Annotated in this window: 84 protein-coding genes, 4 tRNA genes, 3 rRNA genes and 1 riboswitch (2 of these 92 running past the window's edge); of the genes, 30 read left to right on the top strand and 61 right to left on the bottom strand. The window is 44.0% G+C overall.

What is annotated here, in order from left to right; all coding sequences use genetic code 11:
- The 3 genes from HXT36_RS05715 to HXT36_RS05705 all read right to left on the bottom strand — a co-directional run.
- Positions 1-1,015 carry the start of a TIM-barrel domain-containing protein gene (locus tag HXT36_RS05715; RefSeq protein WP_421778738.1) on the bottom strand. It extends 1,769 nt beyond the left edge of the window, so the window shows 1,015 of its 2,784 coding nt (coding positions 1-1,015); its start codon is at positions 1,013-1,015; its stop codon lies off the left edge, out of view.
- A 269-nt stretch (positions 1,016-1,284) separates the two neighbouring features.
- A complete protein-coding gene (locus HXT36_RS05710) occupies positions 1,285-2,058 on the bottom strand; it encodes a TraX family protein (RefSeq protein ID WP_421778737.1) in 774 nt (257 codons plus the stop codon).
- 319 nt (positions 2,059-2,377) lie between these two features.
- Positions 2,378-4,084, bottom strand: coding sequence for an alpha-amylase family glycosyl hydrolase (locus HXT36_RS05705; protein WP_421778736.1), 1,707 nt, complete (start codon positions 4,082-4,084; stop codon positions 2,378-2,380).
- A 573-nt stretch (positions 4,085-4,657) separates the two neighbouring features.
- Here HXT36_RS05705 and HXT36_RS05700 point away from each other — a divergent pair.
- The 6 genes from HXT36_RS05700 (at position 4,658) to malQ (ending at position 15,521) form a co-directional block, all read left to right on the top strand.
- Positions 4,658-5,887 (top strand): extracellular solute-binding protein, encoded by a 1,230-nt coding sequence (locus HXT36_RS05700; protein ID WP_016636333.1) that lies wholly within the window; start codon positions 4,658-4,660, stop codon positions 5,885-5,887.
- A gap of 158 nt (positions 5,888-6,045) precedes the next feature.
- Positions 6,046-7,449: a carbohydrate ABC transporter permease gene (locus HXT36_RS05695; RefSeq protein ID WP_016636334.1), complete on the top strand. Its 1,404-nt coding sequence runs from the start codon at positions 6,046-6,048 to the stop codon at positions 7,447-7,449.
- On the top strand, positions 7,446-8,366 hold the full coding sequence (locus HXT36_RS05690; RefSeq protein WP_004131368.1) for a sugar ABC transporter permease: 921 nt from the start codon (positions 7,446-7,448) through the stop codon (positions 8,364-8,366). The genes HXT36_RS05695 and HXT36_RS05690 overlap by 4 nt, the downstream gene beginning before the upstream one ends.
- Positions 8,367-8,479: 113 nt before the next feature.
- A complete protein-coding gene (gene pulA / locus HXT36_RS05685; RefSeq protein ID WP_421778735.1) occupies positions 8,480-10,477 on the top strand; it encodes a type I pullulanase in 1,998 nt (665 codons plus the stop codon).
- Positions 10,478-10,888: 411 nt separating this feature from the next.
- On the top strand, positions 10,889-13,015 hold the full coding sequence (locus tag HXT36_RS05680; RefSeq protein ID WP_421778734.1) for a hypothetical protein: 2,127 nt from the start codon (positions 10,889-10,891) through the stop codon (positions 13,013-13,015).
- A 244-nt stretch (positions 13,016-13,259) separates the two neighbouring features.
- Positions 13,260-15,521, top strand: coding sequence for a 4-alpha-glucanotransferase (gene malQ, locus HXT36_RS05675; protein WP_421778733.1), 2,262 nt, complete (start codon positions 13,260-13,262; stop codon positions 15,519-15,521).
- A gap of 220 nt (positions 15,522-15,741) precedes the next feature.
- Here malQ and HXT36_RS05670 read toward each other — a convergent pair whose 3' ends face one another.
- From HXT36_RS05670 to HXT36_RS05660, 3 genes are all read right to left on the bottom strand, one after another.
- Complete coding sequence (locus tag HXT36_RS05670) at positions 15,742-16,356, bottom strand: DUF624 domain-containing protein (RefSeq protein ID WP_410294419.1); 615 nt, start codon at positions 16,354-16,356, stop codon at positions 15,742-15,744.
- A gap of 161 nt (positions 16,357-16,517) precedes the next feature.
- A complete protein-coding gene (locus HXT36_RS05665) occupies positions 16,518-17,351 on the bottom strand; it encodes a carbohydrate ABC transporter permease (protein ID WP_004124145.1) in 834 nt (277 codons plus the stop codon).
- Positions 17,348-18,202, bottom strand: a complete 855-nt coding sequence (locus tag HXT36_RS05660) for a carbohydrate ABC transporter permease (RefSeq protein WP_016797399.1) — start codon at positions 18,200-18,202, stop codon at positions 17,348-17,350. The genes HXT36_RS05665 and HXT36_RS05660 overlap by 4 nt, the downstream gene beginning before the upstream one ends.
- A 344-nt stretch (positions 18,203-18,546) precedes the next feature.
- Here HXT36_RS05660 and HXT36_RS05655 point away from each other — a divergent pair, with 344 nt between their 5' ends.
- Complete coding sequence (locus HXT36_RS05655; protein ID WP_421778732.1) at positions 18,547-19,566, top strand: LacI family DNA-binding transcriptional regulator; 1,020 nt, start codon at positions 18,547-18,549, stop codon at positions 19,564-19,566.
- 228 nt (positions 19,567-19,794) lie between these two features.
- Here HXT36_RS05655 and HXT36_RS05650 read toward each other — a convergent pair whose 3' ends face one another.
- Both HXT36_RS05650 and HXT36_RS05645 read right to left on the bottom strand, forming a co-directional pair.
- The gene (locus HXT36_RS05650) at positions 19,795-21,138 is read right to left on the bottom strand and encodes an ABC transporter substrate-binding protein (RefSeq protein WP_016636342.1); all 1,344 of its coding nucleotides are present in this window, start codon (positions 21,136-21,138) and stop codon (positions 19,795-19,797) included.
- A 153-nt stretch (positions 21,139-21,291) separates the two neighbouring features.
- Positions 21,292-22,125 carry a histidine phosphatase family protein gene (locus HXT36_RS05645; protein ID WP_421778731.1) on the bottom strand — a complete coding sequence of 278 codons (834 nt, stop codon included), beginning with the start codon at positions 22,123-22,125 and terminating at the stop codon, positions 21,292-21,294.
- 122 nt (positions 22,126-22,247) lie between these two features.
- Between HXT36_RS05645 and HXT36_RS05640 the strand changes: the two genes are divergently transcribed.
- Positions 22,248-23,084, top strand: a complete 837-nt coding sequence (locus HXT36_RS05640) for a nitroreductase family protein (RefSeq protein ID WP_421778730.1) — start codon at positions 22,248-22,250, stop codon at positions 23,082-23,084.
- A gap of 47 nt (positions 23,085-23,131) precedes the next feature.
- Here HXT36_RS05640 and HXT36_RS05635 read toward each other — a convergent pair whose 3' ends face one another.
- A complete protein-coding gene (locus HXT36_RS05635; protein ID WP_016797389.1) occupies positions 23,132-23,398 on the bottom strand; it encodes a hypothetical protein in 267 nt (88 codons plus the stop codon).
- 297 nt (positions 23,399-23,695) lie between these two features.
- Here HXT36_RS05635 and HXT36_RS05630 point away from each other — a divergent pair, with 297 nt between their 5' ends.
- Together HXT36_RS05630 and HXT36_RS05625 are read left to right on the top strand one after the other, a co-directional pair.
- The gene (locus HXT36_RS05630; protein ID WP_421778729.1) at positions 23,696-25,225 is read left to right on the top strand and encodes an aminotransferase class I/II-fold pyridoxal phosphate-dependent enzyme; all 1,530 of its coding nucleotides are present in this window, start codon (positions 23,696-23,698) and stop codon (positions 25,223-25,225) included.
- Positions 25,226-25,363: 138 nt separating this feature from the next.
- Positions 25,364-26,623 (top strand): MFS transporter, encoded by a 1,260-nt coding sequence (locus HXT36_RS05625; RefSeq protein ID WP_421778728.1) that lies wholly within the window; start codon positions 25,364-25,366, stop codon positions 26,621-26,623.
- 44 nt (positions 26,624-26,667) lie between these two features.
- Here HXT36_RS05625 and HXT36_RS05620 read toward each other — a convergent pair whose 3' ends face one another.
- Genes HXT36_RS05620 through HXT36_RS05605 form a run of 4 tightly spaced genes read right to left on the bottom strand, consistent with a single transcriptional unit; the run spans position 26,668 to position 30,024 of the window.
- Positions 26,668-27,192, bottom strand: coding sequence for a hypothetical protein (locus tag HXT36_RS05620; protein ID WP_016636350.1), 525 nt, complete (start codon positions 27,190-27,192; stop codon positions 26,668-26,670).
- Between the two features lie 27 nt (positions 27,193-27,219).
- Positions 27,220-28,431, bottom strand: a complete 1,212-nt coding sequence (locus HXT36_RS05615; RefSeq protein WP_016636351.1) for an ABC transporter permease — start codon at positions 28,429-28,431, stop codon at positions 27,220-27,222.
- Positions 28,415-29,125: an ABC transporter ATP-binding protein gene (locus HXT36_RS05610; RefSeq protein WP_016636352.1), complete on the bottom strand. Its 711-nt coding sequence runs from the start codon at positions 29,123-29,125 to the stop codon at positions 28,415-28,417. The genes HXT36_RS05615 and HXT36_RS05610 overlap by 17 nt, the downstream gene beginning before the upstream one ends.
- A complete protein-coding gene (locus tag HXT36_RS05605; RefSeq protein ID WP_421778727.1) occupies positions 29,122-30,024 on the bottom strand; it encodes an efflux RND transporter periplasmic adaptor subunit in 903 nt (300 codons plus the stop codon). Before HXT36_RS05605 ends, HXT36_RS05610 begins: the two co-directional genes overlap by 4 nt.
- Before the next feature lie 474 nt (positions 30,025-30,498).
- Here HXT36_RS05605 and HXT36_RS05600 point away from each other — a divergent pair, with 474 nt between their 5' ends.
- From HXT36_RS05600 to HXT36_RS05590, 3 genes are all read left to right on the top strand, one after another.
- A complete protein-coding gene (locus tag HXT36_RS05600; protein WP_016635818.1) occupies positions 30,499-31,170 on the top strand; it encodes a response regulator transcription factor in 672 nt (223 codons plus the stop codon).
- Positions 31,167-32,327, top strand: coding sequence for a histidine kinase (locus HXT36_RS05595; protein WP_421778726.1), 1,161 nt, complete (start codon positions 31,167-31,169; stop codon positions 32,325-32,327). The genes HXT36_RS05600 and HXT36_RS05595 overlap by 4 nt, the downstream gene beginning before the upstream one ends.
- A 161-nt stretch (positions 32,328-32,488) precedes the next feature.
- Entirely contained in the window at positions 32,489-32,860 is a 372-nt protein-coding gene (locus HXT36_RS05590) for a hypothetical protein (protein WP_004112863.1), read from the top strand.
- 179 nt (positions 32,861-33,039) lie between these two features.
- Here the strand turns inward: HXT36_RS05590 and HXT36_RS05585 are convergent, their stop codons facing one another.
- The 8 genes from HXT36_RS05585 to HXT36_RS05550 all read right to left on the bottom strand — a co-directional run bounded on the left by HXT36_RS05585 (position 33,040) and on the right by HXT36_RS05550 (position 44,364).
- Positions 33,040-33,441 (bottom strand): XRE family transcriptional regulator, encoded by a 402-nt coding sequence (locus HXT36_RS05585; protein ID WP_421779246.1) that lies wholly within the window; start codon positions 33,439-33,441, stop codon positions 33,040-33,042.
- Positions 33,442-33,608: 167 nt separating this feature from the next.
- Positions 33,609-34,940 (bottom strand): ATP-binding protein, encoded by a 1,332-nt coding sequence (locus HXT36_RS05580; protein WP_032813134.1) that lies wholly within the window; start codon positions 34,938-34,940, stop codon positions 33,609-33,611.
- Between the two features lie 298 nt (positions 34,941-35,238).
- Positions 35,239-36,936 carry a bifunctional hydroxymethylpyrimidine kinase/phosphomethylpyrimidine kinase gene (locus tag HXT36_RS05575; protein WP_016839832.1) on the bottom strand — a complete coding sequence of 566 codons (1,698 nt, stop codon included), beginning with the start codon at positions 36,934-36,936 and terminating at the stop codon, positions 35,239-35,241.
- Positions 36,937-36,941: 5 nt separating this feature from the next.
- A complete protein-coding gene (gene thiM, locus HXT36_RS05570; protein WP_421778725.1) occupies positions 36,942-38,459 on the bottom strand; it encodes a hydroxyethylthiazole kinase in 1,518 nt (505 codons plus the stop codon).
- A riboswitch (TPP riboswitch) is annotated at positions 38,447-38,539 on the bottom strand. (Overlaps the previous gene by 13 nt.)
- 96 nt (positions 38,540-38,635) lie before the next feature.
- Positions 38,636-38,752, bottom strand: a 5S ribosomal RNA gene (rrf, locus tag HXT36_RS05565).
- Positions 38,753-38,919: 167 nt separating this feature from the next.
- A 23S ribosomal RNA gene (locus tag HXT36_RS05560) occupies positions 38,920-41,977 on the bottom strand.
- Positions 41,978-42,347: 370 nt separating this feature from the next.
- A 16S ribosomal RNA gene (locus HXT36_RS05555) occupies positions 42,348-43,874 on the bottom strand.
- The 16S, 23S and 5S rRNA genes sit together here, the layout of an rRNA operon.
- A 190-nt stretch (positions 43,875-44,064) precedes the next feature.
- Positions 44,065-44,364, bottom strand: coding sequence for a hypothetical protein (locus tag HXT36_RS05550; RefSeq protein ID WP_421778724.1), 300 nt, complete (start codon positions 44,362-44,364; stop codon positions 44,065-44,067).
- 67 nt (positions 44,365-44,431) lie between these two features.
- Here HXT36_RS05550 and HXT36_RS05545 point away from each other — a divergent pair, with 67 nt between their 5' ends.
- Positions 44,432-45,214, top strand: coding sequence for an SIR2 family NAD-dependent protein deacylase (locus HXT36_RS05545; RefSeq protein ID WP_421778723.1), 783 nt, complete (start codon positions 44,432-44,434; stop codon positions 45,212-45,214).
- 14 nt (positions 45,215-45,228) lie between these two features.
- Here the strand turns inward: HXT36_RS05545 and HXT36_RS05540 are convergent, their stop codons facing one another.
- The 9 genes from HXT36_RS05540 to HXT36_RS05500 all read right to left on the bottom strand — a co-directional run bounded on the left by HXT36_RS05540 (position 45,229) and on the right by HXT36_RS05500 (position 56,811).
- Entirely contained in the window at positions 45,229-47,181 is a 1,953-nt protein-coding gene (locus HXT36_RS05540; RefSeq protein WP_421778722.1) for an alpha-glucosidase, read from the bottom strand.
- Positions 47,182-47,395: 214 nt separating this feature from the next.
- Entirely contained in the window at positions 47,396-48,364 is a 969-nt protein-coding gene (locus HXT36_RS05535) for a ketopantoate reductase family protein (RefSeq protein WP_421778721.1), read from the bottom strand.
- Between the two features lie 241 nt (positions 48,365-48,605).
- On the bottom strand, positions 48,606-49,070 hold the full coding sequence (locus HXT36_RS05530) for a nucleoside deaminase (RefSeq protein ID WP_032813198.1): 465 nt from the start codon (positions 49,068-49,070) through the stop codon (positions 48,606-48,608).
- The gene (locus tag HXT36_RS05525) at positions 49,067-49,921 is read right to left on the bottom strand and encodes an alpha/beta hydrolase (RefSeq protein WP_248898837.1); all 855 of its coding nucleotides are present in this window, start codon (positions 49,919-49,921) and stop codon (positions 49,067-49,069) included. Before HXT36_RS05525 ends, HXT36_RS05530 begins: the two co-directional genes overlap by 4 nt.
- A 270-nt stretch (positions 49,922-50,191) precedes the next feature.
- A complete protein-coding gene (gene dcd / locus HXT36_RS05520; protein WP_016635257.1) occupies positions 50,192-50,773 on the bottom strand; it encodes a dCTP deaminase in 582 nt (193 codons plus the stop codon).
- A 97-nt stretch (positions 50,774-50,870) separates the two neighbouring features.
- Positions 50,871-51,620 (bottom strand): TRM11 family SAM-dependent methyltransferase, encoded by a 750-nt coding sequence (locus HXT36_RS05515; RefSeq protein WP_004131286.1) that lies wholly within the window; start codon positions 51,618-51,620, stop codon positions 50,871-50,873.
- Positions 51,617-52,495, bottom strand: a complete 879-nt coding sequence (locus tag HXT36_RS05510) for a type II restriction endonuclease (protein WP_004131285.1) — start codon at positions 52,493-52,495, stop codon at positions 51,617-51,619. Before HXT36_RS05510 ends, HXT36_RS05515 begins: the two co-directional genes overlap by 4 nt.
- 40 nt (positions 52,496-52,535) lie before the next feature.
- On the bottom strand, positions 52,536-53,540 hold the full coding sequence (locus tag HXT36_RS05505) for a DNA adenine methylase (RefSeq protein ID WP_016635258.1): 1,005 nt from the start codon (positions 53,538-53,540) through the stop codon (positions 52,536-52,538).
- 310 nt (positions 53,541-53,850) lie between these two features.
- Positions 53,851-56,811 carry a cation-translocating P-type ATPase gene (locus HXT36_RS05500; protein WP_421778720.1) on the bottom strand — a complete coding sequence of 987 codons (2,961 nt, stop codon included), beginning with the start codon at positions 56,809-56,811 and terminating at the stop codon, positions 53,851-53,853.
- Positions 56,812-56,989: 178 nt separating this feature from the next.
- Here HXT36_RS05500 and rlmB point away from each other — a divergent pair, with 178 nt between their 5' ends.
- Positions 56,990-57,985, top strand: a complete 996-nt coding sequence (gene rlmB, locus HXT36_RS05495; protein WP_004132439.1) for a 23S rRNA (guanosine(2251)-2'-O)-methyltransferase RlmB — start codon at positions 56,990-56,992, stop codon at positions 57,983-57,985.
- 46 nt (positions 57,986-58,031) lie between these two features.
- Positions 58,032-59,789 carry an ABC transporter ATP-binding protein gene (locus HXT36_RS05490; protein ID WP_421778719.1) on the top strand — a complete coding sequence of 586 codons (1,758 nt, stop codon included), beginning with the start codon at positions 58,032-58,034 and terminating at the stop codon, positions 59,787-59,789.
- 46 nt (positions 59,790-59,835) lie between these two features.
- Here HXT36_RS05490 and HXT36_RS05485 read toward each other — a convergent pair whose 3' ends face one another.
- On the bottom strand, positions 59,836-60,546 hold the full coding sequence (locus HXT36_RS05485; protein WP_410294455.1) for a nitroreductase family protein: 711 nt from the start codon (positions 60,544-60,546) through the stop codon (positions 59,836-59,838).
- A gap of 9 nt (positions 60,547-60,555) precedes the next feature.
- A complete protein-coding gene (locus HXT36_RS05480; RefSeq protein WP_421778718.1) occupies positions 60,556-62,445 on the bottom strand; it encodes a S1C family serine protease in 1,890 nt (629 codons plus the stop codon).
- Between the two features lie 293 nt (positions 62,446-62,738).
- On the opposite strand from HXT36_RS05480, the gene tgt reads away from it, so the two are divergent.
- The 4 genes from tgt to HXT36_RS05460 all read left to right on the top strand — a co-directional run bounded on the left by tgt (position 62,739) and on the right by HXT36_RS05460 (position 67,952).
- Positions 62,739-64,076, top strand: coding sequence for a tRNA guanosine(34) transglycosylase Tgt (gene tgt / locus HXT36_RS05475; RefSeq protein WP_421778717.1), 1,338 nt, complete (start codon positions 62,739-62,741; stop codon positions 64,074-64,076).
- Between the two features lie 115 nt (positions 64,077-64,191).
- A tRNA-Leu gene (locus HXT36_RS05470) sits at positions 64,192-64,274 on the top strand.
- 179 nt (positions 64,275-64,453) lie between these two features.
- A complete protein-coding gene (locus tag HXT36_RS05465; protein WP_421778716.1) occupies positions 64,454-67,177 on the top strand; it encodes a sialidase family protein in 2,724 nt (907 codons plus the stop codon).
- Positions 67,161-67,952, top strand: coding sequence for a FadR/GntR family transcriptional regulator (locus HXT36_RS05460; protein WP_016636256.1), 792 nt, complete (start codon positions 67,161-67,163; stop codon positions 67,950-67,952). Before HXT36_RS05465 ends, HXT36_RS05460 begins: the two co-directional genes overlap by 17 nt.
- A gap of 103 nt (positions 67,953-68,055) precedes the next feature.
- On the opposite strand, the gene nagA is transcribed toward HXT36_RS05460, so the two are convergent.
- The 10 genes from nagA to HXT36_RS05410 all read right to left on the bottom strand — a co-directional run bounded on the left by nagA (position 68,056) and on the right by HXT36_RS05410 (position 80,171).
- The gene (gene nagA, locus HXT36_RS05455; RefSeq protein ID WP_421778715.1) at positions 68,056-69,315 is read right to left on the bottom strand and encodes an N-acetylglucosamine-6-phosphate deacetylase; all 1,260 of its coding nucleotides are present in this window, start codon (positions 69,313-69,315) and stop codon (positions 68,056-68,058) included.
- 70 nt (positions 69,316-69,385) lie between these two features.
- Entirely contained in the window at positions 69,386-70,198 is an 813-nt protein-coding gene (gene nagB, locus HXT36_RS05450; protein WP_060785751.1) for a glucosamine-6-phosphate deaminase, read from the bottom strand.
- Positions 70,199-70,401: 203 nt separating this feature from the next.
- On the bottom strand, positions 70,402-71,361 hold the full coding sequence (locus tag HXT36_RS05445; protein ID WP_421778714.1) for a dihydrodipicolinate synthase family protein: 960 nt from the start codon (positions 71,359-71,361) through the stop codon (positions 70,402-70,404).
- Positions 71,362-71,515: 154 nt separating this feature from the next.
- Entirely contained in the window at positions 71,516-72,376 is an 861-nt protein-coding gene (locus HXT36_RS05440; protein ID WP_004116524.1) for an ABC transporter ATP-binding protein, read from the bottom strand.
- Positions 72,373-74,397 carry a dipeptide/oligopeptide/nickel ABC transporter permease/ATP-binding protein gene (locus HXT36_RS05435; RefSeq protein ID WP_004131264.1) on the bottom strand — a complete coding sequence of 675 codons (2,025 nt, stop codon included), beginning with the start codon at positions 74,395-74,397 and terminating at the stop codon, positions 72,373-72,375. Before HXT36_RS05435 ends, HXT36_RS05440 begins: the two co-directional genes overlap by 4 nt.
- A gap of 1 nt (position 74,398) precedes the next feature.
- Positions 74,399-75,304, bottom strand: coding sequence for an ABC transporter permease (locus tag HXT36_RS05430; protein WP_004131261.1), 906 nt, complete (start codon positions 75,302-75,304; stop codon positions 74,399-74,401).
- A 196-nt stretch (positions 75,305-75,500) separates the two neighbouring features.
- Entirely contained in the window at positions 75,501-77,066 is a 1,566-nt protein-coding gene (locus HXT36_RS05425) for an ABC transporter substrate-binding protein (RefSeq protein ID WP_119529057.1), read from the bottom strand.
- Positions 77,067-77,388: 322 nt separating this feature from the next.
- Positions 77,389-78,057: an N-acetylmannosamine-6-phosphate 2-epimerase gene (locus tag HXT36_RS05420; protein ID WP_004131256.1), complete on the bottom strand. Its 669-nt coding sequence runs from the start codon at positions 78,055-78,057 to the stop codon at positions 77,389-77,391.
- A 98-nt stretch (positions 78,058-78,155) separates the two neighbouring features.
- A complete protein-coding gene (locus HXT36_RS05415) occupies positions 78,156-79,172 on the bottom strand; it encodes an ROK family protein (RefSeq protein WP_421778713.1) in 1,017 nt (338 codons plus the stop codon).
- A gap of 66 nt (positions 79,173-79,238) precedes the next feature.
- Entirely contained in the window at positions 79,239-80,171 is a 933-nt protein-coding gene (locus HXT36_RS05410; protein WP_421778712.1) for a DUF4862 family protein, read from the bottom strand.
- 280 nt (positions 80,172-80,451) lie between these two features.
- Here HXT36_RS05410 and HXT36_RS05405 point away from each other — a divergent pair, with 280 nt between their 5' ends.
- Positions 80,452-83,580, top strand: a complete 3,129-nt coding sequence (locus HXT36_RS05405) for a Rib/alpha-like domain-containing protein (RefSeq protein WP_421778711.1) — start codon at positions 80,452-80,454, stop codon at positions 83,578-83,580.
- Between the two features lie 473 nt (positions 83,581-84,053).
- On the opposite strand, the gene HXT36_RS05400 is transcribed toward HXT36_RS05405, so the two are convergent.
- A complete protein-coding gene (locus HXT36_RS05400) occupies positions 84,054-85,241 on the bottom strand; it encodes a hypothetical protein (protein WP_421778710.1) in 1,188 nt (395 codons plus the stop codon).
- A 920-nt stretch (positions 85,242-86,161) separates the two neighbouring features.
- On the opposite strand from HXT36_RS05400, the gene HXT36_RS05395 reads away from it, so the two are divergent.
- Positions 86,162-87,052, top strand: coding sequence for a Fic family protein (locus HXT36_RS05395; RefSeq protein ID WP_421778709.1), 891 nt, complete (start codon positions 86,162-86,164; stop codon positions 87,050-87,052).
- A gap of 385 nt (positions 87,053-87,437) precedes the next feature.
- On the opposite strand, the gene HXT36_RS05390 is transcribed toward HXT36_RS05395, so the two are convergent.
- The 13 genes from HXT36_RS05390 to HXT36_RS05330 form a co-directional block, all read right to left on the bottom strand.
- Positions 87,438-87,755, bottom strand: coding sequence for a peptidase A8 (locus HXT36_RS05390; RefSeq protein ID WP_421778708.1), 318 nt, complete (start codon positions 87,753-87,755; stop codon positions 87,438-87,440).
- A 182-nt stretch (positions 87,756-87,937) separates the two neighbouring features.
- Positions 87,938-88,011, bottom strand: a tRNA-Gly gene (locus tag HXT36_RS05385).
- Positions 88,012-88,111: 100 nt separating this feature from the next.
- On the bottom strand, positions 88,112-89,155 hold the full coding sequence (locus HXT36_RS05380; RefSeq protein ID WP_421778707.1) for a M48 family metalloprotease: 1,044 nt from the start codon (positions 89,153-89,155) through the stop codon (positions 88,112-88,114).
- A gap of 184 nt (positions 89,156-89,339) precedes the next feature.
- Complete coding sequence (locus HXT36_RS05375; RefSeq protein WP_421778706.1) at positions 89,340-90,839, bottom strand: FAD-dependent oxidoreductase; 1,500 nt, start codon at positions 90,837-90,839, stop codon at positions 89,340-89,342.
- A 192-nt stretch (positions 90,840-91,031) separates the two neighbouring features.
- Positions 91,032-93,419 carry a heavy metal translocating P-type ATPase gene (locus tag HXT36_RS05370; RefSeq protein ID WP_421778705.1) on the bottom strand — a complete coding sequence of 796 codons (2,388 nt, stop codon included), beginning with the start codon at positions 93,417-93,419 and terminating at the stop codon, positions 91,032-91,034.
- A gap of 278 nt (positions 93,420-93,697) precedes the next feature.
- Positions 93,698-93,770: transfer RNA gene (locus HXT36_RS05365), tRNA-Ala, on the bottom strand.
- 28 nt (positions 93,771-93,798) lie between these two features.
- Positions 93,799-93,872 (bottom strand) — tRNA-Ile (locus HXT36_RS05360).
- A gap of 97 nt (positions 93,873-93,969) precedes the next feature.
- On the bottom strand, positions 93,970-94,449 hold the full coding sequence (locus HXT36_RS05355) for a Dps family protein (RefSeq protein ID WP_032815613.1): 480 nt from the start codon (positions 94,447-94,449) through the stop codon (positions 93,970-93,972).
- 27 nt (positions 94,450-94,476) lie between these two features.
- Positions 94,477-95,808, bottom strand: a complete 1,332-nt coding sequence (locus HXT36_RS05350; protein WP_421778704.1) for a hemolysin family protein — start codon at positions 95,806-95,808, stop codon at positions 94,477-94,479.
- A 98-nt stretch (positions 95,809-95,906) separates the two neighbouring features.
- Positions 95,907-96,725, bottom strand: a complete 819-nt coding sequence (locus tag HXT36_RS05345; RefSeq protein WP_421779245.1) for a TIGR03943 family putative permease subunit — start codon at positions 96,723-96,725, stop codon at positions 95,907-95,909.
- An 8-nt stretch (positions 96,726-96,733) separates the two neighbouring features.
- Positions 96,734-97,867, bottom strand: a complete 1,134-nt coding sequence (locus HXT36_RS05340) for a permease (protein ID WP_421778703.1) — start codon at positions 97,865-97,867, stop codon at positions 96,734-96,736.
- Entirely contained in the window at positions 97,861-98,520 is a 660-nt protein-coding gene (locus HXT36_RS05335) for a carbonic anhydrase (protein ID WP_421778702.1), read from the bottom strand. Before HXT36_RS05335 ends, HXT36_RS05340 begins: the two co-directional genes overlap by 7 nt.
- A gap of 188 nt (positions 98,521-98,708) precedes the next feature.
- Positions 98,709-101,465 carry a phosphoenolpyruvate carboxylase gene (locus HXT36_RS05330; protein ID WP_421778701.1) on the bottom strand — a complete coding sequence of 919 codons (2,757 nt, stop codon included), beginning with the start codon at positions 101,463-101,465 and terminating at the stop codon, positions 98,709-98,711.
- Positions 101,466-101,671: 206 nt separating this feature from the next.
- Here HXT36_RS05330 and HXT36_RS05325 point away from each other — a divergent pair, with 206 nt between their 5' ends.
- The gene (locus HXT36_RS05325) at positions 101,672-103,477 is read left to right on the top strand and encodes a threonine/serine ThrE exporter family protein (RefSeq protein ID WP_421778700.1); all 1,806 of its coding nucleotides are present in this window, start codon (positions 101,672-101,674) and stop codon (positions 103,475-103,477) included.
- Positions 103,478-103,593: 116 nt separating this feature from the next.
- Here HXT36_RS05325 and trpS read toward each other — a convergent pair whose 3' ends face one another.
- A complete protein-coding gene (gene trpS / locus HXT36_RS05320) occupies positions 103,594-104,685 on the bottom strand; it encodes a tryptophan--tRNA ligase (RefSeq protein ID WP_016799802.1) in 1,092 nt (363 codons plus the stop codon).
- A gap of 155 nt (positions 104,686-104,840) precedes the next feature.
- Between trpS and HXT36_RS05315 the strand changes: the two genes are divergently transcribed.
- Entirely contained in the window at positions 104,841-105,269 is a 429-nt protein-coding gene (locus tag HXT36_RS05315; RefSeq protein WP_016801871.1) for a DUF3073 domain-containing protein, read from the top strand.
- 89 nt (positions 105,270-105,358) lie between these two features.
- Here HXT36_RS05315 and HXT36_RS05310 read toward each other — a convergent pair whose 3' ends face one another.
- Positions 105,359-105,823, bottom strand: coding sequence for a sterol carrier family protein (locus tag HXT36_RS05310; RefSeq protein ID WP_016801870.1), 465 nt, complete (start codon positions 105,821-105,823; stop codon positions 105,359-105,361).
- A 243-nt stretch (positions 105,824-106,066) separates the two neighbouring features.
- Here HXT36_RS05310 and HXT36_RS05305 point away from each other — a divergent pair, with 243 nt between their 5' ends.
- Positions 106,067-108,550 (top strand): glycogen/starch/alpha-glucan phosphorylase, encoded by a 2,484-nt coding sequence (locus HXT36_RS05305; RefSeq protein WP_116285314.1) that lies wholly within the window; start codon positions 106,067-106,069, stop codon positions 108,548-108,550.
- 195 nt (positions 108,551-108,745) lie between these two features.
- Complete coding sequence (locus tag HXT36_RS05300) at positions 108,746-109,837, top strand: hypothetical protein (protein ID WP_116285316.1); 1,092 nt, start codon at positions 108,746-108,748, stop codon at positions 109,835-109,837.
- A gap of 104 nt (positions 109,838-109,941) precedes the next feature.
- On the opposite strand, the gene HXT36_RS05295 is transcribed toward HXT36_RS05300, so the two are convergent.
- A complete protein-coding gene (locus HXT36_RS05295) occupies positions 109,942-110,154 on the bottom strand; it encodes a hypothetical protein (RefSeq protein WP_415680682.1) in 213 nt (70 codons plus the stop codon).
- A 218-nt stretch (positions 110,155-110,372) separates the two neighbouring features.
- Here HXT36_RS05295 and HXT36_RS05290 point away from each other — a divergent pair, with 218 nt between their 5' ends.
- Positions 110,373-111,074, top strand: a complete 702-nt coding sequence (locus tag HXT36_RS05290; protein WP_004132391.1) for a rhomboid family intramembrane serine protease — start codon at positions 110,373-110,375, stop codon at positions 111,072-111,074.
- 214 nt (positions 111,075-111,288) lie between these two features.
- Positions 111,289-112,611, top strand: a complete 1,323-nt coding sequence (locus HXT36_RS05285; RefSeq protein ID WP_421778698.1) for a THUMP-like domain-containing protein — start codon at positions 111,289-111,291, stop codon at positions 112,609-112,611.
- A gap of 105 nt (positions 112,612-112,716) precedes the next feature.
- Here the strand turns inward: HXT36_RS05285 and crgA are convergent, their stop codons facing one another.
- A complete protein-coding gene (gene crgA / locus HXT36_RS05280; RefSeq protein ID WP_020757063.1) occupies positions 112,717-113,118 on the bottom strand; it encodes a cell division protein CrgA in 402 nt (133 codons plus the stop codon).
- Between the two features lie 76 nt (positions 113,119-113,194).
- Here crgA and HXT36_RS05275 point away from each other — a divergent pair, with 76 nt between their 5' ends.
- Complete coding sequence (locus HXT36_RS05275) at positions 113,195-113,986, top strand: DUF881 domain-containing protein (protein ID WP_421778697.1); 792 nt, start codon at positions 113,195-113,197, stop codon at positions 113,984-113,986.
- 9 nt (positions 113,987-113,995) lie between these two features.
- Positions 113,996-115,111, top strand: coding sequence for a class E sortase (locus HXT36_RS05270; protein ID WP_016793990.1), 1,116 nt, complete (start codon positions 113,996-113,998; stop codon positions 115,109-115,111).
- Positions 115,112-115,342: 231 nt separating this feature from the next.
- Here the strand turns inward: HXT36_RS05270 and pknB are convergent, their stop codons facing one another.
- Position 115,343, bottom strand: a 1-nt sliver of a protein-coding gene (pknB, locus tag HXT36_RS05265; protein ID WP_016801864.1) for a Stk1 family PASTA domain-containing Ser/Thr kinase. 2,060 nt of this gene lie beyond the right edge of the window; just 1 of its 2,061 coding nucleotides falls inside the window; its start codon lies off the right edge, out of view — the gene reads right to left on this strand; the stop codon is cut by the window's right edge — 1 of its three bases falls inside, at position 115,343.

The following is a 115,343-nucleotide window of genomic DNA, read 5'->3' as shown; positions in this document are numbered from 1 at the left end:
CGCTGGCAAGTCGGCGCAAAAACGCGCGATGATCTGGGAACAAATCGCGATTCCACGTGTAGCCAGTCCATCCCGAACCATACTTTGGGTCCACATCCGTTACGTGCCAATCCATGTCGATTACGGCAGTAGAAAACGGTATGCCTTCGCGCTTAAATCGGCTCATCAGCTGCAAATATTCGTCTTGACTGTACCTGTAGTACCTGCTCCACCAGTTGCTTAGCGCGAATCGCGGAAGAAGCGGCTGCGCGCCCGTAAGCTTGTAAAAGTCGCGAATTGCGCCTATATAGTTGTGACCGTAGCCAAAGAAGTATAAGTCTTTAGAGCTGTCGCCCAACACGCCGCCATCTGCCTTTGCGCGCGGCTCCACCCATGCCCCGTATGGGTTTTCTTTTCCATCAACAGCAGCCGCGTACGCGATTTGTGCCGAGCGCGAATCGTCTAACACGGCCCACCCATCGCGAGATATTACGCCCATTCCAAGCTTTACAGCACCATCCGCCTCGTCCACTGTTCGCGCCGTGCCGAGCAAATTGCCGTGGCATTCGTCGCCGTAATGCCATGTGTTGAATTGCGAGCCTGGCACTCCGCGCACAACAATGCTCAAGCCCTCTTTGCTAAACGGCTGCTGGTTGTACGAAATCAACAGTTTTTCGGTTTCGACTTCTATCCAGCCATTTTCTAAGTTTTTTACACTATATTCTGGATTAGAAGATTTTGGATTAGAAGCGCGCGATGCCTCATCTTCGGTTGCTTGCGACTTTTCCGCGGCAAACTGCGTGCCAGCCTCGAAGTTTCGTCTTACAACTGTTTGCGTAGGCGCGTCTACAAAGTCGCCGTTTTCGCTCCATTCAAGGCGCACAAGCGAATCCGTGATTAACGTGATGCGCCAATTTTTGCCGCTTATAACCTGCGACTCTTTTGCTTTAGACAGCGGATTTTTAGCGTAATCGTAAAAAATGTGCTCGTCTTGAACGCCGTGCGATTCTTGCGCGTCTTGTGGATTCAAAGTCATCTTGTGCCTCTTTGCTTTGCTTTGTTACTGCTTTGCTGCATTGCTATTTTACGTTGCGTTGCTTTGCTGCATTAATTACGTTGCTGCGTTGCATCTTCCAAAATCATACAGCAAACGTTTGCATTTACAAAACGATACGCGCCGCGCAAAAGTCGGAAGCTTCCGCGCCGTAAAAATTACGCCACTCTTCTAAAGACTAAATAAAAAATTAAAACATATATATAGGGACTAAAAACTAAAGACTTAAAGCCAAAGGCTTAAGATAGCTCCTAAAGCAGAATCGTGAACACGCTTGCGATTACAAGCATAAGCGGATACCACGCATACATAAGCCAGCGGAATTGCTTAGTTTGCTTAGGACCGTCGCCATACGGACTGCGATAGTGCAGCACAGCCACGCCAACGCCTGGCGCCAAAAGCGACATAGCGCCAAACGCGCCTGCAATCAGCTCCATGCGAATCTCGTGGTTTTCTAGGAACCTAAAAATCAGAACAAATCCTAAAAGTAAAGCTCCGCCCCAAAAAATATTCTGCCTAAAGCCGACTTTGCCGAAAAGATTCCACAATATTCCTGCAACCAAAATCACTGCGATTGACGCCACTTTTTGAGCGCCCTTAAAACGCGCGCGAACCATGTCGATTCCCGAAAGCACAAAAAGCGCAATAACAAGCCCAAACACTGGGTTTTGCGAGCGCATATCGAAAGCGCAACCAAAGGTTGTAAAGTCGTACGGAACCTCGCAAACAAGAGCCAACACAAGCAGACGAAGCGTGTAAAGGTTGAGGTTATGCGTGTTTTGATATCCGCGAACAAGCAGCCACGCGTACCACGGCAGAGCCGACCAGCTTACAACTTCGCACACTACGGCAGCCGTGAGGCTCCACATGTTGGAGTTGGAAAGACCGCCAAAAAGGTGCGGAATCACGGTTGTGCCGAACGCGCTGAGCATCATCATTACAGCGCCGAGCAGCTTGAACTTTTTGAGCGTAATCCCCATTTTTATGTTCTTGTCTGCGCGGATCTTTGGTTTTAGCGCGTCCATAATTCACCTCTTGCTCGCACGTGTGGCGTTTAGTGCGTATAACGTTGAGCGCGTATAAGCTTTTGCCGTCATTGCAACGTCATTTATAACAGCATTGACAACAGCGTTGACAACGTCATTGACATCATTGCAATTGTATCAAACCCTAACTTAAATCTATGTGGCACGTTTGCGCGACATATTTTCCGCACTTTGTACGTGATTTAGGCCAAATTTGGTACAAAGTGCGTCAATTGGTTCCGCTTTTTGTACGTGATTTGGGTCAAATTTGGTACAAAACCCGTCACATCGCTCGCGCGACAACAAACGATGAAACGGATTATAAAACAAACAGGGCAAAGGACTGCGCGCCGAGTTTAAGCGCGGAAGAATCGCAAGCAACCGCCCCAATCGAAAGTCGCGGCTGCAAAATCGCCTCTGGCGTAAGCCCTGCAAGCGCACTAAGCGCAATCGTCTCCTCGTTTAATCCAGGATTCATAACAACAATGATTCGTTCTGTAGAGGATTCGCCATCCGACTCATCCGACACAACCGCACATCGCTCGTACGCAAAACTGCGACCATCCACAGGCGCGTGCAACACTCGCCAAGCGGCATCCGCGCGCAACGCCGCGCACTCGTAACGCAAAGAAATCAGCGCGCGCACCCAGTTAAGCAGCGAATCGCCATTCTGCTCCTGCCCCAAAACCGTTGGAATCTCGCCACTTTCTACCGCTTGTTTGCGAGAATTTGCGCAAGTCCTTCCATCCGCGCGCGCCTCAACAGGCAGGTACAACTTCGACTTTGCGGCCGTGGAGAATCCAAAATTCTTAGAATCATCCCACTGCATTGGCGTACGCGTGCCTGTGCGCGCATAACCGCCCTCTTTTGTAGGAATGTCGCGGTATTTCATGCCAATTTCGTCGCCGTAATACACAAACGGCACGCCTGGCATTGTAAGAATCATGCCAAACGCAATCCGCCTTTCGCGCTCGCTTAATCGCGGAGCCAGGCGCGGAGTATCGTGATTGCACGTTATAAAGCTAAAATAACCCTCGTTGCAAGTGGCCTCATACTGTGGGCAATAATCGTCTAAAAATGGGCAAATACTGCCACCGCCGCGCGCATTAAAGTAGCTGTGGTCGTGCTCGGGATTGCTGTCTAGCGCATTATCCACATCGCGAGCCAAGCGCGCGTAACCGTTAGGATTCCCATCCCAGCGCCAATTCAAATAGAAGTCCATGTCGAATCCAGCAGCCAGCGCCTGACGCGGCCTGCCCCACTCCGAAACGAAAGCAGCCTGCGGATACTCGGCCTTTACAGCACCCAGCATCTCTTGCCATGCGCGAATCGTGTTGTCTTTGCCAAGGCTTCCCTCGCCATTGTTGTCGTCGTTTTTTACAAGCGAATCCGCCATGTCTACGCGGAATCCGTCCGCACCGAGCGCAAGCCAGAATCGCATAACATCAACCATCGCGGCACGCGTTTGCGCAGCCTCATTAGAATCTGGCGCGGATTGCCACGCGCGATCCCTATGCGCAAAGCCGTAATTTAGCGCTGGCTGGCATTTGAAGAAGTTAAGAATATACGTGGCATCTCGCTCGCTTTCTCCGCCAATAAACGGCATGGAATAGCCGCTAAACGCGCTGTCTGTCCAAATATATCGCTTGCTAAACTCGTTTTCTTGCGCGCGCGAGCTTTGCTTAAACCACTCGTGCTCTTCGCTTGTGTGCCCTGGAACAAGGTCTAGCAGAATGTGCATTCCGCGATTGTGCGCTTCGCTAAAAAGACGTTGCAAATCCTCGTTTGTGCCGTAGCGCGCTGCCACTTTTTTGTAGTCGCGCACGTCGTAGCCTGCATCCTTAAATGGCGAATCGTAGCAAGGATTTAACCAGATTGCGTTGCAGCCAAGTGATTTTACGTAGTCGAGTTTTTCGATTATGCCTGGAATATCGCCGATTCCGTCGCCGTTTGAATCGTAGAAGCTTTGTGGGTAGATTTCGTAGAATACGGCGTCGCGCAGCCATTGCGCATGTTCGTTTTGCATGTTTCCCCCGTTTTGTTGGTTTTGTTGGCGTTACTTATCTTTTATTTTACTATTAACATTCTTGCTTTTGTTTCCGCATTTTGTACCACATTTGACCTAAATCACGTACATTCTCGGGCGCGACGACCTGCCTGAGCGCTTAAAGCGTAGCGCGCGAAGGCAGGTTGTCGTTCGCGCAGATTAGCTGCGCTCACGTCTTCGCCGCCGTAGAAGCACACCGTGCTTCTACGCTAAGCGGCTCAGCGCTCCGAATTACCTTTTCGCGCTACGCTCTAAGCGAAAAGGTAGGTCGGAGCGCATTCAAAATAAAATTCCGATAAATTTACTGATTTACAGAATAAAATACAACTTCTTATCAAGAATAACCGACTTTAACGGAAATTTTTCTAATAGCGCGCAACATGATTTGCCAACTACAATATATACGTGTATACTACACATTGCTTATAAACAGATTTCAACAACAAATGTGACGCTGCAAAAACGCAGCAAAACGTCAAAGTTGCGCCACATGAAATTTGTTACTATGCCACCAAAGAACATGCCAAGCTGGCATGATATAGGAGGTCAAGGATGACGAATATGAAGAAAGTGCTGGGCGCAGGCCTCGCAATCGCCACTATGTTTGGATTTGCTGCATGCGGTTCTAGCACCAATGCTGGCTCCAGCAGCAAGTCGAACCCAGTAAAGCTCACCGTATGGTCTTCTTCCGAAGATCAGAAGGCTGGCGGCTGGATTCAGGCTATGGAGAAAGCCTTCCAGAAGGATCACCCAGAAGTTACTTTTAAGAACGCTGTTGTTGCACCACCAGATGCTGCTAAGACAGTTAAGCAAGATGCTAAGGCTGCTGCCGATGTTTATCTGTTCCCTAACGATCAGCTCGGCGACTTGGTAAAGGCAAACGCAATTGGCGAGTTGAGCGATGACGCTGCAAAGCAGGTTAAGGAAGACAACGATGAGACCATCATCCAGTCTGTAACCGCTCAAGATGGCAAGCTTTATGGCGTTCCATACATGGGCAACACTTGGTTCATGTACTACGATAAGTCCAAGTTCTCCGACGAAGACGTTAAGTCCCTCGATAAGATGCTCGAAAAGGGCAAGGTTGCTTTCGACATTAGCAACGCTTGGTACCTTCCAGGCTTCTACCTTGATGGCAACATGACCCTCTTCGGTGAGAAGAGCAACGATGGCAAGGCTGGCATCAAGATTGGTGACAAGGCTGCCGAAATCACTAAGTATGTTGCAAAGCTCATTCAGAACAAGAACTTTGTAATGGATGGCGATGGCGCTGGCTTGTCTGGCATTAAGAACCACACTGTTGACGCTTACTTCTCTGGCTCTTGGGATGCTGGCGACGTAAAGAAGGCTTTGGGCGACAACTACGCTGCTGCTCAGCTTCCAAAGTTTAAGTCCGAAGACGGCGAGCACCAGATGAAGTCCTTCGCTGGCTCTAAGGCTGTTGCTTACAACCCTAACTCCAAGGCTCCAGAGATGGCCGCTAAGTTCGCTGCATTCCTCGGTTCTAAGGAATCCCAGGAGCAGATGTACAAGCTTCACGGCGACATCCCAGTTGCTAAGGCTTTGAGCGATCTCGTTAAGGATAACCCAGCCGCTGTTGCTCAGATGAACACCATTGCTAAGACTTCTGTCTTGCAGCCAACCGTTCCAGAAATGGGTGCCTTCTGGGATCCAATGAAGACCTTCGGTACTGCATTGGCCAACAAGGAAGTCAACGACGGCAACGCCGCTGCAAAGATTGCAGACTTCCAGAAGGGCTTTGAGGAAGCTCTTAAGAAGTAAGTATTAACTTACAAACTATTTTCTAAATATTATTTTCTTTTACAAGAATTTAAATTTAGAAAAACACGGCAAGGACGCCCCGCTCCCCTAAGAATAGTAAATCGGGGCGGGGCGTTCTTTGCTTGTATAAGCCCCACAATTTTACGGAAAGGCATGTCATGACTGGCACGACATCCACCAAGCGAGGGAAGCGAAAGAAGGCACCTTCTGCCGATGAATTTGTGGCTCCTTCGCAATACTCACTACAGGAGGCTGCAAAGCACGCAGACGCACTGTCTTGGGTTTCGATAATTATCTTCGGTTTTGGTAACTTCGTTCGCAAACAGTACGTGAAAGGTCTCGTATTTCTTCTATGCGAGGCTGGAGTTCTTGCCTTCTTGGCCACAACTGGCGCGGAATATTTACCAAAATTCGGTACTCTCGGCACTAGAAAGCAAGGCAGAGTAAAGATTAACGGCTTCTGGCACTACGTTGCTGGAGATAATTCTGTTGAGATTTTGCTGTACGGCGTTATGAGCATTGCAGCAATTATTGTTTTAGTTTATTTGGCTACTTTATCTTTGCGCAGCGCATACAAGGCTCAATCCTTTGTAAAGCGCGGAGAAAAGCCTATCACCTTTGTTAAAGATGTTGAATCTTTGCTCGACCGCCACGCGCACGTTGGTTTTATGACTCTTCCAACCGCTGGAATTGTTCTGTTTACGGTATTGCCATTAGCGTTCATGATTTCAATGGCGTTTACAAACTACGACCGTGACCACACACTTCTTTTCCACTGGGTTGGCTTAAACAACTTTGTTAAGATTCTTGGAAACACAACTGGAACCATTAATGCTGGAATCTTCTTCGATGTTTTGATTTGGACCCTTGTTTGGGCCTTCTTCGCTACATTCTTGAACTTCTTCTTCGGCATGTTTATGGCAATGATTATTAACAGGCGCACCACTCGTCTTAAGAGCTTGTGGCGCATCTGCTTCTCGCTTACAATCGCAGTTCCACAGTTTGTGTCTTTGCTCGTTATGCACAGCATGCTGCAAAGAGATGGCGCTATCAACCGTCTTCTCATCTCTTCTGGCTGGATTCATTCTCCACTACCATTCTTCCAGGATGCAACTTGGGCAAGGGTTACCGTTATTCTCATCAACCTTTGGGTCGGTATTCCTTACACAATCATGCAAATCACTGGTATTTTGCAAAATGTTCCAGCAGAACTTTATGAGGCTGCAGAACTTGACGGTGCAAGCTGGTGGCAGCGCTTTATGAACGTTACTATGCCATACATCTTCTTTGTTATGACTCCATACTTAATTACAACGTTCACTGGCAATGTTAACAACTTCAACGTTATTTACCTCTTGTCTGGCGGCGAGCCAACACCAATCGGCTCTTCGGCAGGTAAGACTGATTTGCTCATCACATGGCTGTACAAGCTTACGGTTGATAAAGATAACTACAGCATGGGCGCGGTAATCGGCATTATGACATTCATTGTGCTTGCGATTGTTGCTTTGATAACATACCGCAACTCTGGCTCCTACAAGAATGAGGAGGGATTCCGGTGAGTAATAAGAAGGATCTTATGCAAAGCGAACAAACTGTGCATAGCACACGCAGCGTTCCATTCTGGCGCGATCAGCGCGTGCGCCGCATAATCGGAGATATCATCACTCATATCTTCCTGATTATTATGTCTATTATTTGGCTCGCGCCAATCGTATGGGTGTTCTTGGAAAGCTTTAACCAAAACACCGCTCCATACCAGACAACATTCTTCCCAACCAAGTACACGTTTAACAACTACATTCAGCTGTTTACTGAGCGAGAAGTTCTTGACTTCCCACGCATGTTCTTAAACACCTTGATTGTGTCTATTTTCGTGTGCATTATCTCTCTGTTCTTCGTGCTTGTAGTAGCGTTCTGCATGTCTCGCTTGCGTTTCCGCGGTCGTAAGACATTTATGAACATTGCTTTGATTCTTGGCATGTTCCCAGGCATCATGGCAGTTATTGCTATCTACTTCATTTTGAAGGCTTTTGGATTAACGAATGGCTCTGTTGTTCTTATTTCCCTGATTATCGTTTACTCTGCTGGTAGCGGCATGGGCTTCTACGTTATGAAGGGTTATATGGATACGATTCCAAAGTCTTTGGACGAGGCCGCCTACTTGGATGGCTGCACAACTTGGCAAGTATTCTATAAGATTATTCTTCCAATATGCAAGCCTATGATTGTGTTCCAGGCTATTGTTAGCTTCTTGGGTCCATGGCTTGACTTCGTTCTTGTTAAGACGATTGCTCGTACTCAAGATAATTACACTGTGGCTTTGGGCTTGTACCAAATGTTGCAGAGAGAATACATTAATCACTGGTTCGCACGATTCTCCGCTGGAGCTGTGTGCGTTTCCATTCCAATCGCAATCCTGTTCATTGTTATGCAACGATTCTACGAAGAATCGATGTCTGGCTCTGTTAAGGGATAGTAAGCTCTGCATTAATTGTAAAGTTTGGTGAAATATGAGGGCCGAGCGTTAAAAGCGTTTCGGCCTTCGTATTTTATGCTAAATAATTTAATAAAATACAAAAGGATATATTCATGACGTTCCCACCTTCAACACAATGGCCAGTTTATTCGGGGCAGCTCGGATTCTCGCTTAACGAAAAATCGACCACTTTTACGCTTTGGGCGCCAACAGCATCGTGCGTAACACTGCGACTTTTTGAAACAGGAAACAACAGTGAACCTTTCAAAACACGCGATTTGAAGCCATTGCGCGACGGAGCATGGAGAACGTCAATATTGCAAAGGCTAGATGGCGTTTACTACGACTTTCTTGTTACTTTTGCAGACGGAAAAGTGAATCGCACAAGCGACCCATGGGGCATTGCTAGCGGCGTAAATGGCGAGCGCAGCCTTGTTATTGACGAGGATCGCGTGGCTCCTGCAGGCTGGCACAAAGACAAATCGCCAGAATTTGTGCGCCATGCAACTGTTGTGTGGGAGATGCACGTTGAAGACTTTAGCAGCAATAAAAATGGCGGATTTAAGCCAGAACACCGCGGTCAGTATCTTGCTTTTACAGATTCGCATACAACTTTAGATGGCGACGAGCACTTCCCTACTGGAATCGACTATCTTAAAAAACTTGGCGTAACTCACGTTCAACTAATGCCAATCTACGATTTTGCAACTGTTGATGAGGTTGCGATTAAAGCCGCGCGCGAAGACGGCGAGAACGTGGATTCGCTTTACAATTGGGGCTACGACCCTCACGCGTACAACGTGCCAGAAGGCGCATACTCCAGCAACCCGTACGACGGCACGGCAAGAATCCGCGAATGCAAGGCAATGATTGGCGCTTTGCACAAGAATGGCATGCGCGTAGTGATGGATGTCGTTTATAATCACATGTTTGAAGCAGCATCGAATGCGTTTGAAAGCGTTGCTCCTGGCTATTTCTGCAGGCGCAAAGAAGACGGCGGATTTGCAAACGGATCGGGCTGCGGCAACGAAATGGCTTCCGATCATCCAATGTTTAGGCGTTTTATGATTGAGTCCATTTTGCATTGGGCGCGCTGCTACCACGTGGATGGTTTTAGGTTTGACCTTATGGGCTTAGCGGATGCGCAAACTTTGAACATGATTCGTGCCGAACTAGATAAGCTCGATGGCGGCAAAGATATTCTTATGTATGGCGAGCCGTGGGGTGCGGCTGCTGCAGCTGTAGCCGATGATTGCCCTATGGGAGATAAAGCTGGGCGCGGCTTCCTTGATTCTAGAATCGGCTGGTTTAGCGACGAGTCTAGAGACACGCTTAAGGGCAACGTTATGGATCATAGCGACCGCGGCTATGTAAACGGCAACGAGTTCTGGACGGCGGATCCTGTGCGAAACGCGTTTAATGGCTGGCGTGGTATGCCTTGTGCTGGCAAGAGTGTTGGCCAGATTGTGCAGTACGTTTCTGCTCACGACGATTTGACTTTGTGGGATAAGCTGTGTATTTCTATGCGCGATAATGCGTCTAACTGCGATTTTGACGCAAGCGATCCAAACAGCGTTGCAGACATCTTCAGCGCTAATATTCTTAGCGCTGGCATAATTTTGTGCTCTGCTGGAATGCCATTTATGCTTGGTGGCGAAGAGTTTGGCCGTACTAAGCACGGTTGCGATAACTCCTATAATCGCGGAGTTGCTATGAACCAGCTTGATTGGTCTAGAGCTAAGCGATTCCAGCCGCTTGTAGACTGGTATAGCGCACTTATAAAACTTCGCGCTAAGAATGCGGAGTTTTACGATGCTCAGCACACTCGCCTTACTGCATCCGATAATTCTGTTCTTGCGGAGCAAATCGGGAACGACTTGATTGTGTGCGCTAATCCTATGAAGGATGCTCGCGCAACAGTTGACTTGCCTGCGTCTAGTGCAAACGGCAACGAATGGAGATTCGTGCTGGATTCCAGCGAGTACTTTGATAGGTGGATCGGCAGTGCTTCTGGCAGCCGCGCGGCAATGCTTTGCGACGATAATGGCGATACGCGTGCCGTTCATATTCCACCGCGTACATTCGTTGTGTTGAGCCGCAAGCGCGCTTGATTGCTCGGGTTTTTGAGCGTAAATCGCAATTTATCCCGATTTTGTTCCCTTATTCTTGTGATTTGGAAACAAAGTCGGGATTATTTTTGGGTTTATAGTTGAATATTATATTTTCAAATACTTATCCGAATATTTGGTCGAATACTAATATTTCAAGGCAAAACCTTGTAATTTCCTTAATTGTTCCTTATAAATTGCCAAAGTGAGCGAATTATTCCTGCTGTTCTGCTAGAATCATTTTTAGACTTTATACCCCCCTTGCGTATATTCGCGATGGTGGAGAGGAGAAAGTTCAGTAACAAGACAGAGACGCAAAACGTAATAAACGGCTAGCGCTTTGATCTTACAACTTGATAATTAAACAAATATCCCCACCCCCCAAACCTAAATGATTTGAAGAATGAGGTAAATATGAACGCTAAGATTGCAGCCGCCATCTCTTTGGGAGCAAGCTCTTTGGCTCTTATTGGAAGCATAAGCATTGCAAACGCAGCAAACGCTGCCACGACTACAACCTTGACGCAAGATGTGCAAACCGCAGCAGCTCCAGTTTCTGCTGCTGCACAAGCTGGCGAAGGCTTTGACCGCGTGAGCGAACCTGTTGTTATAGACCCGCAAAACAATCAGACTCAAGGAGCTGCTGGCGCTAGCAATGATTCTGGCAATACGCAGCAAAATCAGACTCAAGGCGATTCTGGCGCTGCTGGTGGTCAAGCAGATGGTGCAGAAGGCAAAAACGCCGTACCTAATCAAGATTCTAAGGCTAATCAGCCTCAGGCCAGCCAAGACGGCACTGTCCAAGTAAACTCCGACCCTAGCGCAAGCGCACAAGGCGACTCTTCTGAGAAGAAAGAAGATCAGCAAAAAGAAAATAAGGGCTCCAAAGGCAACACTGGTGCGCAAGCTGGTGGCAAGGCTTCTACAACACCGCCTAAAGAGGCAGTAGATAAGCTTGCTGAAGCAAACAAATCTATGATTGAAGCACAAAATATATATGATTCAATAAATGAAGAAGTAACGAAAGCCAACGCAGAAGCCGATGAAGCTATCAAAAACTTAAATGCTGAATTAGAAAAGAAACCTCAATCAGTAAAGGACATAGAAAAGGCTAAGCAAGCTGTATTAGATAAAACGAAAGATCTTGAGAATGCAGAAGATAAGAATGCAGCTCAAAAAGAGCTAGATGCATCAAGACAAGATTTAGAAAGAGCAACTAAAGACGCTTCAAACGTTATGGATGGAATAATGAATGCATCTAAAAAAGTTGCTGAAGCTCAGAAAAAAATCCAAAATGCAAAATCTAAGGTTGATGAAGCAACAGGTAAAATCTCAGAAATGAGTAATACTGTTAGGGATATTCTTACAGATCTTAGAAATAAGTATCCAAATAATTTTGGCCAATACGGAACTTCAGAAGCTCCATTTACAATAGTACAAGGAAGACTCACTGCAAATCTGCAAGACTTAGGGACTGCCACTATCAACCTTAACAAGCGCAAAGAATTGCTTGCTGCAGCTGCTAAGAATGCAGAGGAAGCGCTTAGCTCTGGTCTCCCATCTGCCGACGAGCCTGATGCAAAGCAGCCACAAGAGCAGGTTCCGCCAGTGAAGAACCAGCAGAACGCTCCTGATTCTGCTCCTGCTCCAGCAGAGCCAAAACAGCAGGATCAGAATAACGTTGCTCCACAGGCTCAGAATCCAGCCCCACAAGGGAATCAACAGGCTCCGCAGGCTAAGCCACAAAATCCTGCAGAGCCAGAGAAACAAACTCCTCCAGCGCCTCCAGCGCCTCCAGCGGATACAAATCCACAGGGTCAGAAGCCAGAAAACGGCGTGAAGCCAGAAAACAACGCGCAAGATAGCAATAGCTCTTCTCAAGGAGACTTTGCAGGAAGCAACGCGCAGCAAGATGGTGGCAATTTGAGTGTTGTTCCAAGTGCGCCACAGGATGCGGCTCCTTCTGCGCCAGCTCCTGCTCCAGTTCCAAGCACTCCACAGAATGCACCACAGAACAATGATGCACCAAGTGCGCCACAGGATTCGGCTCCTTCTGCACCACAGGCTGCACCACAGGCTGCCCCTAAGCACAGTGCTGCTCCAGCAAATCAAACGGAGCCTGCGCATACCGCAAAAGCTGCAGAAAAACTCGTAAAAAACGCTACCGATAAGTCGCAAGCAACCGCAGAAATTCCTGCACGCACGCCTCGTGCTGCAGCCCCTGCAGCACCTGCATCTGCTGCTACTGCCGCTGCTCCTACAGCAAGCTCCGCAAGCGCAACAAAGAGCGAAGAGTCCAAGAACACATCTAACGATTCCGCAAAAGATGAAAATCAGAAGGAATCCGAAGACTCAAAGAGTGAAGACTCTAAGAGCGAAGACAATAACAGCGATAAGAGCGCTCAGGCAGCTGCCGCAAACAACGGTGAGCACGCTGCCGGCAATAACACAACGCTAATCGCAGCTGTTGCTGGCAGCATCACTGCTGGAATCGCAGCAATCGGCGCTGGCTGGCACTTTATGCGAATCCGCCGCAAGTAAGTAGCAACTAGCAGCAAACATGCACAAATAATCGCAAATAACAAAACCGCAGTTGGCATTTAGCTTTCTGCGGTTTTTGTTAAATACCACAAAAATCGCCAATATTGCAAACGATATCAATACTTAATATAATGGTTAGCTAGAGCGTGCCTCAATCCAGCGATGTGTTGAGAACCGCACCCTTTAGCATCGTTTGCAATCAATTCGATGCTCGTACATGTGCCACGATTAACAAAGGAGCATCATGAGCACAACAAACAATGGCACAACTAATGGCAAAACAAAGGCTGCCACAACTGTGCCCGTAGAAGAAAGCGCAGAAAGGCTTGCTCGTCCACTAGTTAAACTTGCAAAAGCATGCGGAGTCGCAACTTTCTACATAGACCAACTAGGTGACTATACGGAAATTACGGACGAAGCGCTTGTAGGCGTTCTAGACGCGCTGGGCTACCCTGCAACCACAAGCGAAAACATTGAAAACTCACTAAAACGCGTTCAAGAAAAGCGCAATAGCGAGCTGCTGCCACCAACCGTGGTGTGCTTTATTGGAGCAAAAACGATTGTTCCTATTCACTCTGAAGAAGCTACAAGTAGCCCAGAAAAAATCCATATAACGCTTACGCTAGAAGATGGGTCGGAATACGAAGAGCCTCTTAACAACTTTGAAACAAGCAAAGAAGACGGCTTAACTCTTGAGCTTCCACAAGACTTGCCAATGGGCTACCACACTCTTCTTGCAAAAGTCGAAGATAAAAATGGCAAAACTGTTGCGCACGCGCAGTCAACTTTGATTTGCGCACCAGCAAAAATACCACTTCCGCAAAGCGTTCAAGAGCGCCATCGTTGGGGATACATGACTCAGCTTTATTCCGTGCGCTCAAAGGAATCTTGGGGCGTTGGCGATTATGGCGATTTGCGCAGACTGCTTAAAGACGCAGGAAACATTGGAAAAGCAGACTTTATGCTTATAAACCCGATTCACGCATGCGCGCCAGTGGCACCTTTGGAGCCTTCGCCGTACTTGCCAGAATCGCGCAGGTTCTTAAACGTTACATACATTCGTCCGCAAGATATTCCAGAGTACGCGCAGCTTAGCGATAGCCAGCGCAAAGAGGTGGAGATTTTGCACGAGGGCGTGGAAGCGCTTAATAACAATCCAAATCCAATGGACATTAATGCCGCGTGGAACGCAAAACTTCCAGCCTTAAAGATTATTTTTAAGCAGCCTAGAAGCGCCGAGCGCGAGCAGGATTTCGCAGACTTTAAGGCGCGCTCTGGAGAAGACTTAGACGCTTTTGCTACTTGGTGCGTAGCCTTTGAAGTTTGGGGCGCTCCTTGGGGAGATAATCTTTGGTTTGATACAACCGGCAAAGGCACTCCTCAAATAGACATGCTTAGACGAGATCATGCTGATTTGCTTGAGTTCCACCGCTGGCTGCAATGGATTGCAGATGAACAAGTTGCTGCTGCTCACGCCGAAGCTAAGGCTGCGGGAATGGCGATTGGACTTATGCAAGACATGGCTGTTGGCGTGCACGGATACGGCGCAGACGTGTGGTGGAGCCCAGAGCGCTTTGCTAACGGCGTTAGTGTCGGCGCACCTCCAGACTTCTACAACCAGCAGGGTCAGGATTGGGGTCAGCCGCCATTTGATCCTAATTACTTAGACGAGACTGGCTACATTGCCTACCGAGACATGGTTCACAACGTGTTCTTGCACGCTGGCGCGGTTCGCATTGACCACGTTCTTGGGCTTTTCCGCTTGTGGTGGATTCCGCAAGGCCAGGGCGCAAAGAACGGCGCTTACGTTTACTACAATGTGGACGCAATGCTTGCAGTTCTTAGTATTGAAGCCACTCGCGCAGGCGGATTGGTGATTGGCGAAGACCTTGGCACTGTTCCAGCGTACGTTTCCAAGGTGCTTGCTTCGCACGGCATTCTTGGAACTGTTGTTGAATGGTTTACACACAATGACGAAGCCGAAAAAGCGGCTAAAAAGGCTGGAAAGAAGGAAATCATATTTGCAAATCCTTCTACATACCGCGAATACGCTTTGGCATCTGTTACTACTCACGACATGCCTCCTACAGCAGGCTATCTTGCGTTTGAGCATGTTAAGATTCGCGAAGAGCTTCACTTGCTTACCGATTCTGTAGAAAGCTTCCAAAAGGCTGCTAGTGCGGAGCGAGACGCCATGATGAAGATGCTTTTTGATGGCGGATGGATTAGCAAGGATGCTGCCGAAAACGTAGAAGACCACGTGCAAGAGATTGTAGAAGCTATGCATGCGATTATGCGCACTTCCCCATCTTTGCTTTTGCAAGTGGCACTTGTTGACGCAGTTGGCGAAAAGCGTTCGCAAAATCAGCCTGGAACCAGTACCGAGTATCCAAATTGGCGTATTCCTCTTGCAGATAAAGATGGAAACGTTGTTCACACAGGCGACGTTTTTAAGTCTCAACGAGTACTCAATATGGCCGCGATTATGCGAGGCGAAAAAAATTAACCAATAAGCGCAAATAACTGTAAAATTACCGCCAAAAAATGTAAAAAGAAAGGTTGAAAATACTTGCAAACACTTGAATTAAGAGTATAATAAATATTGATTGTTACTCATGTAGTAACTTCTTTCTCTCTCGCATAGCGCGTAGGTCGCCTGTAGACACGGCTTACGCGCTATGTTTTTGATGTCCTAAGTGAGGCGAGCATCTATGGCGATGTTCGCCTCACTGCGTATTAGCCGCAACGTACTTAGCAAACACACGCTCCAAAAGCGGCGTGTGGAGCATAATCAAAGACCCCCACCCAAGCAAAATCAACAGCGGTAATCCTTGCAAAAAATACCTTAGCGAAAGGTATACGAGCGCAAAGAACACGCAATCAAGCAAAAACATTATAAGCGTTGTGCTAGCGTAGCTAACGCCAAAAATCAGCGAATTAATAAGAGTTCTGCCAATCGAGTTTTCAAAGCGCGCTTGCAATGCAAACACCCACTGCGCAACAAGAATCCACAATATGCTAATCGCAAATTTTATTATTAAAAGCGGAGTAAGTTGCAAAAAAATCCAAGACCATATAATTACAACTAAAAGTGGCCCTAAAATAGCCCAAATAATAGTTGCCTTAACAAAATTATTCTTAAACGACTTAAAGTAGATTGCTGTTGCGTGCGCCTCGCCGCGTTCAATCCGTCTAGCTGTCTCGTGAGCGGCCGTAATAGACGCTCCAACCGTTACAAGCGGAATGCTGGTAATAATCATTAGAACAGTAAGCCAGACCGCGTCTGCAAACGATTCCATTCCTTGAGCGAACTTAGAATCGGGACTTCCAAAAGAGATCATTACAACTACTCCCACCTAACTAAGCAAACTTAAACAAATCTAAAATAACAATACACTATAAGATACGCTTAAACACAAAGATACGCTTAAACACAAATGATGGTGGCTGCAAACACTTGCAACCACCATCATGCATGCCGAGATTCGAAGGAGAAAAAACCTCAGCCCTTTACCGCACCTGCCATAACACCTTTAATTATGTACTTCTGGCAGATTAGGTAGAAGACTATTATTGGAACAATTGCCATAACCAGGCAGCCCATCATTGCACCCATTTCAACAGAGCCATAGCCGCCCTTCAAATATTGAACTGCAATAGAAACCGTCTTGTACTTGTTCAAATCCAAAGTGAGGTATGGAAGAAGGAAGTCGTTCCAAATCCACATTGTTTGCAAGATAGAAACGGATATAATTGCAGGCCTCATAATCGGCACAATAATCTGGAAGAATATGCGCGGCACAGAAGCGCCATCAATCATTGCAGACTCTTCCAACTCTTGAGGAATGCCCTTTACAACGCCCGTAAAGATGAACACAGCCAAACCTGCACCAAATCCAAGGTAGATAATCCACAAGCCCCAAGGCGTGTTCAATCCAAGCTTTGTAGTGATGTTGGAAAGCGTGAACATAACCATTTGGAATGGCACAATCATGTTGAACAAGAACAACACGTAAAGCGACTTTGCAGCCCAATTGTTTACGCGCACAATCCACCAAGCACACATAGAAGTGCAAAGCAGAATCAGAACTACAGCACCAATCGTTACAACAATTGTCCACCAGAAGCTCATCAACAAATTAGTGCGATTAACGCCAAGAACGTAGTTGTCAAAACCAATAAACGACTTTGGAGTCAACGAAAATGGCTCGCTAGCAATATACACCTTTGACTTAAAGGAGTTTATAAACACTATCGCGATTGGGAAAATCCACAGCAAACTCACTACAGCAAAAAGCGTGGTCCAAAGCGCAGGATGCTTAGTCTTCTCGTTCATGCTGCCACCTCCTTAGAAGTTGCCAACTTGTTCTGAATCAAGGCAATAACGGCAACAATAATGAAGAATATAACTGCCTTAGCCTGGCCAACACCTTCGCCATTAATTCTTCCATAGAATGTGTTGAAGATGTTCAATGCCAACATCTCCGACTTTCTAGAAGGAGCGCCATTGGTCAACGCCAAGTTCTGATCGAATAGCTTGAATCCGTTTGTAACCGTTAAGAACGTGCAAACCGTAATGGATGGCATCATAAGCGGAATCGTAATCTTAAACAGCGTTTGCATTGGGGTTGCGCCATCAACGGCAGCAGCCTCAATAACGTCTCCTGGAAGCGCTTGCAAGCCAGCAATGTAAATAATCATCATGTAGCCGATTTGCTGCCAGCATATCAAAAGAACCATGCCCCAGAAGCCGTATGTTGCAGAATACGTAATAGCGCGGCCAAAGTAGCCCAAAATACCATTAAGCACTACCTGCCAAACGTAGCCCAAAACAATGCCGCCAATCAAATTCGGCATAAAGAATACCGTACGGAATAGGTTGGAGCCTTTGAACTTTTTTGTAAGCATGTAAGCGATTGCAAATGCAATAACATTAATAACAATTGTTGTTACAACCGTAAAAGCCGTTGTAAATATTAACGAATGAAGGAAGTGTGGGTCGCGCAACGCCTTGCGATAATTGCGTATTCCAACAAACTTTCCGTCAGTAACAGTGTGGAACTTAGTAAAGCTAAGATACACGCCCATTACAAATGGCACTAAGAAACCAATTACAAATGCAGCAAACGTTGGTAGAGCGAACAACGCCCACCATTTGCGTATTGCCTTTCCACTCATATTAATCATGATTCGTCACTTTCTCCTCCTTGAGTACGCGCCTGTGCAATTCGCTGCGCTCGAACCAATACTTTTATCTTACTACATGCAACCACAATGTCAAACGTTGTCATTTTTTTGCATGTCGCCACTAAAGAAGACAAAAATCAAATGTGAAAAAAATCCCGATTTTTGGCGATTTTACGGCAAAATCTGCTATTATTGTTCGTATTGCAAACGTTTGTGTAATGAGCGCAAATAAGCATATGAAAATTCACATATGCCACGTTGCTCATATACTAGCGTTGCGCATATTTTAACAATATTAATGAAGATATTGAGTAAACATTTGCTGCGCGAATAAAGGAGTTCAAATGCCAGCTAATATTCAAGACGTGGCCGATCAGGCGCATGTATCTGTATCTACTGTTTCTAGATCTTTTACGCGCCCAGACTTGGTTTCCGCAGCAACGCGCAACAAAGTATTAGCTATTGCCGAAAAACTAAACTTTTCAATATCTAGATCCGCAGCAGCACTAAAATCTGGCAGAACACTAAGAGTTGCACTTCTTCTTAGCGACAGCATTCGGCTATGGTTTAGTGCGTCGATTATACAAGGCCTAAATCAAGTTCTTCACCCCGCAGGCTACGACCTTTCAATCTTCCAAATATCCAGCAGCCAAGAGCGCGCAGAGTTCTTTAGCATGCTGCCTACTCGCCGAAACGCGGACGCTGTAATCGTTTGCTCCTTCGACGTAAACAAGTCGGAAGTTGCTTCCCTAAAGGCCACTGGCGTGCCAGTCTTAGGTATAAACTGCTTGAATCCTATGGATTGTGATTTTGACGCAACAATTAACATAGACGACGATCAAGGCGCTAGGCTTATGGCACGTCATCTTATTGGACTGGGCCACAAAAACATTGCCTACATTCGCACAAACCGCGATATCTCACTGCATTTTAGCGTTTTGCAGCGCTACCACTCTTTTATTGACGAATGCAAAATCAACGGCATTACGCCCACGGAAATCGTTGCTCCCGAAGGATTAGACAGAATAAGCTTAATCGTCTCTTCGCTTTTAAGCAACGTAAACGTTCCCACGGCAATCGCCTGCCAAGAAGACGGAATAGCAATTCCGCTTATGTTCCAGCTTTCTAGAAGCGGATACAGCGCGCCTGGAGACGTTTCGATTATTGGTTTTGACGATAGTTTTTACGCTAGAGAAACAGGGCTTACGACTATTCGTCAAGACCCTGCAGAAATGGCAGCAGACGCAGCAAAAATAACTTTGTCTCTGATTAATGGCGATTATTTAAGCGAAGAATGCAAATATATTACCATTCCAGCACAGCTTATAGTTAGATCAAGCACAAGTCAGCTTGAAAACAATTAAGACCATTATTAGACTAAGGTCATTCTTCTAATAAAGCTATATCTAACTAAAGTCATACCTAGCTCAAGCCACAACTTACTCAAGATAATTCTCAAAATAAAAAGAGCCTCAAACCATTAGGCTTGAAGCTCTTTTACTTGTCACTAATGCACTGTGCTAATGCAATTACAAAAATGACATATATTAAATTATGAATTTAATAATCCAGTTTTAACCCAATTCTTAGGATTAATCCTGATCTTCGTGAGTCTGAGCAACTTCCTTAGCCCAATTGTCAACGAAGGCGCTCTTAACCTTATCCCACTTGCCAGTGCCTTGAGCGTACTCAAGCAAAGCGGAGCCAAGATCGTTCTTCCAGTTGTCAGATGGCATCATAGTGAAGTTCCAGCTTACAGGAGTCTTACCAGACTTAGCATCTTCAACAGCAGCAGCAGTCAAAGGATTCTCAGACTTAATATCTGCAAAGCTCTTGAACGGAGTGGTGAAGCCCATCTTCTTAGACATAGCTTCCTTGCCGTAATCAGAGGTAAGAACCCACTTCAAGAAGTCCTTGGTTGCCTTCTTGTTAGCATCCGAAGTCTTCTCGTTAATGCACCAGTAATTCTCGGAACCAGTGGCCAAGCCTTGCTTCTCTTCGCCCTTAGCACCAATGTAGATTGGGAGCATGCCAAGATCTTCGGCCTTCATGCCAGCCTTCTGCAAGTCGGTCCAAGCCCAAGTACCATTCTGATAGAACACAGCCTTGCCAAGCGAGAACTCAGAGTTTGCATCCTCGCCAGTCTTAGAGCTGAGCTGAGTTGCAGGAGTGGTGGAATCAGTAATGTAAAGATCAAAGATCTTCTTGTATCCATCAAGGAACGTGCCCTTAATCTTTGCTGGCTGCTTGGTAACCTTGTCTGCCTTGAACTCGTAGTACAGAGGAATGTTTGCAAGGTGAGTCTTAAAGCGCCAATCAGAGCTGGAATCGAAGCCAGCAGAAGTGAATGCGCCATCAACACCAAGTTCACCCTTACGAGCCTGAATGTCGTCTGCAACAGCCTTAAGCTTATCGAAGGAGTTAATCTCTTCAGCAGACTTTACCTTAGCATCCTTAAGCTCCGTGTACTTCTTTAACAAAGCCTTGTTGTAAATCAAGCCGTAAGTTTCCATTGCGTATGGAACGCCAACAACCTTGTCTCCATCCTTAAGAGCAATATCCTTGTTTTGAAGCTGCTTGTAAAGCTCGGTATCCTTAAGATCTGCAGTGTAATCCTTCCAGCTTGCGTAGCCAACAGGACCATTCACCTGGAACAGTGTAGGCGCTTCGTCGCCCTTGCTGATTTCGCTCTTAAGCGACTGCTCGTAAGTGCCAGAAGCAGCGTTCTGAACCTTTACAGGAATGCCAGTCTTCTTGGTGTATTCCTTAGCAACTTCCTTCCACTGATCAGCAGATTCTGGCTTGAAGTTAAGGAAGTATACCTTGCCCTTATCGGAAGAATCCGAAGAGCTAGAACCACATGCAGCGAGCGCACCGAATGCCATTGCTGAGCAAGCTACAAGCGCAATTGTTGACTTAATTGTACGATTCATCATCGAACCTTTCTCCTATGCCGTCGGCCTACCTTTTGGCCGCCGCACCCCTAGGTGCCCTTTCGACAATTTTTATTATGCCTCAAATGCAAAGATATTGCAAACGATAGCAGTGTTGATATTATGGCGTGTCGAATAATCTGCAACAATCACAAATCAGCAATTCCAGCGAACGATTACACGATCTCCCTTATAAGTTCCAAGAGCGCTGTAGTGAGCGGTGTCTAGTCGAAGCAAGCGCGCCTGCTGTGCATCTACACCAAGCCATCTTGTTGCTAAAATCCTAAGAATGTGCGCGTGAGCTACAATAATCACATCCTTGCCGCTTTTAAGCTTTGGTAAAACAGAGTCGATTATTTTTTGAGTACGATTAGAAACTTCTTGCAAAGATTCGCCATTAGAACGCACGACTTTTACTGTTTCGCCACTTGGAAGAACCTCTTGGCAAGAATCTTGCATAAAATCTGGAAGAGCTTTAGGGCCATCCCTCCAAACATCCCACGACTCAACGCCGCTTAGAGCGGACACATCTTTTCGAGTGCGCCCCTCTGCACAGCCGTAATCCCACTCGGCAGCATATTCTAGCGGCGTGCAATGCGTAAATCCTGCCAACTGAGCTGTTTGACGAGCACGAACAAGAGGGCTTACAAACTGGCAATCCTCGCTAAAACCGTTTGGAAAAGCCTGTCGAATCCTGGCGCCTGCGCTTATAGCTTGATTGCGGCCAACTTGCGTTAGTGGAATATCGGTGCGGCCTGTGTGCTGGCCAGATTCGCTCCAAGCAGTTTGACCATGGCGCAAAAGAACAAGTCTGCCCTCGGGAGCTCCGCCACAAGTTGCTGGAACGTCTTGAATCTCGTACGAATCCGTTGTATCTGTTGCATCCGTTGTGCACAAATCGCCATTAACTTTAATGTCAATATTGTTCAAACCGTTCAGCATACCCAACGCCGCCTTAGCACCACCATTCTTAGCTTGCGCTTGGTGCATTAACGCAAGCATTCATCAAGCGGCTTCGCTGCCAACTTGTTCACTCGTACATTTATAACACTTTTATAACACTTTTACATGTCAATTTCTAATTGGTATTTCGTTGCCATTAATATAAAAACATGACGTCAACTCAAAGCAACGCACAGAACAGCGAGCAAAATAATACGCAAAACAACGCGCAAAATGCATATGCGAATCAAACTATTCAAACGCTTCTTAATCGCAGATCTATACGCGCTTTCAAAAATGAGCCGATTGGCGAAGATATTGCAAAAACGTTGGAAGAAGCAGCACAGCGCGCAGCTTGCAGCCAGTTTTTGAACGATTGGTCTGCAATCAAAATCACTAGCAAAGATCTTAAACAAAAACTTTCCCAGCTTGGAAATCAAACTTACATAGCAACAGCGCCACTTTTGTATGTTTTTATTATTGACCAGCACAGAAATGCTGCTATAGCACGTAAAAACGGCATTGATGCAGACGGAAACGATTTTACTCTTAAAACAGGCTACAGATTCTCGCAGTCGCAAAACGACGCTGTTCTTGCACTACACGCAATGGAAACAGCCGCAGAATCGCTTGGACTCGGTTGCGTAATCCTTGGTTCAATTTTGAATAATATTCCAGATTTAATTGAACTTTTGAAGTTGCCAAAATACACGTATCCAGTTCTTGGGCTTGCAATTGGCAAGCCAGATCAAAGGCCAGAATTAAAGCCGCGCATGGACTCGAGTATACAATTCTTTGAAAATGAATACCCTAGCAGCGATAAAGTTTTGATTGAAAAACTTGCAGACTTCGACGAAAGAGTGCATAAATACTACGATTTGCGTAATGCAGATAGGCCAGTGGACGCATTCAGTGCGCAAATCGCAAAACTTGCTGTAGATTCTGGAGCTAAAAACCATAGTTGCGAATCGCAGCTTAATGCGCAAGGATTTACTTTTAAGTACTGATTTATTGATTTGCTGATTTTTAGTGTTAATTATTTAACATCAATTATTTAGCGTATACGCGGCTTATATCCGCGTTTTCTAGACTTAGGTTTGGTTGTTTCAAACCGCGAGCGCATATCGCAATACTTACGAATCGCAGGATTTGAATGCGTTAAATGCCAACTTCCACAATAATCGCATTTATAAACCCACAGCTTTGCTCCGCGTTCCGTAAAACTTTTATCCGCTGCAATAAGAGCCTGCCCTTTGTTGGCATACATTATTTTTTGAGTAGATTCACATCTGCGCGGAGTAAAGAAATACATGTAACCCATAGTATCACCGCAACAAACTGCGACGATTAGCAAACAATCATATTCCAGCAAATCAAAATAAGTTCAATTTAATGTCTTTTTAGTTCAATTCTTAATGATTACTCAGCCAGAATTTTGTCAAAATTCAAAATAAATTCAATTTTATGCTTGCAAAATGAGTTTTGACGCGTAAAATTGTCTTTTAATCGCCTCAAAGTTCAATTTATAGCTTCTATTTTGAACTTTGTTGTAAATTTGTTCAATTTAAGAATGCTGATTTTATGAGCTTCTATAAAATGGCATAAAGAAAGACGGATTATGGCACAAAATTTTGCAAACGACCTTAAAAAGGCCATGAAAATCAAAGGATACAAGCAGATTGACGTAATCGAGCTTGCAGCAAAAAGCGGCCATAAGCTTGGCAAAAGCCAATTAAGTCAATATTTAAGCGGCAAAACTGAACCTCGCAAAGACGTGCGAGATATGCTTGCACAAATTCTTGAAATTAGCGACGACGGAATCAAAGGTGGCCATTATTGCGCAAAAACCGCGCAAAAGTCGCAAGCAGATTGCAGCGATCAGCACGAGGAAAATCGCCCATTAACAGAAGATGAGCTTTCTGAAGCACTCAAAAATAGAAACTTCAACAAATCCACCAAACTTGAGCACGTGCTCTACGACGTTCGCGGCCCTGTTGTAGAAGAAGCAAACCGCATGGAAGCAAACGGAACGCATATTTTAAAGCTCAACATTGGAAATCCTGCGCCTTTTGGCTTCCGCGCTCCAGACGAAGTGATTTACGATATGCAACAGCAGCTTATTGACTGCGAAGGCTACTCGGATAGCCGCGGACTTTTCTCTGCGCGCAAGGCGATTATGCAATACGACCAGCTTAAGGGTATTCCAGGCGTACAAATGGAAGATATTTACACTGGAAACGGCGTTTCCGAGCTGATTAATCTTTCTATGCAAGCGTTGCTTGATTGCGGCGACGAGATTCTTATACCAAGCCCAGACTATCCTCTGTGGACCGCGTGCGCGAGCCTGGCTGGCGGCACTCCTGTGCACTACATGTGTGACGAAAAGTCGCATTGGTACCCAGATATTGCCGACATTCGCTCTAAAATCACGCCTCGCACTAAAGCAATCGTGATTATTAACCCGAATAATCCCACGGGCGTGCTGTATAGTCGCGAAATTTTGGAAGAGATTGTTAAGGTTGCGCGCGAGTTTAATTTGATTATTTTTGCGGACGAGATTTACGACCGTCTTGTTATGGACGGCAAGAAGCATATTTCGATTGCTTCTCTCGCTCCAGACGTATTCTGCGTAACTTTTAGCGGACTTTCTAAGTCGCATATGATTGCTGGCTTCCGTATTGGTTGGATGAGTCTTTCGGGAGATAAATCCAAGGCTCGCGACTACATTATGGGGCTTAACATGCTGTCTAATATGCGCTTGTGCTCGAACGTTCCTGCGCAGTCGATTATTCAGACTGCTTTGGGCGGATACCAGAGCGTTGAAAAGTATTTGGAGCCGGGCGGTCGCGTGTATGAGCAGCGCGAGTATTGCTATAACGCACTTCAGGAGATGGATGGCGTAAGCGTTGAGCGACCAGATGCTGCTTTCTACATGTTTGTAAAACTCGATCCTGCTCGCTACAACATTCACGACGACGAACAGTTTGCGCTTGATTTGCTGCGCGATCAGAAGTTGCTGATTGTGCACGGAAAAGGCTTTAATTGGCAGACTCCAGGTTACTTCCGCGTAGTCTATTTGCCACGCTTGCAAACGCTTCGCGATGCAATGGGCAAACTCTCCAGCTTCCTCTCCTACTATCGCCAGTAATTTATGCATCTTGCTTGCAAACTGCAATAAAACACTCATTTCGCTCACAGTCCATAAAAAGGTGTAAATAAAGGTGTACATATCGAAAGACACATATCATTCATAATATGAAAGAAAGAAAAGTAAGAAGAGTAAGCAATGAACACTGCAGCACGAGTACGATCGGGGTTGGTTATATCCGTTTTATCGCTTAATGCTTTTCTTTTAACAAGCTGTAGATTTGGCGTGAGTCTATATCTTTTAATGCATGTCGACTTATCTCACGCAGCACTTAACGCGGTATCGGTAGCACTTATGACCTGCATAGCAGCACCGCTTGGCGGCATTATCGCAGATAAATATCCACCAACTAGATTGTTTATAGCGCTAACGTTTTGTTTTGCCTTGTTGTGTACTGGATACGGTTTCGCTCTAGTAGCACAGCATAATCTTATTGCTATTATGGTTACGCTACTCGGCATAATATTCGGATTCTTTACTGCATTTTCTTCGCCTAATCAAAAAGTATTAATGGCATATAGCGTACCAACTGGAGAAAAAACCAAATTTTTAGCAAGCGTGCGTATGTGGATTAATCTCAGCAGGCTTGCTACACCAGCGATTACTGGCATATTTGTTGATATATGCAATCCTCTCATTTTCTTTACGAGCATTGCTATTGTGATGATATTAGCGGCGCTACCTCTACTGTTAGTTAATCTAAACCAGCAAGCACAAAATAGCGCAAACAATAAAACAGGAAGCAATAAAACTGCTGGTTTTGCAGCTTCTCTATACTATATGAAATCTACACCATGGTTAATAGTCTTAGGAGTAGTATCCGCATTACAATCAGGCTCATGGCTTGCTGCATTCAGACTAATGGGAGCACACCATTGTCTTACACTTTTTCATTCGGCATCCACTTGGGGATCAATAGTCAGCATATTTAACATTGGCATGATTGTAGGTTCGCTATTATGCAAATACATTGTGCTGCATTATGAGATTTTATACTCTATTTTATTACCTGGATTCCTTTCTATTCCTTTACTTATTTTTGCACTCAATAATTGGATTACTCTTTTTCTTTGCTCTGCTTTCATTGCAGGTATTATTTTTGACGCCACTATTGTCTATGGGCAAACAGCTCTTCTCGACGGCATACCAACACACATTCTCGGCGCAACTACTACTTTTACTTCTATTATGGAGCAATGCGGCATTATCGTAGGGTATGCAAGCGTACTAGCATGGGGAAATCTAAATTCATCATTATTCATAATGATTGCTTCTGGCGTAATACTTGTTTCAACAGGTATAGCCTTATGGATTATTCAAGCTCGTAAACAAACATACCCATCAATGCTTACCAAAGATTATTGGACACCATCAACATGGGTAAAAAGAAGCATATAACAAGCTATTTAGCGCGAAAGCACAATAAAGCTATACAAATGCAATTACATCACAGGACAATTAGTTTGCACATCCTGTTGGAATCCTGACGGATCTCCTAGTTTTGCTTTACGCATGTGCTCTTTGAAAAAGTTTCTCGTTGCATCATCACAACGATCTGGACCCATAAACGGCATGCTAGGCACTTTTTCGAGCTCACGCAAAGCTTTACTTGCCGCTTGTTCATCACTAGCATACGTATCTAGCCATTGCCGCTCCCAAGCACACTGATAATAATTAGATGCTTGCGTATCACCATATCCACTCTGGAACTGGCTGTCTTTTTCTTCTCCAACCAAGTTTGCAGGAGCTTTATATTTTTCAGGCCAACTAAGCTTTGCAACGGACTCCTGGTATTCCTTCTCTATATGAGCAAAATCAACAGTCTCTCTAGGTGAACTATTTTGCGAGCGCGCGCCACCCATACCACTCGCATTATTGTTGCCTATTCCTCCACACGCATTAAACATAAGAAGCGCACTAAGCACACCAACAATAAGAGTTGCTTTACCAATATTATGATTATTCATTATTCCTTCTTTCTTATTTTTTGAAAATTAACGCAATGCTAATGCTGGTTGTAAACGCGATGCTTTTATTGCTGGCACCGCACTTCCAGCAAGCGCTGTAATAAAAGCCGCAATAACAGCTCCAATAGCGGCTTCATATGGGTAAACTGGCGGACTAACTGGGCTTGCTGCATCCCAAAAACTTGATGCTATAGACACAAGGCCAAAAGAAACAGCAACAGCAGCAATCGAAACTATCAGCGCTAAAATAATCGCGCTGCCTAACACGAGTGAAGCAATCGACCATCTAGTAGCACCCAAAGCTCTGCGTATAAGCAGTTCATGTGTGCGCTGCTCCAACGATGCTAAACCAATATTGATTAAACCTAGCGCGGAAACAAAAAGCAATAATGCTGCTACGATAGCAAAACTTAATTGCAATACTGTTATAACATTCTCGTAATCATCACTATTATCATGTCTTCTAATTTCGTTTACTTGTCCACCACAACAGTCGTAAAGAGCATCTGAAACATAAGATTTAATTGATTTTTGAGAACGATTTTCTTTATTCAACCAGTAGATTGAGCCTTGAGACGATTTTCCAGAATATTCCCAAAGAGTTGGAGCATAACGTAATAATCCTAGAATATTCACGTATACTTTTGCTGAGTCTACACCATCGTTCACAACTCCAACAATCCTTATAGGACTCATTTGTGTTGTTTTGCGAGAAGTAATAAATGCTACTTCACCAATCTTGTATCTTTTGCTGGCAGATTGGTTTACTACCATTTCTAATGCGTTGCTTTTATCGCTATTACTAAACCATCTTCCACTTACAATAGGTAAGTTATAAACTTTGTTGTATCCTGCCGTAGTGTAAACAGCGTCAGTATATTGAAGATTGCCAGTCTTATATTCTTTGCTTATTTTTACACTCTTCGAGGCTGGCATAGAAGCGCTAAACAGTAGTCCAGTGTTTGGTTGTAGCATAACGTTAGCGTTACGGTTTGCGGATTCAATGCGATTTAAGAATTTGTTAAATACTGAATATTCGTCAAAATTTTGTGCTGAAAAAGTAATCTCATATGTTGGTCTACGACCGTTTAGCTGTTCGTTAGTTGCAATAAGATAGTCCTTACCAACCGTGCCGATAAGCACTGACGCAATAACGGCAATGATGCCGATAAACATTGAAAAACCTGTGAGGAAGGATCTCATAGGAGACAGGCGTAAATCTTTAAGCAGCATGATCATAAAGAACACCGCCTTCCATAGTAAAAATGTGAGAGCAAGAACGAGCCACTTTCATATCATGAGTGACTAATAGTAATGTTGTTCCAGATTCTTGAACACGATCATGCAACACTTGAAGCACTTTTTCTCCCGTACTACTATCGAGCGCACCAGTTGGCTCATCGCAAATAAGTAATTCGGGATTAGTGACGAGAGCACGCGCTATCGCGACTCTCTGCTGTTCACCGCCTGATAGCCTTCCAGGGTATTCGTTTAGTTTATCTTGCAATCCAACATCACATAATGCTTCTTCTATCGTTTTTCTTCTTGTCTGCTTGCTTTGTTGTAGTCCTGCGTATAAAAGCGGCAACTCAACATTTTCTCTAATACTTAAATGCTTAATAAGCGAATAGTTTTGAAAAACAAAACCAATATTTCGAGCGCGCATATGCGATACTGTATTATCACTACACTTTTGGATTGACTTGCCAGAATAATAGTATTTTCCAGTAAAATTTTTATTCAAAAATCCAATAATAGAAATAAGACTCGTTTTGCCAGATCCAGACCTGCCAACTACCGCGTATGTTTCACCTTGATTAAGTAACATAGAAGCAGAGCTAACAGTGGTAAGCCATTCGCCATTGCCTAGTTTTACACGCGCTGACACGTCTTGTAGTTCAACCAGTGGAACAGGATTGTTCTCCATAATCATTGCACTCCTGGAATGAGATCAGGAGAAACACCTGCTACAACATCACCCTCATTCAAGCCAGACGTAATTTCAATATTAGCGCCGTCACTGATTCCAAGACCAACTTCTTTGCGCTCCCAATTATCGCCTTTCTTGTATGAGACTAAGCCTTTTTGGACTCTTCCAGCAACCGCACTAACGGGCAGTGTTAGAACTGATTGTTTATGCTTGCCATTAAAAACAAGCGTCGCATTTTGACCTGATTCTACTTCTGCGCTTTTATCTATTAAACACGTTAAAACTTTTGACGATACACTAGGTGCACTTTGCAAACTCGACTCATCTGTTTGAGTCGAATCAGCACTATCATTCTTGCTACTACCCGAGGCTGCAATATCGGTAGAAGTTCCACCGCTTTGTACTATTTGCAAACAATTGGTTGGCCCAACACCATCTTCAACTTGGAAGCGACCTTTAACATCTGTAATATCCGCAGAACGAAGTAAAGATTTTGCATTAAGGCTTATTGAAAAACCTTCATATTTAAGAGTGAATAGTGGGAAAGATTTAGGCACGTCCGCAGATGATTCAGCTACTGACACAACTTTAGCGTCTACGGGAGCAATAATTTTGTTACCAGCATTGTAGCCTAGAACACTTCCAGCTTTTACAGTACTGCCTGCTTTTACCGATGGAGAAAAATTCCCTCTACTTACAGCAGTAATAACAAAGGTAGACGATTGCTCTATTGCTGCTTTACCCGACACAACTTGTGTTAAAGGCTGTTTTTTGACTGAAACAAGTGGAACTGAATCGTGTTGTGCCTGCTGCTGACTATTATCAACTGCTCTACCAGAGCATGCAGTAAGCAAACACACTGGCAGAGCAGCAAGCAAGAGTACTGTCGTAAACTTACGCATAACACAAATCTCCTTACTCGCCAAACTCGTAGACACATAGTATGCGTCGAAACGAGTCTCTCAAACTGATCAAAAATAAATAAAGTGCTTGATAATGCTACGATTAACGCTTTTATGATTGACACTTTATTGAGGATTTCAGCTTTTGCTTAATAGCCTATAATCGCCGTAAAGAGTTTGCATCACACTAAATGATGATTTTATTTATGATTCTTGGAACTTGCGTAGTACCAGAGAATGATTTGTTCTGCATAGAGTTTATACACTACTAAGCGACTTACTTGCGCATAGCCTCAACCACATTGCTTTGAATCACTAAGCTTTAAGCGAACTTATTCGCTGCGGAGTAACCCCGTAAGCTCCAAGCAACTACCTTTATACAATCTGCTTTGTAAAGGTTTTCCTAGACAAGATATTCATCATACAAATTCAAGTACTATTATTACTTAAATAATGCTTTTCTAAAGGAGCAATATGATAGCAAAGCATATTACTGTTGGCATTGTTGATGATGATTGTTTTTGTCTACACGGCCTAAAAACATATATTGAACAGGTTGTTCCGTCCTGCAGTATTTGCTGGTTATCCGCGTACGCCAATCAAGCAATTCAGTTTTGTCAAAATCAATGCCCAGACGTATTGCTAATTGACATGTATATGTCTGGTGTTTCGGGAATTAAAATATTATACGAATTGCGAAGAAGATACTCACTCCCAATAATAATTGCTATAACTTCATTCCCTATCAACGATTATGCTTTAAAAGCATCAACAGCAGGCGCACAAGGCATTATTGGAAAGAACCACCCAGAAACTATTTGCGCCATGCTTAGCAGTATTGCCCATGGCACATTCAAGCCACAAATAATAGGCGATCTTCATTTTGACGACACGACGACAGCATTTCAACGTCTGCAAAATAAACCAAAAAATGGACGCCTTGCTTTAACGGATCATGAGACTGAAATTGTAAAGTTGTGCAGTAAAGGAATGACTAATGCGCAAATCGCCAAACGTTTATTTGTTGAAACTTGTACTGTGGAAACTATCCTTCGTCGCGTATTCAAAAAATTGAATGTGACAAATCGTTCACAACTTATTACTACATGGCTGCATGATGAATATTTAGGAAATGATACACAATGATTATTTTCTTAATGCGTCGTTTACGAGAAAAGCTTATTGACAATAAAACATTTTTACTATTGGGATGTTTGTCGAGCGCAATGGATGCGTATATTTACTCAAATAGCGACAATAGCACAATACAACTTGTTATAGTTTACATGATTCTTGCTGCTATAAATCTGTTTCTTTGCTTGCTCCCGCATTTTATGAGCATGTGCTATATTTTTGTACACCTCAGCATTCTTGTTATTCCTAGTCTGAATCTTCCACCAGTAACTTTCGGGCTCATCATATCATTTGTTTTTATTTCGTATTTATATCCGATTCAATTTACACTACCTTTATTCTTAGTAATAGATGCATTACACTACATTGCATACCGATACCTATCAACTTTATCTTTCAAGTATCTTATTGCTTACCTTTTAATAAATATATTTTGCGTTTGCACTGGTATTATTTTGCGCATTTCTCACCAAAAAATGGTTCTTTATGAAAAAGATAAGCAAACAATTAATAATCTTCATCTGGCTGTGCGAATGCACGATAGATTAACTAATAAGATTGCAGATATTGCACTACAAAGTAAAATAGCATTACTTGACAAGTCTATTTCTAAAAAGCAGCGAGAAGCTATTGAGGCAATAAATGATTTGGCAGATCAGGCTTTTGAAGAAGGACATAATATTATCGACATTCTACGCGAAAATACTGCTAAGCAAGATGCTCGAAGCGAGTTCATTCAGCACATTGAAGATACGCTACAAATGAACGACTCAATCAATACATCTTGTGGATTAAAAGGAAGATCAATATGCAATATATCTAGTAACGATATTCCTGAAGACATTAGCAATGAAATCATCTGTGAAGTTATTGAATTAATCGAAGAACTATATTTGAACATGCGAAAATATGCTTCTTTAGTTTATTACATCAGAATTTCGATACGTAAAAAACAAATTGTTATAAAACAGTTCAATGTTAGATTTTTGGGCGGGAAAAGTAAAGATGCAATTCGCTCAGTATCTCAAAAAGGACTTCTACTTCATCGCGATATCATAAAGCATTTAGGCGGTTCACTCTATCTTCGAGCCTTTGGTAAGTATTGGGAATGTAATGCAGTTATTCCTTTCAAAAATGAACATAACTGTATAGATAGCATGGCTTACTGATTCAGTTTAAAAGATTAATGAATCTTAAGCAGTTTTAGATAGTAATTATTTGTAAAGGTTTTCCTAGACAAGATATTGTTTACCTTTTAGCACGCCATTAATTTATAAGTTGTAAAGGTTTGATATACACAATTATTTTCTTTTATTAGAAAGAGAAGAATATGAGTAATTTAGAAGATACAAAAGCACAAATTCCATCCGTATTTTGGACAATAGCCAATGGTGTATTTCTTGCTAGCGGAATTGCGCTGATTGTAATGCGTAATGATTATCTATGGGGAGTACCTCAAATTATCGCTGGATTATTTGGTCTTGCAACCATGTTTCTCATTAAAAAACCGTGGTGCGCGCAACTATATTTTATAGTATCTTCACTGGCCGTAATAGCAAATGGACTTATGGAAATATTCGGCATAATCCACGGATCTGGATACGGTTATGTTCCGCTGATTATTGGCATAATTGTGCTTCTATTTATAGGCCTTGATAAGGATGAAAGTTCAAAAGCTCTTGGAATTGCCAAGAATAAATAAAAGCATTAGACTGCGATTTTAACTTAAAAAATATCGCAATTTTCAAAGGTCAAGTTGTAGCCACACATCCTACGGCTTGACCTTTACTTATTTATTCGCTATTGATTTGTTTTGCATAGAGTTTATACACTACTGAGCAACTTACTTGCGCATAGCCGCAACCGCATTACATTAAGTTACTAAGATTTAAGCGAGCTTATTCGCTGCGGAGTAACCCCCGTAAGCTCTGCAACATCACGAACCGTCAATCCCTGATTCCTTAGTATACGAACTGTTTCACGCATAAGTATAGACGCTTCTTCTTGAGTTTTTATAGCTGCAGATTTTGCATCTAGCATATGTTGAAGCATAAGCTCATCTTGCTCACTAAGTTTCGGAATTACTTTCACGCCATTGACTTTAACATTTAAAGTTGCAGCAGCATCTTTTACCATTGCTGCAACCTGATCCAGCCTACGCACTTGAGTAAACAATCCTGGTATTTCCGGCACTTCTATAGCCCACCAGTCATCGCATCTGCGAGCTATAGCGGTCACCATTTGCAAACAAGTCGTTGCATTATCATGCTCAGTGGCACTCATTGATTGAGTCTTTTCTCCAACTCTTTTCGCTTCACACATATAAGTATATGCCTATTTATCAATTAAGTAAATAGGCATTGCATACAAAATCAGCACAATGAAGCTATAAAGCACACATGACGCTTCTTCACTCAGCCATTGCCAAGACTAAAGCATATTGCATTAAGTCACCGCTTAAGACTGTCTTCGTTAAGCAAAAAATCGAATAGATCCATGGTGACTACCCCACGATTATCTCTTGTAGCATGCAATCCATTTTTCGTAACTACTATCTTTTTGAAAGAATTATCAATATAGTAAAGCGAGCGCTTTTCTTGCAATGATTTTTCTTCCGTCGTCATAGCGAGCGCAGATTGTATATAATATTTTTCACTTCCCAAAGTAGCAATAAAATCTATTTCCAAAGATTTTTGCGCATAAATATCATGGTTATTTTTATCTTTTCGACCAGTATTTTCAGCAATATTCATTTCGCCAATATCCACGTTATATCCGCGATATCTTAACTCGTTGTATATAACATTTTCCATAATATGCGACTCTTCGATTTGCCTAAAATTAAGCAAAGCGTTGCGTACTCCAATGTCTTCAAAGTAAATCTTGAACAAGGAATCAATGTATTTTTTGCCCTTAATATTGTACTTTTGAGCTTTGCTTACAAGAAAAGCATCACTGTAGTAGTCTATAAAACGACTAACAGTTGCTGAAGTAATTTCTCCATATCCGTGGCTAATAAACGTGTTAGAAAGTTTCCTTGGGTTAACAGGAGCGCCTATTGACGAAGCTATTACTTGCAAAGTTTCAAAAAGCGCCTGCTCTTTTCGCACGCCGTTTCGCTGAACTACATCTTTCAAATAAGTTTCTTTAACAAGATTTTCAAGGTATTTTATTTGTTCCTCAACATTTTGCATTCTAGCTACAAGCGGTATCCCGCCAGCAACAATGTAATCTGCCCAAGATTCCGAAACCGTTTTGCTAGAACTTTCCATGTATTCAGCAAAAGTAAGAGGTTGAACGTGAACTTCTGTGCTCCTCCCCTTAAATTCAGTAACAATGTCCGATGAAAGAAAACGGGAGTTAGATCCAGTAACATATATGTCTAAATTTGCATGCCTTAAGTAACTGTTAAGTGTGCCAACAAAATTATCAAGCAATTGCACTTCGTCGAGGAAAATGTAAAACTTGTCGCTATCATTTATTTGCGATGCAATGTAGCGACGGAACACTTTAGCATTGATAACGTAGCCAAGTTTTTTATCTGCGATTTTTACCGGTTCGCCATTTGCAAATGGCTCAAGACGATCAATATCTTCATCTGCATCAAAGGCAAACCGAATAATATTATTCTGCAAAACGCCTTGAGAAATAAGAGAATTATAGAACAGCTCATTAAGAATGAACGATTTTCCTGCTCTGCGCACACCAGTAATGATTTTAACCAGGCCATTCCAACTAAGCTGGTTCAGTTTCTTTATGTACCTTTGACGATTGAAAATCATTCGCATTCCTTTTCTTTCCACTTCTATCTTCAATTTAGCAAAGTACTTTGGGTTTTGCAAGATAGAATTAGCGAAAATGGTGCATATTTGGCAATTCTATCTGATATTTTCCAAAGTACTTTGGGTTTTGCAAGATAGACGATAGAAAAATAGAAAAATAGAAAAATCAACAATAAGAGACATGCGTATTAAAAAAAAATGCGCTGACGCTTTGACTCATCTTCAAATCCTCTAGATGTTGTTAATAAAGACGAAGTCAATGCATCAGCGCTATCAAGTTATCAAGCTATCAAACCATCTACCTCAATGCTCTATGAGCTTGATTAAAGAACTCATACTCGTAAATGCATGAAGTCATATATACTTGAGCAGCAAGAATTCGAGCCTTTGGTCCAGCTTCCTCAAAAGCTCTCTCAACAAATTTAACTGCCATTCTTACTCCTGACTCAAAATCATGAGAAGAATACATTGAAATCCAATCATAATATGGGTTTTCAGGAGTATTATTTTTGACTAAAATTTGCCCCACTTCTTCATAAAGCCAATAGCATGGCAATATGGACGCAGCTCCAATCACGTAGTCTTCGGCCATTGTAGAAGCAAGCAAGTGATTTACGTAAGCTAATGTTACTGGAGAGCAAGGCGCATCAATGCTTATATTTCTACTTCCAAGCCAATCTCTGTGCAACTGCGATTCTGCTTCTATACACATAGCTGCACCCGTAGCCCAATGCACTCCAGCTTCATTATCTGGCGTTTTAGCTCCAACAGCAGCTAGCGCACGCGAATAACGCTTCAAGTATTCGGAATCTTGACTTATGTAGAAAGCAAACAAGTCGGAGTCAAGCGTTCCATTGCCTAAAGCCTTAATAAATGGCATTTTCATAATGTTGTTATCAACATCTGCGCTAGCATCCCATAAAGCTTGAGTCCAAGGGCCACAAGGCTCCACATTTGGCTTTCTAGCCTTGCTATGAGCTTTTACGACTACGCTTTGTGGAGTTAATCCATCTAAGCCATTCGCTTGCATATGCTCCCAAGGAGTTGACGAAGAATCTAATTCCAAACGATAATTACGAGCCGCATGGTTCACAGGCCCATGACCTTTGCCAACATGCAAATCTTTACCGCAAGCAATAGCTTCGTTAAGCCATCTTGACGACCATGCTAAAGCATCCGCTACAGTACTGTAATCACTAAGATTCTTCCCTTCTCGCAACGCTAATCCTATGCGCGTAGCGAGCGCAGAGGATAGCGAGCAGCCAGTGCCATGCGTTGTTGTTGTATCAACTCGAGGGCAAGGAACGTGCACTCTGTGGCCATCTGGGAACACAACAGTATTCCCAGCATCTTCGCTTGTTAAGTGACCGCCTTTAACAATAACAATAGTATTGTTTTTTGCGCTCCACTCGCTTGCTTGAGCATAAGCTTCTTCAAAATTAGATGCAGGCTGTTTATCGCATAATACTGCGAGCTCAGGTATGTTTGGCGTAATAACATCCGCAAGAGGCGCAAATTCACGCATTGCGTCTTCTGCAGACTTTTCAAGCAGCCTATCTCCCGAAGTTGCTACCATCACTGGGTCTAACACAACAACAGGAACAGGATGATTCTTAAGCCAATCTTGAACTAGACTAATATATGATTTATCTCCAAGCATGCCGATTTTTACAGCATCAATAGTTACGTCATCAAATACTGCTTCTAATTGCGCTTGCAAAAAGTCGGTTGGAGGAGTGTACACTTCGCGCACACCGCAAGTGTTTTGAGCAACCAAATTAGTTGTTACACACATTGCGAATCCATGAGATGCTGTGATTGATTTTAGATCAGCTTGAATTCCAGCTCCGCCTGTTGGATCAGTTCCAGCAATGCTTAGTACGCGTGGAATAATCGGGTCTTCTAAAGATGGCAAAGAAGATGGCCTTAGGCTTGAATCATATAATTTAGAAATTGATTGCAAAGGTGCTTGAGCTTGCGAAAATTGATTATTCATTATTTTTATTCCTTCGTAATAGCATCGCGTAATTTGTGTGCTTCTTCGCAAGGATTTTGCGCAAGCATTAGAGCAGATACTACGCATAAACCATCTATTGAAGTGCTTTTAATAGGGAACACGGTATTTTCATTAACGCCGCCGATTCCTAACGTGCTAATGCCGAGTTCTTTAGCGCGTTTAGCAATCTTTTCTACTCCTTCAACACCTAAAGCAGGAGCGGCGTCTGGCTTAGTGGCAGTAGGCCAAATCGGACCTATTCCAATAACATCTGGTAATGCCACATTTTCTTTAGCACATTCGTTATAAACGTAATCTAACTGTTCTAACTTTTCTATAGAAAGTCCAACCATCCACTCTGCAGGAATAGACTTACGCGCTTCAATATAAGGCGTATCTGTTTGACCAACATGCAAGTTGAGTCCTAAACTTTTAGCACAATCTATACGATCATCAACAAAAATCGGCACGTCTCCGCAACCATTAGCAAGCATTTTGTCTCGCAAGCTTTGAGCTTTATTGTTAAAAGTTTCGCTATCTGCGTACTTATCGCGCAATTGGACTACGCTTGCTCCACCTTTAACGCAATCAACTGCAATATCTTCTTCGGCTCGGTCGCTCATCTTTGGGTCTGTTATAAAGTATAAAGACCAATCAACAGGGTCGAGTTCAAATTCAATATTCGCTAGTTTCAGCATATCGTCTGCGCTCAAATCCATAAGCGCGTCCATCCATAATGTTCTAAATGACCCTGGCGATGTTGAACGTTGTGCTGCCCAAGTTCCTGCTGCAGCAGCGTGTACGTGAGCGGCAACTGTTGCTGCAAAAGGTCGATTTCGATTCGCTCCAACGTATGCTGCAACCAATGCGCCGAGAGAGCAGCCTGTGCCGACTACTTTCGTCATTATTTCGTGACCGCCAGAAACTCGTGCAGAGCATCCGTGACCATAAATAGCGTCTTTTTCGCCAGAAATAGCCACTACAGAGCCGTATAGTTTAACTAGCTTCTTAGCTGCTGCAACTGCTGAATCAACGGAGTCTCCAGCGTCTACTCCCTTACCGCCACTTTCTTCTCCAGCTAAACCTAAGATTTCTGAAGCGTTTGCGCGGATTACAGCAGGACGACTTTTAACGATTTCGCGCGCGTATTGCGTGCGTGGAGCTAAACCACCAACTGCAACTGGGTCAAGAACCCATGGAGTGTGCGCTTTTACAGCTCCGCGAATCGCAGCATCCATAGATTCTTTGTCTACTGGCCTGTACGTTCCAATGTTTACTAATACACCAGATGCGATTTGAGCAAAGACTTCAGCTTCTTCTGCATCTACGACCATTGCTGGCGATGCTCCAGCAGCTAGCAGAACGTTTGCAGTTATTTCTTGAACAACATTATTCGTTACGCAATGTGTTAGCGGATTTTTTGCGCGTAAAGCTTCGATGCATTCACGTACATCTTGCATGAATTGCTTGCAACGAGCATTAGTTGAGAATTCACTATTTTTAGAGCACGACACAGTAGTCATGATTTTCCCTTCGCTAGTACTAACTAGATCAGGTTCAACGGGTATAATCTCAGCGCCTACGCGCACCCCGAACCTATATTTGACTATATATGTTCGTTATGACGTTATTTATATACGTTAGCAACAGTGTTAAGCATTAAAAAAGCGGGGAGTTGAAACTCCCCGCTAGAAGAATAATGCGGCAGCGTGTTAGTCTCCCACACCCTATCGAGTGCAGTACCCTCACCGTATCAGGCCTTAGCTTCCGGGTTCGGAATGGGGCCGGGCGTCTCACCTGAGCCATGACCACCGCAAAACTAGATTATACACTCACTATAAGCGAGTGGCAAGCTGGCGGTTTGGGAACCGGACATGAACGCGAGCAACAAGAAGAACAATCATCAAAATCAACAACTTAACCATAATCATGACCGTTTAACACTCCATACTATCTAAGAGAATTAAACGATAAGCAATACAAGTAGTATCACAATCGCCCATTAGTACTGGTCAGCTCCACCCCTTACAGGGCTTCCACATCCAGCCTATCAACCACGTGTTCTACATGGGGGCTCACACACAAAGTGCAAGGAATGCTAATCTTGGAGCAGGCTTCCCGCTTAGATGCTTTCAGCGGTTATCCCTTCCAAACGTAGCTAACCGGCAGCGCCACTGGCGTGACGACCGGCATACCAGAGGTTCGTCCACCCAGGTCCTCTCGTACTATGGGCAGGTCTCCTCAACATTCCAACGAGCGCAGAGGATAGAGACCAAACTGTCTCACGACGTTCTGAACCCAGCTCGCGTGCCGCTTTAATCGGCGAACAGCCGAACCCTTGGGACCTGCTCCAGCCCCAGGATGCGACGAGCCGACATCGAGGTGCCAAACCATCCCGTCGATATGGACTCTTGGGAATGATCAGCCTGTTATCCCCGGGGTACCTTTTATCCGTTGAGCGATGCCACGTCCGTACGCCGGCACCGGATCACTATCTCCGACTTTCGTCCCTGCTCGACCCGTCAGTCTCACAGTCAAGCCCGCTTGTGCGATTACACTCAACACCCGATTGCCAACCGGGCTGAGCGGACCATTGAGCGCCTCCGTTACTCTTTAGGAGGCAACCGCCCCAGTTAAACTACCCGCCAGGCACTGTCCCTAACACGGATAACGTGTCGAGGTTAGACGCCAGATATGGAAAGAGCGGTATTTCACTTATCGACTCCACGCAAGCTAGCGCCCACGCTTCACAGCCTCCCGCCTATGCTACACGATCCACACCTAACGACAATACCAAGGTATAGTAAAGGTCCCGGGGTCTTTTCGTCCTTCTGCGCTTAACGAGCATCTTTACTCGTACTGCAATTTCGCCGGGCTCCTGGCCGAGACAGTGGGGAAGTCGTTACGCCATTCGTGCAGGTCGGAACTTACCCGACAAGGAATTTCGCTACCTTAGGATGGTTATAGTTACCACCGCCGTTTACCGGGGCTTAAATTCACCGCTTCGCCAAAGCTAACGGATCCTCTTAACCTTCCGGCACCGGGCAGGCGTCAGAGCGTATACAGCGGCTTACGCCTTCGCACGCTCCTGTGTTTTTGGTAAACAGTCGCTACCCCCTAGCTTGTGCCACCCCCAACAGCTCCGCTTGTAAAAAACATCACCATCAAGGGTCTCCCTTATGCCGAAGGCACGGGAGTAATTTGCCGAGTTCCTTGGCCAGGATTCGCCCGATCGCTTCGGTATACTCTACCAGACCACCAGTGTCGGTTTAGGGTACGAGCGGAATCACACCTCACGTTGAAGCTTTTCTCGGCAAGCAGGATCACCGGAATCAGCCATACGGCCTACCCATCACGCCTCAGCTTAAACATCCCCCGGATTTACCTAGAGGACAGCCCACACGCTTAGCCACGGAAAACCACCTCCGCAGCCGGCTACCTACCCGCGTCACTCCCACGCTAACCTACTACCGATACGCTCCCAACACTAAACCAGAAGAAAACCCCGAAAGGCAATCAACCAGAATAACGAAGGTTAGTACTCTCAGATTCAGTTCGAACGGTGTAACACCGGTACGGGAATATCAACCCGTTCATCCATTCGACTACGCCTGTCGGCCTCGCCTTAGGACTCGACTCACCCGGGGACGACGAACGTGGCCCCGGAACCCTTAGTCATTCAGCGGACAGGATTCACACCTGTCTCTCGCTACTCATGTCTGCATTCTCACTCCCGTATAGTCCACGACAAGTTCACACTGCCGCTTCACCCCATACAGGACGCTCTCCTACCCCGCGTGAAAAATCACGCAGTCGCGTCTTCGGTGGCGTGCTTAAGCCCCGCTACATTGTCGGCGCGGAACCACTAGACCAGTGAGCTGTTACGCACTCTTTCAAGGATGGCTGCTTCTGAGCCAACCTCCTGGCTGTCTATGCGACTCCACATCCTTTCCCACTTAGCACGCGCTTCGGGACCTTAGACGACGATCAGGGCTGTTTCCCTTTTGACGACGGAGCTTATCCCCCGCCGACTCACTGCCATGATAAACCTAACAGGTATTCGGAGTTTGGCTGCTATTAGTACCCGGTATGGGCCCGCAAGCATCCAGTAGCTCTACCCCCTGTAAGCAATAACATGACGCTGCACCTAAATGCATTTCGGAGAGAACCAGCTATCACGGAATTTGATTGGCCTTTCACCCCTAACCCCAAGTCATCCCCCCAGTTTTCAACCTAGGTGGGTTCGGTCCTCCACACGGTCTTACCCGCGCTTCAACCTGCTCAGGGCTAGATCATCCCGCTTCGGGTCCAGGACATGCGACTAAAACGCCTTTTAAAACTCGCTTTCGCTACGGCTCCCCCACCCGGGTTAGCCTCGCCACATACCACTGACTCGCAGACTCATTTTTCGATAGGCACGCCGTCACCCCACAAGAAGGCTCCGACGGATTGTAAGCGCACGGTTTCAGGAACTATTTCACTCCCCTCCCGGGGTGCTTTTCACCTTTCCCTCACGGTACTAGTACACTATCGGTCAGACAGGAATACTTAGGCTTACCCAACGGTCTGGGCAGATTCACGCGGGATTCCACGAGGCCCGCGCTACTTGGGAATAAACATAAAGAGACATCGCACGACCTGCTACGGGGCCATCACCCTCTACGGCTGGGAATTCAATCCCATTCACATAACACGACGTTTTATCACTCTCCTCAACCCCGTCAGAGGCTGAACAGTCAATCCCACGACCCCGAATACGCAACACCTGACGGTTATCACACGTACTCGGTTTAGCCTGATCCGCTTTCGCTCGCCACTACTCACGGAGTATCCTTTCCTGCAGGTACTGAGATGTTTCACTTCCCTGCGTACCCCCCACAAAAACTGTGGTGACCACCCATAACAGTGGCCGGGTCTCCCCATTCGGAAATCCTCGGATCAAAGCCCACTCGGCAGCTCCCCGAGGCATATCGCAGCCCGTCACGTCCTTCATCGGTCCTGTCTACCAAGGCATCCACCATACGCCCTTACCAGTGATACACCAGTAAAAAGCCTATCGCTTAACTCTCTAGACAATAAATCATCACACTAAACGATCACAAAACGATCAAGCGACTCCACCAAAATGGAGCCGGTTGAAATTGATAAAAGTAAAAACAAGCAAAACCAAAAATAGTCTCACTATTCTTACTCGCGTCCACTATCCAGTTCTCAAACCACCAAACACCAAGAACACAAGCCAAAAACAATAAAGCCTCAACCTGTAATCCAAGGGCTAGGACCGCAACCCCAAAACAAGGGGGGTGGCAATCCGGGAACCCAAAAGCATGCCCAACACACTCACAAAACGTTAACTATTGTTTTCCACACCAGTAACCACACTCAACTGAGCGTGCACAAAAACTCCGTAGAAAGGAGGTGATCCAGCCGCACCTTCCGGTACGGCTACCTTGTTACGACTTAGTCCCAATCACGAGCCTCACCTTAGACGGCTCCATCCCAAAAGGGTTAGGCCACCGGCTTCGGGTGCTGCCCACTTTCATGACTTGACGGGCGGTGTGTACAAGGCCCGGGAACGCATTCACCGCGACGTTGCTGATTCGCGATTACTAGCGACTCCGCCTTCACGTAGTCGAGTTGCAGACTACGATCCGAACTGAGACCGGTTTTAAGGGATCCGCTCCATGTCACCATGTCGCATCCCGTTGTACCGGCCATTGTAGCATGCGTGAAGCCCTGGACGTAAGGGGCATGATGATCTGACGTCATCCCCACCTTCCTCCGAGTTAACCCCGGCGGTCCCCCGTGAGTTCCCGGCATAACCCGCTGGCAACACAGGGCGAGGGTTGCGCTCGTTGCGGGACTTAACCCAACATCTCACGACACGAGCTGACGACGACCATGCACCACCTGTGAACCTGCCCCGAAGGGAAACCACATCTCTGCAGTCGACAGGCACATGTCAAGCCCAGGTAAGGTTCTTCGCGTTGCATCGAATTAATCCGCATGCTCCGCCGCTTGTGCGGGCCCCCGTCAATTTCTTTGAGTTTTAGCCTTGCGGCCGTACTCCCCAGGCGGGACGCTTAACGCGTTAGCTCCGACACAGAACCCGTGGAATGGGCCCCACATCCAGCGTCCACCGTTTACGGCGTGGACTACCAGGGTATCTAATCCTGTTCGCTCCCCACGCTTTCGCTTCTCAGCGTCAGTAACAGCCCAGAGACCTGCCTTCGCCATTGGTGTTCTTCCCGATATCTACACATTCCACCGTTACACCGGGAATTCCAGTCTCCCCTACTGCACTCTAGCCCGCCCGTACCCGGCGCAAACCCACCGTTAAGCGATGGGCTTTCACACCAGACGCGACGAACCGCCTACAAGCTCTTTACGCCCAATAATTCCGGATAACGCTTGCGCCCTACGTATTACCGCGGCTGCTGGCACGTAGTTAGCCGGCGCTTATTCGAAAGGTACACTCACCCGAAAGCTTGCTCCCAATCAAAAGCGGTTTACAACCCGAAGGCCTTCATCCCGCACGCGGCGTCGCTGCGTCAGGGTTTCCCCCATTGCGCAATATTCCCCACTGCTGCCTCCCGTAGGAGTCTGGGCCGTATCTCAGTCCCAATGTGGCCGTCCGCCCTCTCAGGCCGGCTACCCGTCGAAGCCTAGGTGGGCCATTACCCCGCCTACAAGCTGATAGGACGCGACCCCATCCCATGCCACTAAACACTTTCCCAACAAGACATGCGTCAAGTTGGAGCATCCAGCATTACCACCCGTTTCCAAGAGCTATTCTGGAGCATGGGGCAGGTTGGTCACGCATTACTCACCCGTTCGCCACTCTCACCAACCAGCAAGCTGGTCGGATCCCGTTCGACTTGCATGTGTTAAGCACGCCGCCAGCGTTCATCCTGAGCCAGAATCGAACCCTCCACGAAAAACTTCAATGAAGAGCCAACATAAGGCTCCAATATAAAAGAAAAAGACGAGACATTCTTTAAGGAAAGAACATCCCAACAAAAAACCTCACCATCATTTAACCATCTCTCAGGCACCCCACAATCTGTGAGGCTGACAATGAACTGGCAATAATTAACTAATAAGTAGTACAGACACGCTCTTGAGTTCTCAAACCACCACCACACCAGCCGGCTCATCAACCTCAACCGAGGAGAACCAGCCGCGCTGAGCAGCAAGAGATAAACTTACACCAAAGCAAGCCCAAAAGCAAATCACACACAAGTCAACAAGCCAAAACCATTGAAACAAAGCCAAAACATCGGCGTGTTGAAAACACGATAAAAACACGATCAAAAACGCCACGCAACCAAACACCAACAAAAACACAACAAAAATAATCCAAAAAAACAAGAAAAACACCCCCAAAAACCAAAACACGGGAGTGTCGCGCAAAATCACACAAGCCAAATACGCAAAATAATCAAAACAAACAGCATATATGCACACAACATGTGCGCGTGCTATATATAGGTATATGAGAAATAGCGAGAAAAACAGCAAGAGCAGCGCACACCATCATATTGTTGTGTTAACAGGCGCAGGAATATCTACAAGCGCGGGCATTCCAGACTTTCGAGGCCCAGATGGAGTTTGGACTAAACACCCAGAGCAAATGAGTGTTTACGATATAGACGCATTTTTAAGCAGCGAAGAAGAACGCATTTACTCTTGGAGATGGCAAAAAGAGTCGCCAGTTTGGAACGCTCAGCCAGGAACAGCGCATAAGTCGCTAGTAAAACTTGAGAAAGCTGGGATGCTGGACTTAATCGCCACTCAAAACTTTGATGCGCTTCACGAAAAAGCTGGAAACAGCCCAGACATTGTAGTGAACTTGCACGGAAGCATTGGAACATCACACTGCATGAGCTGCCACGCGAGCTACAATACAGCCGATATTATGCGCGACTTAGACGCACATCCAGACCCACATTGCAGGCGCGCGCTGCCATACCGCGGAAATATGCCTTGCAACGGTCTTATAAAAACGGACGTTGTATATTTTGGAGAAGCTCTTCCCGAAGGCGCAATGGAACGCAGCGCGCAGGCGATTATGCACGCAAGCGAGCTGTGGGTTATTGGCTCTACGCTAGAAGTGTTTCCAGCTGCAAGCCTTGTGCCACTAGCCGCTCGCGCAGGAGTGCCGATTACAATAATGAACCTGGGCGCTACGCAATACGATTATTTGGCAGAGCGCATAATACGCGAAGATATTGCGAAAGCTCTGCCAAAGTTAGTAGACGAAACTATTGCAAAGTGACTATTGCAAAATAATTATTGCAAGCTAACAGCGATTCCCTCCCAAGGCGCAAGCATGCCATTTTTAAGCGATTTAAGAGCATGATCTGCGCTGTAGGTAGAAATCATCACATCATCATACGATACGCCGTTAGCGGCGATATTACGCAACAATTCGGCGCTTTGAGCAGGTATTGCTACAGCTGAATCCGTCATATTTACCATTACGAGCAACTTCTTTACAGAAGCACAAGGCAAATCGCAAGCAACCGCGCTTGAAGAACTCACACCATGCTCAAGACCTGCCTCATCTGCCACATCTGCCTTAGCATTATCACAAGTCTGCTCAACCTGCCTAATAAACGCGTAAACGCACTCGTCATCCGCATCAATCAAATTCCAAGAGCCAGCCGAAACAACAGGCTGCAAATGGCGCAACTCAATCAAACGCTTGTAGAACGAATAAACAGAATCCGAATCCTCCATCTGCTCAGCAGCATTAATATCTACATAATTAGGATTCACGCTAATCCAAGGCTGCGCATTATTTTGCGACGGAACATTAAAAGGCATAAATCCCGCGTATTTAGACGCATTCCATTGCATTGGAGTTCGAGAATTATCGCGACCGCGCTTTGCGAGCGCATCCATCATAGACTCCGCAGACTGAATATGCGCTTCTTCTACGCGCTGCTTAAACATATTCAACGCTTCCAAATCGCGATACTGCTCAAGACGCGTAAAGTGCGCGTTTGTCATGCCAATTTCTTCACCCTGATACACGTACGGAGTACCGCGATGCATGTGAAGAAGCATTGCAATCGCCTTAGCAGAAAGCACGCGCATCTCATCGCTAGCCTCACTACCCCAGCGAGAAAGCGCACGCGGCTGATCGTGATTATTAAAGAACAGGCTCGCCCAACCAGCCTCGCTAACTGCTTGCTGCTGATCTGCCATTGCGCGCTTTAATGTAGTCAACTTAAGAGGAGTAGGATTCCACTTAGTTCCATTTGCGCAATCAACATTAACTTGATCGAACAAGAAGAGCATGTCTAGCTCGCCATTAGAAGGATTTGTAATATAAGTGTTTCGATGCGCGGAAATTCCAGGAGCTTCGCCAACAGTTAAGAAACCTTCGCGACCTTTGAAAACCGCTTCGCGCATCTCGCGCAAAAACTCGTCTAAACGAGGGCCATCGGAGCAGAAGAAATACGGAGAAGAGTAGCCGTCATCGCCTGCTGGCGCATCTTCAATCTGCGAACCGTACTCACCTGGCAAACGCCCTTCGCTATCTACGCGCTTAGAAATTTGCGTAATAACATCCATGCGGAAGCCGTCAATTCCGCGATCCATCCACCAATTCATCATCTTGTACACGGCAGCGCGAACCGCAGGATTTTCCCAATTCAAATCTGGCTGCTTTGGAGAGTACTGATGGAAGTAATATTCGCCGCGCTTTGGATCATACGTCCACGCCGAGCCGCCAAAATACGAACCCCACTTATTTGGCTCCGCACCTGGCTCTCCAGGCACGCATCCTTTGCGCGCTGGCCTCCACCAATACCAATCCGCGTAGTCGCTAGAAGAATCTCTTGAAGCCTGGAACCAAGCGTGCTCGTCGGAAGTGTGATTTACTACCAGATCCATAACAACTTTAAGCCCGCGCTTGTGCGCTTGTGCTAAAAGATCGTCCATATCTTCTAGAGTGCCAAAAAGCGGATCAATATCTTGATAATCGGAAATATCGTAGCCGTTATCGTCTTGTGGAGACTTGTAAACAGGGCTAAGCCAAAGCACGTCAACGCCTAAATCCGCCAAATAGTCAAGACGCGAAGTAATGCCCTTCAAATCGCCAATGCCGTCGCCGTTAGTGTCTTGAAAGCTTCGCGGATAAATCTGATACACAACTGCATTTGCCCACCAAGGGTTTGGCGTAGCGCCATTTGTGCGCACGGATTGCGGCAAGTTCGCTCTGTTAAAAGTAGTCATACATTCCCCATTAATTTACGTTAATAAGTATTTTTATTGCAGTTTTATTTATTATGCATAATTTTATTTATTGAATAGTATTTATGATTTTAGACTCTAAATTCTATCAGCATACTGTATATTACGCGCAAAATATAAAAAAGCGGCCCGCAGTAAAAACTACGAGCCGTGCCTCCTTCTCATTCATTGTACGAATTGCAGAATACTCTCCAAATCACTGCTGATTATGCAATTTGAATGCAAGCTCCGCCAAATGAACTCCGTGAGTCAAGAACTCGTGAGTGCGGCAAACGTAGTCATTTTCGCGACCAAGCTTTGCAATATATCCGTTTATATAATCAACTTCTGTCTTTCGACCACGACTCATATCTTGATACATTGAAGGATAGTGCAAAGGATTTGCCACGCGACTTACGTAGTCAATAGCCTCCAACTCCTGTTGACGCGTATTAACCATACGAATTCCTGCACGATCGCACACATCGTACGCTTCGTTAATAAGTTGACGAGCCATATCCATAGCCCCTGGGTACGAAATAAACTGACCCATTTGAATCTGATACATTGTGCACAAAGTGTTAACTACGGAATTAAAAACTACCTTTGCCATGCACGTACCCTTGAAATCTTCCGTAATAGTAGGATTCAAGCCAGCAGCCTTAAAATCATCTCGCATAGCAAGCTCAACATCGCTCACTTGCTCGTTCAACGCACACATATTCATTGTGCCAATGCCAACTTTACCAATAAAATCAACGTCTCCAGGACCATTCAGCACAGTTGCAATCATTGCAGTACCGCCGTAAATGCGATCGTCCGAGAAATATTGCTGAAGCTTCTCAAAATGACCCCAACCGTTCATTGCAGCAAACACAACCTGATGATCCTTAAACAGATGCTTGCAACGCTCCAACATCTCCGCAAGCTGCATTTGCTTCATAAACACAATCCACACATCTGGATCGCCGTCATAATCTTCTGGAGTATACATATTGATTGGCACAAGATGACGATTTTCGTGATCTCGGCTAACCATTACACCGCCTTGCTGGCGAACCTTATTCACATTTTCATCCCAGGCATCAATGAAATCAACATGAATGCCAGCCGTTTCCTGCAACAAAACGCCATAGCGATACCCCATAGCTCCAGAACCGATCATTGCATATTTCATGTCACTCATAATGACACCTCCATGTAGGCTTGTAAGTAAAGTGGCACCAGGCATAAATCCATAAATTTTCGTTTACATGGATTACGCGGAAGCAACCACGAATATAACAAAAAGCAGAAGACTGAATGAGTGAAAAAACAATCAGTCAACTGCTCTTTGGTTTTTATAGCATATTACACAGTTTTTTGAGAATGTCAAAATTTTTCTAATTACATCTTTACAGCGTTTCTAATTAAAAAATTATTCAGTTTTATCGATGATTTTCGAAAAAATTACGCAATAACTGCACACACTGCGATTCGCAAACGGAGCCAAAAACTTGCGGATGGGAGCCAATATGAGGGTCTCGCAAAATATCCCAAACGGATCCACATGCGCCAAGTTTTGAATCCCATGCGCCAAAAACAACGCTACTAATATGCGTTTGTAAAATTGCGCCAGCACACATTGGGCAAGGCTCCAACGTAACAACAAGCGTGCAATCGCTAAGATTCCAAGACTTGGCGTATGCCGCCGCCTGCCTAATCGCAAGAATTTCTGCGTGAGAAAGAGGATCCGCGTCTTTCTCGCGAAGATTAGAGCCGCGGCCAATAATCACCCCAGAACCATCTACAACAACAGCGCCAACTGGAACTTCTCCACAATCGGCAGCAACTTGTGCAAGTCGCAGCGCCTCTTGCATTAGCGAAACATATTCGCGCGCGCGCAAAGTCACATTAACCCCGAAGAAATATTGTGCAACGCAAACCAAGAGCGAATATCGCCAAGTTCTTCCATGTGAACTGCATGGTCAAGTCCGCGGTAACGCTTCTCTTCCAGCCACGTATGCTCCTCAAGCCAGGCTGCAGCTGCCGAAAACTCGTAAGGAGCAATAACAGCATCATCCAAGCCGTAGCCAAAGAAAACAGGCGTATTAAGATCCGCAAGAACGTCGTCGTTAAGAGAAATATCTTTAGCAATATTAGGAGCCACGAAGCCAGAAAGCGCAACGGATGCGCGATAGCGATCTGGATTAAGCCTAAGAACATGAATCGCAAGAGCCGCACCTTGCGAAAAACCAAATGGCACAACAGCGCGATCTTCGGGAACATTCGCCGCAACCCACTCATCAATCGCAGCAGCCGCAGCATACATATCTCGGTCTAAGTCATCTCCATTAGGCACAGCATCATGGAACCAACTGTAAGCGCCTTGAGCCAAGCGAAGTGGAGCACGCAAAGAAATCGCATCGTTATAAGGAGCCACAACGCGCATTAAGTCAAGCAAATCGTCCTCGTTTGAACCCCATCCGTGCAACAGCAAAAGAAGAGGCCTTGTGGCGTATGCAGCTGCTTCGCCTCGAGAATACTTAGCAACGCTTACATGCAAATCTTCGCCGAATCTGCCTGGAACAACACTTGATTCACGGCCAGCATGCAGGCCATTTGAAGCACCATCCGCGCTGTCTTCGCTGCCAAAATCGCCATTATTGGCGTTGCTGTTGCCGTTATTGCCGCCGCCAAAATCATTATTGTTAAATTCGCCGTTGTCGAACTCACTAGAGATCACACCGTTATGATTAGTCATAACTACAGCATACGGCACAGCTTTGGCATTTACACAGCGAACACTGCATAAAAATTTAACCCCAGCCGATTGGACTGGGGTTTAAATTTAAGGAAAAATATGAATAAGCTTTCGTGAATTACCTTTTAAGTTTTTCACTAATATTATGAAAACACATAATCCTTAGCGCTGCTAGTGAACTAGCTGATAACTTGCTGAAAGTTTTCTACTTTTACCCTGATTTTTCTTAAAAATCAAGACTAATCGAGGCTAATCAAATCTTAATCAAGACTAATCTTCCAAATTTGCGCGATAGAAGTTCTCGTAAGACCTAGACGGAGTTGGACCGCGCTGACCTTGATAGTGAGATCCGTTAACAGAAGAACCGTAAGGATTCTCACATGGAGAACTCAGCTTAAAGAAGCACATTTGCCCAATCTTCATCCCTGGCCACAATTTAACTGGCAGCGTACTAACGTTTGAAAGCTCCAAAGTAATGTGACCTTCGAAACCTGGGTCAATAAAGCCAGCCGTGGAATGAGTCAAAATTCCAAGACGGCCAAGCGAGCTTTTGCCCTCTAAGCGCGCAGCAATCGTAGAATCCAACTTCACATACTCCCAAGTGGAGCCAAGCGCAAACTCGCCAGGATGCAAAATCCAAGGCTCATTTGGTGCAACCGCAAACTGCTCAGTCAACTCCCCCTGGTTTTCCGCAGGATCCACGTACGTGTAAGCGTGATTATTGAACAAACGGAAAAATCGGTCGAGCCGCACATCAATCGACGCAGGCTGCACCATTTGTGGGGTCCATGGAGTCAAATCAATATGACCCTCGTCATGAGCTTTGAGAATGTCGCGATCAGACAACAGCATAACGTCAAATCTCCTTGCGATAAAACTTCGTAAAACAAACACTTAAACACACTTATATGCCAAGTGTAGCGCGTGCCGCGGTCTATGCATCACATAATCATTTTCTAAAAACGAATAAATATTCGTGAGCAATCAACAAAAAATTATATTTGATACTATTTGTTTTCCAATAACCTGTTGCTCTGCAATTATGCTGCTCTTTTATAATTATTTCCTTCAACGTAAATCCAGCATTTTGGAATATCTTCATTACGTCAAAAGACATTGGAATCATACATCCCTTTTGACGAGTATCTCCCATAAGAACAGCACAAAACTTGTTTGCTTTTAGAACTCTATAACTTTCTTCGGCAACCTTTTTCATTTGACTCAAAAACGCATCAACTTTAAGCAACGATAAATCTTCTGGTATATTCTCACTATATTTGATGATATTTGCGTAAGGCGGATGCGTGCATATAAAATCTATACTTTCATCATCAAGAAAATCTAAATTACGAGCGTCACCTTTACGTATATAAACTCTTCCATCTGCCCCTTCGTGGTTAAACGACACCTTTTCTCTACACCGATTAATCGCAATATCGTTAACGTCAACACCAATTACATCACGATTTAGCAACTTGGCTTCCACTAGAGTGGTACCGCCACCAACAAACTGATCTAGCACTAAATCTTTTTCTGCAGAATACCGTAAAAGAAGATTACGAACAACATATGGAGACCAATTGCCTCGCCACTTTGAATCATGAGTAGCCCAATTACCGCGATCAGGAAATGACCAATGTGTAGTCATCTCTAATTCAAAATTTTCAGGCTCCCACCGTTTTATTGACGTAACAGTCATCTGAAAATCTCCCCCATAATCCCATTTTCCATATCCGCAATGTTATAAATATTTTTCATAACATCAAAAGTTTCTTCAAGATTATGAGAAGCGTTTTTCCAACCTTCTCCATCTGTAAACCATACAAATGTAAAACCTTTAATACTGCTGCTCTCAAGAGCAAGAGTCTTATAACTACGAGAAGTTTCATTCAGCTTGCTTCCGCTAGAAGAGTAAAAATTTGTCTCAATTGCATATACGGTTTCTTCTGTCTTTACAACAAAGTCAAATCGTTTCTCCATTTTTCCTTGATTAGATATTGGGGAAAGATCAATACTCCACTTATCGGAAATCTCGTGAATATACATTTCTTTAAAATAATTTTCACCTTTTACAAACCCTGCAGATTGAATGAAGCTTTCTACAAGATCTTCCATAAGATGACCGCCACGATTCTTCCTGCCATTAGAATCAAGACCAGTTTCAATACCAGTTACATAGTCAACTAGATTTGTAACAATATGATGTTGCAAAAGTTCGAATAATCCAGTTTTATGCATAAAGTATTTATATTTTTCGCGCTCAAGTTTTGATAATGAACTGAATTTTTTAGGATCAAAATAAAAAGTATTGTTCCCAGAATTATCTTGGCAATATATTTCATAGGATCTAACAGCCAGAAGGATTGGTATGCATTTAACTACTTCTGGATACTTGTTTATAAGATTATCAAAATCTTGATCAATATTATGCGAACCAACTAATGAATTTAATATGTTTAATTCAACTTTTATACTATCTACATTCGCATAAATCTTTTGGAAATCACAATAGTACCCATAAGTTGCAATACTTTTTCTAAAAGTCAAAATCCATTTATTAAAATCACGTTCCATCTCTTACTCCTGTGAATGTAAAAATTATTAAATTAAATATCTACTTAAAATTAGATATCAGTAATTCTTTGATTTTTCCTCTTCCTTCAGCTTTACTATTAATCATTCTGGTAGCGTCAACTCGTTTAATGGAACATGAAGAGTAAATTTCGTCAAAGAAGTTATCTGCACAATTAGTATTCTTTGGATCTGAATTACTAACAACTATTTTCGCTCCCTTTTTATCTAAAAGAGACACGAAGTTAGCAAGTTCCACTTGATTTTTATCATCGAAAGATTGACTTGTATAAGCTGTAAAACTTGCTGTTTTTGTGATTGGCCTGTATGGAGGATCAAAGTAGACAAAAGTATGATTATCAATAAAATCGGCTGATTTCCTGTAATCCCCACACACAATTGTGACATTTTGCAATTTTTTAGAAATCGCTCGTAAATTATTCTCGTCACAAATTAGCGGATTTTTATACACTCCCATTGGCACATTAAAATAGCCCTTTTTATTAACTCTGAACAATCCATTAAAGCAAGTTTTATTAAGAAAAATCATTAAAGCTGCTTTTATAACATTTTTTGACGAATCAACACTTGACGAATCCACACAGTCAATAGAATTAAATAATTCTCGCTTGCTTAAGTAATATTCCTTACGCGCAGGCATATCTAATGGCAAAAATTCATTTGATAACTTTTTAAGAGAAACAATCAGATTGTCAATATTATCTCGAATTACTTTATATGTATTAATAAGATCAGCGTTAATATCACTTATGTACACTTCTTGTAAATCGTACAAGCTTAAAATATCGAATAATACTGCTCCGCCACCAATAAACGGCTCAGCATACTTGGTAATACTAGAATCAGAAAATCTGTAATACTTCTTAATTTCATTAAGAAGTTGACTTTTCCCACCTGCCCACTTCAAAAACGGTTTTAGCTGCGCCACTTTAATCAGATTCTCCAAGCCTAATATATTCAATTGCCCTTGCGTAACTATTGTACTATCAGCTTTACAAATCAGATTTTGTTTATCTTCTACTCTCATAATTCCCCTAACATATATTTTTACTATTTTCAAAATATATATTTCACAATCAAATAATTGCAAAATATGTTTTATACGAAAATCACTTACCCTTTAAGTAATTTCATTATTGAATACAACTTTATAAATAAATGTTTCAATATCAAGAAAATATAAAAATTGTGGATAACTTTAATTTTTATATTTTGTTTTGCAGAAAATATTGATTTATAAGGTGAATAGTAAAAACAAAAGTGACCACTTGCTGCGCAATAAAAATCACGCAAAAAGTGGCCACTAATCAAATAACACTAATCACATGAAAGCCGCTTTAGATGGCAGATATTGCAACAGAGGAAGCAGCTTTGCGCTTAGCAATAAATCGCAAAACGCACTTTCTTAACTCCGAAGCAATAAGCACAACCATTGAAAGACCAAGGCACTCCACCCACTCCATAAAGTCGAGCGGAACTGTGCCAAACGGACCATTAAGGAATGGTATATAAATTACAGCAAGCTGCAACACTACGGAAACTGCGATTGCACCCCAAAGCCAACGATTTGCAAACAAGCCAACAAACACGCTTTGCAAATGCGAGCGAGACGCAAGAGCATTAAGCATTTGAGCGAACACAAGAATAGTGAAGCCCATTGTGCGCGCGTGAGTCATTTGAGCAGCATGAGTTAAAACAGTTGTGGAGCGGTCTGTAAACAATCCGCCAGCCAAATGCATATCCATGCCAATCAACGTTATAGCTGCCATAATCACGCCAATAAACACAATGTCTCCCCACATTGGCTTATCAATAACGCTATCCGTAAGCCTTCGCGGCCGCCTATTCATAACATCATCCGTTTGCGGATCAACACCCATTGCGAGCGCAGGAGCCGCGTCCGTAAGCAAATTAATCCAAAGCAATTGCGTTGCAAGCAAAGGCAAAGTCACGCCTACAGAGTTTGGCTGCGTAATTCCCAAAGCGCCAGCAAACACTACGCCACCAAAAACAGTGAACACTTCGCCAACATTGGAGCTAAGCAAATATCTCAAGAATTTACGAATATTGTCGAAAATTCCGCGACCTTCGCGCACTGCTGCAACGATTGTAGAGAAGTTGTCGTCTGCCAAAATCATCTTTGCGGATTCTTTAGTGACTTCCGTACCCGTAATGCCCATTGCAACGCCAATATCTGCCGACTTTACAGCAGGAGCATCGTTTACGCCGTCACCAGTCATAGCAACAATATTGCCTTGCCTTTGAAGCGAGGAAACAATCGCAAGCTTGTGTTCTGGAGCCACTCGCGCATACACGCTCACTTTGCTAATCGCATCGTCGAAAGCAATATTGTCGTCATCCCTAGAAAGCAACTCGTCAAGCTCATCGCCAGTAAGAGCATGCTCATCTTTTCCAATAATGCCAAGGTCGCTAGCGATTCGAGCAGCCGTAAGCGGATGGTCGCCAGTAATCATAACAGTTCGGATTCCAGCACGATGCGCTTGAGCAACGCTATCTCGGACTTCGATTCTAGGAGGATCAATAATCGCAACCATGCCGTTCCAAATCAAATCGGACTCCAAAACGTCACTTTGCTCGGCAACATCTGCGATTTGACCTGCAGCATTAGAAACCATGCCGCTAACTTTAGCTAAACTATCTACGCCAAGCGGCCTATACGCCATTGCAAGCGTGCGATAAGCTTCGCCAGAGAGCTTTTCCACATTTGCAAGAATTTCTTCGCGATCTCCGTCTGTAAGCGGACGAACAGCGCCAGCAACTGCGATTCGCGTGCAATAAGAAAGCAAAACATCTGGAGCACCTTTTGCGCAAACAATAAGATTCCCAGAATCCGAATCGTCTTTAACAACAACAGACATGCGTTTGCGCTCAGAAGTAAACGGCACTTCCGCAACGCGACTAAGATGCGCATAACGCTTGTCTGCCTTAGTTTTGCGAGCCGCAACAATAAGCGAAACCTCGGTAGGGTCGCCAACTGGCTGCCATGCGCCAGACGATTCATTGTAGTGCAAATCGCCATCGTTTGCTAAATACCCAGATCCGAGCGCACCAATCACCTCTGTAGCTAGAGCTGGAGGAACTGCCAAATCCGCATCTAAAGAATCCAGCAAAACCATTCGTCCCTCTGGCTTATACCCACTACCCGTAAGCTGCACTTGGCCGCTAGGCGTTATAACACGCTCAACAGTCATCTCGTTTCGAGTTAGAGTACCCGTTTTGTCGGAGCAGATAACAGATGCAGAGCCAAGAGTTTCTACAGACGAAAGCTTTTTAACAACAGCATGATGCTTTACCATGCGCTGAACGCCCAAAGCAAGAACAACCGTTAAAATAGCAGCCAAGCCTTCTGGAACAGCAGCAACAGCAAGAGAAACAGAAAGAAGCAAAGAATCTATAACGTCTTCAATAGTGTGGAAGCCTTCAAGAGCCCACATAGACGCAAGCACAACGGCTGCAATAATACACACTGCGATTCCAAGAACCTTAGATACGCGAACCATCTCTTTCTCTAGAGGTGTAGCTTCTTCTTGCGCGCTAGAAAGCATATCTGCGATTTTTCCAACCTGAGTTTTCATGCCCGTAGACGTGACGATTGCGCGACCAGTGCCCTGCGTTACGGCAGTGCCATTAAACACCATGTTTGTGCGGTCTGCCAAAGACTTTAGTGAAGCTAGAGTTTCTGGACGCTTACTAACGGCAACCGATTCTCCCGTAAGGCTTGCTTCTGCAACGCGCAAAGAAGCGGCTGCAATAAGCCTTGCATCTGCAGAAACAGCATCGCCTTCGCCAAGAACCAAAATATCTCCAGGTACAACATCTGCCGTATCTATGCGCATAACTCGCCCATCTCTAAGAACAGACGTTTGCGGAGCGCTCATTTTTGCCAGCGCTTCAACTGCTTCTTGCGCACGCGATTCTTGAATATAGCCCAAAACTGCGTTTGCTATAAGAATCACGATTATAACTATTGAGTCAAACGGCAAAACTTCGCCGCCACTTTCGCCACCATGCTGTGCGCGCTCAACAAACCATGCGATTGCGGAAATAATAGTTGCCGCTATAAGCAAGTAAACAAGCGGATCTTTAAACTGTTCGAGGAACCTTTTCCACGCTGGCGTTTTAGGAGCACCAGCTAGAGCGTTCGGGCCAAATTGCGCGAGCCTTCTAGAAGCCTCATCGCTACTTAGACCAGTAGAAACATTTACATTAAGCGCATCTGCAACACTTTGTGCGTCTTGCAATGACGGATCTTTGGATTGATCGCTTTGATCAACCATATTTTCCCCCTTGGGAGCGCCGCGGAGTAGTCAATAATCAAGATTTATGCAAAGTTAACTCAAAATCTTGATTATTGCGCGGTTGTGGATTATTGCAATAACAATAATTAAGTACCGTTCTATTATGCCACATAAAGCGCCAAATACTAATGCCTCGGGGGCATGTGAAAATAAGAATATGGCTATGAAAAAAGGACCGACCAAGGGGTCGGGTGGAAAACATCGTAATGCATTGCGCGGCAAGGGGCCTACTCCTAAGGCAGAAGACCGCGTTTACCATAAAGCTTATTTCGCTAAAAAGGCTGCGATTAAGCGCACTTTTGCAGATCCGCGTTTGGCTGCAAGACGCAGAGTAGATAAGTTGGGCACAGATAGCGATGAGTTGGTTATTGGGCGAAACGCAGCTCTTGAAGCTTTGCGCGTAGGCGTTCCTAGCACGCAGCTTTATGTTGCAAATCGCATTGAGCACGACGATCGCACGCGCGAAATCGTTAAGCTTGCTGGCATGCAAGGCTTGCGACTTTTGGAGGCGGATCGCCTAGAGATGGATCGCATTGCTCACAGCACTAATCATCAGGGCATTATTTTAAAGGTGCAGCCTTATCAATACTATTCGCTGCAAGAGCTTGTTGATCGCGCAGAAAAGAAGGCTCGCGCTATGGAAGCAGCTGATTCTGCATCTGCACGCATTAACGCACGCCCATTGTTTATAGCGCTAGACGGAGTTACCGATCCGCAAAATCTTGGTGCTGTTATTCGATCCGCAGCCGCTTTTGGCGCAAATGGCGTAATTTTGCCAGAACGCAGAAGCGCATCTGTTACGGCTGCAGCTTGGAAGGTTTCTGCAGGAGCCGCAGCGCACTTGCCTGTTGCTCGCGTTGTGAATTTAAACAAGGCGATTCAAGGTTTGCGCGAGCGCGGATGGTACGCGATTGGCCTGGACGGCGGCGGAGACAAGCTTGTTGGCGAAACTGGCTTTGAAACCGATCCGCTTGTTGTAGTTCTTGGAAGCGAAGGCAAAGGCATGAGTCGCCTAACGCGCGAAGCTTGCGATGCTATTGCTGGAATCCCAATTTCTAGCGCTGTTGAATCGCTTAACGCATCCGTTGCTGCTGGAATCAGCTTGTATGCTGTTGCTAATGCGCGTAGGCTTGCCGCTTTAAGTCAAAATTAGCAATTGTTTGCAATTAAGAATATTGCGGATTTAAGAGTTAACGGTAATGCGGATTTTAAAGCTACGCAATTTACAAAGCTCACATAACGCGCGCACATTGGCACAGCTATTGGCTTTTGTTCTATACATTGCGATTATTGCAATCGTAATGTGTTTCCACGAACCTTGGTTCGACGAAGCTCAAAGCTGGCTGATTGCGCGCGATTCGCCAATCGCAAGCATTTTTAGCATTAGAACACATTACGAAGGTCACCCTCCTTTTTGGAATCTTTTACTTGCGATTGCAGCCAAAAATGGCGTTCCATACGAGTTTGGAATTAAGGGCATTCAGCTGGTTTGCGCAAGCTTACTTGGCGCGTGGCTTATTTTTAAGTCGCCTTTTAAGCACGCAAGCAGCCTTGCAACTTTTCTTATTCCTTTTACTTATTTTGTTTGCTTCCAATACGGAGTTACATCGCGACCATACGCTTTGCTTTGCTTAAGCTTGCTAGTAGCGGCACATTACTGGAATAGTGCGGATTCTAAGACTTCTAGCGCTTGCAAACTTGCGATTAGTCTTATGTTTATGTGCCTGCTTAGCGTGTATGGAATCGCGTTTGCTGCAGGATTTACGATTGCTTGGATTTGGCGAGTTTTTAGCAAGAATATTAACAAAAACCTTAACGAAGGTCTTAGCAAAACTCGCAATAAAACTCTTGATTTTAATGCAATTTTTCACGCGATTAAGGCAACAATTATACCGTCAATCGCATCAAATTTGGCACGACTTATATCTTGGGGATTAATCGCCATTTTTGGCGTTGCAAACCTTGCTCTTGCATGGCCAGCAAAAAACGCGTTCGCCACTCGCGCAACGATTGATGGCAATTCAACAATCGCAAAATGCTTTGCTTTTATATTCGTAATGCCTTCCGAAAGCATGTTTACAAGCTTTTATGGCGATATTTCAATGCGAAGAATGCCTTTTGACTTTTTGCCAATTGCAATATGCACGCTGTTTAGCCTTGCGATTTGGGCATTTGCAATTAAAATCACCATGCGAAGAAAACTTCTTGCAGTTCTTGTAATCCCTTATCTCGTTCTTACAATCGTAGCTGTTCGCTATTTTACGCTTCACCACGCAGGTCTAATCTTTGTGTTTTTGCTTAGTGTGCTTTGGATAAGTCACATAAAAGAGCCGCTTAGCAGCAAGGATATTCCTGCGATTTTTGTTAAAATCGCCCCTACTAAATTCAGATTTATAAAAAACAAAGCTTTGAAAATCAACGTGCTGATTTCAATAATTCTTGCACCAAGCTTAATTTGGAACGCGTTTGCTTGCGTAAACGACATTCTGTTTGACTATTCGCCCTCTAGAGCTGTAGCGCAATACATATCTAGTAATCACTTGCAAAATAAGCGTTTTGTAGCATCTTGGCTCCATAATTACGAGCAAGTTGACGATAGTGGAAACGTTATTTCGCACGAAGAATCCGACACTCACCAATATTCGTGGCTTTTAGTGGGCGCAAATCCTTATTTTTCTAAGAATCTTATAGACTGCGCTTACAAAAACAAGACTTTTATAACAAACGAAAGTTCTAGCGCAAAACAGCAAGAAAAGGAGTTGGCAGCGTGCGCTGCAAAAGGCGAGCCAGAGTTTTTTGTTAGCGAATCCAACCAGCCTTGGTACTACTTCTTGGCGTTAAACTACAACATTTCGCATTACAACGCGCATGCTGTTTCCAACGTTAAAACGTCTTGGAAAGCTCTTGTTTGGGAAAGCACTGCCACTATTTACGAGCGCAAAGCACACATAAAATAAGCGAAAGCGGTTGTTTAGCAATCGATAAACAACCGCTAAACAATCGCTACAGCAGCTCAATCTTTGGATGCTCGGCTCTAAACTCGTTTGTGTGCGAATCGCTAGCATACCCAAGCGCAAATCCAGTTAAAAGCTCCATGTTTTCTGGAACATCAAACTCCGCGTCTAGCGGATCTCGCCAAGTTGCCAAAACGCCAAGCGGGCAAGAGTCAACGCCTAAATCTTTAGCAGCAAGAAACAGCGTTTGCAACATAAGGCCAGCATCCATTGCAGCAAACGGCATAAAGTCGCGTCTAGCTAAAACAAAACCAATAACAGGCGCTCCAAAAGCCTCGAAATTCCTGCGCGTATGGGCGTTCCTGGCTGCAAAATCGTGCCTTTCAATTCCTAAATGCGAATATAACGCTAGACCGAGTTTAGCGCTTCGCTGCTTTAAGTCGCTAGGATACGGCTTTGCAACAGGAACGTCGCCATTAGGCGCTGACTCTTGAGCAAACTGATCGCGCTCAGATTCACTCAAACTCTTATCTTTAGCTTTAAGCATTGCATTGCACTTATCTAAATAAGCTTTTACAATGTTGTCTTTTTTGCCGCCTTGTGCAATCGCAAGCGCATAAGCCCTTGTGTTACTCCAGCTTGGCGCAAGCGAAGCGGTGTGCAATATTGACTCTAAAACGTTTTGCTCAATCGGCTTGTTTAAAAAGTCGCGTGCAGAAAACCGCTCCGATGCAAGTTGGCCAAAATCTTTGTAAGTCATGCTATCAGTTTACCAAAAACCGAATGGGTCAAAAATGCCGCCGTCGTCGGAATCGTCGTCTCCGCCTCTAGGAAGCTGATCCAAAGGATCGTCGTCATCCGAAGAATCACCGCCGTCACCCTTTTGGCTCTTATTCTGGGAAGAATCAGGCTTCTTGTTGCCGCGCTTTCTTAGCGAGCGAGGGTCTTGGCGAGTTGCACCATTAACCGCAGCTTCTTCTTGGTTAAACTTAACAGTTAAATTGACGGTTCCGTTTCCACGAACAACCGTTATTGTTGCTTTATCTCCCAAAGCGGTAGCGCGCACAAATCCAAGCAGCGAGTAGTTACTTGTAACCGACTTGCCATTAAACGCTACGATTGTATCTCCAGCACGCATTCCCGCCTTTGCAGCAGGAGCACCAGGCGTTACAGACGCCACTTGAGCGCCTCCGCGCGTAATGTTATTTTGCGTTACATTTACGCTTTTAACCATAATTCCAAGAGCAACGTGCTTTACGGAACCATGCTTAATGATCTCGTTTACTACGCGCTTAACAAGGTTAGATGGAATAGCAAAGCCGATTCCAATAGAACCTGCTGTGCCACCTCTTGCAGAAGTTGCTGCAATAGACGAGTTAATACCAATCACTTTCCCAGAAGCGTCGAAAGTTGGGCCGCCAGAATTACCTGGATTAATTGCGGCATCAATCTGTACAGCATTTGTAACGATTTCCGAACGACTTTGATCGTCCATAACAGAAACTGGGCGATTAAGCGCAGAAACAATGCCTGTTGTAGCAGTATCGTCGTATCCAAGCGGATTTCCGATTGCCATTATTGGCTGGCCAACTGCGAGCGCGTCCGAATCCGCAAAATCAACTGGCTTTATGCTGCTAGGCAAACCGTCTACTTTAAGCACAGCCAAATCTGTTGTTTTATCTGTTCCAACAAGCTTAGCCTTGTAAATCTGACCGCTAGAAAGCGTTACTTGAAGCTGTTGCATGCCAGCAATAACGTGGTTGTTTGTAACAACGTGACCCTGCTTGTCGATTATTGCGCCCGAGCCTTTGCTCATGTTTTTGCTGTTGCGCGCCTGAATAGACACAACGCCGCCAGAAACGTTTTTAGCAACCGAGCGCCAATCGGGAGACTGACCGCCTTTTACTACGGCTGTTCCTTTTGAAGGACTTTGCGCACCCACATCTGCAAGTGTTCCAGCGCCTGGAATAGGAATCAAGCCTTGAGTAAGAACAAACGCCATTACAACAACGCACACAATTGCAGAAATAATGGACGACACAATTGCCACCATTATTGTTGAGTTTTCTTTATATTCCGCCTTAAACCCGCGCTTTTTATAAACCACATTTGGAGTTTGGCTTTGCATTTGGCTTGACGCTTGATCTGGCACTTGATTTAGCACTTGATTTGGCGCTTCAGCAGGCTGACTTTCCGCGCTATTATCAGCGCTATTGTCATCGCTACTATCCGTGCTATTGTCATCGCTCAAATCGTAAGGATTGCCGAATCTAGTTCGCTTTTGCTCGCCATTTGCATTATATGGATCGCCATATGGCAAAAATGGGTTATCTAAACCGTTTCCGTATTCTGAATTTGCATAATCACGGCTATTTGCGCTATTCGCTACACTTGCACCATTCGCGCCAATTTGCTCTTGATTTTGCAACGATTCGCCAGAATGATTAGAATCACCGCTATTTTTATTTGCATCACCATTATTTGCATCACTCGCGTCTACAGGGCCATACGCTCCGTATTCTGGAGCTGGTCTATAAATCTGCTCTGACTCCACATGATTTTCCTGCGCGCTCGTTGGCTCCGATTGGCTTTGTGAAGCATTGCCATTATGCTCTTCACTAGAATCGTAGGCCTTAGAATCGTAAATATCGTCAGCCATTAATCCTCCTTAAATCTTTTACAAAGCATACTCTAATCTGATTACACAAATTCATACAAGCTAATATGCAATTAATGTGCAATTTTTACACAATTTTGCGTTTACAATACGAGTTAAACGTGCCGCTCTTAAAATTACCTGAATATTTAGTAGTATAAATGCCGTATAAATACCACATATAACCCATAAATTAGCTAACTATTTTTATAAAAATTATAAAAACACGTAAAATTTAACGAACGGCTGCTTGCGACTTTTCCGCGCGCAATGCCGCAACTTATGCGCGTATCGTCATGCCTTCTAATAGAGTAAAAGGTATGACTAATCTTATTGAACACCCACGCGGAGCAGAGCCTGGTAAGCCAGGAGATCGCAGCGAATTCTCGTTTACAACAAAAACACGTTTAGAAAATGCGGCAGACGGCAAGGGAAAAGACGGAGCCAGATACGGCCGCACTGGCGTGATTCGCACGCCTCATGGAGATATTTGCACGCCTGCGTTTGTGCCAGTTGCAACACAAGGCGCAATGAAGGCCGTGCTACCTGAATCAATCAAAGACTTGGGCGGCCAATGCATGCTTTCTAACGCATTCCACTTGTATGAGCGCCCTGGCGAAGACATTTTAGACGAAGCTGGCGGCCTTGCAAAGTTTATGAACTGGGATGGTCCAACTTTTACGGATTCCGGCGGATTCCAAGTGCTTTCGCTTGGAGCAGGATTCAAAAAGACGCTTGCAATGGACGTTACTGGCATGAAGTCCGACGACGTAATCGCAGCTGGCAAAGAGCGCATGGCATTCGTTGACGAAGATGGCGTTACTTTTAAGTCTCCTCTAAACGGCTCGATTCACCGATTCAGCGCAGAAATCTCAATGGGGATTCAGCACAAGCTTGGGGCGGATATTATGTTTGCTTTCGACGAGCTTACAACGCTTATGAACACTCGCCGCTACCAGGAGGAGTCTGTTGAGCGCACTTTCCGATGGGCTAAGCGTTGCGTTGAAGAACACAAGCGATTGACCGAGGCGCGATTAGGAAAGCCGTATCAGGCGTTGTATGGCGTTGTTCAGGGAGCGAATTACGAGGATTTGCGTAGGCGCGCGGCGCAGCAGATTGCTTCGCTCGACTTTGACGGCGTTGGAATTGGCGGAGCGATTGAAAAGCGCATTATTGGAGACACTTGCGCTTGGATTTGCGATGCTATGCCAGAAAATCGACCTCGCCACGTGCTTGGAATTGCTGCTGTTGACGACATTTTTGCTTGCGTAGAAAACGGCGGCGATACGTTTGATTGCGTTGCACCTGCGCGATGCGGCCGAAACGGCGCGATTTTTACTCGCCACGGACGATACAACGTAAAGCGCGCGGAATTTAAGCACGACCAGGGGCCACTTGAAGCTGGCTGCGATTGCTACACTTGCACGCATTATTCGCGCATGTATGTTAGCCATTTGCTGCGCGCTAAAGAGATGAACGGATACACGCTTGCTACAATTCACAACGAGCGATTCTTTGTTAAGCTTCTAGACGACATTCGCGCGTCGATTGACGGAGGATATTTTGAAGACTTCCGCGATGAATCGCTTGCGCACTACTACGAAAATGGATCGCGCGCGAATCGACTTGCATGAGCGCTTTGACTGAGCTTGAAATTGCATAACGCATTTCAAGCTCAGTCAAAGCGCAAACACACTAATGTCAATATTTGCTAAAAGCGCGCAAATATGGTAGCTTTGTGGTCTGTATGCGAACGTGGCGGAATGGTAGACGCGCTGTCTTCAGGTGGCAGTGAGTGTATACTCGTGCGGGTTCAAGTCCCGCCGTTCGCACTCTTTAAGAACGTTGATTTTTCAACGTTCTTTTTTATTTTGTGGCAACGACTGCAACATCATGTGCAACAATTGTGCATTTGCTTAAAAATGTGTGATAGACTGAATAGTGAACGTCATAAGACGTCATACGTGTTAAAACATTGGTGTTTTAATTTTTACGGTCATGGAGGACTAAAATGGAACGTCGTTCAACGAAGACGACGAGCCTTATTGAAGATATCGCGGATATCGAGGGTTCGACGCATACGCGATTCAATCATGCCGTAATAAAAATTACACCATCTAGTGAAATCAAAAAATATAGCGAAAACGCATCGAGCATCAATCGTAAAGATAAAAACGATGAAATAAATCAAAACGAGGGAATAATAAGGTTCAAATTTGTAGCAAATGCGGATTGCGATTTATTGCATATTAAGCCAGAGGAAAAGTCGGAAGCTTCCGCGCTACAAGAGCACACAACTCCAATAATAAAAATAAGTATTAAAGAAGATGCTCCACTACTTGTTGCGCAAAATCTTTTAGAAGATAGCGCCGACGCAAACGGTGCGAAAGAAATTGCGCTACACATGGAAGACGCGCTAGGCGCACGCGACGGGCGCGAACACGATTTTGCAATAACGTACGGAAGTTTTGGAAGCCGATTCTATTTAGACGGATACCAATGCTTTGCGAGCGCAACGAATCTTGGGCCGCAAAGAGTGAGCGAAAAAGCGGCCGAAGTGTGTGCAGCGCAGGCAGAATCTTCGCAAATCTACGACTTTTACTACTCAAACCACTTGCCAAATCCAGAAGAAATCGCAAATTCGGCCACACAGGCACAGCCAGACATATGGTTTGCAGGACCTACGATTTGTGCAAGAGACATAAAACGCGTATCTTGCAAGTCGAGCGGAACTTTGCACATTCAATTTAGATTGCGAGGCCCTGGCCAACACGGAGTGCTTTTTGCTGCTGGAACTGCTGGAACTGTTGGAACAAAAACTAATCTAGAATCTAGCGAAAAAATAAGCGTGTACGCAGGGCCAGAAGGCATAAAAATCACGCTAATCGACGACGAAACGTGTGTAAAAAGCGTAATCGAAGCAGCCGCAAGCGTTGACGACGGCGAATGGCACGACTTGATTATTCGCGCAAATCGCGGAGCAACCGACATTTACGTAGACGGATACAGCCAGTCGCACAACATAGGGCAATTCTGGTTTGCAAACATACCAGAATTAGACGCCGTAAGCATTGGCGAAGACTTGCGCGGAGTGCGATTAATGGGCGAAGCTAGAACAGGCGGAATCTACTTTAGCGCACTAACCGAAGGCCAAATCCAACGAATATCAAGAGTAAAGCCACTTGTAACAACTGCACTATTTGACACGGGATATGCGGTCTCTCGCAGCTACAGAATACCGTCGCTTGTAAAGACGCACATGGGAACGCTAATCGCAGGAGCAGACCAGCGAACCAGCGTTTCAAACGACGCTCCAAACCACATAAACTTTGTGATTCGCAGATCCGCGGACGGCGGCAAAACGTGGGAGCCTTTGCAAACCGTAATCAACATGCCTGGCAAAAACCTTGGAAAACTGGGCGCAAGCGCAATCGACTCCTGCCCTGTTTTAGACCCAGAAGGCAAAAGCGAAAGAATTAACGTATTAATCGACATTAATCCTGGCGGAATTGGGCTAACAAATTGCAAAACCGCTGTAGGCGTAGACGCGTGCGGAAGAATCAAGCTTATAGACCGCTTAGGCGGCAAGTACGCGGCGGCAATGGACGCAAGTGCGGCCGTAAAATTGCCATGCGATTCTAGCGAAAGGGAATGCGCAACAAAGTGGCTAGTTTTCCCAGACGGAAGCATAAAAAATTGCGATTTGAATGACGATTTGCACAATGACTTACGCAATAACTCGCACAGTAATCAAACTTGCGACTGTTCCACGTGGAACATATGGAAATCGCCAGAAATCGCAAGCGAAAGTCAGCCATTATTTGCCGAAAAAACGTGTTATATAGCGCAAATCTATTCAGACGACGACGGCAAAACATGGAGCGCACCACGCTTAATCGACCACATGGTTAAGGAGCCGTGGATGAGCTTTGCGGGAGTGTGCCCCGGGAACGGAATTGTTATTAGGCACAGCGAAAAACATTACGGCAGAATACTCGTGCCATTCTATTGCAGTGGCCAAAGCAAATCCCACTATTCTTCGGGAGCACTTATTTCGGACGACGACGGCAAAACGTGGAGCCGAGGCAAAATGATTAACGAAGGGCGATTAATCAACGGAAAAATCGTAGATCCTGTAACAATGCAAGACGACGATGCAACAAGCTCCGAAACCGTGTTTGTTGAACGCAAAAATGGCGATATTCTAGCATTCTTCCGCAATCAAAATCGCTCGGGATGTGTAGGCAAAGCCATTAGTCACGATTGTGGAGAAACGTGGAGCGAGCTGATTTTTGACACAAGCTTGCCCGAAATATTCAGCCAACCGAGCGCAACCTGCTTTAGCAATGAAAATGCAGAAAACGCAGAAACCGCCGACTGCATAGCATTTGCAAACGCAAGCCAAATGATGCCGTACCGCGGTCGCGGAGTTGTGCGATTTAGCTACGACGGCGGCAAAACGTGGGCAAAAAGCGTGTGCATAAACCCGTTCCATCACGTTTATCAATGCCTTAGCTCTAGCAATAAACGAACTTTGCAACTACTGTGGGAAAGAGAGACTACTGGAATTTATATAACAGCAATAGATTCCTCGCTTTGGCAGCAAGATAGTTTGCACGCAGGTTTCAAAAACAAAGTACACAAAAACAAAGTACACACAAACGAAAAAATGGAAGATACAAAAGAGAGAAGACTCAAGCGAACTGAAAGGAGCCAAAATGGAAGAGACATTTAGCAGCCGCGAAGACGATGAGATGACAACACTAGACCGCTTATCGTTATTGCAAGCAAGCTCTAACTCCGCTCCAATCGCAGCAAGAAAGCGCTGCGATGAAACAATGGACGCAATCAGATCGCTTATTTTAAGAGAACGCTTGCAACCAAAAGACATGCTGCCAACTGAGCCAATGCTATGCAATTTGATTGGCGCATCAAGATCATCGGTGCGCGAGGCGATTCGCAAGCTGGAAGCACTTAACATTGTGGAAGTTAAGCAAGGAAAAGGCATGTTTGTTGGCTCGCTATCTCTTGATCCAATGGTGGAAACACTCGCTTTTCGCTCCTTAATCTCCATTAATAAGAATTTTGAAGACTTGAATAACGTTGTAGAAATGCGAAAATTCCTAGACCTTGGATGCGCGGATAAGGTGGTTGAGTCACTTAAAGGAACGCAGCATCCAGAGCTGGAAGCGCTTTCGGAAATAATGACTAAAGAAGCGCATGCTGGAAAAACGTTCTTGGAACAAGACATTGCTTTCCACACAGGCATTTTGCGCGCGGTAAACAATACGATTGCAGAGCAATTCGTGCGATGCTTGTGGCTTGTACATATGGCTGTTTTGCCACAATTGGGGCTGGAAGTTTCGGACGAACTTGAAAAAACCGCTAGAGCGCACGAACTTATGCTAAAAACGGCTATTGCGGGAGACGCAGACGGATATAGGCAAGCTGTAAATGACCATTACGAGCCTATTCAGTCGATTTTGCTCAATAGATTGCAAAAGCACTAAATAAATGGAAGAACCGCTCACTTAACGAGAGCGGTTCTTTCATCTTCAATGGTGATGCCTGAGTACTACAGCATCACGATTAATCGCAACGATACGATTTACGTTACGAAATTTTATGGCCGTCGCACCAAACGTGCTCAACTGCCAAAGTTCCTGGATTAAGCAAAAGCAAATCGGCTGCGTACCCCTTTTCAACTAAGCCTAAAGGAGCACTAGTTACAGCATTCGGCTTATCTACTCCAAGCGCGCGAGCAGGAACAATAGTCGCAGCAGCAATCGCCTCTGGCAATCCGATTCCAAGCTCTTTAACAGCGCGCTTAATAGCAACTTCTAGAATCAAAGTAGAGCCCGCAATAGCGCCATTAGAAACAAGCCTTGCATGGCCGCCCGTAACAGTAACGTCTAAAGCGCCAAGCTTATAAGCGCCATCTGCGCACCCCGTTGCAGCCATAGCATCCGTTACAAACGCAATCCTTCCAACCGCTGCCTTAAACGCCATTCGCAAAACGGGGTTTTCAACGTGGAAACCGTCGTTAATTAGCTCAATCGTTACGCGCGAATCCTCCAAGGCTGCAGGGATTGGACCTGGCTTGCGGTGATGAATGCCGTTCATAGCGTTAAACATGTGAGTCATAAGCGTAGAGCCAGCGTTAAAAGCCGCGCGCGCTGTTTTATAATCCGCGTCGCAATGCCCAACTGCTGGGATCACGCCAGCTTCTACAAAACGCTTAATCGCCTCCATGCCGTGTTCTCGCTCTGGAGCCAAAGTAATCTGGCGCAAAGTGCCATCCGCCGCCTCAAGCAACGCCTCAACGCGCTCGGGAGTAGGGTCCACTAGGCAATTAGGATCGTGCGCTCCTTTTCTAGAAAGCGCCAAGAACGGCCCCTCTAAGTGAGATCCAAGCACATCTGGTCGCGTTTGCATAACGCGCTTAACAGTACGCAAATTCTCTTGCATTACGTCAAGAGGGTTTGTAATCAAGCTAAGAACTTGCCTAGTTGTTCCATGAAGCATGTGATACGCGCGCGCAATGGCAATCCCTTCGGCACCGTCGTCAAACGAATGCTCCCATGCTCCGTGAGCGTGCAAATCAATGTAGCCTGGCGCAGCAAAACAGCCACGCCCGTCTACAACGCTTAAGTCAGATGCGCGCAATCCGCAAGCATTAATCGCAAGCGCAAGGTCTTCGTCTAAAATGCCAGTTTCTAGAATCACGCCATCTTTAACCAAAATCCAAGCGTTAGGAACAATTCCGCGCGCGTCTACAACACTCACGTTGCGCACTACAAAATTGCGCCCCTCACTTGATTTTAGTGAATCATCAATCTTCTTTACGGCGTCTAAATATGCATTTTTTGACATTTCACTCACCTGCGATTGTGCTTTTGAAGTTTGTGCTTTTGAATACGTTACTTAATTTTAGACTTGAGTATCAGATTCCTTGCCAAGATGGCTTATTTGCATACACCCAACGATAGTAGTCTGCCAACTTAAGCTTGCTTGCTGCGTCTTCGTCTACAATCACAGTTGCGTGCGGGTGCATTTGAAGCGCGGAAGCTGGGCATAGCGAGCTTACTCCGCCTTCTAGCGTTGCTGCCACTGCGTCTGCCTTATTTGAGCCAAACGCAAGAAGAACAAGATGCTTAGCGCGCAAAATCGTTCCAATTCCTTGCGTTATGCAATGAGTTGGAACTTGGTTAATATCTCCGTCGAAGAATCTGCGATTATCTACGCGAGTCTGCTCGGTTAGTGTTTTAACGCGCGTACCAGACGCAAGCGAAGAGCCTGGCTCATTGAATCCAACGTGGCCATCGGAGCCAATTCCCAAAATTTGCACGTCGATTCCGCCAGAGGCCGCAATAGCAGCATCGTAGTCGGCTCCAGCGTGCGCAATCTTGCTGCCCTCGCTTAATGGCGCTCCGTTAAGAACATCTCCTGGAACGTGCACTAAATCTGGGTTTAGGCCGATTAAGTCTGTTACAGTTCTGCGGATTGTGCTGTGGTAGGACTGCTCGTGCTCTAATGGCAATCCAATGTATTCGTCAAGCGCAAATCCGCGCACGCGACTTACGTCAACATTATTTTCTTTAACAAGCTTTGCAAGATGCTCGTAGGCCTTTAATGGGCTAGATCCCGTAGCTAAGCCAAGTACTGCATCTGGCTTGCGACTAATCAAATCTACAACTGCTTTTGCGTAGAGCTCGCCAGCTTCATCTTGATCTTTTACAATAATAACTTCTGCCATCTTTGCTTCTCCTTTAAAGCTTTAATTAGCATAATTAGCAATTTTTAAGCAACATTAATCAGTAATTGTAAGCATTTATTAGCAATTATTAGCATTGCGGCATACGAATTAACGCACACCGCAACGCTATTTACTTACTATGCACCATCGGTAAAAGGCTATTAGATTATTTGATTTTTTACTTAAGACACACGCTTAAGACGTTACTTTGTGGAATCGCTCACTTCTTGCGGAGTCTTTGCCAAAGTCAAGCCAACTTCCTTAAGAACGCCAGCAACGGCTTCAACGTTTTCTCCCTTAAGTGGGCAAACTGGATCTGGCATCTGATTTGTGTCAAACACGCCAAGCAACGCCATTGCGGTCTTAAACGCTCCAACGCCAGCGCCAAAGCCTGCCACGCCGCTAGGAACAGTAACGATTCGCATCAAAGCAGCAAGCCAATCCTGCTCCTTCTTAACCGTTGCCCAATCGCCAGCCTGAGCAGCCTTCCACATGCGCACGTAGCCAGTGGCCTCAACGTTTGCAAGTCCTGGAACAGAACCGTCTGCGCCAGCCATGTATGCGCCGTCAACAACAACCTCTTGACCCGTAAGCAAAGTCAATGGGTGACCAGCCTTATTGTTGTCGTCTACAAGGAACCTGAACGACACGTCGTCGTTGGAAGAATCCTTAACGCCTGCAAGAACGCCATCTTTACCAAGCTTTACAAGCAAACCGCCTGGAAGCTTTGTGTGCACGCAAACTGGAATATCGTAAGCAAACAGTGGCAAATCTGGAACAGCTTCGTGAATAAGACGGAAGTGGCGCTCAACTTCTGCCATGCCGCCAAGTGCGTAGAATGGCGCTGTTGCAACAATCGCAGAAGCCCCAAGCTCCTTAGCTTCCTTTGCATGCTCAATAACGCGGTTTGTTTCCGTATCGATGCACCCAACCAACACTGGCACGCGGCCGTCAACAATGCGCATTACGGTTTCAATGATTTCGCGACGGCGCTTATCTGTGCTAAACGCAACTTCGCCAGAAGATCCAAGCGTAAATAGGCCGTCTACGCCTGCCTCAATCATTCGGTTAAGAGAGCGCTCAAAGCTAACAACGTCTACTTCGCCGTCTGCCGTTAATGGCGTAACTACTGGTGGAATAACGCCGTGGAATTTTTCTGTCATGATTAAACTTCTTTCGTATTTTTATGACTATTTATGACTTATGATTTTAGATTTTGCAATTAATGGGCGGCCTGCATGGATTTACTGCAAGGTCTTAACAGACCGCCCGCGCATTCAAGCTAGCGACTAACGACTAGCGACTAACGCTTGCCGCTTACTTGCACTCTTCTTCCGTTGGATGCAACAGCGAAGGTGCCGCGCCCATCAAAATCTTTGTGTACTCATCTTGCGGATTGTTAATCACTTGGTGAGTTTCGCCGCGCTCAACAATCGTTCCGTGATTCATAACAACAACTTCGTCAGAAATGTATCGGATTGTTTGAATATCGTGGCTAATAAACACCATGGAAAGATTCAGCTTCTTCTTTAAGTCGGAAAGAAGATTCAAAATCTGAGCACGCACAGAAACATCCAAAGCGGAAGTTGGCTCATCTGCGATGATTGCATCTGGGTTAAGCGAAAGAGCACGAGCAATTGCCACGCGCTGACGCTGACCACCAGAAAGCTGACCTGGTAAAGCACCAAGAACAGAATGAGGCAAACCAACCATTCGGATTAGCTCCTTGGCTCTAGCATCGCGCTCAGCCTTGCTTCCAATCTTGTGCACAACAAGCGGATCAATCAACTGGTCAATCACACTCATGCGCGCATTCAAAGCCATTGCTGGATCCTGGAACACAACGGAAACCACGCGTCCAATATCCATGCGCTCTTTTGCAGTTCTATGCGTAACGTCTTGACCTTTGAACAAAACCTTGCCGCTTGTTACTTGCTGGAGTCCGCACATAATGTTTGCAGTAGTAGACTTTCCGCAACCAGATTCGCCAACAATACCAATCGTCTTACCTGGCATAAGCTTAAGATTCACCTTGTTTACGGCCGTAATCTTGTTCTTATGGAATAAGCCAGATCCTGCTCGAGTAGTGAACACCACTTCGGCGTCGCGCAGCTCGATGATTGGAACATCGCCATTTTCGCTTTGAGTTTTGTTTGTTTCGTTAACATTCATGTTCATCGCACATCTCCTTTATCGGAGTTGGTCAAAATTGCGGAAGGCACATCCGATTCTGGCTCTGGAGGCGCAGCGTAGAAGTGCCACGTTCCTGGAATGCGCTTCATTACTGGGCGCACGTCAAGTCCTTGATCTGGATGAGAAGAACGCGGAGCGAATCGATCTCCCTTAGGGAAGTCGGATGGGCTTGGAACCGTTCCTGGAACCTGGTGCAATCTTGGAGCACCAGCCTCAATGGAAGTTACGGAGCCAAGCAAGCCGCGCGTGTACTCATGATGCGGATCGGTGAGGATTTCCTTAGTGGAGCCTTGCTCAACAACCTGGCCTGCGTACATTACGGTAATCGAGTGCGCAACCTTAGCAACAAGAGCCAAATCGTGGCTTACAAACACCATTGCGAATCCAAGCTTTTCGCGCAATTCGTTAAGAAGGTCAATTACCTGCTTTTGAACAGTAACGTCCAAAGCGGTTGTTGGCTCATCTGCGATTATCAACTTTGGATCTCGCGTAAGTGCCATTGCAATTAACACGCGCTGACGCTGACCGCCAGAAAGCTCGTGTGGGTAGGATTCAAGCGTACGCTTTGGATCCAAGCCTACAAGCTCCAACAACTCTTCGGCGCTACGAGTGCCACCTCTAGAAGTTAGCTGCTTCATTTGCGCTTTAATAAGCATTGATGGGTTTAAGGAAGACAACGCGTCTTGGTAAACCATTGCAATCTCGTGGCCACGCAAAGCATTGTGCTCCTTTGGGCTAAGCTTTACAAGATCCTTGCCATTAAACAGGATTTGTCCGCTAATCTTAGCTTTTGGATCAAGCAAGCCCATAATCGCAAGCGAAGTGATTGACTTACCGCAACCAGATTCACCAACCAAGCCCATTGTTTCGCCTGGACGAACAGAGAAGCTCAAGTGGTCTACAACATTTACGCTGCCGTAGCGTGGGAACTGAATGCACAAGTCTTTAACCTCAATAACTGGAGGCTCCGTAGACGTTGGCTGCAAGCGATCCGTGCGCTTTAACTCTGCCTCGCGAAGCTTTGCCAAAGACTCAACCAAAGCGTCGTGCTGCTCCTTGTAAGCTGCAACTGGGTCGGTAAGAATCCTGTCTTCCTTGCGAGCAGCATCCGCATCTGCAGCACTCTTAGCTACTGGAGCGGTTGGAGCTGCAACCATTGCATCCGTAATGCCCTCAGAAAGAATGTTAAGGCACAAAACGGTAATCATGATTGCTAAGCCTGGGAACAATGCCTGCCACCAGTATCCAAAGATAACGCCCGCTTTAGCAGAAGACAAAATGTTGCCCCATGTTGGAGTTGGCTCTGGAATACCAGCGTTGATAAAGCTAAGAGAAGCCTCGAACACGATTGCGTCTGCAACAGAAAGCGTTGTGAACACCATAACTGGAGCTGCAATATTACGCGTTACGTGCTTGAGCAAAATCCAAGGTGCGCGAGCGCCAGAAACGATTACTGCACGCACGTAGTCTTTTCCATATTCGCTTATTATATTTGCTCGCACAATTCTTGCGATTTGTGGAACGTAAAGCACGCCAATGGAAATGATGATACCAATCATGGATTGTCCAAGAATTGCAAGGCACACAGCTGCTAATGCGATTCCTGGGATAGACATTACTATATCAATCAATCGCATTATAAGCTCAGATATCCAAGTGCGGCTCACAGCTGCGATTGCGCCGATTATTGCGCCCATCACCAACGCAAAGAGCACAGACGACAAGCCGATTACCAACGAGTAGCGAGCGCCGTACATAACGCGCGAGAACACGTCTCTACCAAGGTTATCGGTGCCAAACCAGTGCGCTCCTGTTGGCGGCTGATAGTTTTGCGTAATCTTTACTGGGTCGCATGGCGCTAGGAATCGCGCGAATACTGCGCAGAACGCCAATATTGCAATCACAATAAGCGAGATTTTAGAGCCTAAGCTCATGCTTTTAAATCTGTTAAATTTGATGCCTGGTTTTGATGCGGCATCTACTACCTGACTTTTTCCAAATAGCATGTCACACCGTCCTAATTCTTGGGTTGATTAGCACGTAAAGCAAATCAACAATAATGTTTATAAAGATGAATGCGATTGCAACAACCAAAACAACGCCTTGCACAAGCATTGGCTGGTTGCCATTAATGCCGTCGAACATTGCGGTACCCATTCCTGGTAGTGCAAAAATCACCTCAATAACGATTGCGCCACCCATAAGGTAACCAATCTTCATACCAAGAGTTGTGATTGGTGTAATCAAAGCGTTGCGGAACACATTTCTAGCAACCACTACGCTCTTTGGAATACCTGCGCCAATTGCGGTTCGCACATAATCCTTATCCAATTCTTCTACCATCGAGGTTCGTATGATTCGCGTAAGCTGACCTGCTACTGGAAGGCCTAATGCGAAGCAAGGCATTGCCATTCTTGCAATGTACGCTTCTGGATCTTCAAAGAACGGCACAAAATCGCCAGATCCTGGGAGCCATGCGAGCTTGATTTGCAAGACGTAAATCAAAAGAACGCCAAGCCAGAAGGATGGAGTTGCGATTGCAATAATCGAAAGTACGCGAACCGTTTGGTCAACCCAAGTATCGCGGTAAAGCGCTGCAAAAACGCCAAAGATTACTGCAAAGACTATTGCGATTAACAAGCCAATGAAGGTTAGTTGCAAGGTGATTGGGAAGGCGTCCGCCACTCGCTGAGCTACGGAATCCTTGTTTACACCGTAAACACCCATGTTTCCTTGGAAGAGTCCAACTATGTAGGACCCAAACTGCTCCCACCATGGCCTGTCGTAGCCCATTTCGTGGCGGAAGGCTGCCAGAGCTGCTGGAGACGAGTTTTCGCCTAATGCTGCAACTGCTGGATCGTATTTAGAAAATGACATAAGGAAGAATACGAGGAACGTAACACCGAATGCCATGAACGGCAGGGCGATCAGTCGCCTACCTAAAAGTCTAAGAAAATTACTCATAAGACATCCACACATCCATTGAAGAAAATTATTATTTTTGCATAACAAAACCGGCCCATCTGCACAAAGGCGAGAAAGGTAAACAGTTGGGCCGGTTTTGCGGTTAGAGGTTAGGGAAAATGAAGTTTGTTACTTTGACTTGCACCTACTTTGTTAGCTTTGCTTTTACAAGGTTGATGCCAGTGGAGCCGATTGCATTCCACTCAGCCAATGCGCCCTTCTTTACAGCGGTCGTAGTCTTGCGGTGGAAGAGTGGGTACAGAGGCACTTCGTCGCTAATCAAATCGAAGCACTGGTTCCAATACTTCTGACGCTCAGCTGGCTTGCTGGCAGCCAAAGCCTTGTCCATAAGCTCGTGGAGCTTTGTGTATCCTTCGGAGTTCTTCCAGAAGGAGCGCTGACGGGTCCAAGCGTTGTCGCCGTACCACCAGCTCATAAGCAAGTCTGGGTCGTTGCCGAATACGGATGGATCGCCTGGAGCAAGAACCATGGAGTAGTTTGCATCGTCGCGGTCGGTAATCTGTGGGTAGAGTGCGGAAGACTTCATAGACTTGATCTCTACATCCATACCAATCTCTGCAAGATCGTTCTTGATTTGTGGAGCAAGCTGAGTAATCCAAGTGTGGTCCGTTGTGTAAAGAGTGAACTTTAGTGGGCCATTTACGCCAGCTTCCTTAAGCAAGCTCTTTGCCTTAGCAATGTTCTTGGTGTAAACGTTCTTTGCCTTGTGGTAATTTGCGTAGTTCTTTGGCAAGAAGCTTGTTGCTGCCTCGCCCTGGCCGCTCATTTGGTTGGTAATCAGCTTGTTTACGTCAATCGCGTAGAGAACTGCTTGGCGAACTCGCTTGTCGTCGAATGGCTTCTGCTTTGTGTTGAACATAACAAATGGAAGAGTAAAGCCCTGTGCGGTCTTAAGCTCGGAACCAGACGCCTTCAAAGTGTTGAATGCCTGTGCTGGAACCATTTCCATTACGTCGGTCTTGCCACCCTGCATTGCGGTTACGCGAGCAGTATCGTCAACGGTTACATTCCAAACCATCTTCTTGGTCTGTGCCTTGTACTTGCCATTGTAAAGATCGTTGCGCTCAAACTTTACCTGGTTATCTGTAATCGAAACATACTTCCATGGGCCAGAGCCGATTGGCATGTTCTTAAGATCTGCATCAGACTTTGCAGTTGGAACAATCTGAATCAAAGCAAGGCGCTGCTTGAACAGTGGGAACGCCTTCTTTAGCTTAAAGATTACGTGACGATTGTCTTTTGCTTCTACAGAATCAATAAAGTCGAGCATAGAGATGTAAAGGCTGCCCTTTGCAGTTGTGCGCTTAAAGGAAGACACTACATCGCCTGCGGTTACTTCCGTTCCGTCCGAGAACTTAGCAGCATCGCGAATTGTTACTTCGTATTCGGTATCGGAAATCTTCTTTGGCTCACCCTTTGCAAGAGCGTTGAAAACCTTAAAGTTGCTGTAATCAAGAGCGTAAAGTGGCTCTGTAACGTGCCAGTTTGCTGCCATTGGCAACGCGCCAGAGGTTGTAGATGGCGCAAAGTCGCGGCTTGCGTATGCAACCTGTGCAGTAATTGTGTCTTTAACAGCAGTCTTTGCTTTTGCTGCCTTGTGGGTTTTTGCTCCACCGCAGCCAGAAAGCATCATTAATGCGGCCACACCAGCGGCGATTGCCACGGTTAGCTTCGAGTTAATTCGTGCCATATTTTCTCCTCACCATTGAGTTTGGGTTTTTTGCATTTCGTCTTCGAATGCGAAAACATTTTAAATTATAGCGCGTGCGTTATTTTCACGTTACTTCAAACATAAGAGGTCTGATGTCTGATGTCAAGTTATGCGTGTGTCGAATTTGTGAAAATTTTGATTATTTTTTAAATCACGAAAAATTAGAACAAAATCGCACATAATCGACACACATATAACCACTATTTTTCTTTATTTGTTACTTACGCGCGCTCGGCGAATCCGCGGCTGCTTGCGACTTTTCCTTAGCGCCCCCAGCCGCATCCGCCTACCTGCTCGCCGCCTACAACTTTGCTGCAAACCAGCGCGTAATCGACGTTGGGTGCGTAATCGCCGTTCCAACAACAGCAGCCCAAGCGCCCATTTGCATAACCTTGTGCAACTGATCTGGAGTGTGAATACGCCCTTCGCAAATAATTGGATAATCTGGGAAAGCTTGCAAAATCTGACCTAAAAGCTCAAAATCTGGGCCGTCCGTTTTTGGCCTTCCAGGAGAAGTGCCAGCCAAAGTGGTAGATATAATATCCGTTCCACAATCCGCCGCGCGCTTGGCATCATCGAAGTTGCCGCAATCGGCCATAACAACTATGCCTTCGTCGTGCAGCGCGCGAACAGTTTGCTCGTAAGTCAATCCATCTGGGCGTGGCCTATCCGTAGCATCAATCGCAATAATATCTGCCCCAGCAGCAGCACAACAGCGCGCATGACGCAAAGTCGGAGTTATATAGACGCCTTCGTGACCGTCTTTCCAAATGCCGATTACAGGAACATCAACTTGCCCTTTAATCGCAGAAATATCCGACAGCCCCTGGCATCTAATGCCAACAGCTCCGCCTTCTACGGCCGCCATTGCCATTTGTGCCATTGTTTCTGGGTGCCTAAGCGGCTCCCCTGGGTACGCCTGGCAGCTAACCACTAGGCCGCCCTTGATTTTTTCAATCACAGGATTCATATAGATTCCTCCTTTTTTCAAATATGACTAAACTAAACAAAATTAAACACAATCAAACGCTAGCGCGATTAAACGCGACCTATCGCAATCAAACGCAACTAAACGCGATTTGAGTGAACAGCCCAAGCCGCACCAATAAGCGGAGCCGCCCCACCAAGCTTGCCCTTAACAATCGGCGTACTTTTAATCAACGTTAAAGCAGAATCTTCAAATCCGCTTCGCATAGCGTTCCACCAAATATCGCCAGCTTCTACAACAGACCCAGAAAGCACAATCACATCTGGATCTATAAGATTCGCCATTCCTGCAACGCACTGCCCCAAGGCCTTGCCGCTTCTAGCAAGCGTTTCTTTAGCGTGCGCATCCTGACCAGAATTTGCGCGCACACAAACCTCGTAGCCGTTTTTTGCAAGCTCGGTGCCTTGCGGAAGATTGCTGTTGTAAAGAGTGGCAAGCCCAGTTCCCGAAGCCACTGGCTCAATATGACCAGCATGCGCTCCGCAAGAGCAGTCAAAGCCAACTCCCAAATCACTAACAACGTGGCCAGCGTGTCCTGCAACTCCGTGCGCGCCCGTAAACAGCTTGCCGTTTACAATAATCGCGCCGCCAATTCCAGTGCCTATGCCAACAGAAAACACAATCGATTTTCCGCGGCCTGCTCCGTAAATCGCTTCTCCAAGGCCGTGGCCACCAACATCGCCAATCATATAAACTGGCAAGTCAGTTACGCGCTTAAACGCGTCGTAAATTCGCTGACCTCGCCAACCTGGCAGAATGTCTGTAGCTGCTACAATTTCGCCAGTTTTGCTATTTGGCACTCCTGCAGCTGCTATTCCAATTCCGCTAATGGTTTTGCCACTTTTCGCCGCATCTTCCAATATTTGCTTTGCGCGTGCCACTAAGCGATTCTTTATGTCTTCTCCGCCTTTTGCAGCTTCTGTTGGCATAGAGCCATAGTCTTCCACTGTTGGAAAAGCGCAATCTTCGCCTTCTTTACCAAAGCTAGACCCTGAAGATTCTAAAGACTCTGGCAAAGTCACCAATCCGTACGCGATTTTTGTTCCGCCTATATCAAAAGCAAGATACGTAGAGCGAGAATCTTTTATTTCGTCCATAACTAATTTCCGTTTTCTTTCTTGCGTTTGCGACTTTATTTTTACTATTTACTCGACTTTACCTATTCACTCACCCTGCGCAGAAACCACAGCATCGTGAATGCGCGCCAAATATCCCAAGCGCTCCTCCACGCTCGCATCTTGCGGAACGCACACTTTTGCGCCCAAATAGTCGATTGCATAATCGTCTTTTAGCGCTTCGTGAGTGGTTTCTTGAATTTCTTTAGACGTCATTAACGAAGTCGGCTCATCTGGGTTCATTGGCAAGTGGCCATCAATCCACTCGTATCCGTATTGCGTTGCATCTGGGCCAGCTCCCGAGAACATTAATCCTTGCAGAACTCCCGCCTGCCTTGCCGCGCGCACGTGTTCCACTGCCGCTTGAGCATTTCGCTCTTCTACAACGCTTCTACCCCAGTTGATTGTGATTCCAATTCCCGCTTCTTTTGCAATTTGAATCTCTTCTTCTAGAGGCAGGAATCCTTTTTCTGGATTTTGGCTTTCAATATATCTATCGCAATGCTCAATCACCAACTTTGCTCCGCACCAATCAAGCTGAGCGAGTTCTTCTAACGACTTTTTCATTGCATCCGCTTGCGCTAAACGAGTTGGAGCCGTGTGTATTTCTACATGAGATATATCGCAGCTATCTCTAATGTCTACAACGTTTGCGATTGCTTCGCGAATATCCTTAAAGAATGCGAGCGCGCGATGCCTGCCTTCTTCACTTGGGCTTGCAAGTCCAAATTCTGGATCTGGGTCAAAGTTTATGTGACGCATTGTTCCAGGAATTGCCGTAATCGTGTTTGCATGCCAATGCGATGGTATTGCGCTTGCTAGCCACGCGCGATTTTTTGGATCTGCCAAATCTCCTGGGTATGGAATCTCCGTTCCGCCAATCCAGCTTTGCTTGCCCAGCAAATCGTAGTATTTTTCTTGATCTTCGCGAGTTTTTGGCAACGATGCGTATGCGCCTACAACAAACTTAGCTTTCAGCATGATATCCTCCTTGAAATCGTAGCTGATTTGTATTCTGATTTGTCTTTCGACTTATCTTTCGATTTGTCTTTTGATTCGTAGATTACACCAATATCACTACAATTCGTCAGACGTCTGATAAATCTTTGTACTTGCGACTAAATTGTTTGCAAACTAAAGCAGCTTTTGTAAAAAACATTAAATTTGATAAAATTACAAGGTTGAGTAAAATCGATTGAATTGCTCTCAATAAGACTTTCCAAATCGTCAAAATAAAACTATATAAAGTAAGGATTGTGGTATGAGAAAGGTAAGTACTATTCGCACAATTAGTGGAATTGTATTAACTTTTGGATTGGTTTTTTCGTCACTGCTTGGAATTCCAGTATTAACATCAACAGCAATTGCAAGTGAGACATTGCCATCTACCACACCTCTTACCGCACAAACCGCTCACGACATTTCAACTGGCAGAATTCGCCTAGAAAATGGCCAAATTGACCAATTGTTGTATGGAAAGCCAGCTCTAGATCCAAATGAAGACAGCGATGGCGATGACCTTAAGAACAGCGAAGAGCTTTACACGTACACAAAAGATGGACGAACCTACTACGGATACAAGTCACATCCTTTGATTAAAGACACCGATGGCGACGGATTAAACGACAAAGACGATAAAAATCCTCGCAGGTGGGATATTAGCCCCCGCGACATGGCTCTGTTTATGGAACTTGTGTATAGGGATGATAATTACGTAAATAAAGTACTTGACGACAAGCATGAGCTTACAGATATTTACAAAGATCGCAACGAATATAAGCTTATGCATAACGAACTTGCGCCATATTGGAAAGTAAAGAAAACATACCACGAGTCCGATGGCTTTGATGCTGTTCTTTTTGAAAATGTTAATCCTGAATACCCATTTATTGAGCAAAACGGCGTGCAAGTTCTTGGAATCCGCGGAACTCAAGGCTCAAAAGACGCAGGAATGGATTTCAAGCTATTCTTTGGCGGAGAAATTAGCCAAGCAACAACTACAGAAAAACTTATGGATGAATTAAACAGTGAACATTTAGTAAGCAATCTGTACGTTACTGGCCATTCTTTAGGCGGATATTTAACAGAACGTGCGCTTGTTTATGCTAAGCGGAAAAATTACGATTGGTTTACTAAAGCTTATACATTTAATGCTCCAAAAATTAAGGGAAGCATTTTTAGGCCATCAATGAAGCAACGAGCCGAAGAACTAAACGAACTTACTAAAAAAGGTTACGCTGAGCATTATGCCACAAAGAAAGATACGCTTATAAGCTTTATTGGTCATGTTGATGGTGCAAAAATTATAGACACTGGAAACAATGGTCACAGCTCGCGCAACTTCCTAGATAAAAAGATGGACAATCAGCCAGGATTTACCGTTGGAAACAGAAAACAGATTGATGGCACTGGAACAGTAAACCCAGGCGTTACAAAAGTTAAAGAAACTCCAAAACCTGCAGAAGTAAAGCCTTACGAAGAAACTTACAAGCCAGAAGTTAAAGAAATTCTTCTTGCAAATGGCGAGCCTTTACCAAGCGATTTTAAGGATGCTTTAGCAAACGCTAAGGATCTTCCTCAAGGAGCAACTTTTGAAGATGTTACAAATCGCGATTTAATTAACATCTCTAAAGCTGGAGACTATACAGGCAAGCTTAAGATAAAAATAAATGGCACTAAAACGATTGAAAAAGGATTTACTATACGCGTAGTAAATATGCCAGAAGTCACCGTTAAAAGCGATACCAACCTTCGTTTTGAGCTAAATTCTACATTCCCTAACGATTTTGACGCTAAGAAATATCTTGATGGCGTACCTAGTAACGCTAAAGTTTCTTTGCTCAATACGCCAAATATGAACACTAAGGGCGCACAAGACATTACCGTAAAAGTAAGCTTTGTTAACGGCACTAAGCGAACGGTAAAGATTCCCGTAAAAATCTATGAAGCAACACCGTGGGCGGAGCTAACTCCAGCAAAGAAATCAACACCGTGGGCGGAGCTAACTCCAGCAAAGAAATCAACACCGTGGGCGGAGCTAACGCCAGCAAAAGAAGTAACTCCAGGTAAAACTATTACACCAATACCAAACGTTACAGCAGTAGAAGGTAAGAAAGTAGAAGTCAAAAAAGATACTACGATTAATGCAGATTTCGACTTTAAGCCATATTTGCAAGGTTTACCGAAAAATAGCACCGTTAAAATTATTGCGCAGCCAAACACTACAAAAATTGGCGATACTACACTTGTTGTAGAAGTGAAATTTGCAAGTGGAGCAAAGCGGAAAGTAACTCTTAAAGCTCACGTTGTAAAAATAATTCCTGCAACGCCACTAACACCAGCAAGAAAAGCAACACCGTGGGCGGAGCTAACGCCAGCAAAAGAAGTAATCCCATGGATCAACCTAACTCCAGCAACGCCAGTAACACCAACACCAGCACCACAACCAGAGCCTAATATTCCTACACCACCTCAGCCTCAACCTCAGCCTCAACCTCAGCCTCAACCACAGCCTCAACCTCAGCCTCAACCTCAACCACAACCACATCCACAACCACATCCACAACCAGAGCACCCACAGACTCCAGTTCCACCTACACCGCAACCAAATCCAGAGCCTGCAAACCCTACAAACAATACAACACCGCAGACTCATCAGACTCATCAGACTCATCAAACTCATCAGCCAACCCCAAATGCAGAATCTCATAAGCCGCCTAGCGAGACTAATAGTCCACAAGCTCCTAATGCTAACAATAACTCACCAAGCAAAAGCTTTGTGGAAATTAACAACAATACAGAATCGCTCACAAATCAGAAGCAGGCACCAGAATCAACAGAAGTGCCAGAAGCACCAAAGAGCATTGCTGATTTGCTGCCAGAATTAACCAACACTCTAACTGTTGGAAACAATAACATTGCTTATGCAGGAAAGAACAATCAGATTACTGTTTCTCTAAACACAACAGCAGAATTCATGCGTAAATTGCAACTAAACAAAGCAGTAAAAGCATACGCATACATTTATTCAAGCCCTAAGCTTCTTTATAGCGTAAATGGAACAAAGCATGTAACAGTTCGCATCAACAAACAGGGCAAAGCAATATTTGATGCGATTATTCCACAAGAATATAGCGGCAATCACACTATTGTTCTTATCGACGAAAATGGCAAGCAAGTTGCATGGACTAATGTGTTAGTAAAGAAAAACGAATCTTTGCAAAATAATTCTTCAAGTGAAGTTGTTTCATCGCAAACACATAGCGCTAGTGTAAACAACAAGCTTCCTAATACTGGAATACAAGTGATTCCAGCTGTTTTTAGCACTGCATTAATGCTGTTTGTTTGCACAATCATTACAGCTGCAAGAAAATCACATCTAACTAAATAGCTAATGTAAAAAACTAGATACTAAATACTATATAGCCCACCAGCTTGCAAACAACCAAGATGGTGGGCTATATGCTAAAAAGTGCGCAAATCAGCTCATAGCCCTTATAGCAGTAAGACTCATAGCATATCAAATATGATTATTCTTCATTCGTAGAATAACTCTAAAACAAAAATATACAAATACTTAGCGCATTGAACAACAAAACACGTAAAAGAAAAAGGCTTGTTAGAAACCTAACAAGCCTTTAAAACTAAAGAACAGAATCCCGTCCCTAGCGGAAAACCATCTCTAGCAACAAGCATTAAGCACCCGCAAGCAGAATAAAGAACCTACACGGTAAGAAAAGGAAATTTCGGCAAACCGAGCAAACTCTAAACCCCGCGTGCAAGCTGCAGCACAAAACACGCGCCGCCGCCTAACGCAAGCCTATTTCAAGCGCGCACCAGCGAACACCAGTGCGCGCGCAGTGCTTAGTGACGAGCCTTGCGAACAGCAGCACCCATGCCAGCAAGCATGGTGGCAGCCAAAGCGGTCAAAGTTACGCCAACACCAGTAGTAGCGTGGGCGTTACCGCGCTTGTCCTTGCCATTCTTGTTCTCAACCTCAGTCTTAGCGCCAGCAGCGGCAGAGCCATTAGCAGCGCCAGCCTTACCAGCGGCAGCGCCGTTAGCACCAGCCTGAGCACCATTCTTACCAGCTGGAGCAACACCATTGGAGGTGCTTGGAAGATCAAGGAAGTCATTATCCAATGGATCTGCAGCAGTAGAAACAACTGGAAGCTTGGTTGGATCTACATCAAGAGACACAGCATGATCGTAAGCAGCGTGATACTCTTTTACAGCATCCTTCCAAAGAGACTTTGCATCCGTAGCCTTCTGCTTAGCTTCCTTATACTCTCCCTCAGCCTTAGTCTGCTTGGTTTCAGCAGCAGTAAGCTTGGCCTTAGCGCGATCAAGAACATCATTAAGATGGTCTTCACGCTTAGAATCAGTTTCACCGCTCATCATAAAGTCATTCAAAGCATCCTCAGCAGCCTTAACAGCTTCCTTGCAGGCAGAAACCTTTTCCTTAGCTGCATTGTAAGCAGACTTCTTCTTGAGATACTCAGCATAAGTCTTCTGCTTCTTCTCAATCTTAGTCTGAAGATCAGCTGCAGCGGTACGAACACGGGCGATAGCAGCATCCTTCTGATCATCCTCAGATGGAGTTGTAGGATCATCTACAGCTTCAGCTTGTTCACGAAGAGCCTTGTTGTAAGCAGCATCAAGCTTCTGAACCTCTTCAGCCTTCTTAGTGTAATCAACATGAGCATTGTACTCATTAATATACTTACGTACTAGCTTAGCTTGTTCCTCTTTAAGAGCACCAATCTTAGCCTCAACTGGCTCAAACTTACCATCTTTAGTAGTATAGCAATCAGTTAAAGTTACACCAGCAATAGTTGGTGCCTTTGCCTCTTCTTTACCTGCTTCTAAAGCCTTAAGCTCGCCCTGAGCCTTATCCAAGTTGTCCTTAGCAGTCTTAACATCCTTAGCAGCCTGAGACTTAGTAATCTTAGGAGCGGTTGGAGTCTCAGCAAAAGCTGGGGTTGCCATTGCGAAGCCAGCAAGCAAAGTTGCGCCAGCAGCGAAAGCGGCGATAGCCTTCTTATTCATCATTTTATTTCCTTTCTTCTTCTCCTATGCGTTAGGGGCGCATAGAAAAATTTGCTCCACAATCCAAAAGCGGACTGTGGCACACGGCCAAACTAGGTGCGGCCATGTTTGCTATTAACATACCCCCCCCCGTTTGAAAAAGTCAAGCCCCAGCCACACATGCTAAACCGAAAAAAAATGATGTTATACACAAACTAATCCACAATAAAGGCCACATTACCGTAAAATTTGTGGATAAACAACACTTAAACCGTAAAAATACGTATTTCAAGGTTTTTGAAGAATTTTCTCAGGTTTTTTTAAGGAAAGACTTTTCGCGCGTGTCGCGCCGCTTGATTCCGCACTTTGTAGCTGATTTAAGTGCGTAGAGAAACAAACTCGGGAAAACTTTCCGCTTTTTGTAGTTATAATCAGCGTGTTGAGCAACAAAAAGCGGAACCAATTGACGCATTTTGTACCAAATTTGACCCAAAACACGTACAAAAAGCGGAATAGAAGATCATGTCGCTCGCGCGTTACAGCGCGCTTATAAGAACTTGTATACACAAAAAACGTATTTTTTGTACATCCAATGTACAATTTTTTATACATCCAATGTACAAAAACTACGATTTATACATCTTTTGTCTAAATATCACACACACTTCAGACTGAAATCAAGGGCCCGAAGCCCCAAAAGTGTGTAAAAAAATCATGTCTAGCGTATTGCAATACAAGCGTTTTGCCACAATCGAATCTGGGCTATTCTTTACTTGCAAAATCATTCTAAACAAAGATATCCCAATATTTAACACAGATTCACGTTACTAGTTTTATCAATCACTATTGTTCCGATAAATTAAATATGTTATTCCGCTACTGTTTATGTTATTCCGATAAAACGTTAAAATATAATAAAATGCAACAATGATTAAGGGTATTTTATGTACATAACAGTAAAGCAAGCTGCTGAAAAATGGGGCATATCAGATAGACGAGTAAGAATTCTATGCTCCGAAGGGAAAATTCCAGGAGTATATCGAGAAGGAAGATCCTGGAAAATACCGCATGACGCAGCAAAGCCAACCGACGGAAGATATAAAATTAGCAAATCGCTAATTCCAATCATAAAAACTAAATTAGAAACCCTTAAAACAAGAAGACCCCTAACTGAAGGAGAATTAGAAAGACTTAATGAAGAATTTCTAATAGAATATACATATAACTCAAACGCAATTGAAGGAAACACTTTAACACTGCGCGAAACAGACATGGTTCTTAGAGGGCTTACTGTTGATCAAAAATCATTAAAAGAGCACCTAGAAGTTATTGGACACAAAGAAGCCTTTGATTACGTAAAACATCTTGTTAGCAAAAATAAGCAAATAAATGAAAAAGTTATAAAAGACATACACTATTTAGTTTTAGCCAATAAGAAAGAAGATAGAGGCGTTTATAGAAGAGTTCCCGTTCGAATTATGGGATCTACACATGAGCCACCACAACCATATTTAATCGCTTCAAAAATGGAAGAATTATTGAAAAAATACAAAAATAGCGATGAAGATATTGTTACTAAACTTGCTCGTTTTCATATAGAATTCGAAAGCATTCATCCTTTTATTGATGGAAATGGAAGAACAGGAAGACTGCTGGTCAATTTGGAATTGATGAAAGCAGGTTACCCACCAATAGATATAAAATTTACTGATCGCTTGAAATATTATGAAGCTTTTGATGAGTATCACTCAAAACATAACGTGTCTGCCATGGCAAACTTGTTTGCAAGATATTTAAATCAAAGACTTGATTTGTATTTGTCTATTTTAGAGTAATGATTATTTTTAATTAAAGCTACGCGCAATTGGCTTTACTGTTATTCTCTCAGATAGTTGACTGAACTATTAACAGCACTGTGGTCGAATCTCCGACTTGGCCACAGATTCTAATTGGCCTATAATCCAAATGCATTCCCACAGCAAACTTATAAGAACTTGTATACACAAAAAACGTATTTTTTGTACATTCAATGTACAATTTTTTATACATCCAATGTACAAAAACTACGATTTATACATCTTTTGTCTAAATATAACACACAGAATTCAGACTGAAATCAATAAATCACAATCAAACCAAACACAACATATAACAAACATAGCCTTCTGAATTTTAATTAATCTCAGAAGGCTATTATTTTTAATAAACTGTTTAATCTAGTTATGCTACATAGCTATCTTTTTTACTCTTAAAGATGGTTATAGCTGCAATGCTCACAACAAGAACAGCAAGAACAATCAATGGCGCTGTGAAGTAATTTGTGTAGAATTCACGCACATCAACATCTACGGAATTGATAGTCGCAGCATAAGTTGCCCAAGACAATACACCTAATACAACATCAACAATCGCATATACACATGCGTTTTTATACAACTCTTTAACTGACTTGCTGCTTTTAACCCAAAGCATTACAGACAAAACCAAGCCTATTAACATTGATGCAACAGCAACAAGTGCAAACAACATATCTAACATAAAAACCTCCTGCCCAATTAAATCCTCTACCATAGCGGATTTAATACGATTTTAATTTAACTAAGATTTTCGTGTCAATATTAAAAAAAAAATTATAGAATTTTGCACATTATTTTCACATTTAGCGTACTTCTAAGACATAAGAACAAGCCACAAACGTTGATATATCAACGTTTTCTACATGGAGCGGACAACGGGAATCGAACCCGCCTCTGAAGCTTGGGAAGCTTCCATTCTACCGATGAACTATGTCCGCATGCTCGGTTACTCCGCGATTAATCCTTACCGATAATCTGCCTACAAACAAGCAAATAAGCGCTCAAGAATCAATCTAAAAAGCAAACCATCTAAGAATATCACGCTCCGCTAACTGCTACAACTCCGCCAGAAACACCTTTGCCGTATTCAACATTGTATTTAGCGCCATTATTAAAACGAAACACGCTATCGCCATCATGCTCAATATGATCGATTTCTCCACGTGCATCTTCTTGCACAAGACTTTCCATCTTACTAGACATAAGCATTAAAGAGTCAACTCGCTTGTTAACATCTGGCTGCCTAGAAAACAGCTTTAAAAGCTTGGAATCGTAGTTTGCAAACGGATTTACAATCATCAGTGAAGCAATAGCTTGCACTCCCGAATGCAAATCCATCTTATGCATCTTAACTCCGTAGGAAATTTTGTTTAGAGCAGATGCCAAAGCCGCAGGGTCGCCAGTAAGCATACTTGCACTTCGATCTGCATCCAGCTCGCGCGCTCTAGAAATCGCAAGCTTAACAAATAGAGAACCGAGCGGCACAAAAATGGCACTTAAAACCTTGCCAATAACTTTTAGTACAGGGCAACGCCTTTTAGCAGATTTTGCACACTCACTTCCCGAATACATAAGCACATACCCAAAATACGTAATAACTGTTGCGATTGCAGATGCAACCGTTGAATTCAAAATATCGTGATTATAAACATGAACAAGCTCGTGGCTTACAACGCCACGCAACTCGCGCTCGTTTAGAATATTCAAAAGACCACGAGTGCAGCAAATTGTTGCGTGACGCTCGCTTCTACCAATTGCAAAAATATTCGGACTGTCTGTTGGAGCAACATAAATGCGCGGCATAGGCTTTTCGATTTGCGCAGAAATCTCGCGAACAATGCCGTATAAAACAGGTTCTTCGTTCTCGCTAATTTCGCTAGCACGCATAATGCGAGTGGCAACTTTTCCAGAAAGCCAATAAGCACATAAGCTTAAAATTATTGCAATAATTGCAAACCAAACCAGCATCGACAAACGCAATCCAGCAACAATCCACAGCAAAGCAGCAAATAGCCATATTAGCGAAAACAACACTACTGTTTTCAAATTGTTGCAATAGCGCATACCCATGTTGCCAAACATGCTTTTGATTTTAATAATCGCAACTGTAATTTTGCTGAATGAAAACTGTGTATTTAATGTTTATGATTTAACACACTTAAAACAGGTGAATAAATGTTGAAAAGTGGCCACTTTCTGCGCAATTTGGCTACAGTTAATGGCCACTAATCAATGTTTACCAATCAATGCGTACACTCAATATAAACTATTGTTTAATTTCCGCTATATCCATAAGCATTTGTTTAGATACGACTTTTTTGCGAGCGCGATTTTCCGCTAATCCAGATTCCACCTCGAAAGCATCAATCCTCTTCCACCCTTCAAAATCAACCACTTTGACTCCTCTAGATTCAAGAAGATTTTCAATAGACTTAGGGTCTCTATCTGTTGCCAATCTTCCAGGAAGTGCAGGAATCTCAGGAAGCGCGCTTTCACATTCTTCGGTCGAACTTTTTGCTAAGTCTTCCAGCATATTTTCAACGACTTGCAAAGCATCCGACTTTGTAGAACCAATCAACCCGACTGGCCCTCGCTTAGCCCAACCAGTTGCATACAATCGTGGGCAAACAACCCCATTTTGCGCAGAAGTTAAAATCCTGCCATCGTTGTTTGCAAGAAGTGCGCGAGAAGAATCGTAAGCAACTCCACTAACTTGCGCAGGCTTATATCCAATCGCATGGTAAACTGCCTGAACTGGATATTCTTCAAACTCGCCAGTGCAAGTCATTTTGCCATCCGCGCTTGTAGCCGTGCGCTCTACACGAATCGCAACAACCTGCCCATTTTCTCCCAGAATCTCAACTGGATTTGCGTTAAAGTGAATAACGTAGCGCTTATTTGCAGGATTGCCTTCAAAGTCAACGTTTCCGCCGTCTTGCATATCTTCACTCAAATCGCGTATAGCAAAAAGCTCTTCTACCATTTGGCGAGTCAATTTGTCTTTTCCAGCAACATCAATTGTTTCGTCGTCCAGGTCAAAATCGCTTTCGTTTACAACTATTTGCACACCAGAAAGCTTTTCCATCTCGCGCAATTCTTGCACAGAGAATTTAGCTTGTGCAACGCCTCGTCGAATAAACAAGTGAAGTGTTTTAGCCTGATTTTTAAGCAAACCATTGTAAACATCGTCGGAAATATCCGTGTGCTCTCTAAGATAATCCGCATCTCGCAAAAGCTCGCGCGCAACATCCATAGCAACATTTCCGCCGCCGATAACAGCCACTTCGCTTGCATCAAGCGGCCACGTACGCTCGCTGGTAGGATATCCGTCGTACCATTCCACAAACTTTGCAGCGCCATAAACGCCATTTAACGATGCTCCCGGAATACTAATCAGCTTATCTTCTACAGCGCCCGTAGCAAAAAGAATTGCGTCATAGCGCGGCAACAAATCTTCTAGTGTAATATCTTTGCCAAATTCAACATTCGCATACAAGTGAATATTTGGATTATCAAGCGTTTTAGCCAAAGCATCTGCAATGAATTTTATACTCGGATGGTCTGGAGCAACGCCATATCGAACAAGCCCAAATGGCACTGGCAACTTTTCAAATAAATCGATTCTAGCTGCCGTACCCAAGCCCATTTCGTCGCCTAGTTTTTTAAGCTGACGAAGGAAAATATCTGACGAGTAGATTCCAGCAGGCCCCGCGCCAATAACTGCGATTCGCAATTCGCGCGAATCCGCATCATAATTCATTTCCATAAATTTTCCCATGTTGTTATTCAAATTTTATTATTCAACTTTTGTTATGTTAAAACATTACATTTTGCGTGTTTCGAGCATTCTTAAGCCTATTCTTTTTGAAGATTTAAATAAAATCGCTGGCTTTTATGCTCCACTACTTAGACTAGCGCCTTGGTTCATTCAAGAAAAGAGCAAAGTGAATATTGTCACTTACGCACGCTTGCCTTTCAACGCTGTTAGCGCCCACAAAATAGACACAACATCAATCATCTCTTGCATCATAGCTCCAAAAACGGCAGGAATCAGCCCAAAAGCAGCCGCAATCATGCTTATAACAGCCAAACCAATTCCCAACATAACAGCCTGAACCATAACTCGCTTCGTGTGTTTTGCAACGCTTACAGCGTTTGCTACAGCATAAATGTTGTTGTTCATAATCACAACTTGCGCGCACTCCGAAGCTGCTGTATCCGTGCCATCTATTAAAGCCACGCCAATGTTTGCTGCAGCCAAAACTGGGGCATCGTTTACGCCATCTCCAACCATCATCGTTACGCGCTTATCTTTTTTCTTATGCATAAATCTGCTAAATATGCCAAAACTTTCAAATCTGCCGCAATCTTCTTCGCTTTTATAACCACTATAGTGCTGTTTTATGCAATCAAGCTTGTCTTGTGGTAGCAAATTAGCCTTTACTCGCTCAATACCAACGCTTTTTGCTATTGTTTGAGCAGCCTGCAAGCCGTCTCCCGTGAGCATGCTTATTGAACGAACACCAAGCTCCTTTAGCTTTTGGATCGTTGATTTTGCATTTTCTCGAGGCACGTCTTTTAGAACAATTCGCCCAACAAGTTTGCCATCAAAAGAAACGTATGTTGCCATTTCGTCGGCAGAAAGCTCTTCAAAATTGCTTTCTATTTTTGATATATTTTTTATATTTTTTGCATCTTCTGCATTTTCTATATTTTCTACATTTGCGCGTGTGTCTTTATCTTCGGTTGCTTGCGACTTTTCCTCGAGGCAGCCAGCTGGCGCATTCAAAACGTAGCTTTTTCGCCCAACTCTAACGTTTACGCCATCCACACTTGCACATATACCCTGCCCAGCAGTTTCTTTAACACCGCTTATAACTGGATATTCGCGAACGCTTGGAAGTTGCGGAACAGCGGATGGATGCGTGTTTTGCCAAAGATCTGCTCCAGCTTTTGCAATTCCTCCTGCAAGAATGTGCTGCGAGTATGTTTCCAAAACGCCTGCAAACATTAGTATTCTATTTTGCAACTCGCTATTTTCTTGATTTTCCTGATTTTCGCTATCTTGATGATTCGCTAAATCCACTCTAACAACTTGAGGCTGCTTAACAGTAAGCGTTCCTGTTTTGTCGAAGAAAACATCACTTACACAACTTAATTGCTCTAAAACATCCTGACTTTTTACAACAATCCCAAGCTTTGCAAGTCTTCCTGTTCCTGCCATAAATGCCACTGGCACGGCGATTAATAGCGGGCAAGGCGTAGCTAGCACCAACACTTGCGCAAATCTTAAATCCTGACCAGATGCAGCCCAAGCGCTAAATGCAATCACAAAAGAAATCACTGTAAAAGGAACGGAAAGCATATCCGCAAATCGAACTACAGCAGCCTTAGAAGATCTTGCAGATTCAACCAACTTCATGATTTTTTGATATTGCGAATTTTGAGATAACTTAGTTACGCGCATAATCAACACAACGCCGCCATTTACGCATCCAGACAACACTTGCGCGCCAGCAAACACTTCGCGCGGAAGCGACTCGCCATTTATTGCGCTTGTGTCTAGAACAGCAGAACCGCTTAAAAGCTCACCGTCTACAGGAACTGTTTCTCCTGGAAGAACAACTATTACATTGCCTATTTTTAGATCTTCAACTGGAACTGTTTTGTATCTTTGCAATTGGCTAGAAGACTTTACATCTTGCAATATTGGGCATTCTTTAGAGTTATTGTTACATTTTTTACACGATTCACAACTAGTAAAATCTTTATGTTCTTGCAATGCCTCTAGCGAAGATTCATCGCTGACTTTTCTAAAATGACTATGATCAAGCAGAGCACATTGCTCACAAGATTCACCGCACACTATTCCAGGAAGCGTCATTAAATGCGCGGTTTGAGGAGACGCATTTACTAAAAGAGATAGATTTTTCTGCGCTGCATCTTGCGCAAAGTCTTCTATTGCACCGCCTGTAAACACCATTACAACAATCAAATAACTTGCCCAAAATTCGCCTATACAAAGCGTTGCAAGCAATGCAACAAACGCAAGCAAGTCAATTCCAAGTGTGCCATGCGCCAAATCATCAATCATACTTAAAAGCGACTTAACACATGTGTATAAAACTAAACAAGTTATTATACTTTGCCCGATTGTAAGGCTTATTTGTGCATTAAAATCAAAATTTATCAATGAAAATAGTTGATTTAACGTCTTGCTTATAGCTTTGCAAAAATCGAGTATAAAAGTTAGATTGCTAGAATAAAACGCCGCAATAAACGGGAACAAAACTAAAACGATTACTAATTGAGGAGCACGACGGCAATACGCTAAAAGTTTACGCATACACTTTCCTTACGCTGATCAGGCTAACTGCGCTAAACGCTGCTAACACACGATTTCACGCCTTGTTAACCCATTGAGCAGCTATTTATAACAGCAAACTCAATACACGGCGTAAAGATACTTATGTTTATTTGTTAATGAATATATTAACAACAACCATTGATGAGAAGCGTTCTAATATAACAAGACGCGCGCAAACACAAGGAACGCACACAAAACACAATACGGACCCAATGAATAAAAAAGGGCTTCTAGCGATTTGCTAGAAACCCTATTTGTGGAGCTAAGGAGACTCGAACTCCTGACCCTCTGCTTGCAAAGCAGATGCGCTACCAGCTGCGCCATAGCCCCATTCGAAAGAATGATGTTCATTCTATCGTGGGCCCGGGAGGACTTGAACCTCCGACCTCATCCTTATCAGGGATGCGCTCTAACCACCTGAGCTACGGGCCCAACTTGTATGTTGAAAACATACAAGTAGTTAGATTAGCACAGACACAGAAAATGTCAAATAGCAAATCTAAGCGTGTCGCAAAATTATTCTACAAAATTATTCTAAATGGCTACGCATAAACCACTGGAACTTTTCAAGCTGCTGAACATGGTCTTGAATAATGTTTGAGCTAACAATATCAAGATTATCAAGCTGCGCAATGGCATTCCTATCGTCCGCAATCATATCGTTGTAATACTCAATTAACGCTTGCAAATATTCTTTAGTGGATTTTCTGCCGCTAAGAGAAAAACGCTTCCACGTGCGAGATGAAACAATATCGTCCGCGCGACCCAATGGCGAGCCTCCAAGCGTTGCAATTCGCTCAGCTGTTTCATCTGCTTGAGCCAAAACTTCTGCAACTTGAGGGTCAAGCATTTCGTGAACTGCAATAAAGTCTGAGCCCGTAACATTCCAATGCGCATGCTTTAAGACTAAAGCAGCTTCCTGCTCGTGGCTTAAGCGATTTTGCAAAACCGCAATAGCTTTCTCGCTAGAAACTTCGTCTAAACCTGGCACAATATGCATTAAAGCCATAGTATCCTCCATTTTTGCTATTTTTTATTAATTTTTATTATTGATTTTGTTCAAATCTTTATTTTGCTCTGTTTTTCTAACTTCAATCGTAGCAATTCTACGACCATCCACTTCTGCAACAGTCATATCGTAGCCGTCTGCATCGTGCAAAACAGCGCCAACCTTGCCCATGGAGCCTGTACGAGCCAAAAAATACCCTGCAACCGTTTCGTAAGGGCCATCTTCCAATTCGATTCCAGTAACATCTGCAAAGTCTTCAATCGTCATTCCGCCGTCAACAGTAGCCACTCCGTTTACAAACGCCGTAGACTTACTATCGCGGGTTAAATCAGACTCATCTGGCAAGTCGTACTCGTCTCGAATATCTCCAACCAGCTCCTCGGTCATGTCTTCAAGAGTTACAATACCATCAGTTCCACCATATTCGTCAATAACAACCGCAAGATGAACCCCTCGCTTTCTAAGAAGCTCAAGGCTTGGAAGCAACTTAGACGTTCCAGGAAGACTTATTCCCTCTCTAGTTACGTCTGCTACAGTTTTTGCATTTGGATCTTTAACATCCAGCAAATCTCGAACGTGAACAAATCCAATAACATCATCAAAATCCTTGCCTGTTACTGGGTACCTAGAATACGGAAGCTCGCGAATCTTTGCAGCAGCATCTTCTAAGCTTAGTGAGCCATCCAAAAACTCAACGTCCGCACGAGGACGCATGACTTCTGCAACAATCGTCTCTGAAGCGTCAAAAACATCGTCTAAAATAGTGCGCTCATCTTGGCTAAGTTTTTTATTGGAATTAACCAAAACGCGCAACTCTTCGTCGGAAACTTCACTTTCTTTTTCGTTTGGATCAAACCCAAGCAAGCGCACAAAACCGTTGGTATTCTTAGCAATCAACCATATTAAAGGCTTGCATATTTTAGAAAACACATCTACTGCAGGAACAACAGCCCTTGCGATTTGCTCCGATCGCTGCATTGCAATTCTTTTTGGAACAAGCTCAGAAATTACGATTGAAAAATAAGATATTATAAGCGTTAAAACAATAGTCGTAAGCGGGCCTGCTACATGTTTTGAAACACCCCAAGACTCCACTAATGGCACAACATGAGGCGCTATTGCAGATTCGCCAAAAGATGCCGAAAGAAAACCAGAAAGCGTAACTCCGATTTGAAGAGTGGAAAGAAAAGTGTTTGGATCGCGGGCGATTTTTGCTACGCGCGCCCCTCTCGCATCCTGCGATTTCATGCGATCCAGCTGCGACGATCGCAAGTTAACAAGCGCAAGTTCGGTTGCTGCAAATATGGAACCAAACAAAAGGAACACAACAATGAGTGCAATGTTAAAACCCAACGACATACTTGCTATCTTAGTTGAATTTAACGCATATAAAAAGTGCATATAAAAGCAATATTGATAATGTTGATAATATGCGGATAATAAACAAATACGCGCAATCAAGTTCTGTAGAAATACCCCGAAGGCGCTTTATTCAAAACGCTAGCGGATTCAACTTTAAGAACAATTCCATCTTGCGAGTAACCTTTTAGCCCAACTTTTCCAAGAGCTATTTTGGCTTTAACAACAACCCATTGATGCTGCGAAAACTGCAAATTTTGGGGCATTTGCGCAACAAAACCAAATGGGCTCATATCTAAAATGCAACAAGACATAAACTGCCTAGATATGCGAACCTGATCTTTAGAAAGCGTAGATTCTTTGCTTACAAACCCTTTTACAACAATCGTATAATCTTTGTATTTATCAAAATTATGGTCAATTTCGTTGTACCAATTGCCAAAATCATCGTCTGAAACAACAATTTTTTTATTAACTACATCTAATCCGCTTAAATTTTTTTTATTATTTTTACGATTAGACGCGATTGCTATTGCACGACCAGATGCATATTCGTCAAAACCTGCAGACTTTAAAGAACCGCCACCCAGTGCAGATTGAGACATTTGCAATGGGATTAAAATAATAAGCATTGGCGCTACGATTGAAACCATTATTTTTTTGCAATCTTTAACATGCGCAGAAAAAATTCCAAAAAGTGAGCAAATTCCTAAAACAAAAAGCAAAATTGCAGCAAAAATAAGATAAGCAAAGGCACGCGGAGTAGTTAAAATTGCGTAAGATCCGCTTAGCGCACTGTGCATTAAAGTTGCAGAAAAGCAAAATAAGCACAACGCTTGAACAATACTTGCAAATGTTATTTTTTTAGACAATTTTGCAGAATTTGCAGAATTTATATCACTCACAGCACTACTCACAGCATCACTCACAGCATTACTCCCCACGCAAAATGAACAATAAGCGCAGCAAACAAGCAGAACACAACAATCGTTGCAATTAAGCGCAAAACAAAGCCAGTTTTGCAATCTTCAACAAGCATAAGCGTGTTTTTTATGTCTAGCATTGGCCCAAAAAGTAGAAAAACAATTACCGAACTCATTGGAAGAGAAGAAGCCAAAGAGCGAGCGATTACAGCGTCGGAACTGGAGCAAAGTGAACTTGCGTACGCTATTAGCATCATTGCTGGAATCGCAACAAAAACAGTTGTTGTATTAACTTTTGACGCAGGATCTGCACCAAGCCAAACTCGAATAATCGAAGCTACTATTGTTCCAAACAAAATTATTGGCATTAGTCGCATAAAATCTGAGTAAATGTGATGTGCGTAAGTTTTCAAACTATTTTTAATATCAGACTTAAAGCTGGAAGAATTTTTATACGAAGAATTGCCACTTTGCAACTTATTAAAATCTGCGCACGCTGCACAATCAACACAATCCGCGCGAACTTTTTCCAATACATTCTGCCTTAAAACTTGCGACTTTACGGGAAAAATCACAAAACTAACACCCACTAAAAGAGCAACACCAACACCCAAAGCCACTCGAGTTACAGCAACTGCTGGAACGTCTGCAAAAGCATACCAAGTGGCCCAAATAGAAACAGGATTTACCACTGGCACAGCGCACAAAAACGTTACAGCACAAGGCAAAGGCAGCTTTCTAGCAACAAGACGAGAAAAAGTTGGAACAACAACACAATCGCAAACAGGAACGCACACACCTGCAAGAATCGCAGCCAAAAAGCCGTTTGCAATAGACTTTGGAGCGTGTTTTTCAATAAAATCTTCCGTAACCCATGTTTCTACAGCAGAAGAAACAAGAACACCAATTAACGTAAAGGGAACGGCTTGCAAAAGTAGCCCCGAAACACCTCTAATAACAGTGTTTACAGGCAGCCACGGGTTGCGTGCTTGCAATGCTGGAAACATTGCAATAATCAAAGAAATAAAAGGAATACCTATAATCAAATATAGATAGTTTGCAGAATTTGCTTGTTTTGCTTTACTTGCTTTTTCTACTTGGATAGTTGTTTTTGCTTCGGTTTCTGTTTTTAGCATGACAACACTTCCACCAAGCCGTCACTCATTCGATACCTTGCTCCAACAAGCATCAAAGCGTCTTTGAAAACAGCTTCGCGAATTATTTGTGATTTTTCGCAAATTTCAGCCAAAATATTAGACACGTGAATACGTTCAATATCATCTGTATCTAAATTTTCCTCAACACCTGCGAGCGCAGCAGGCCCTAAAGAACGCAGCAATATTGACTCGCTCGACTCAATTATTTCGCTTGTTTTATCTTCGCCGCATTCAGAAACCAGCTTTTGCACGTTCGGCAAAACAGCCTGTACAGCGCCGCAATGCTCATGCCCAAGCACAACCAACACTTTTACTCCCAAATCACTTACAGCGTATTCTAGCGAAGCTATTACGGCATCATCCAACACTTCTCCAGCTGTGCGAACAGAAAAAATATCGCCCAAACCAGCATCGAATATAAATTCTGGAGCAACTCGCGAATCTGCGCACGAAAGCACAACAGCTCCAGGATGCTGACCGTCAATAAGTTTCATGCGCGATTCTGAATTTACGCCTGCATGCTCTGAATTGCCGTCTGCAAATTTGCGATTCCCTGCAAGCATTGCGTTTAATACCGATGTAGCTAAAACTGAATCTTCATTAGCAAAATCTTCGCTGACTTCTTCTTGCATTATTACCTCCTACACTGGCATTGGCAATATTTTCAGTTGCTTAAAGTTTAAAATTTTTGACTTAAAATATATTGTATCTTTCGTAGTAAATAAGAATTTTGTTTAAGAATATAAGCCTATTATCAAAAAAGCTCCCGTATTGCAATTCGCAAATACGAGAGCCTTCTTGATTCAGTAATTTATTAAAATCATCCAGTGTTTTGCAAGCCTGCAGCAACACCAGAAACTGTGCAAAGAATCAAGTAAATAAACTCTGCTTGCTGGCTTTCGCTAAGCTCTTCTTTATCTACCTTGTTGCGCAGCTTATGCAATGCAAGTGACTGAATCACAGAAAGCGCGTCCACGTAAGGCGAGCGCACGCGAATCGCCTGGCCAAGCACATGGCGATGCTGCAACGGCCATTTATCTCCAACAATTTGCAAAACCCACTTGCGAGTAAGTTGCATCTCGGAAAGCACTTTATTACTCAAATCTTCGCGATCTCCAAGGCTTAGATACATGCGAGCAATTCGCTCATCCGTTTTAGCCAAAGACATCTCAATGTTGTCAATAAAAGTACTAAACAGCGGCCACTCTTCGTATGCTTTGCGCAAAGTTTGCAAGTCGCCAAACTTTTCGCAAGCTGTACCCAAGCCGTACCACGCTGCCAAGTTGATTCGAGCTTGTGCCCAAGAGAAAACCCACGGGATTGTACGCAAATCGTCCAAAGACTTTGCGCCAAGTCCACGCTTTGCAGGGCGAGAGCCGATTGGGAGCAAACCAATCTCACTAAGCGGAGTAACAGTTGAGAACCACGGCGTAAAGTCATCTGTTTGAAGCAAATCAATAAAACGATTATGCGCTGCAACATCAAGCTTTTGAGCCATATCCGCATACTTATGCGTCATCTCTGTGTTTGTTTTCTCAACGCTTGGAGCCGACTGAAGCAAAGTTGCTGCAGCCACGGATTCCAAGTGGCGAATCGCCAAAATTGGGTTACCATAGCGAGCAAAAATAACCTCGCCTTGCTCAGTAAGCTTAAATCGGCAATTTACCGACCCAACTGGCTGAGCCAAAACAGCACGGTTTGCAGGGCCTCCGCCTCGTCCAACAGCGCCTCCGCGGCCATGGAACAGCGTTAGGTCAATATCGTGCTTTTTAGCCCATTGAGCAATGCGCTCTTGAGCAGAATGTAAAGCAAGCGTTGCAGAAGTCGGGCCTGCGTCTTTGGAAGAGTCGGAGTAGCCGAGCATAACTTCCATCTTTCGGCCAGTGGCCTTTAAGCGAGCCTGAACTTCTGGAATCTTAATGATTTCTTCCAAAACATTAACCGAATTTTGCAAGTCTTCCAGCTGCTCAAAAAGCGGGATTACGTCGATTGTTGGCGCATCTTGAGGGTGCGCAAACGCAAGGCGATTAAGCTCAAACACATCGCAAACATGCTGAGCAGACTTTGCAAACGAAATAATGTAGCGGCGAGCTGCACGCATACCGTTGCGCTTTTGAATAGCTCCAAGCGCGCGGAATGTGTCTAGAACTTCGCGAGTCATTGGCTGAAGAGGTCCACGCTCTCCATGCAAACCGTGTTCGCGAATATCTTCCAAAGCGCGCGAATGCACGAGCGAATGCTGACGGAACTCCATTTCCACCATGTGGAATCCAAAGGTTTGCGCTTGCCAAATAAGATCTTGCAACGGACCATAAGCCGCGCGCGAATCGCCAGCAGCCGCAAGAGACCTTTGTACAATGTGCAAGTCTTCAATAAAATCTTCGCAAGAATGATACATTAAGTCTGTATCTCGGCTAATCGTTCTGTGCAAACGATCTGCCATAACAAGCATAACGGCTCTATGTGGCTCGCTGTTGGAAACGTCGGATGCGCTTTCCGTTAGCTGCTCGCTCATTTCTCGCTGACGATTCCAAAGCTCCAAAAGCTCAACGCTTGGAGGAGTTGTGCGCGTTTCCATTGTTAAGCATTTTCCAACTTCACGCGTGCGCTCCTCTAGGGCAGCAAGAACGTGGTCGCTAAACTTTCGAGCAACTTGCCTGCTAACTTTTGCCGTAACGTTTGGATTTCCGTCTCTATCGGAGCCAATCCAGCTTCCTGGGTGGAAGAATGCTGGGCAACGCGGCGGCACTAAGCCAGCCTTTTTACCTAGCAGCCAATCGTCAAATCTGCGATAAACCAGAGGAATTGTGTTGAACAAAGTGGCGTCAAAAATATCTAGAATCGTGTCTGCTTCTTCAACAGGAGTTGGCTTTTTAAGTGCGATTGGAGAGGTACGCAGCAATGCGTCAATCTCGTTGTATAGACGCCTGTAGTTTTCGCGCTTATCCGATCCGCCTAAACTATTGTGCTTGCTTAGAAGCTTTGATATTCTGCGGATTTTACCAGCTACAGCCTTGCGTCTTGCTTCTGTTGGGTGCGCAGTAAAAACTGGGTGGAACTCAAGCTTTGCAAGCAATTCCTTAGCTTGCGCAGGGCTCATTTCCGTAAGCAACTTATGATATGCGCAAGTTAGCTCGTTTACTGGGTCCACTGGATTGGAATCCTCAACGTCGCATTCACGCTGATGAAGCACAGAAACCCTGTAGTTTTCTTCGCAAAGGTTTGCAAGATGGAAGTATGTAGCAAACGCGCGTGCAAGCAATTGCATATCTGGCAAATCCATGCCGTTGATTTTTTCTACAGCCTTGCTTAATCCGTCGTTTTCTGTTTCTTGAGCATCAAGCATTTGATTAAAGTGTGCAGCACTTGCGTCTACAGCATTTAAGCGCACTTCGTCAAATACGGTTAATAATTTTTCATCAAATTCGCCCAAAACATCGCGCAGAATATGCAAGCACAAATCCATGTCTTGCTTAAGCGATGCTGGAAGTTCACGCTCCTCGGGGCCTTTTCGCCCTAAACCAGACGTTACAATCGTTGCGTCTGCTGGAGTTACCTGTTGATTTTGAGTTGTCATCAGACCTCCTTGTGCTAGTCATAAGGTTGCTTGGTCGTTTGACTTCCGCGGCTCCTCCGCGGTTATTTAGGTCAAAAGTTGCAAGCCCACAGCCTTTGTTTCCAGCGAGATTCCAAAATAATTGTGAACCGACCTTAGGACTGATTTTTTGTATAAATTTTTTATATAATTTTTTATAGGCAATGCAATGCGTATACTAAAAAATTGTGAGCATAGAAGAGAATAACGCGGATAGCAGCGATAGCAATAGCAGCAATAATAACGGCAGTAACAGCGATAGCAATAAGCCGCAAATACTTTCGACTGGTCATATTGTTGGAAAGCCTTCTGGGCGCTTTCAAACGCACGCGATTCCGCTAGATATGGAAGATGTTGAGCGCGATTGGGATAAACCAGTTACGCAAGCTGGAATTGCAGCAAAATCCAGCATTATTATTCGTGTTGGCGCTTTAGGTTTAGGCGCTGGAACTGGAAGCTACCGCGTTCGCGAGCTTATGCACCGCGTTGGCGAACCTATGGGCGTAAACGTTCGTGCAGACGTTAATTTAACCGATATTGAAGCTACTTGCACAGATAAGCACGAGCGAATTACAGAAGTTGTTGATCTTCCTACTACTGGCGTAAACACAGAGAGAATTTGGCTTCTCGAACATTTTGCAGATTGGTTTAACGTTAAACTTGGAAACGATTCCTTATATCATTCAAAAGCCACTGTTTCCAAGGAATTAGTAGACACTCTTCAAGCTAGCAGTAACGAGAACGCGATTGTTCAAACAGCTAAGCAGTCAGAGGAGCACGCTGCAAAAGTCGAAGAAAAAATGGCAATTCAAGAAGCGATTCGTAAAGAAAAACCTCGCGGAATTTTTGCGCTTCAGCCAGAAAAAACGTATGCTGAGCATTTTTCTCACGTTCAAAATGTCAAGAATGTTAAAAATACTCAAAATAGCCAAAATAATTTGAATTCAGATCTTAAAAACAATTCCACTACTTCATCTAACGCAAATCCTGCTGGCGATTTTTCCGCGCCGCTTACGGTTCGTCAAGTTCACGACCGCTTAGACTTAATCAAAAACCGCAAGCCTCTTTATAAACCGTGGTTTGCGGGCCTTGCCTCTGCTGTAGCATGCGCATCCTTCGCATTTTTGCTCGGCGGCGGCGCTTACGACATGCTTGGTGCTTTTATTGGCGCTGGAATCGGCCACTACGTTAGAAGACGCATGTTTATGCATCATCTAAACCAATTTGTTGTAACGTTTATTGCTGTTGCTGTTGGCGCTTTAAGTTGCATTGCTTCTTTGCGCATTATTGGCTGCTTTGACCCTTCTGCTTTGCATCACAATACGGCTTATATTGGTTCTGTTTTGTTTGTGATTCCAGGCTTCCCGCTTATTACAGGCGGCTTAGATATTGCTAAGATTGATTTTCCTTCTGGCATTCAGCGGCTTTGCTACACAATGGCGATTATTCTAATGGGCACTCTTGCTGGCTGGATGGTTGCAAGCCTTGTTCAGCTAGACCCTCAAGGTTTTACTCCGCTTGGCTTAAATCCTTGGCTTAATGCTGTTCTTAGAATGATTACAGCGTTTGCAGGCGTGTGGGGATTCTCCGTTCTGTTTAATTCGCCTCAACGAATGTGTTTTGTTGCTGGAACAATCGGCGCAATTACCGATACTTTGCGCTTAACAATGGCTGATTTTGGTATTGCTGCAGAAATCGCAGCATTTACTGGCGCTTTGCTTGCTGGCCTTTTGGCTTCCGCCTGGCGTGCAATTGTGCATAGAGGCTGGGCGCCGCAATACTTGGGATATCCGCGCATTGGTCTTACGGTTCCATCTATTGTGATTATGGTTCCTGGACTTTATATGTATCGCGCAATGTTTTATCTTGGGCAGTTTAATACTCTTCCTGCTTTAGACTGGACTTTCCGCGCGTTTATGGTGATTATTTGCTTGCCATTAGGGCTTGCAGTTGCGCGCGTTATAACAGATAAAAGCTGGCGATACGACATTTAGTCATAAGCTAATAAACAAAAAAACGCCCAGCTGCTACTGGGCGTTTTATTTATGCGCGTTCTATTTGCATGCAATCAAAATATGCAATCAAGAAAGCTTTATCAATCAAGAATTAATCAATACTTCATATTCATTGCTTCGCGCACTTGATCAAGCGTCTCTTGTGCAATCGCAGCAGCTCGCGCATTTCCGTCGTGCAAAATATCGCGAATTGAATCCATATCTTTGGCCAATTCCGCTCTACGCTGGCGGTGTGGAGCAAGGAAGTTGTTTACAGATTCAATAACGTACGCTTTTAGTGCTCCTGCGCCCGCGTTGCCGATTTCTTGCGCAATATCTTTTGGATCCCTGCCTGTAACCAAACCAGCAGTAGTCAAAAGCGCAGAAACTTGCGGACGAGCCACTGGATCAAAAGTAATTGTGCGCTCAGAATCAGTTGGACTCTTCTTAATCAACTTTGCTGTTTCTTCGGCAGTTGCGCCAAGCATAATCGAGTTTCCGTAAGACTTGCTCATCTTGCGGCCGTCTAATCCTGGAATTTCTGGCGTATCCGAAAGAATCGCAGCTGGCTCTGGGAAAACAGGATTCTTCTTTGCGTATCTCTCGTTAAACCTGCGAGCAATCGTGCGCGTAATCTCAATATGTGGCAAATTATCTTTGCCAATTGGCACAACATTTGCTTTGCAAAACAGAATATCGCAAGCTTGATGCACCGGGTACGTAAGCAAAAGTCCTGTTAAAGCGTGACCCGAAGCCTCCATTTCGGCTTTAACAGTAGGATTTCTATGCAATTCGGCTTCTGTAACTAAAGACAAGAATGGCAGCATAAGCTGGTTTTCTGCAGGCACAGCGGAGTGCGTAAAAATCATGGTTTTCTTAGGGTCAATTCCAGCAGCCATGTAGTCAAGAACAAGGTTTAGCACGTTATCTTCTACATGCTCAACAGTGTCTCTATCTGTAATCACCTGGTAGTCTGCAATAATCACGTTTGTGTTTACGCCAAGATTTTGCATTGCGACACGCTCACGAATCGAACCAAAATAATGACCTAAGTGAAGTCTTCCTGTTGGCCTATCTCCTGTAAGCATTGTAAAGGAGCTAGGATTTGCTTTTAGCTTCTCAAGCGTTGCGTCTGAACGTTTTTGAGCTGCCACAAAGCTTGCGCTTATCTCGTTTCCAGCAGCTGTAACCTGTGCTTCTTCTGCCATTTCTAACTCCTTACACACGCAATTTTTCTTGCGATTTTTACGCCTAAAATATGGCTTTTATGGTAAAAGTTCACTCAGACAATATACTCTGTTGCGGCAAAGTGGTACGCTCTTGTGTGATGAATTGATTGTTTCGGTAAATATGAGGGGGTCAGATGGGCCGCGGACGACAGAAGGCAAAGCAACAGAAAATTGCCCGTAAGCTCAAATACCTGACGACCGATACGGATTACGACGAGCTTGCTAAAGAGCTTAATACTCACGAGCCTGGTCAAGGATCCTTCGATCCGTTTGAATCTGATAGCTACAATAACACCGAGGATTATCTAGATAATCAAGATGATTCCGAAAGCTTATCTGTAGAGGATGATTCTAAAGACACCAACACTAATGCTGGTAATGATAGTGTTGGTAGCTTGCATGATTCCGTTTCGAGTGGAGATGACGATTTAGACGACTACGCCGAGTGGGCTGCTCAGTCTGCCGCTCAGGCCGCTACTAAAGACAAGTCGTCTAGCAATTCTGGCGTTGTTCATCATCACATTCCTATGCCTATGCCTAGTTTTATGCATAAGAACAAGTAATTTTTGCACAAGAATTTGCACAAGAATTTGCACAAGAACGCTTAATTCTATATGTAGATAAGCATGTAGGCAAATACCCTTAGTTAGCATTAATTGTTAAGAAGAGCTTTTGTAAGTTCGGGCAGCAAATTGCTTAAATCGTCTCGCTCTCCAACTGCGCTTATATTCCCAATTTGCTGCTCGTAATCCCATTTTGTTATTGCGCAAGAAAGTCGCAACCAAACATCTGGGTCAAGTTCTATAACATCTGGCGGTGTTAAATTGTGCGGATCCGAATGTGGGCCTTCTAAGATTTTTACAGCTCCCCAAGGTGCCACTCTTACCTCTACAGCGCATCCTGGAGCTATATGCTCTAGAACGTAAAGCGAATATCTAACAGCCATTGCTTCATCGTTTACACTAACGCCTATTTCGCTTGTGTTTATGCAGCACAAATCTTTTTTATTGTTCGTAGAATCTATTTTCATAGAATTTATATAAGATTTTGCACTATTTGCCCACGTTTCAAACGATTTTTTAGCGCCACTTATATCCGCTTCTCGTATAACAGCCATATTTGAATTATCTCACGAATTGTCTAAGTATTATTTGCGATTTTAATGTTGTTTTATAAAAGTCATATTGTAAATAATTATTAATAAGGGTTTGGGGTTGTGGTATCATCAACAATGAAAACGTGTGCATTGCCGCGTACCGTCTTGTTAAGTGCAATTTGGCGCGGCTACAACCAGCATAATCAAGGGTTGCTATTCGCACATTTTAGGTAAATATATTATTCACGGCACAAGGAGTCAAATATGACTAAACACGTCGCGCCTAAAGCCAAGACTACTGCGGCGGCATTTGCCAAAGAACTTCAAGAAAATCTGAAGTATACCCAGGGTGTCACCCCAGAACAGGCCACTACGGCTGATGTGTATGTTGCCGCTGCTACCGCTGTCCGTCGTCATTTGATGGACTCTTGGATGCAGACACAGCATGACATGATTAACGGAAACACCAAGGCTGTTGGCTATTTGAGCGCAGAGTTCTTAATGGGCAAGCAGCTTGAAAATGCTTTGCTTAACGCTGGCCTTACCGATCAGTTCAACAAGGCTGTTACAAAGCTTGGTTTTGAGCCAAAAGATGTTATCGATGCTGAGTATGAGCCAGGTTTAGGTAACGGCGGTTTGGGTCGTCTCGCAGCCTGCTTTATTGACTCGCTCGCCTCTATCGGCGTTCCAGCATTCGGCTACGGCATCCAATATCGTTACGGCATTTTTAAGCAGCGCTTCGACGAGCAGGGCAAGCAGGTAGAAACCCCTGATTACTGGCTTAGCAACGAAGAGCCATGGGGTCACGTTGACTACGGCAGAGATCAGCGCGTTAACTTTGGCGGCAAGGTTGTTGAAGAAAATGGCAAGCGCGTGTGGAAGCCAGATTGGGCTGTTCGCGCAGTACCAGTTGACTACATGGTTCCAGGCTACAACTCTGGTCGCGTAAACACTCTTCGCTTGTGGACTGCTAAGTCTTACGACGAATTTGATTTGCTCACCTTCAACAAGTCTGAGTACTTGGATGCTGTTAAGCCACAGGTTGAAGCAGAAAACATTTCTAAGATTCTTTATCCAGAAGATTCCACTCCACAGGGCAAGGCTTTGCGTCTTGAGCAGCAATACTTCTTCGTAGCTGCTTCTATTCACGACGCTATTCGCGTATTCTATCCTGGTCAAGATAAGCCAGATCTTACAACCTTCCCAAGCAAGATCAACTTCCAGTTGAACGATACTCACCCAGTTATTGGTATTCCAGAGCTTATGCGCGTTCTTATGGACGAATACGGCTACGATTGGAACACCGCTTGGGGCATTACTACTAAGACCTTCAACTACACTTGCCACACGCTTCTTCCAGAAGCTTTGGAAGTTTGGCCAGCCAAGCTTATTGGCGAACTTTTGCCACGCCACCTTGAGATTATTCAAGGCATTAGCGAGCAGTTCCGCAACGAGCTTCGCAGCAAGGGCGTTTCCGAGGATCAGGTTGAGCGTATGCGCATTGCTACCGACGCCGACGAAAATGGCGAAGGTGCTGTAGTTCGCATGGCTTACTTGGCTACCTACGGCGGCTCTTACGTTAATGGCGTTGCTGAGCTTCACTCTGAGTTGTTGAAGGATGTTACATTAAAGGACTTCTCCAGCGTTTACCCAGATAAGTTCAAGAACGTTACTAACGGCGTAACTCCTCGTCGTTTCGTTCGCTTAAGCAACCCACGCATGTCTGCTCTTATTACTGAGGGCTTGGGCACCGACGCATGGCAGGGTGATTTGGAGCTTCTTGAAGGTTTGAAGCCATTGGCTGACGATCCATCCTTCGTGAAGAAGTTCGCTAAAGTCAAGCAGGAGAACAAGCTTGCCTTCGTTGATTTTGCAAAGCACAAGTATGGCTTTGAAATCAACCCAGACACTATGTTTAACACCATTGTTAAGCGTTTGCACGAGTACAAGCGCCAGTCCATGAAGATCCTACAGGTTATCTCCACATACGCTGGAATTAAGAATGGCACAATCGACGTAGACAAGATGCTTCCACGCACCGTGTTCTTCGGCGCTAAGTCCGCTCCAGGCTATGCTATGGCAAAGCTTACGATTCAGCTCATCAACAATGTTGCTCGCGTTGTGAACAACGATCCAGCATGCAAGGGCAAGCTTGCAGTGTTCTTCCCAGAGAACTACAACATTGAACTTGCTATGAACTTGATTCCTGCAACCGATTTGGATGAGCAGATTTCTCAAGCTGGTAAGGAAGCTTCTGGCACTGGTAACATGAAGTTCGCTTTGAACGGTGCTTTGACTGTTGGTACTCTCGACGGTGCAAACGTTGAGATTCGTGAACGCGTTGGCGCTGAGAACTTCTTCCTCTTCGGCATGACTGTTGACGAGGTTGAGAAGCTCTACGCTGAAGGCTACGATCACGGCGGCTCCCGCAAGTACTACGAGTCTGATCCTCGCTTGAAGACAGCTGTAGACATGGTTGCTGACGGCACATTCTCCAACGGCGACAAGAGCGTGTATGAGCCACTCGTCAACGATTGGCTTACTCACGATTACTTCATGGCAATGGCTGACTTTAGCTCTTACATGGATATTCAAGCTCAAATTGAGGAAACTTACCGCGATCCGATGAAGTGGGCACGTATGGCTGTGTTGAACGTAGCCAACTCTGGTTACTTCTCTTCCGATCGCTCTATCGAAGATTACCTCGATCGCATTTGGCACACTGGCGCTCTTCCAACTGCTGAATAAGCAAAAGGCGCTAATTGTAGTAGCTATTAAATAAAGAAAAGAGCAGTGGAAACATTTTTCCGCTGCTCTTTTTATATGTTTTATGCGTTTTATGTGTTCTTCAATCTTTTATAAAATGTGTTACTTGTAATCTTAAAGTCATACAATATAACGCGGTAAATATACGTTTTAATTAATCTAAGATTAAGGAAAAATATGTCTGTAGAAGAAAATATGCAGCATAGTTTGCTCCCAGAAGGTGCCGAATTATTAAACGGATTATATTCTGTAAGGGATTATATACAAAAGTTTAATGAAAAACTTAGTCTGTTTATGCAAGCAGAAAAAGAAAAACGACAATTACTATCTGAACAGCAACTTATTCTTAAAAACCTTATCAAAACAGACAGCGCTAAAGAAAAATCTGATTATGGTCTTTTTATGGCTGGTATAGCCTTTAGCGTCGTATTCGGAGTTATTACTGCACTAAGTGGAAATATTAACGGACTTATTTTTTGCGTAGTTATAACAGCTGTGTTTGCTGTTGGAAAAGCAAAGAACAGCAAAGCAATGTTAACTACAGGAAGAGTCTTACTGGTTCTGCTTATATTAGCTTGGCTTAGTGGATTGTGGAATGCTTATACTTTTTCGGTTAAATACAACAATGTTGAGTCGTTTGTATTTTATGCTGCTATTAATGTTATTGCATTCGTTGTTGCGGCTATTGTGGCTGCGATTATTGTTAAAAAATATAATAAAAAGATTAATCGCGATAACAATAAAGAAGAAAAACGTGTTTCTGAATTAAATGCACAAATTAAAGAGAAGAATGATCAGATTGTTCAACACAATAACATGGTTGACGAGCGTCGTAATGCACTATACAAAGAAATGAATGACATTAAAGAGCGTATGCTTGCAGAAACTTCTTCTTGGTATCCAAATGATTACTATGTTTTAGATTCTGTTGAATATTTTATTTCTCTAGTTAAGAATCACGAGGCAGATACAATCAAAGAGATGATTACTGCATACAAGCGAGATCAATATCATAACCAAGTTCTTAATAATCAAATGGATATGAGACAAAAGCTAAATGCTATGGTCGATAATCAGAATACAATGCTTGAGAATCAAGAAGAGATGATTAAGCTACAGAAGATTTCTAACATTCTTCAAACTATGACATGCGTTAATAGCTTTATTATTGCAGACAATACAAGCGCAATTGCTAACAACACTAGAGAGATTGCAGACAATACAAGAGGAATCGAACAGAACACTCGTCCTCGTTCTTCTTGGTTCTAAAAAATATTTAGATAAAACACAAAATAAAACACAAAATAAAAAACGAGTGACGGCAGGTTCTCAAAGAAATCTACCGCCACTTATGTTTATAAACAGTTAAGCTATTAAGCTTCTACTGCCTTAGCTGCTTCAGATTCGTCTTTATCTTCTTTTTCTGCGCCTATGTTAATTGGCGAAGAGCTGTTCTCCCATGGCTGCTCCCATGGATCGTAATCAGGATTATGCTGCTTGTAAACATACAATGCTGCAATACCTGCGAGCAGTGCTCCAAAGAGCAGTGCAAAGAACTTCCAACCGCCAGAGGACCTGTTCTCCATGATGGCTCCTTTCGTTAAGCTGACCTGCTCGTCCAAGTCAACGTTTGTATCGAGTTTACTCGTGTATTCACTATAATAGTGATTTTTTTTAACACTTGCATCTTTTTATTATATTTTTATGCACAAAACAGCATAAATCTTACGAAACATTTTTAATGACCATTATGGTCGCTATTTATGTATACAAATTTGTGTATGCAATTAGATAATGTTATTTTATGAACAATTTTGACATAAACACTATTGTTAAGCGCTTTAAAACTAATTGCAAAACCGCAACGTATTCAATTATCTACATTTGCGTGTTTGTGTGGATTATTGAGATGATTCTTCACACTTTTTTGCCAAGCGCATATCAACTATTTGTTGAAAATACTGCTTTTGCGCCATTTTTGATTACAAAAGCAAGCTGGACTTGGTTTACGTCTATGTTTGTTCACGCGCCAGAACTTACGCACATTCTTTTTAACATGATTTGCTTGTATTCACTTGGCGTAGAACTTGAGAGATTCTTTGGTAAATGGAAGTTCTTTTTCTTATACGCTATTAGTGGGCTTGGTGGATGCGTTGCAACTCTACTTTACTCAAAGCTTACACAAGACTGGGTGATTGCAGCTTATGGGGCTTCGGGAGCGATTATGGGGCTTATTGGCGCTCTTTTGGTTGCGCAATGGCGACTTGGCGAAAGCGTTAATGGCACTTTAATTTGGATTGGCCTAACGCTTGCAATGCCTCTTTTGGTTCCAAATATTGCTTGGCAAGCTCATATTGGTGGAATTGTTACTGGAATAGTTCTGTCTGCTTTACTCGGCACTAATAATCCTCTTCTTAAAAAAGCATCTTTTAATGAGAGATTTGCTGTTTACTCTTTACTAACACTTATTGTTCTTCTTGCAATAAGCGCATTCTGTTTACAATAAATTTCGTTAAATTACACGCGTGTAGTTCTCCACAATTGTGGACATGAATGTGCATAACCTGGGTATAACATGGGTATATCTAAATAAGTTATCCACATTGTTATACACAATCGTTGATAACTCTGCATTTTCAGCCATGTTAACAAGTGTATAAAAGTTATCCACATTTTTGAAAAATTGTGACTTTCTCTAAACCTTAATCAAAAATAGAATTATGCAATCTAACAACACTCACACAAAACAACTACAAGATCAAAATCAGCAAACTATTGATTTTATTCTTCAAAATCAAAACACAAACCCAAAAGAAGCTGCACTAAAAGCGTCTAATAACCCAAACGTGAATGTTGCTTTTGCTGTTAATCAAATAAGCGGAATGCAAATTGCAAAAACAAAGTTGCCAATGTGGTACAAAAACAATCAAGTTATATACCCATCACATATTTCTATGGAACAGTGCTCATCGCAAGCAACCGCACAATATAAAGCACGCATAGCAAATCGTCTTATAAAAAACAACAATATTGATAAGTGCAAAACAACCCTAATCGACTTAACTGGCGGATTTGGAGTAGATTGCGCAATTATGAGCCAAGAGTTTTGCAAAGCAATTTGCGTAGAAACTCAAGAAGAACTATCTGCCATAAGCCAACACAATATGACTGCTATGCACTTAAACAATGTTCAATGCGTAAACTCAACAAGCGTAGAAGTTTTAGAAAAAGTAGACTACGCAACGATTATTTACATTGATCCTGCAAGACGAGATAAAAGTGGAGCTAGAACGTACGCGATTAAAGATTGCACACCTAATGTTTTAGAACTAAAACCACGCATGCTGCAAGTAGCAAAATTTGTGATTATTAAACTATCTCCAATGCTTGATTGGAGAAAAGCTGTTTGCGATTTTTGTGGAAACGTTAGTCAAGTACACATTGTTTCGCACAATAATGAGTGCAAAGAGCTGCTTTTAGTATTGGACTCAAACATGCATTCAAATATTGAAGTTTATTGCGCAAACAACGATTCAGTAACCGTTTTTAACGCAAAATACAATCTGGACTTAAATAAAGTAGAAGAAGTGCAAGAGACGCAAAAATCGCAAGAATCACACATAAAAACCGAACAAAACTCAAATGATTCAAATGATTCAATAAGTGATTGGAAAAACTGCGCTAAATATGTTTATGAGCCAAATTCTTCAATTATGAAGTCGGGATTTTTTAAGATTTTAAGCTCTAAATACAACATAGTTCAAATCGCAAGCAACAGCCACGTTTTTATATCTTGCGAATATAAATCAGATTTTCCTGGAAACATTTGGAAAATAGACAATATTTGTAGCTTAAACAAAAAAGAAATCAGCAAAGCTCTTTCTAAAATAACTTACGCAAATATTGCAACATACAATTTTCCACTAAGCGTAAACGACTTAAAGAAAAGGCTTAAGTTAAAAGACGGTGGAAACACTAGGATTATTGCAACTACCGATTCTAAAAATAATCATGTTCTTATTTGTGCAAGTAAAGCGGAGTAATAAACACACAAAATGCACAAAAACACAAAACACGCATATAAAAATGGCTGCATGCTTATTACATGCAGCCATCAAAAATCAAGCTATATACAAGCTATATACAAGCTATCTCCAGCACATTGTCATTAAGAATCCAGCCATAACCAAGCACGCTGCAATCAAAAGATTAAACGCTCCAATTCCTGGAATTGGCAAAGCAGGATTCAAGTAATAAATAACAGCCCAGAACAAGCCAACAATCATAAGCGTGCAAAATAGTGGAACAAACCATCCAGCATTAGCTTTAGTGCCCTTAATGGACTCTTCAACTCTGCGAGTATTTTCTTCTTGACGCTTCATCATGCGCTGTATTTGCGGAGACAACGACGACTTATCGGCAGTTGCGTTCAAAACAGCTTCAACCTGTTCCATAGGAACACCATACAAGTCTTCTTTAGAAGAGTTTTGAGATTCATCCACATCGGCAGATGAAGTGGTGTTCAATTTATTCAATTCTTCGTCAGCCATAACAGTAACACTCCAATCAATCGGCTACACGCTATAATAATAGTTACACTCGAACGCAAGAAGAAGAATGGGTAATATGGCAAAACAAACAGGTAAACACGGCGCTAGAAAATCGCTGTTAGGAAGCGTTGCCGTTGCCCTAGCAATTTGTTTTACTGGTTACTTATTCGTTACTAATTTGCGCATAAATCGTACTGCATTTGTAACTTCCGATACGGGGCAAATGGTGGAAAGAAATTCTCAAAGAGCAAAATCTTTGAGAGAAGAGGTTAAAGAGTTAGATTCTAAAGTTAATCTTCTAAACAAAACGTTAACAAGCAGCACAAGCGGGTCTGATTCTTCCGACGATACTGGCGCAAGCACAATACTTCCAGCAATACAAGGACCAGGAATTACTGTAACGCTAAACGATTCGCCACTTTGGAAAACGGCCGTAAACGGGTCTGGAAGCTCCGCAAACATAAATGACTATGTAATTCACCAACAAGATATAGAAGCCGTTGTAAATGCCCTATGGAAAGGCGGAGCGGAGGCTATAACAATTCAGGGTCAAAGAATCTTGTTTAATTCAGCTGTTGTTTGTATTGGAAATGTGCTTATGTTGCAAGGCCATCAGTACTCGCCACCGTATAGAATATCTGCTATTGGCTCAATAGAAGACATGATAGAATCGTTGGATAATTCTCCAGCAATTCAAACATATAAAGACTATGTCAGTACTTTTGGGCTGGGATGGAAAGTGGAAAAAAGGGGGAACCTAAAGTTCTTAGAGTCGTCTGCATTATTGCAGCCTCTAAGGTTTGCATCGGTTCCAAAAGATGCAGATATTATTGACAATATTCCCCAACACCATTCCACCAAACAATAAAGGAGTAAAATGAAGCGTTCTAACTACAAGCACGAACGTAGCGAAGCCAAAGCAACAAAGGCTAGCGCACTTTGGACAATAGCTGGCGTTGTTGGAGAACTTCTTATAGCTTTTGCAGTTGTTTGCGCATTGTACATTGTCTGGCAAATGTGGTGGACGGGCGCTCAATCCGAGCATGTACAGTTTGAAACCAGAGAGGCTGTTTCGTGGAAGAATCCTGCTGCTGGTAAAAAAACCAAGATTGCTCTTCCTCAAGTAGACGATCCTCCTAAATTGCAAAAAGTAAAGTATGGAGAACTTGTTGCTCGAGCATACATTCCTAGGTTTGGCGATCAATGGGAGCGCAATATTGTTGAAGGCGTTAGCCTAGAAATATTAAATAGGCGAGGACTTGCACACTTCCCTAAAACAGAAATGCCAGGAGAAATTGGAAACTTGGCTATTAGTGGTCACCGAAATGGTTACGGTCAGCCTTTAGCAGACGTTGACCGATTCCAAAAGGGCGATCCTATTATTATTCGCACAAAAGATTATTGGTTCGTTTATAAGTACGTTACTCACAAGATTGTTAGACCAGATCAAAGTGAAGTTCTTGATCAAGACCCAATAAATCACAGCAAGAATCCTAAAAAGCGCATGATTACGCTTGTTACTTGTGAGCCAAAATATTCAACTCCTAAGTTCCGCTTTATTAGCTTTGGCGAGTTTGATTATTGGGCTAAGGTTTCCGACGGTATTCCTAAAGAGCTTTCTACGGTAGATGCAAACGGTCAAGTTAAGTTTGTAAACAACGAACAGCAGTCTTTGGTTTCTAAGCTAGATTCACTTGTGCCAATTATGCTTATTGCTATAGTTGCGTACATTATTATCTTCGCTGCAGCAGCTATAGCTTGGCAGTGGCCTCTAAGACGTCAAATTCGAGCTGGATTAAAGCCAAAGCCAGAATTTAGCATTTTTGGCGGACTTATGCGCTTGCAGCCTGGTATTTTGCCAATAAGATTAGTTCTTTGTGCACTAATCTACGTAACAGCAATTGCAATTCTTATGCAATGGATATATCCGTTTGCTTCGGCAACAATTCCATTCTTAAGAGAAATGTCTGCATACACAACAACGATTTATTAAATCGCTACTAATAAGCTAGGAATCTATTAGTTTACAGTTTACTTATCTAATTAGTTTTCTAGCTTATTAGATTACAAGCAGCTTATAAATCATTGGTTTGATAGCTTATTAAAATAGCTTATTAAAACACAAACTATTAATCTTAGTAGCTTACAAGTTAAGTAGCTTACAAGTTAAATACAAAACGCCGCCTAGCACCGTTAAAACAACGGCAAGCTAGGCGGCTTCTTGT

Origin of the sequence: Gardnerella sp. DNF01144, assembly GCF_049244245.1 — a bacterium.
Taxonomy (GTDB): Bacteria; Actinomycetota; Actinomycetes; order Actinomycetales; family Bifidobacteriaceae; genus Bifidobacterium; species Bifidobacterium piotii.
The sequence above is the reverse complement of the archived record's forward strand: the minus strand, read 5'-3'. Positions and strand labels throughout refer to the sequence as shown.

Bases quoted from the DNA above. Each gene is read 5' to 3' on its own strand.
- HXT36_RS05710 (WP_421778737.1), bottom strand. From the start codon at position 2,058: ATGGACGCGCTAAAACCAAAGATCCGCGCAGACAAGAACATAAAAATG.
- HXT36_RS05705 (WP_421778736.1), bottom strand. From the start codon at position 4,084: ATGCAAAACGAACATGCGCAATGGCTGCGCGACGCCGTATTCTACGAA.
- HXT36_RS05700 (WP_016636333.1), top strand. From the start codon at position 4,658: ATGACGAATATGAAGAAAGTGCTGGGCGCAGGCCTCGCAATCGCCACT.
- HXT36_RS05695 (WP_016636334.1), top strand. From the start codon at position 6,046: ATGACTGGCACGACATCCACCAAGCGAGGGAAGCGAAAGAAGGCACCT.
- pulA (WP_421778735.1), top strand. From the start codon at position 8,480: ATGACGTTCCCACCTTCAACACAATGGCCAGTTTATTCGGGGCAGCTC.
- HXT36_RS05680 (WP_421778734.1), top strand. From the start codon at position 10,889: ATGAACGCTAAGATTGCAGCCGCCATCTCTTTGGGAGCAAGCTCTTTG.
- malQ (WP_421778733.1), top strand. From the start codon at position 13,260: ATGAGCACAACAAACAATGGCACAACTAATGGCAAAACAAAGGCTGCC.
- HXT36_RS05670 (WP_410294419.1), bottom strand. From the start codon at position 16,356: ATGATCTCTTTTGGAAGTCCCGATTCTAAGTTCGCTCAAGGAATGGAA.
- HXT36_RS05665 (WP_004124145.1), bottom strand. From the start codon at position 17,351: ATGAACGAGAAGACTAAGCATCCTGCGCTTTGGACCACGCTTTTTGCT.
- HXT36_RS05660 (WP_016797399.1), bottom strand. From the start codon at position 18,202: ATGATTAATATGAGTGGAAAGGCAATACGCAAATGGTGGGCGTTGTTC.
- HXT36_RS05655 (WP_421778732.1), top strand. From the start codon at position 18,547: ATGCCAGCTAATATTCAAGACGTGGCCGATCAGGCGCATGTATCTGTA.
- HXT36_RS05650 (WP_016636342.1), bottom strand. From the start codon at position 21,138: ATGATGAATCGTACAATTAAGTCAACAATTGCGCTTGTAGCTTGCTCA.
- HXT36_RS05645 (WP_421778731.1), bottom strand. From the start codon at position 22,125: ATGCACCAAGCGCAAGCTAAGAATGGTGGTGCTAAGGCGGCGTTGGGT.
- HXT36_RS05640 (WP_421778730.1), top strand. From the start codon at position 22,248: ATGACGTCAACTCAAAGCAACGCACAGAACAGCGAGCAAAATAATACG.
- HXT36_RS05635 (WP_016797389.1), bottom strand. From the start codon at position 23,398: ATGGGTTACATGTATTTCTTTACTCCGCGCAGATGTGAATCTACTCAA.
- HXT36_RS05630 (WP_421778729.1), top strand. From the start codon at position 23,696: ATGGCACAAAATTTTGCAAACGACCTTAAAAAGGCCATGAAAATCAAA.
- HXT36_RS05625 (WP_421778728.1), top strand. From the start codon at position 25,364: ATGAACACTGCAGCACGAGTACGATCGGGGTTGGTTATATCCGTTTTA.
- HXT36_RS05620 (WP_016636350.1), bottom strand. From the start codon at position 27,192: ATGAATAATCATAATATTGGTAAAGCAACTCTTATTGTTGGTGTGCTT.
- HXT36_RS05615 (WP_016636351.1), bottom strand. From the start codon at position 28,431: ATGATCATGCTGCTTAAAGATTTACGCCTGTCTCCTATGAGATCCTTC.
- HXT36_RS05610 (WP_016636352.1), bottom strand. From the start codon at position 29,125: ATGATTATGGAGAACAATCCTGTTCCACTGGTTGAACTACAAGACGTG.
- HXT36_RS05605 (WP_421778727.1), bottom strand. From the start codon at position 30,024: ATGCGTAAGTTTACGACAGTACTCTTGCTTGCTGCTCTGCCAGTGTGT.
- HXT36_RS05600 (WP_016635818.1), top strand. From the start codon at position 30,499: ATGATAGCAAAGCATATTACTGTTGGCATTGTTGATGATGATTGTTTT.
- HXT36_RS05595 (WP_421778726.1), top strand. From the start codon at position 31,167: ATGATTATTTTCTTAATGCGTCGTTTACGAGAAAAGCTTATTGACAAT.
- HXT36_RS05590 (WP_004112863.1), top strand. From the start codon at position 32,489: ATGAGTAATTTAGAAGATACAAAAGCACAAATTCCATCCGTATTTTGG.
- HXT36_RS05585 (WP_421779246.1), bottom strand. From the start codon at position 33,441: ATGAGTGCCACTGAGCATGATAATGCAACGACTTGTTTGCAAATGGTG.
- HXT36_RS05580 (WP_032813134.1), bottom strand. From the start codon at position 34,940: ATGATTTTCAATCGTCAAAGGTACATAAAGAAACTGAACCAGCTTAGT.
- HXT36_RS05575 (WP_016839832.1), bottom strand. From the start codon at position 36,936: ATGAATAATCAATTTTCGCAAGCTCAAGCACCTTTGCAATCAATTTCT.
- thiM (WP_421778725.1), bottom strand. From the start codon at position 38,459: ATGACTACTGTGTCGTGCTCTAAAAATAGTGAATTCTCAACTAATGCT.
- HXT36_RS05545 (WP_421778723.1), top strand. From the start codon at position 44,432: ATGAGAAATAGCGAGAAAAACAGCAAGAGCAGCGCACACCATCATATT.
- HXT36_RS05540 (WP_421778722.1), bottom strand. From the start codon at position 47,181: ATGACTACTTTTAACAGAGCGAACTTGCCGCAATCCGTGCGCACAAAT.
- HXT36_RS05535 (WP_421778721.1), bottom strand. From the start codon at position 48,364: ATGAGTGACATGAAATATGCAATGATCGGTTCTGGAGCTATGGGGTAT.
- HXT36_RS05525 (WP_248898837.1), bottom strand. From the start codon at position 49,921: ATGACTAATCATAACGGTGTGATCTCTAGTGAGTTCGACAACGGCGAA.
- dcd (WP_016635257.1), bottom strand. From the start codon at position 50,773: ATGCTGTTGTCTGATCGCGACATTCTCAAAGCTCATGACGAGGGTCAT.
- HXT36_RS05515 (WP_004131286.1), bottom strand. From the start codon at position 51,620: ATGACTGTTACGTCAATAAAACGGTGGGAGCCTGAAAATTTTGAATTA.
- HXT36_RS05510 (WP_004131285.1), bottom strand. From the start codon at position 52,495: ATGGAACGTGATTTTAATAAATGGATTTTGACTTTTAGAAAAAGTATT.
- HXT36_RS05505 (WP_016635258.1), bottom strand. From the start codon at position 53,540: ATGAGAGTAGAAGATAAACAAAATCTGATTTGTAAAGCTGATAGTACA.
- HXT36_RS05500 (WP_421778720.1), bottom strand. From the start codon at position 56,811: ATGGTTGATCAAAGCGATCAATCCAAAGATCCGTCATTGCAAGACGCA.
- rlmB (WP_004132439.1), top strand. From the start codon at position 56,990: ATGGCTATGAAAAAAGGACCGACCAAGGGGTCGGGTGGAAAACATCGT.
- HXT36_RS05490 (WP_421778719.1), top strand. From the start codon at position 58,032: ATGCGGATTTTAAAGCTACGCAATTTACAAAGCTCACATAACGCGCGC.
- HXT36_RS05485 (WP_410294455.1), bottom strand. From the start codon at position 60,546: ATGACTTACAAAGATTTTGGCCAACTTGCATCGGAGCGGTTTTCTGCA.
- HXT36_RS05480 (WP_421778718.1), bottom strand. From the start codon at position 62,445: ATGGCTGACGATATTTACGATTCTAAGGCCTACGATTCTAGTGAAGAG.
- tgt (WP_421778717.1), top strand. From the start codon at position 62,739: ATGCCTTCTAATAGAGTAAAAGGTATGACTAATCTTATTGAACACCCA.
- HXT36_RS05465 (WP_421778716.1), top strand. From the start codon at position 64,454: ATGGAACGTCGTTCAACGAAGACGACGAGCCTTATTGAAGATATCGCG.
- HXT36_RS05460 (WP_016636256.1), top strand. From the start codon at position 67,161: ATGGAAGAGACATTTAGCAGCCGCGAAGACGATGAGATGACAACACTA.
- nagA (WP_421778715.1), bottom strand. From the start codon at position 69,315: ATGTCAAAAAATGCATATTTAGACGCCGTAAAGAAGATTGATGATTCA.
- nagB (WP_060785751.1), bottom strand. From the start codon at position 70,198: ATGGCAGAAGTTATTATTGTAAAAGATCAAGATGAAGCTGGCGAGCTC.
- HXT36_RS05445 (WP_421778714.1), bottom strand. From the start codon at position 71,361: ATGACAGAAAAATTCCACGGCGTTATTCCACCAGTAGTTACGCCATTA.
- HXT36_RS05440 (WP_004116524.1), bottom strand. From the start codon at position 72,376: ATGAACATGAATGTTAACGAAACAAACAAAACTCAAAGCGAAAATGGC.
- HXT36_RS05435 (WP_004131264.1), bottom strand. From the start codon at position 74,397: ATGCTATTTGGAAAAAGTCAGGTAGTAGATGCCGCATCAAAACCAGGC.
- HXT36_RS05430 (WP_004131261.1), bottom strand. From the start codon at position 75,304: ATGGCATTCGGTGTTACGTTCCTCGTATTCTTCCTTATGTCATTTTCT.
- HXT36_RS05425 (WP_119529057.1), bottom strand. From the start codon at position 77,066: ATGGCACGAATTAACTCGAAGCTAACCGTGGCAATCGCCGCTGGTGTG.
- HXT36_RS05420 (WP_004131256.1), bottom strand. From the start codon at position 78,057: ATGAATCCTGTGATTGAAAAAATCAAGGGCGGCCTAGTGGTTAGCTGC.
- HXT36_RS05415 (WP_421778713.1), bottom strand. From the start codon at position 79,172: ATGGACGAAATAAAAGATTCTCGCTCTACGTATCTTGCTTTTGATATA.
- HXT36_RS05410 (WP_421778712.1), bottom strand. From the start codon at position 80,171: ATGCTGAAAGCTAAGTTTGTTGTAGGCGCATACGCATCGTTGCCAAAA.
- HXT36_RS05405 (WP_421778711.1), top strand. From the start codon at position 80,452: ATGAGAAAGGTAAGTACTATTCGCACAATTAGTGGAATTGTATTAACT.
- HXT36_RS05400 (WP_421778710.1), bottom strand. From the start codon at position 85,241: ATGATGAATAAGAAGGCTATCGCCGCTTTCGCTGCTGGCGCAACTTTG.
- HXT36_RS05395 (WP_421778709.1), top strand. From the start codon at position 86,162: ATGTACATAACAGTAAAGCAAGCTGCTGAAAAATGGGGCATATCAGAT.
- HXT36_RS05390 (WP_421778708.1), bottom strand. From the start codon at position 87,755: ATGTTAGATATGTTGTTTGCACTTGTTGCTGTTGCATCAATGTTAATA.
- HXT36_RS05380 (WP_421778707.1), bottom strand. From the start codon at position 89,155: ATGTTTGGCAACATGGGTATGCGCTATTGCAACAATTTGAAAACAGTA.
- HXT36_RS05375 (WP_421778706.1), bottom strand. From the start codon at position 90,839: ATGGAAATGAATTATGATGCGGATTCGCGCGAATTGCGAATCGCAGTT.
- HXT36_RS05370 (WP_421778705.1), bottom strand. From the start codon at position 93,419: ATGCGTAAACTTTTAGCGTATTGCCGTCGTGCTCCTCAATTAGTAATC.
- HXT36_RS05355 (WP_032815613.1), bottom strand. From the start codon at position 94,449: ATGGCTTTAATGCATATTGTGCCAGGTTTAGACGAAGTTTCTAGCGAG.
- HXT36_RS05350 (WP_421778704.1), bottom strand. From the start codon at position 95,808: ATGTCGTTGGGTTTTAACATTGCACTCATTGTTGTGTTCCTTTTGTTT.
- HXT36_RS05340 (WP_421778703.1), bottom strand. From the start codon at position 97,867: ATGCTAAAAACAGAAACCGAAGCAAAAACAACTATCCAAGTAGAAAAA.
- HXT36_RS05335 (WP_421778702.1), bottom strand. From the start codon at position 98,520: ATGCAAGAAGAAGTCAGCGAAGATTTTGCTAATGAAGATTCAGTTTTA.
- HXT36_RS05330 (WP_421778701.1), bottom strand. From the start codon at position 101,465: ATGACAACTCAAAATCAACAGGTAACTCCAGCAGACGCAACGATTGTA.
- trpS (WP_016799802.1), bottom strand. From the start codon at position 104,685: ATGGCAGAAGAAGCACAGGTTACAGCTGCTGGAAACGAGATAAGCGCA.
- HXT36_RS05315 (WP_016801871.1), top strand. From the start codon at position 104,841: ATGGGCCGCGGACGACAGAAGGCAAAGCAACAGAAAATTGCCCGTAAG.
- HXT36_RS05310 (WP_016801870.1), bottom strand. From the start codon at position 105,823: ATGGCTGTTATACGAGAAGCGGATATAAGTGGCGCTAAAAAATCGTTT.
- HXT36_RS05305 (WP_116285314.1), top strand. From the start codon at position 106,067: ATGACTAAACACGTCGCGCCTAAAGCCAAGACTACTGCGGCGGCATTT.
- HXT36_RS05300 (WP_116285316.1), top strand. From the start codon at position 108,746: ATGTCTGTAGAAGAAAATATGCAGCATAGTTTGCTCCCAGAAGGTGCC.
- HXT36_RS05295 (WP_415680682.1), bottom strand. From the start codon at position 110,154: ATGGAGAACAGGTCCTCTGGCGGTTGGAAGTTCTTTGCACTGCTCTTT.
- HXT36_RS05290 (WP_004132391.1), top strand. From the start codon at position 110,373: ATGAACAATTTTGACATAAACACTATTGTTAAGCGCTTTAAAACTAAT.
- HXT36_RS05285 (WP_421778698.1), top strand. From the start codon at position 111,289: ATGCAATCTAACAACACTCACACAAAACAACTACAAGATCAAAATCAG.
- crgA (WP_020757063.1), bottom strand. From the start codon at position 113,118: ATGGCTGACGAAGAATTGAATAAATTGAACACCACTTCATCTGCCGAT.
- HXT36_RS05275 (WP_421778697.1), top strand. From the start codon at position 113,195: ATGGCAAAACAAACAGGTAAACACGGCGCTAGAAAATCGCTGTTAGGA.
- HXT36_RS05270 (WP_016793990.1), top strand. From the start codon at position 113,996: ATGAAGCGTTCTAACTACAAGCACGAACGTAGCGAAGCCAAAGCAACA.